Raw genomic sequence first — 114,521 nt, forward strand, 5'->3', positions numbered from 1 at the left:
CGCCTCGATGAGCACCCGCGCCAAGCGCGACGGCTCGGACTGGGTGCTCAACGGCCGCAAGATGTGGATCACCAACGGGTCGGTCGCCGACGTCGCGGTGGTCTGGGCGGCCACCGACGACGGCGTGCGCGGCTTCGTGGTGCCCACCGACACGGCCGGGTTCTCCGCGAACACCATTCACCACAAGCTCTCCCTGCGGGCATCGATCACCAGTGAACTGGTCCTCGACGACGTTCGTCTCCCCGAGGACGCGCTGCTGCCGGACGTCAAGGGGCTCAAGGGTCCGTTGTCCTGTCTGTCGGAGGCGCGCTACGGCATCATCTGGGGTTCGATGGGCGCCGCCCGATCGGCGTGGCAGGCCGCGCTGGAATACGCCGGCGAACGCACTCAGTTCGGTCGCCCGATCGCCGGATTCCAGCTGACCCAGGCCAAACTCGTCGACATGGCCGTCGAGTTGCACAAGGGCTTGTTGCTGGCTCTGCAACTGGGACGGCTCAAGGACGGTGCCGGTTTGCGCCCCGAGCAGGTCAGCTTCGGCAAACTCAACAACACCCGTGAGGCGATCGAGATCTGCCGCACCGCGCGAACCATCCTGGGCGGCAACGGAATCTCGCTGGAATACCCCGTGATTCGGCACATGGTCAACCTGGAGTCGGTGCTCACCTACGAAGGCACCCCCGAAATGCACCAACTGATCCTCGGCCAGGCCTTCACCGGTTTGGACGCCTTCCGGTGAGCGTGCGTTTGGAGTACACCTCCGAACATCGGCAATTCCGTGACATGGTGCATGACTTCGTGCAGCAGACGGTGGTGCCCGCCCACGAAGAGTGGGAGAAAGCCGGTTGCGTGGACCGGTCGTTGTTCACCGAGGCCGGCAAGTTCGGCCTGCTGGCCTTCTCGGTTCCCGAGGAGTTCGGCGGCCCCGGCGTCGAGGACTTTCGCTACAACGCGATCGTGGTCGACGAACTCCAGCGGGCCGGCGCGGCCGCCGAGGCCATCGCGCTCTCGCTACAGAACGACATCGTGCTGCCCTATCTGACCGACCTGACCACCACCGAGCAGAAGCGGCGCTGGCTACCGGGCGTCGTCACCGGGGAGACGGTGATCGCGATCGCGATGACCGAGCCGGGCGCCGGCAGCGACCTCGCCGGCATCCGCACCACCGCGGTGTGCGACGGCGACGACTACGTGCTCAACGGCGCGAAAACCTTTATCTCCAATGGGCAAACCGGCGACCTCTTCGTCGTCGTGGCACGCACCGGGACCGACCGTCACAAGGGTCTGTCGCTGTTCGTCGTCGACCCGGACACGCCCGGCTTCAGCCGAGGCAGGAATCTGGAGAAGATCGGTCTGCACGCCCAGGACACCAGCGAGCTCAGCTTCACCGACATGCGGGTCTCGGTCGACAATCTGCTCGGCGAGGAAGGCCGCGGCTTCTATCAACTGATGAACAACCTGCCGCAGGAACGCCTGTCGCTGGCCGTCGGCGCGGTGGCCGCGGCTGAGGGTGTATTGGCCGAGACCCTGAACTACGTCAAGCAGCGCAAGGCTTTTGGCTCGCCGATCGCGAGTCTGCAGAACACCCAGTTCGTGATAGCCGAGCTGGCGACTGAAATCGACGTCGCCCGTACCTATCTCGACGATTGCATCGCCGAACATCTGGCCGGTGAGCTGACTGCCGCGCGAGCGGCAAAACTGAAGTGGTGGACCACCGAGCTCCAGGTCCGGACCGCGGACCGCTGTCTGCAGCTGCACGGCGGTTACGGGTACATGCGGGAGTATCCGGTGTCACGCGCGTTCGTCGATGCGCGCATCCAGACCATCTACGGCGGGACCACCGAGATCATGAAGACGATCGTCGCCAAGGACCTCGGGATCTGAAGTAAATCAGGCGCTTTCGCGGGAGATCATCGACATCCCGTTGACGCCCGGCACCACCGGGGCTTCGAGAGGCGAAGGCAGCCGTTCGGCGGCGCCGACCAGAATCAGCGAGGCCGCGGTGTTCGGGTCTACCTGCCATTGCGACCCGCCGGCGAATTTGACCAATTTATCCCGACTCTCGACGTCGGTGGCGAACATGATCCAAACGGGTTCTGAGCTGTTATCCATGGTGGTTACCTCTGCGGGCTCGGTGGACGGGACGTGGGTCTGTTTGGTGGCGGACAATCGCTACGCCACCTCGAATGCCTGCGCCAGGACGAGTTGTTCCGGGGTGGACGGAATCAAGGTCGAGATGTCGGTGACGACTGGCCCGCGGCGGAATTGCTCATGGAGCAAATCCCTTGTCTCACTAACGATTTTGGCCAGCTGACCGGGCCGCGCGTGGCTGACGAAGTCGCGCCGGTCCCACCACATCATCTTGGTCCGGTACTGCTCGCTGGGATACGGCGTCGCCGGGACGGGTGCAACCACCGAGCCGGACGATCGCCAGCTGTTCAGCACCGGAGTGGCGGCCGTGCACATCGTGTACTGGAAATCCAGGATGACCATCATGTAGAAGCAGCTGCGGGCCAGGGCGGTGGTGAGCAGTGGATTCCGGTCGGCGGCATCGGTCACCCAACCGCTCTTCATTTCCAGAACCCCGTAAGGCACGCGCTCGGCGATCATCGCGCGCACATCCTGCTGGCCGGGCTGGCCGGCCCACTCTTCGACAGCGTGGGAGTCACCGGCGCAGCGCAGCGCAATCGCGCGGTAACCGCCGACGACATGACCGGCGTCATCGACCACCGCAGCGAACATGATGGTGTCGTCACCGCTGCGCAAGGCCTCGAGATCGAGCGCGCACTCGACACCACGCTTGCTGTAGCTGCGAACGGCGCCCGCGGCGTATTCCGCCCATAGATCCCGGTCGATCGACGGCTGTGACACGACGAGAGTGCCTTCGATGTCAGAATCAGGCCAGCTGAAACTCCGACCGAGGGAGAAACCTCCGACGACGCTGCCCGTAGACATTGGCCTCATCGATCTCCCCTTTCTGCGGAAGCAGACCGGACTTCGGCAGATCCGCTCTGTTTCATGATTTAGGTATCGTTTGATCCATAAGCAATATCAGACGGTATTGAAACCGCGCAATAGTTGGGTCGTCCGACTTATTGGACAGCCTCAGACCTGCTGATCGGTATGTCCTTTGGACGGCCCTGCGCTGCGCCGCGTTCCCAATCCGGCGCTGACCAGTGACGACCGTTCCGAATTTCGACGGCTTCTCCTGGCTGGGCAGCTCTCCCGGCGGGCTTGATCGCACGGTTCCGCGTCAGACTTGACACCTGTAAAGTTCGTCGGATGGACAACATCAGGGGCAAGACCGTCGTCATCACCGGCGCTGCGCGCGGTATCGGGTATGCGACCGCGCAGGCGTTGTTGGCCCGGGGTGCCCGGGTCGTCATCGGCGACCGGGACATCGACGTTCTGGAGACCGCCGTCGCAGGGATCAGCAGCCTGGGACAGGTGAGCGGTCATCCCCTCGACGTCACCGACAAAGAGTCCTTCGCGGCCTTCCTCGACAAGGCCCGCGCCGACGGTGGTGGCCACATCGATGTCTTGATCAACAACGCGGGCGTCATGCCGGTGGGCCCGTTCCTCGAACAATCGGCACAGGCGATCCGGTCGTCGATCGAGGTGAATCTCTACGGCGTGCTCACCGGCTGTCAACTGGTGCTGCCCGACATGGTCAAGCGCCGTAGCGGGCACATCATCAACATCGCATCGCTGGCAGGCATGGTGGCCGTGCCCGGTCAAGTGGTGTACGCAGCAACAAAATTCGGCGTGGTCGGTTTGTCGACCGCGATGGCTGACGAGTTCGCGCCGCAGGGTGTCACCGTCACCGCGGTGCTGCCCACGTTCACCAACACCGAGCTGATCGCGGGCACGTCACCGTCATCCGCGCAGAAGCCGGTCGAGCCGTCCGAGATCGCCGCGGCAATCGTCAAGGTCCTCGACAAGCCGAAATCCCGTGTATCGGTCCCTAGTTGGGGTAAATCGTTCGCGGCCGTCGCGACCCTGATGCCCGACCGGGGCCGGCGCTGGCTCAACAAGAAAATGGGCAACGACACGGTGTTCCTCAAATTCGACACCGGCGCGCGCCGAAGCTACGAGGACCGCGCGCAGCACGCGACAGGTGTCATCGAACACACCGAGTGATCAGCCTCCGCGCGGGGCGTACATGATCAGGCCGACGCCGGCCAGGCAGACCGCCGCGCCCACGACATCCCAGCGGTCGGGCCGATAACCGTCCAGTGCCATGCCCCACGCCAGCGACCCGGCGACGAACACTCCGCCATAGGCGGCCAGTACCCGGCCGAATTGCGAGTCAGTCTGGAATGTCGCGATGAAACCGTAAGCCCCGAGGGCGATTACGCCGAACCCGGCCAAGATCCAGGGGCGATGCTCGCGAACGCTCTGCCACACCAGCCACGCACCGCCTATTTCGAGCAGCGCGGCCAGCATGAACAACGCGATCGACTTTGCGACGTCCATGCGTCAGCCGAACGTGGCGGCGCTCAGGCTTCTGATGGTCTGAGATTCGATGTTCTGAAACGCAGTCCCGTCCGGACGCAGCAGATCGTGGAACCACACCTTGGGGACCGCCGAGTACGGATGCTTCCACGAATCCCAGGGGAAGTACGTCTGCGTCCTACCGGCCACCAGGCCCCAGTTGATCGCGCCGACGTTGTGGCGCTTGGCAATAGGCAAGATCGATTCGATCGTGCTGCCCTGCGATCGGGCCATGTATTCGGTGCACAGAATCGGGCGGCCGTGCGGGGTCAGCTCACCGATGCGTGACTCGAACGCCGACGGCCCGGCGTAGGAGTGGAAGCTGATCACGTCGGAGTTGGCCAGCTGGATGTTCTGAATTGCCGTGCGGCTACCGGCATCTGCCCACTCGCCATCCCACACGCCGCTGGTCAGGGGCTGACGCGTGTCGACGGAGCGCGCCCAGGTGAACACCTGGGGAAGCAGGTCGGCCACCCGGTCCAGCTTGTCACCACGCTCTACGCTGGCGTACTGCGGCGCGGGATTGTCGGGTTCATTCCACACATCCCAGCCCAAGACCCGGTCGTCGTTGCGGAACTGGCCCATCACACCCGTGACGTAGTCCTGCAGGGTTCGGGTGTAGCTCTTGTCGTCGATGCGGTCGGCACCCGGGCCCTGGACCCAACCCGAGTTGTGCACCCCGGGAGTCGGGGCATGCTGGCGACCCACTTGAGGATGTGGATCCCAGCAGGAGTCGAACAACACGAAAAGCGGCTTGATCCGATGCCGTGCCGCAATCCCGACGAACTGCGCCAAACGGGCCTGGAAGCCGCGAGCGTCCTGAGCCCAGAGCTGATCGTGCAGAAAAACCCGCACGGTGTTGAGTCCATGCAAACGGGCCCAACCGAGTTCGGTGTCGATGCGGCGCGGGTCATAGGTGCCCGGCTGAAACATCTCGAGCTGGTTGATCGCGGTGGAGGTGATGAAGTTCGCTCCGACCGGCCAACCCTGGGCCTGGTACCAGCGATTGGCGCGATCAGAGGACCAGCGACTCGACTCCGCGGACGCGCGTGGCGGCTCAGCGGAGGCGCGTGGCACTTGAGCCAGAGCCGTGCCCGCCGCCAGCAGCAACGGCAGCTTCAGAACAGTGCGGCGGTACACATCGCGACGATAAATCGCGCGAGGCGCGGTTCCCGGTATTCAACGAGCGCGTCGCGCCAGTTGTTATCTCGCTGTCACCAAGCGGGCGCGTCGCGCCGGGCCCGCGCGACCGTGGGAGGGCCTCAGCCCAGCGCCCGGTCGATGTCGGCGAGCAGGTCGTCGGTGCCCTCCAGGCCCACCGAAATGCGGACCACCCCGTCACCCAGGCCGATGGCGGCCCGGCCTTCCGGCCCCATCGCGCGGTGGGTTGTCGTCGCCGGATGCGTGACAAGGGATTTCGAATCGCCGAGGTTGTTGGAGATGTTGATCAACTGCAGACCGTCGATCACCTCGAATGCGCGTTGCTTGGCCGCCCCGTCGGGGGCATCCAGCCCGAAGGTCACCACAGTGCCACCGCCGGACATCTGCCGCTTGGCGAGGTCGTACTGCGGGTGCGACGTCAAGAACGGATAGCGTACCCATCGCACGGCCGGATGGCCTTCCAGGTACTCGGCGATCCGTTGTGCCGATCGGTTCTGGTAGTCGACTCGAATCGACAGTGTCTCAAGGCCTTTGAGCATCACCCAGGCGTTGAAGGCACTCATCGCCGGGCCGGTGTGACGCATCAGTTTCTGCACCGGACCGTCGATGTACTCCTTGTCGCCGAGGATGGCGCCGCCGAGCACCCGCCCTTGGCCGTCGATGTGCTTGGTACCGGAGTAGACCACGACGTCGACGCCGAGCGGGAAACCCTGCTGCAGTAGTGGAGTGGCAAAGACATTGTCCAACACGACCTTTGCCCCGGCAGCGTGGGCGAGCTCGCTGACCGCGGCGATGTCGACCAGCGACTGCATCGGGTTGGACGGCGTCTCGAAGAACACCGCCTGAGTCGGCACCGACAGCGCCTGCTCCCACTGCGCCAGGTCCTCACCGTCGACGAGCACGGTCTCGACCCCCCAGCGCGGCAGGATCTCGCTGCACACCACGAAGCAGGATCCGAACAGACTGCGGGAGGCCACCAGTCGGTCGCCGGCGCCGAGTAGCGCGCCCAGCGAGGTGAAGACCGCGGCCATTCCGCTGGCGGTGGCGAATGCCGCGGGTGCGCCTTCGATCAGGCGCAACCGCTCTTCGAACATGCTGATCGTCGGGTTGCCGTAGCGCGAGTAGACGTAGCGGTCCACCTCGCCGGTGAACGCCTTCTCCGCCTCAGCCGAGGAGCCGTAGACATAGCCGGACGCCAGGAACATGGCCTCGGAGGTCTCTTCGAACTGCGACCTCAGGATTCCGCCGCGCACGCCGATGGTGGCCTGGCTGACCCCCTCGGGCAGTGGCTCCGGTATCCGGACCGAGGGCACCTCCGGCTGAGCAGGGTTCATGTCTGCTTCCAGGGCAGACCCACTGCGCGCCAACCACTTCCGCCACGGTGCTGCTCGTCGTCGAGCTGTCCTTCGAAGCCGTCGATCACGTTGTAGGACGGCGCGACGCCGGCCTCGGTGGCAGCCTCGGCCGCCCCGATCGATCGATTGCCGGAGCGACACAGGAACACCACGGGGCGGTCGTCGCGAGCCGGGACACTGTCGAGCAGATCGGCGACGAAGTTGTCGTTGTGCTTGCCGTCGAGGCTATTCCATTCGATGTAGACCACATCGCGGCTCAGGCCGGCGAGATCGGGGACACCGACGAACCGCCATTCGGCCTCGGTGCGAACGTCGACCAGCACGGCCTCGGGGTTGTCGCTGAGCAGCTTCCACGCCTGCTCGGGGCTGATATCTCCTGCGTACGTCATGCGCCGCTCCTCCTCATCGCCTGCGCTCTCCATCTTCGCCGGCGCGGCTCACCCGCGTGAGTCTCGCACATTCGGCTGGGACACCGGCGACGGGCCGAGGGCCTACCAGAGCTTGCGCAGCGCGGTCGACACATCCCGGGCGCGGCCGCGGGCGGTGGCCACGTCGGCGGCGGTGACGACGGCCGCCCCCAGCGGACGCCGTGCCTCAGACTCATCGCGAGTGAATACCCGGACATCGCTCTCGGTAGTGCGCAGCGCGTCACCCAGCGCGCTGCCGCGGCCAGGGCGCTGCGCCGAACCGTCGGTGCCGGCGTAGATGACTTCGGCGGCGCCCGGCGAAATCATGATGGTGTCGATCGGCAGTCCCAGGATGGCCCGCGCCTGCAGCTCGAATTCCGAGAGTCGCTGCGTGCGCACGGTGACGAGTCCGCTCTCGAACGGCCTCGCGGTGACGTCGCTGAAGTACACCTCGTCGCCGCGGACCATCAGCTCGACGCCGAACAGGCCGCGCCCGCCGAGCGCTTTGACCACGCGGGCCGCGATGGATTTGGCGGCGTCCAGCGCCGCCGGGCTGAGATCCTGCGGCTGCCAGGATTCCTGGACGTCGCCGATGGATTCGCCGTGCCCGATCGGCGCGCAGAAATCCAGCGTCGGCCCGGTGGATCCCTCGCTGCGGACCGTGAGCAGCGTGACGTGGAAGTCGATCTCGACCAGCGTCTCGGCCAGCACCCGGCTGTGGGCCAACCGCCCACCGGCGGACACCGCCCGCTGCCAGGACGGCTCGAGGTCTTCCGGCAGTAGAACCACCGACTGCCCTTCGCCGCCGACGGCAGCCACCGGCTGCACCCGCAACGGATAGCCGGCATGGTCGGCGATGGCGCGCAATTCGTCGAGCGATCCGGCAAACCAGAACGGCGCGGTGGGCAGGCCGAGCTCGTCAGCGGCCAGCCGGCGCATGCCTTCCCGGTCAGCGGTGAGCCGCGCGCAGCGGGCGGTCGGGACGAACTCCGCGGCACCGCTCTCGGCAGCGGCGGTCAGCGCGTCGGACGCCACCGCGTCGGACGCCGTCACCACGAAATTCGGGCGCAGCCGTCGGATCGCGGCACCCAGCTCATCGGTGTCGGCCATGTTGACCACCAGCGCCTGGTCCGCGACGCCGTGCGCGGGAGCGTCGGCATAGCGTTCGACGGCGATCACGTGGGCGCCCAGCCGCTGCAGGGCGACGGCCAGCTCGCGACTGAACTCCCCGGAGCCCAGCAGCATGACCGTCGGGCGGTCGGCATCGCCCGGCTGCGGCGTCGATTCGTTCTGCGGCGTGGTCACGATGCTCAGGATAGGTGGGGCGCTACGGCTGGCCGGGCAGCAACCGGATCATCAGGCCGTTGGCCTCGGCCAGCAGGGTCTCCCCGTCCAGCAGTTCGCCGCGGACGAACGCCTTGCGGCCCTCGGTCGCCGCGACGTGACCGCGCACCACCAACGGAGTGTCGGTCGGGGTGATCTTGCGGTAATCGACGTGCAGGAAGCCGGTGCGGCTGATCGGCCGGTTCGCGGCGTGCACCACCATCCCGAAGACGTGGTCGAACAGCAGCGGCAGCACACCGCCGTGCACCGCGCCGTTACCGCCGACATGGAATCGGCTGAAGTGGCCGCGCATCTCGACGCCGTCGGGGTCGAAGCGGCTCATCGTCCACGGCGGCAGCAACAGACTGCCCATCCCAGGAAGTTGCGGCGACCGGCCGGCCGGAGCCACTCCCTCGGACGCCGTGAACGGCGCGAGCTGCTCGCCCAGCGCCTCGGCCCGGGCGGCGGCGTCATCCCAGAGCTCGTCACTGGGGTCGGCCGACACCGCGAGATCCTGCAGCCGCCGCATGGCCGTCACGAATCGCCCGAAGCCGGGCCCGGGGCTGGCCGCGCCGTACTCCGGGAATCCGCCGTGGTGCTCGTAGTCGGGATCGAGCTGGTCGGGTCGCTGTTCGGAATCGGTCACGGGCGAGCCGCCAGGACGTCGCGACGCACGATGGTCTGGTCGCGACCCGGGCCTACTCCGATGCACGAAATATGGGCTCCGCCAAGCTCTTCCAGCCGCATCACGTAGTCGCGCGCCTTGGCCGGCAGATCGTCGAACTCGCGGGCCTCCGAGATGTCCTCCCACCAGCCGGGCAGCTCTTCGTAGATCGGCTCGGCGCGGTGCAGATCGCTCTGCGTCATCGGCATCTCGGAGGTCTCCTTGCCGTCGACGCGGTACCCGACACACACCGGGACCGTCTCCAAGCTGGACAGCACGTCGAGCTTGGTCAGGAAGTAGTCGGTGATCCCGTTGACCCTGGTGGCGTAGCGCGCGATGACGGCGTCGAACCATCCGCAGCGCCGGCGCCGGCCGGTGGTCACGCCGAACTCGCCACCGGTCTTGGACAGGTATTCGCCGTTCTCGTCGAACAACTCGGTCGGGAACGGGCCCGAGCCCACGCGGGTGGTGTAGGCCTTCAGAATTCCCAGCACCGTGGTGATCCGGGTCGGGCCGATACCCGAGCCCACCGCCGCGCCGCCGGCGGTCGGATTGGACGACGTCACATAGGGATACGTGCCGTGGTCGACGTCGAGCAACGTGCCCTGCGAGCCTTCCAGCAGGACGGTCTCGCCGGCCTCCAGTGCGTTGTTGAGCAGCAGCCGGGCGTCGGCGATGCGGTGCTTGAAGCTCTCCGCTTGGGTGAGCAGGGCCTCGACGACCTGCGCCGGATCGAGCGCTTTGCGGTTGTAGATCTTGACCAGCACCTGATTCTTGAATTCCAGCGCCGCTTCGATCTTGTGGGTGAGCACCTCTTCGTCGAGCACGTCGGCGACCCGGATCCCGATGCGGGCGATCTTGTCCTGATAGCAGGGCCCGATGCCGCGGCCGGTGGTGCCGATCTTCTTGTTGCCCATGTAGCGCTCGGTCACCTTGTCGATGGCCACGTGATACGGCATCAGCAGGTGCGCATCGGCGGAGATAAGTAGCCCGGAGGTATCAACACCGCGCCGCTCGAGCCCCTCGAGCTCGTCGAGCAGCACGCCCGGGTCGATCACCACGCCGTTGCCGATGACGTTGGTGACGCCGGCGGTCAAGATGCCTGACGGGATGAGATGCAGGGCGAAGTTCTCGCCGTTGGGCAATACGACCGTGTGCCCGGCGTTGTTACCGCCTTGGTAGCGAACGACCCAGTTTGTGCGGCCGCCGAGGAGGTCGGTGGCCTTGCCCTTGCCCTCGTCACCCCATTGGGCGCCGATCAGGACGATTGCCGGCATGGCTTACTCCTGTTAAATCCCACGTATTAAGGCCGCTTATTGTGGTCCAGCCGGTGACCCACACTATCTCAGCCGTTTGCGAGGACGCTTCTGAATACCCCAGACGTGGTCGTAGTGACTTTCGACTCTGGTGTGCCGCGCGCGCTGCGTGGGCTGACGGTCAGCGCCCCCGACGACGTCGAGACCACCCTGGCCGCCGCGCGCCGGGTGGTGGTGGTCGGCGGTGACGCCGACCTGGCGTCGGTGCTGACCCGGCTGATGCGGGCCGAGCGACTGGACGTCGAGGTGGCGTACGTGCCCAGGCGTCGAACGCCGGCAACCCGGGCCTATCGCCTTCCGTCCGGACGCCGGGCGGCCCGCCGGGCGCTGCGCGGGTCAGGCCTCCGGGTACCGCTGATTCGCGACGAGACCGGGTCGGTGATCGTCGGGTCGGCCGTCTGGCGTCCGGCTGATGATCAGCCGCTGCTGCACGGCGAGGCCGTCGTCGACGACGAGGTGCTGTTCGACGGCGATGTCACCGGGGTGACGGTCGAGCCGACGGCGGCGCTGCCCGGGCTGCGGGCGCGGGTGTCCGGGAGCCGGCGCTGGTTGGTCGGCCGCGCGGCGCAGCTCGGTGGGCCCGCGGTGGTGGTGGTTCGCGACGGGGTGCCTGGGTTGCGGGCGGCGCGCCGGTCGACGATCTACCGGAACACGGAGGGGTGGCTTGCCGTCCGGTGACGAACGCCGCGAGGCGTGCGGAGCCGGCGTGTCGATTCCTTCCGGTAGCTTCGTCGAGTGAGCGCCCGTGACTTGCACCAGTCGGTGCGGCCCAGTCCGATCTTCCTGGCCATCGTCGGTGTAACGATTCTCGGCGGCGGTCTGGCCTACTGGGTGGGCGACGAGGTGGGTCCTTTGGCCTACGCCTCGGTCTTTGTTCTCGTGATCGCCGGCTGGGTCGTGTCGCTGTGCCTGCACGAGTTCGGACATGCCTTCACCGCCTGGCGATGCGGCGACCGCGACATCGCGCTGCGCGGCTACCTCGACCTCGATCCGCGGCGCTACGTCAGCCCGGTGTGGTCGATCCTGGTGCCGATCGCGATCACCGCGATCGGCGGGATCGGCCTGCCGGGAGCGGCGGTGTATGTGCGGATGTCGTACATGTCCGCCAAGCAGCGCACGTTGGTCAGCCTGGCCGGGCCCGCCGCGAACCTCGTGCTGGCTGTGCTGCTGCTCGCGGCGACCAACCTGTTCTTCGACCCGAAGCACACAGTGCTGTGGGCGGGGATCGCGTTCCTCGGATTCCTGCAGATCACTGCGCTGCTGCTGAACCTGCTGCCGATTCCCGGCCTGGACGGCTACAACGCGTTAGAGCCGCACCTGAGCCCGGAGACGCAGCGGGCGCTCGAGCAGTTCAAGCCGTACGGCTTTCTGCTGCTGTTCCTGCTGCTGCTCGCGCCGCCGCTGAACCAGTTGTTCTTCGGTCTGGTCGACAGCGTCTTCGAATTGTCCGGGGTTCCGCGACTGCTGTGGCAGGCCGGCGCCGGGCTGACGCAGTTCTGGCGGCGCTGACCGTTCCGGGCGTATCACCGGCCCGCTAGCGCGCACCCACCTTCCGGTAGTGATAGTCGCTGTCGCCGAACATCGCATCGATCGCCAGGATTCGCTTCAGGTAATGGCCGACCGCGATCTCGTCGGTCATTCCGACGCCGCCATGAATCTGGATCGCGCTTTCGGCGACCGCCCGACCGAGGCGGCCGACCTGCGCCTTCAGCAACGAGATGTCGCGCGCCTGTGCGCTGGCCGCTTCCACCAGCGCGGTGGTGTAAAGCAGCGTCGAACGGGCCTTCAGCAGGGCGATCTTCATGTCGGCAAGGCGGTGCGCCACCGCCTGGAACGTGGCGATCGGCACCCCGAACTGCTGCCGCGTTGCCGCGTAGGTGGCGGTTGTGTCCACCAGCGCACCCATGGCGCCGACGCCCTCGGCGGACAGCGTGAGGAGGGCTCCTTCAAGAATCCCGTCGATGGCCGTCGCCGCATCGGATGCGAGAAGAGTGACCGGCGCCGCGTCGAACGTACAGTTCGCGGCCTTGCGTCCGTCGATCGTGCGGTACGTCGTCAGCGACACCCCAGGGTCGTCGGGGGCCACCAGCACGATGCCCAGTTCACCCTCGCCGTGACCAGCGCCGAGCAGCCGGGCCGTCACCACCAAGACCTGCGCGTCTCCGCCGCCCAGCACCAGCCGCTTCTCACCGCTGAGCTGATAACCGTCCGGGCCGAGAACGGCGGTGGTGGCGATCCGCGACGGGTCGGCGGTCCCCCGCCCCTCTTCGTGAGCGAAGGCTCCGAGCGCTTCGCCGTCGGCGATCTTGGCCAGCCAGCTGCGCGCGGCGTCATTCCCGACGACCGTCGCGAGCGCGCGACCAGTCAGGATCACCGACGAAAGATAGGGCTCGCTCACCAGACGCTCACCGAAAATTTCGGCGACGGCGACGATGTCGGTCAGCGATCCGCCCAACCCGCCGACCTCCTCGGGGAAGGGCAGCGCAAGAAGGCCGAAGTCCCGAAGTTGTTGCCACACCTGCGCGGAGGTCCCGCGTTCGGAGCCGATGATGTCCTGCCGCTGGTCGAAGGCATAGGACCGGCTGAGGTACTGAGAGACACTTCGGCGCAGCATCGTCTGCTCGTCGGAGAAGGAGAAGTCCATCGGTCAGCTCCTGCCCGCGAACGGCAGGCTGCGCGCGATCAGGTCGCGCTGTACCTCGTTGGTCCCGGCGTAGATGGTGGTGGCACGCGAGTTCAGGTAGAAGGGCATGGCGACCAGGTCATGCTCGTCGCCCAGCGCGGGATGAGTGGCCCCGACAGCGAGCGCCTCGTGTTGCAACGGGAGCGACTCCAGACCGGCGACGCGCGTCATCAACACCGAGAGCTTCTGCGTCAGCTCGGTGCCCATCGTCTTCTTGACCGACGGGAACGCCGGGTCGTCGGCAACGGGATGCCCGCTGATCGCGAGTTTCTCGAAGTACTCGTACGACGCGACGTCGGCCTCGGCTTCGCCCAGGTCGCGTTGGAAGACCGAATCGTCGGCCAGCACACCACCGTTCGGCGCACTGGCGGTCGTGCTGGCGTCGCGGATCAAGCGCACCCGCCGACGTAGGAACGGGCCCTGCGCCGAACCGCCCCGCTCGTGTTTCAGGAGCTGCTTCGCGACGGTCCAGCCGTCGTTCTCCTCCCCTACCCGACCGGATTGCGGCACCCGCACATCGTCGAAGAACACTTCGCACTGCTCGGGAAGGCCGTCGAGACCGACGATCGGGCGGATGGTCATACCCGGGTAGTCGGTCCGGTCGAGCAGCAGAAAAGTGATGCCCCGCTGCTTCTTTCCCTCGGTGCTGGTGCGAACCAGCATGAACATCCGATTGGACCGGTGGGCCAGCGTCGTCCAGATCTTGCTGCCGTTGATGACGTAGTCGTCACCGTCGGCGACCGCGGAGCAGGTGAGCGACGCGAGGTCCGAGCCGGAGTTGGGTTCGGAATATCCCTGCGTCCAATAGTCCTCGGCCGCAAGAATTCTCGGCAGATACTTGGCCTGCTGTTCGGCCGTGCCGAGTTCCATCAGGAGCGGGCCCACCATCTGCAGACAATTCGGCAGCAGCGGCGGCAGGTCCCGTGCGCAGTATTCCTCAGCAAAGATGAACCGCTGTTCGACCGACCAGCCGGGTCCACCGAATTCGACCGGCCACGCCGGGGCGGCCCAGCCTTGTCGATGCAAAATGCGCTGCCATTCCATCACCTCGTCGAACGGTGCGAAGGCACTGGTCGTCTTGCGGCCGGCCTCGCGGATCGCGGCGGTTGGCGCGGTATCCAGAAACGCCGCCACTTCCTGCCGGAATGCGTCCAGTTCAGGGGAGAATTCGACGTGCACGGACGTCAGCCCCGCTTTCCTGCAAAGGCGGCCGCATCGTCGCGCCGCACCAATGAGCCCATTCGATCCTTCTCGCGCCGCCATCGACGACCCGCGGCTCTTGACACCTGTCTAGTTCGATCGACTGAACTACAGGCGCCCTGCCCTGTCAATGGCGCCGACGAAGTCCCGCCGACCAGCGACCGTCCTTGCAATACATGCGTAACGACGCATATATTGCGAACCATGGGTGCCGGCCACGATCACGCGAACCCGGGCACACCCGTGCCCCGGCTCGCCATCGCCACCGCCTTGCTCGGCGGGTTCTTTGCCGTCGAGCTGACGACCGCGTTGCTGATCGGCTCCATCTCCCTGCTGGCCGACGCTGGCCACATCCTGACCGATGTCGCGGCCACGTTCATGGGCTTGTGCGCGGTGATCCTCGCCCGGCGCGGCAGCACGTCACCGTCGCGCACCTACGGCTGGCATCGCGCCGAGGTGTTCACTGCCGTCGCCAACGCCGTCCTGCTGATCGGCGTGGCCACGCTGATCCTGCGTGAAGCGATCGGGCGAATCGGTCAGGCACCCGAGGTGCCGGGCGTTCCGATGGTCGTCGTCGCCCTGACCGGGCTGGCCACCAACGCCGCGGTCGCGCTGCTGCTGCGCTCGCACTCGTCGCAGAGCCTGGCCGTCAAGGGCGCCTACATGGAGGTCATCGCCGACACCGTCGGGAGCATCGGCGTGTTGATCGCCGGCCTGGTCACCATCACCACCCACTGGCCCTACGCCGACGTCGTGGTCGCCGTCCTGGTCGCGCTGTGGGTGCTGCCGCGGGCGCTGTCACTGGCCGCCGGCGCGCTGCGGATCCTGTCCGAAGCCTCGCCCAGCCACATCGACGTCGACGACCTGCGAGCCGCGCTGGCGGCGGTTGACGGGGTGAGCGAGGTCCACGATCTGCACGTCTGGACCCTGGTGCCCGGCAAAGACATGGTGACCGCCCACCTGGCCAGCTGTGACACCTCGGCGCGGGTGCTGCGCGAGGCTCAGGCCGTGCTGGCCGCGCGTGGCCTCGACCACGCGACGATTCAGATCGAACCGCCGGACGGCACCGCCGAGTGCGCGCCCGACTTCTAGCTCAGGCCGAGCCCCTCGCGGGCGGCCGGGTCGCAGTCGTCGAGCAGATCCAGGCAGCGGGCTTGTTCGTCGGTCTCACCGATCGCGTCGGCGGCGCGGGCCAGCGCGGCCACACAGCGCAGGAAGCCACGATTGGGCTCGTGCGCGAACGGGACCGGGCCGAAACCCTTCCAGCCGTTGCGGCGCAACTGATCCAGGCCGCGGTGATAGCCGGTGCGCGCGTAGGCGTAGGCGGTGATCGCCTTGTCGTCGGCCAGAGCGTCCTCGGCCAGTTCGGCCCACGCGATCGAGGCCGATGGATGCGCCGCGGCGACCGCGGTCGGATTGTCGCCGGCCTCCAGTTGGGCCTCGGCTTCCGGGTCACCGGGCAACAAGATCGGATCGGGTCCCAACAGATCATGCATCGGCGTCATGCGCCTCATTGTGCCGTGCGACGCGACAGCGGGTGCCGTGACACCGGTGACCGGGGTCGGGTCGCTAAGCTCCAATAGGTATTTCGACACCGAAGGGGACAGCTGCGCCTATGCCCAATCCATCAGGGTCGGACCCCGACGCCACCGATCACGACGCCACCCAGGACGCGGCGCGATCCGAGGCCGATACCGCTGTCGAACCGACGGCCGGCGCCGACGAGAAGACGACGGAAAGCCCACGCACCGCGGACCCCGCAACCGAGGTGATCGACCCGGCCGGACTGGAGCAGCAACAGCCGCCGGCTCCGCAGCTTCAGCCCGGTGAACGCCGCTACACCGCCCCGGGATTCGACGCCAAGGAAACCGCGATCATCGACGCGGCCAGCGATCCTGCCACCGAGGTGTTCGCCCAGGGCCGGGCGCCGGTAGGTGGCCAGCCCGGCGCGAGACCCGCTACGCCGCAACTGATTCCGCCCCGCCTGGGATCGAAGTTCCGGCCATCGGGCCAACGGAGCTGGGGCTGGGTGCTGGCGCTGATCCTGATCATCCTGGCGCTGGCGGCAGTCGCGGTGTTAGGCACTGTCCTGCTGACCCGCAATGACCGGAAGGCCAACGCGTCGCGGGAAGACCAGGTACGCAGCACTATTCAGAATTTCGACGCCGCCGTGCAGACCGGCGACCTGACCAAGCTGCGCAGCCTCACCTGCGGAAGCATGCGCGACGACTACGTCAACTACAACCAGCGTGAGTGGAGCGACACCTATCACCGGGTGGCCGCAGCGAAGCAGTATCCCGTCGTCGCCGACATCGACCAGGTGGTGGTGGACGGAGACCACGCCGAAGCCAACGTCACCGCGTTCATGGCGTACGCGCCGCAGACCCGCTCGACGCGCAGCTTCGACCTGCAGTACCGCGACGACCAGTGGAAGATCTGCGAATCCAGCTCTGGCTGAATCTGATTCAGCCCGGCAGTGACTAGGAGACCGACTTGCCGTTGCAGTGCAAGTCGTTGCAGGCCTCGATCACCCGCTCGGTCATCGCCGCTTCGGCCTTCTTGAGGTAGCTGCGCGGGTCGTAGACCTTCTTGTTGCCCACCTCGCCGTCGACCTTGAGCACGCCGTCGTAGTTGGTGAACATGTGCGCGGCCAGCGGCCGGGTGAAGGCGTACTGGGTGTCGGTGTCGACGTTCATCTTCACCACGCCGTAGCGCAGCGCTTCTTCGATCTCCGACTTCGCCGAACCCGAGCCGCCGTGGAAGACGAAGTCGAACGGCTGCGAGCCGTCCGGCAGCCCCAGCTTGGCGGCGGCCACTTTCTGGCCCTGGTCGAGGATGTCGGGGCGAAGCTTGACGTTGCCCGGCTTGTAGACGCCGTGGACGTTGCCGAAGGTCGCGGCCAGCAGGTAGTGGCCGTGCTCGCCGTGCCCCAGAGCGTCGATCGTCTTCTCGAAGTCTTCGGGGGTGGTGTAGAGCTTGTCGTTGATCTCGGCCTCGACGCCGTCTTCCTCGCCGCCCACCACGCCGATCTCGACCTCCAGGACGATCTTGGCGGCGGCGGCCAGCTTGAGCAGCTCCTGGGCGATCTCGAGGTTCTCGTCGATCGGGACCGCCGAGCCGTCCCACATGTGCGACTGGAACAGCGGGTTACGGCCATTGGCCACCCGCTCGGCTGAGATCGCCAGCAGCGGCCGCACGTAGGTGTCCAGCTTGTCCTTCGGACAGTGGTCGGTGTGCAGGGCCACGTTGATCGGGTATCTCTCGGCGACGACATGGGTGAACTCGGCCAGCGCGACCGCGCCGGTGACCATGTCTTTGATCCCGAGGCCCGAACCGAACTCCGCACCACCGGTGGAGAACTGGATGATGCCGTCACTACCCGCGTCGGCGAATCCCTTCAGCGCGGCGTTGACGGTCTCGGATGACGTGCAGTTGATCGCCGGGAAGGCGTACTCGTTCTCCTTGGCACGCTTGAGCATCTCCGCGTAGACGTCTGGCGTTGCGATGGGCATGCGGCTTCCTTCCTGACGTGTCGCATCAGTATCGCAATACCTTCGGCGGGTCCGCAGCCCGCCCGGTCATGGCCGACCCGAACCGCCGGTATCTTGAACACCGTGATCACCTCTGTGGTGGCAATGCCCAACATCCTCGACCCGATGTACTGGATCGGTCCCCAGGGTTTGTTCGCATCAGCCGTGCTGCCGACAATCCTGGCCATCGTCTTCGTCGAAACCGGTCTGCTGTTTCCGCTGCTGCCGGGTGAATCCCTGCTGTTCACCGGTGGTCTGCTGGCTGCGCACGGCACACTGGACATCTGGGTGCTGGCCCCGGCCGTGGCGCTGACCGCGATTCTCGGCGACCAGACCGGATACTTCATCGGGCGTCGCATCGGGCCGGCGTTGTTCAAGAAAGAAGACTCGCGCTTCTTCAAGCAGCACCACGTGACCGAGTCGCACGCCTTCTTCGAGAAGTACGGGCCCGCGGCGATCATCCTGGCCCGGTTCATGCCGTTCGTGCGGACCTTCACCCCGGTGGTCGCCGGAGTGTCGTACATGCGCTACCCGGTCTACCTGGCCTTCGACGTCGTCGGCGGGGTGCTGTGGGGTGGCGGGGTGACGATCGCCGGATACTTCCTGGGCAACATCCCGTTCATCCACGAAAACCTGGAGAAGATCGTCCTCGGCATCCTGTTCGTGTCGATGTTGCCGGCGTTCATCGCCACCGGCCGGGCCTACCTGAAACGCAAGCGGGCGGCGCGCGACGAGCAGGACCAGCTGACAGTCGCGGAGTGAACCGCCGCACGGCCCTGCGCGCGGGGCTGCTGTGCGTGGGAACCCTGACCGCCGGATGTACCCGTCGCGGCGGCGCACCGACCCCCTCGGACCATGAGGCGTTGGCGGCGCTCGAGAAGCAGCTGCCGGGCCGCCTGGGAGTGTGCGCCCTCGACACCGGGTCGCCGGCGAGCCTGCGCTACCGCGCCGACGAGCGGTTCCTGATGTGCTCGACGGCGAAGACTCTCGCCGTCGCGGCCGTTCTGCAGCACAGCGCACGCCGGCCTGGGCTGCTGGGTGAGGTGATCCGCTACGGGAAGGCTGACGTGCTGGAGTGGGCCCCGGTGACCGCGAAGCACGTCGAGACCGGGATGACCGTGGACGCCCTGTGCGACGCGGCGATCACGGTGAGCGACAACACCGCGGCCAACCTGCTGGTAGGCCTGCTCGGTGGCCCGGCTGCGGTCACGACGTTCGCCCGGTACCTCGGCGACCATGTCACCCGGGTCGACCGACTCGAGCCCGATCTCAATGTGACTGCGCCAGGCGATATTCGGGATACGTCGACGCCCGAGCAGATGGCGCGGAACCTGCGAACGCTGGTCCTCGGTGACCCGCTGCCGCCCGCGCAGCGCACCCGGTTCGCCGATCTCCTAAAGGCCAACACCACCGGCGGCAAGACGATCCGGGCCGGGCTGCCCCGGCAGTGGGTGGTCGGAGACAAAACCGGGTCGGGGGCACAGGGGGAATGCAACGACCTCGCGATCGCCTGGCCGCCGGGTCGCGCGCCGATCGTCGTCGCCGTCTACACCGCGCCCGACGATCCGCACCTGCCGGAGGATCGGGCGCGGGAGATCATCGCGCGGGCGGCCACGATCGCCGCGTCGGCGCTGGCGCCGGCCGGCGGCTGAAGCTAGGCCGTGCGGAAGCCCATCGCCACCCCGTTCATGCAGTAACGCAGCCCGGTCGGTTGCGGTCCGTCGTTGAAGACGTGGCCGAGGTGGCCGCCGCAGCGGCTACACAGGACCTCGGTGCGCGCCATCCCCGCGCTGTCGTCCTGCTGCTCGAGGACGGCGTTGCCGAGGACCCGGTAGAAGCTGGGCCACCCGGTGCCGCTGTCGAACTTCGTGCTCGACGCAAACAGGTCTTGGCCGCACCCCGCGCAGGTGAACGTGCCGGAGCGGTGCTCGTCGTTGAGTGGGCTGCTGTAGGGCCGCTCGGTGCCCGCCTTGCGGAGCACGTCGTAGGCCGCCGGTGAGAGCATCCGGCGCCATTCATCGTCGCTGTGGCTGACCTCGAACGTCTTCGCCGGTGTCCGCGGCGCACCCGACGCGGTGCAGGCCAGCACCGATCCGGTGGCTGCGAGCGCACCCGCTACGGCGGTGCCGAACAAAATCTGGCGCCGGTTGAGGACCGGCCTGTGCGATGTGGTCACCTTTTCCACCATAGCCATCCGTGGCGATCAGACGGCGACGGTGAAATCGCACCCGGTCTTGGCGCGCACGTCGGCGACGGTGACGCCGGGGTGCAGTTCGATCAGCGTGAGGCCGTCCTCGGGCACGACGTCGAAGACGCACAGGTCGGTGATGATCATGTCCACCACCGCCTTGCCGGTGACGGGCAGTGAGCACTGCTTGAGGATCTTCGGGCTGCCGTCCTTGGCGGTGTGGTCCATCACGACGATCACCCGCTTGACACCGGACACCAAATCCATTGCGCCACCGGGGCCTTTGACCATTTTGCCGGGCACCATCCAGTTGGCCAGGTCACCGTTCTCGGCGACCTCGAGACCGCCCAGGATGGACAGGTCGATGTGGCCGCCGCGGATCATCGCGAACGAATCGGCGCTGCTGAAGAAGCTCGACCCGGGCAGGCTGGTGACGGTCTGCTTGCCGGCATTGACGAGGTCGGGGTCGACCGCGTCTTCACCCGGGTAGGCGCCGATGCCGAGCAGACCGTTCTCGGACTGCAGCGTGACGGTGATGTCGTCGGGAATGTAGTTGGCCACCAAGGTCGGAATGCCGATACCCAGGTTGACGTAGTAACCGTCGCGCAGCTCCTTGGCGGCGCGCTGAGCCATCACTTCGCGGATCGGGCTGTCCTTCTTGACCGCAGCGCCCCCGGTGGTGGTGCGGAACTCGATGCGCTTCTCGTAGGAGGGGCCTTCGATGATCCGGTCGACGTAGATTCCGGGGGTGTGGATCAGGTCGGGGTCCAGCTCGCCGACCTCGACGAGTTCTTCCACCTCGGCGATGGTCACGGTGCCGCACGTAGCGATCATCGGGTTGAAGTTGCGCGCGGTCTTGCGGTAGATCAAGTTGCCGGCCTTATCGCCCTTCCACGCCTTGACGATGGCCACGTCGGCCCGAATACCTTCTTCGAGAACGTATTCCGTTCCGTCGAAGACCCGGGTGTCCTTGCCCTCGGCCAGGTTCGTGCCGAACGCGGTGCGGGTGTAAAAGCCGGGGATCCCCGCTCCCCCGGCACGTAACTTCTCCGCGAGTGTCCCCTGCGGCGTCAGCACCAGATCGAGTTCACCGGCCAGCACCTGGCGCTCGAACTCCTTGTTCTCACCCACATAGGAAGCGATCACCTTGTTCACCTGACGCGCCTTGAGCAGCAGACCCATGCCGAAATCGTCGACGCCGGCATTGTTTCCAACGATGGTGAGATCCTTGATGCCGCTGTCCACGAGGGCCTGGATCAAATTCTCCGGGATGCCGCACAGGCCGAAACCGCCTGCGGCGATGGTGATTCCGTCCTTCAACAGCCCATCCCAGGCCGACACGGCATCGGCGTGGACCTTACTCATTGCTCATCCCTTCATAGGCGGCGACGGCGTGGGCGGCTTCCATGAGTGTCCAACCGGACAGCTGGACGGACAGATCGCGCTCGGGGATCTCCGAGCCGTTCACCGCACCGCCGACGAACTGCGCCTGTTGACCGCCGGCCGCCGGCAGCTCGGCGGTGTCGTCCCACGACGGCCCGAACAGTGGCAGCCCCTCGACGGTCTGCCGGTTGTCCCAGGCCGCCTGCGCTGAGGTCAGCACGAGATGGCGGGCGGTCTCGCGGGCAGTGACGTCGTCGACCGAGTCGCCGGGCAGGGTGGTGGCCACGAAGGCGAGGTAGCGGGCGGTGATGCCGGCGAACAACCCGCCGTCTCCCCCGCCGGAGCCACGGATCACCCCGTTCGGGGCCATGTGCTCGGCGACCGCGGCGACCAGCCGATGCACCCGCGGCGCGTGCCGGTCGTCCTGGGTGCGCGCGGCCAGCTCGGTCTCCAGGCCGAGCACCACACCCTGGCAGTAGCTGTACTGCGCCCGGACCAGCGAACCGGCCTTGATGCCGTCGAACACCAGATGTGTCTCCGGGTCGATCAGCGTCTCGTCGAGCCAGTCCGCCATCTGCTGGGCGCGCCGCAGCCGATCGCCGTAGCGGGCCAGGAAGATTCCCGCCGGGCCGTTGGCCGGCGCGTTGAAGAACTGGTCCTGTTTGCGCCACGGGATACCGCCGCCGTCCTCCGGCACCCAGGAGTTGACCAGCTGATCGTTGAGCTTGCGCAGCCCGCCCGGACGCTCCACTCCCGCAATCCGCGCCGCGCGTTCCAGCGCGAGCGCCAGCCAGGCCATGTCGTCGTAGTACTTGTTGACCCAGGATCCGTTGTTACGCAGTCGATGTCCGCGGATTTGACGCGCGATCTTGACGCGGCGCTCCGGCTGCGGGTCGCGCAGCTCGGCGTCGACCAGGCAGTCCAGCAGGTGCGCCTGCCACCAGTAGTGCCAGCCGCCGAACCAGCGGTCCCGCCGGGCGGGCGGCCAGGCCACCACCCCGAGTTGGGTGCCGGGCAGCGCCCACAGCTTCTTCAGATGCCGACCAGCGACCGCGGCCTCCGCGCTGACCGCCCGGTTGACCCATACCTGATCCATGACTGCGATCCTGCCCTACCAGGCCTGTCCGAGGTCGGAGTGTTGACTGATCCAGGCATGCATGGCAATCCCGGCGGCGACGGCGACGTTGATGCTGCGCGTCGAGCCGAACTGGGCGATGGAGACGGTCAGAGCCGCGCCGTCGCGGGCGTCGTCGCTGATCCCGGGACCTTCCGAACCGAACAGCAGCAGGCAGTCCCGTGGCAACGTGGTCTGCTCCAGCCGGGCCGCACCCGGCACGATGTCGACGGCGACCACCGTCAGCCCCTTGCCGGTGGCGAAGGAGAGCAGCGCGGCGGTGTCCTCGTGGTGCTGGAGACGTTGATAGCGGTCGGTGACCATGGCCCCGCGCCGGTTCCACCGGCGGCGTCCGACGATGTGCACGGTGTCCACGGCGAACGCGTTGGCCGCCCGCACCACCCCGCCGATGTTGGCGTCCTGACCGAAGTTCTCGATCGCGACATGCAGCGGGTGCCGCCGGCCGTCGATGTCGGCGACGATCGCCTCCCTGGTCCAGTACCGGTAGGCGTCGACGACGTTGCGGGAGTCGCCGTCGCGCAGCAACTCCGGGTCGTACCGCGGGTCGTCGGGCAGCGGACCCGCCCACGGCCCGACACCGGCCACCGGCACACTCCACTCGGTGGGGCCGGGCTCGCTCATTTGACCGTCCAGACCGCGGCGTGCGTGCCGATGATCGAGACCGTCGCGTAGAGCAGCGCAGCGTTGAGCTCGCCCTGGGTGCACAGCGACGCGTTGACGTGCACCGAGTCCAGTGACGCCTCGGGCAGGATCAGCACCGACGAGCCGTACGCCGTGCAGGCCGGGTTCAGGCCGGGCGGAGGCAGTGTCGGCGAGACGAGCAGCATCATCGGCCCGCCGCGTGCCGCAGAGTCGTCGCGATACTTGGCGGCGATGGTGTCGGCCTGCAGGCCGAGCAGCATGTAGCCGCTGCCGTTGAAGGCGGCCGGATCGCCCAGCGCGTCCTTGTTCAGCTGAGTGCCGTCGGCCCGCCACGCCGCCACACTGGTGGTCCGCACCACCAGGCCGGTGTCGCTTTCCTTGGTCGGCAGCACCCCGACCGGGAACGCCGCCGCATAGGCCGCCGCGGTCTCTGCGATCCGATCGCGCGGGGAGTACAGATAGACGCCGCGGACGGCGGCTCGGTCCTTCATCGGGCCCAGGCACACCGTGCCTGCCATCCGCTTGTCCCTGGATTCGGAAAAAGATTGGACCACAAGGTTTTTCACACCGTCGCAGCTGCCGATGCCGACGGTCTCGATCGGATGTGCCAGCGCGCCGTACAACCCGAAACGGATGTCGCGCGGATCGGCATGGGGTTTGGCCGCGTCCGCCGGGGCGGCGTCGACGTCGACCAGCACATAGTCGTCCTGCCAGCGCAGGTTCGACACCGATGTGTTCCAGCCCAGCACTGCCAGCGACTCGCCGACCCGTGCGCTACCCGCACCGTAAACCTGTTGCCGGGAAGCCGAACTCGAGCATCCGGAGAGCAGCGCCAACGCCGCGATCGTCGCGAGGACAGTGCGCACGATGACTAACTCAGCCCGAGGTCCGCCAGCCCGAGCACGCTGCGGTATGGAATACCCTCGGCCTCGATGACTTCGGCGGCACCCGTGGCCCGGTCGACGACCGTCACCACGCCGATCACCTGCGCGCCGGCTTCCAGCACCGCATGCACCGCGGTCAGCGCCGACCCGCCGGTGGTGCTGGTGTCCTCGACTACCAGCACCCGCTGACCGGTGATGTCGGGGCCCTCGATAAGACGTTGCATGCCATGGGTTTTCACGGACTTGCGGACAACGAAGGCGTCGATCGGCCGGCCGGGCGCATGCATGACGGCAGTAGCCACCGGATCAGCGCCCAGGGTCAGCCCACCGACCGCGGCGTAGTCCCAATCGGCGGTCAGGTCGCGGACCAGGCGGCCGATCAGCGGGGCGGCCCGGTGGTGCAGGGTGGCCCGGCGCAGGTCGACGTAGTAGTCGGCCTCCTTGCCCGAGGACAGCGTGACGCGGCCGTGCACGACCGCCAATTGCGTGACCAGGTCCGCTAATTCAGCCTTCTCAGGTGCGGCCACGGCCCCGCCCGAAGACACTGGTCGCGGCGCGGGACAGCGTACGCGGCACCATCCGGGTGACGGTGGTGATCGCTTTGTACTGCAGGCCCGGAATGATGAGCACGTTGCCGCGGGCGACCTCGGCGAGGGTTTCCCGGACCACGTCGTCGACCTCCAACCACATGAACGACGGCAGCGAGGCCATGTCGATTCCGGCCCGGTCGTGAAACTCGGTGTGCACGTAGCCCGGGCACACCACATGGATGCCGACGCCGGTGCCGCGCAACCCGGCGGCCAGGCCTTCGGTGAACGACACCACGTATGCCTTGGACGCCGAGTAGGTGGAGCCCCGTCCCGAGAGCAGTCCCGCCACGCTCGAGACGTTGATGACGGTGCCGCGGCCGGCGTCGATCATCGCCGGCAGCGCGGCCCGGGTGAGCTGCATGACCGCGGTGACGTTGACATCGAGTTGACGTTGCAGCAGCGCGGGATCGGCGGTCCAGAATTCGCCGGATGTTCCCAGACCGGCGTTGTTGACCAGTACATCGACACCGGCGGCCACCCGCTCGGCGACGGCATCCCGGCCGGCGGCATCGGCCAGATCGGCGGGAAGCACCTCGACGTCGCGTCCGCCCTCGTCGGAGAGTTCGGCGGCCAGCGCCTCGAGACGCTCGACGTTTCGGGACACCAGCACCAGGTCATAGCCGTCGGCGGCATAGCGGCGGGCGAATCCTTCGCCGATACCGGATGTGGGCCCGGTGATCAGGGCGACGGGGCGAGGCACGGCGTCAGTGTACTGAGCGCGAATTCGTGGACGAGGCCCGTCTGGGTACCGCGGTGCCCGCCTCGGAGCGAATCACCACACCAATTCGCTACGAGGTGGGCACATCGATAGTCGCCACCGCGGGAGGTTGTTGTGGCAGATGTGAATTCAGCGTTGGTGGTGCGAGGCCTGGTGCCCGTTGCGTCCGGTCGGCGGGCGGCGGGTCTGCTCCTGACGAGCAGGCGGCGGGGTCGCGGCGGAGCGGGTGGTGGGTCCGCCTTCGCGGGACAACGCTTCCGGCGGCCGGGGTGTCTCGCTGCGCCCGGCCGGGGCCAGCGGACGGCTGGGCGAGACCTTGCGGCGGCTGGCGGCCTGCGGCGCACCGGCCGACCCCGTCGACTGGGGCACCGGCGGCAGGACCCGCAGCAAGTCGTTGAACTGACGCACGGTGCGCAGGCCTTCGTCCCACTGCGCCCGGGTGCTGCCGATCGGCATGCTGACCAGCGTCCAGTTCTCTTCGTTCCACATGATCTCGGCACAGTCGGGCGCGGTGTGCGCGAAGGTGACCATGCGGCGATCGCAGGCGCGCCGGGCTGCGTCGAGGTTCGTCGAATACACCATCCGCGGCCCGATCGCGCCGAGCAGCCAAATGTCGTTCTCCCGGGGCTCTTTGAGGCCCTTGAGCCGAACGTCGACGACGACATTGGTGCCGACCTTGCGGTGCAGGGCGATCACCGTGGCGACTTCCTCGATGTCGAAGATGAACACCGCCTCGCCCCGGATCTGGCCCAGCACGACGTTGTTGGCGGGGACGTTGCTGCCCACGGTCGACATCACGCCGCGCTTCCAGCGCTTGAGGATTTCGGTGGATTCCCGCTCGTAGTCGAATCCGTGTGAGCGCGCCCAGGAGTGGCGACGGCGGCCGCGGCCGCGACGTCGGTCGATGTCGACGTACAGCAGCACCGCTGCGCACACAAAGCACAGCGCCGAAAGCGTGAACCAGAGTGGAACCATCGCCTCGTAGCCTAGCGGCTGTCGGCCCTGAACGGAGAATGCCAGCAGGTCACAACAGAATTAAAGTTTGCCAGCGCTTCGGCGGCGATGACACCGCCGAAGCGCCGAGCACCCTCAGCCCAGCACCAGAGACTCACCGTCGGCGCTGACGTTGACCGGCACCACGTCGCCGTCGTGCACATCACCGGACAGCAGCATCTTCGCCAGCTGGTCACCGATGGCGTGTTGCACCAGCCGCCGCAGCGGGCGGGCGCCGTAGACCGGGTCGAACCCGCGCTTGGACAGCCACTCCTTGGCCGGCAGCGACACCTCCAGCTGGAGCCGTCGTTGCGCCAGCCGCTTGGCCAGCTGCTCGAGCTGGATGTCGACGATCCGGACCAATTCGTCGGGTTGCAAGCCGTCGAAGATCAGCACGTCGTCGAGCCGGTTGATGAACTCGGGCTTGAACGCCGAGCGCACCGCGGCCATCACCTGCTCCTCCGTGCCACCCGAACCGAGGTTGGACGTCAGGATCAGGATGGTGTTGCGGAAGTCGACCGTGCGGCCCTGCCCGTCGGTGAGCCGACCCTCGTCGAGAACCTGCAGCAACACGTCGAACACGTCCGGGTGGGCCTTTTCCACCTCGTCGAACAGCACGACGGTGTAGGGCCGTCGGCGGACCGCCTCGGTCAGCTGACCGCCCTGGTCGTAGCCGATGTAGCCGGGAGGAGCACCGACCAGGCGGGCCACCGAGTGCTTCTCGCCGTACTCGCTCATGTCGATGCGGACCATCGCCCGCTCGTCGTCGAACAGGAAGTCGGCCAGCGCCTTGGCCAGCTCGGTCTTGCCGACACCGGTGGGCCCCAGGAACAGGAATGAACCGGTCGGCCGGTTGGGGTCGGCGACCCCGGCCCGGGTCCTACGCACCGCGTCAGAAACTGCAGCCACCGCCTTGCGTTGCCCGACGACGCGCCGGCCCAGCTCGTCTTCCATCCGCAGCAGCTTGGCGGTCTCGCCTTCCAGCAGCCGCCCGGCCGGGATGCCGGTCCAGGCCGACACCACGTCGGCGATGTCGTCGGGGCCGACTTCCTCCTTGAGCATCACGTTTTCCCGGGCCGCAGCCTGCGGGACCGTGGCGTCGAGCTTTTTCTCGATCTCCGGGATGCGTCCGTAACGCAGCTCGGCGGCCTTGGCCAGGTCGCCGTCCCGCTCGGCCCGTTCGGATTCGCCACGCAGCGAGTCCAGCTGTTCTTTGAGCTCGCGGACGACGTCGATAGCGTTCTTCTCGTTCTGCCACCGGGTCGTCAGCTCGGCCAGCTTCTCCTTTTGGTCGGCCAGTTCGGAGCGCAACTTCTCCAGACGGTCGCGCGACGCGTCGTCTGATTCCTTGGCCAGCGCCATCTCTTCGATCTCGAGCCGACGCACCAGGCGCTCCACCTCGTCGACCTCCACCGGCCGCGAGTCGATCTCCATCTTCAACCGGCTGGCTGCCTCGTCGACCAGGTCGATCGCCTTGTCCGGCAGGAAGCGGGCGGTGATGTAGCGGTCGGACAGCGTCGCGGCCGCCACCAGTGCGGAGTCGGTGATGCGGACCCCGTGGTGTACCTCGTAGCGGTCTTTGAGCCCGCGCAGGATTCCGACGGTGTCCTCCACCGACGGCTCACCGACGAACACCTGCTGGAAGCGTCGCTCCAGCGCGGCATCCTTCTCGATGTACTTGCGGTACTCGTCGAGCGTGGTGGCTCCGACCAGCCGCAGTTCGCCGCGGGCCAGCATCGGCTTGATCATGTTGCCGGCGTCCATCGCACCCTCACCGGACGCGCCGGCGCCGACGATGGTGTGCATCTCGTCGATAAAGGTGATGATCTGCCCGGCGGAGTTCTTGATGTCGTCGAGCACGGCCTTGAGCCGTTCCTCGAATTCGCCACGGTATTTCGCGCCGGCCACCATCGAACCCAGGTCCAGGCTGACGACCGTCTTGTCGCGCAGGCTTTCGGGGACGTCCCCGTCGACGATGCGCTGGGCCAGACCCTCCACGATCGCGGTCTTGCCGACACCGGGTTCACCGATCAGCACCGGGTTGTTCTTGGTGCGACGGCTCAGCACCTGCACGACGCGACGAATCTCGTTGTCCCGCCCGATCACCGGGTCGAGCTTGCCTTCGCGGGCGCGCTCGGTCAGGTCGGTGGAGTACTTCTCCAGCGCCTGGTAGGTGGCCTCGGGGTCGGGGTTGGTGACGCGGGCGCTGCCGCGGACCTTGACGAACGCCTCGCGTAGCGCCTGCGGCGACGCGCCCTGACCGGTCAGCAGCTTGGCGACCTCGGAGTCGCCGGTGGCCAGACCGACCAGCAGGTGCTCGGTGGAGACGTACTCGTCGTCCATCTCGGTGGCCAACTGCTGCGCGGTGGTGATGGCCGCCAGCGATTCCCGTGAGAGCTGCGGTTGTGAGCTGGCGCCGCTGGCTTGCGGCAGCCGGTCCAGGATCCGCTGCGCTTCGGCGCGGACGGCAGCGGGCTCGACGCCGACAGCCTCCAGCAGCGGCGCGGCGATCCCGTCGTTCTGGGTGAGCAGGGCCAGCAGCAGGTGGGCCGGCCTGATCTCGGGGTTGCCGGCGGCGGTCGCCGCCTGCAGCGCCGACGTCAGCACCGCCTGCGTCTTGGTTGTCGGGTTGAAAGAGTCCACGACACCTCCGTTCTAGGTCACGACGGGCTCGCGGGCCCGCCAAAAATGCTTGTCGCGATGTTCAACGCCGTCAAGGTTGAGTCTGTTCCGCTCAACTCTAACCAATTTCCGGCAACCGCGCCGCCATGCGCCTACGTCGCGTGGGACCGGAAGGCCGCGTGCAGCTGCGGGCCGTCGAATCCACCGGGGGCCTGCCCGTACAGCGCGAACTGGAAGACCGCGACGCGGAAGATCTGGCTCAAGGTCGTCGAGACCACCGCCACGGCGAACATCGACAGCGCCGCCACGGCCAGCACGAGATAGCCGAGCAGCGGTTGTCCGCCGGTGAGCAGAAACATGACGGCGAACACGGCGACTGTCCCGAGCACGATGCTGAACCCCACTGTCACCAGGCCGATCGTGGCCGCACCGGTCGCACCCTCGCCCCAGCGGGCCTTGATCACGGCCGCCGAGTGTTGCAGCGACGTCAATGGGCCCGTGCCTTCCAACGCGATCACGGGCACGACGAAGAACGTCGCGATCCCCCACGCGGCGCCGACGATGCCGGCGGCGATCTTGCCCAGCAGTGGCACCCGGTTCTCGAACGCCCGCAACAACAGCCCGAACGTCGTGGACACCAACGTCCAGCCCAGGATCGGGCCGATCCGATGCGCCGCGGCCGCCAGTCCGTCGCGAACCCTGGTGTCCTCGCCGCGCATCGAGCGGACCGCGCACGCCGCCAGCGCCACATTGAAGAAGAGGGCGACGAACGTCGACGCGTACGCCGAAGCGATGCCGGCGGCGTAGATGACGGGGTCATTGCGCTCGACGATCTGATGGTCGAAGACGCCGCGCGAGATCAGCGCCGGCGTCCAGATCGACACCATCGCCAGGCTGGCGAAGATCGTCGACAGGACCGGGAACAGCGCCAGCGAGGCGTCGCCGCGCAGGATGTCCCAGCTCTGCCGGGTGAGCGCCCAGCCGCGTGACAACCTGTCCATCGATGCACCTCCGGCGTGCCCCCGAGCGTCGATCCTAGGGCGCGCCGGCTGTGCGGGAGCCGTGATCCGAACGACCCGCCCAGCCCTTCATTCGAACGTATGATCGATCAGTGGGTGACCTCGCGCCGATCGGATACAACGGGCAGCCGGTGCGCAATCCGTTCCGCGTCGTGCGCCCGCCGATCATCGTGCTCATCGACCTGACCGCGCTGTTTCCGCGCCAGCCGCACCGCAGCGGGCGGTACAACCCGAACGGCCTGCAGTTGCACAAGGTGGTCGAGGGTCAGCTGACCTGCTGGGGCATCTGCGAGCAGGGCGACTGGTGGGGGCTGGTGACCTACCCGATCGCCTACGGGGCCAAGCGCAAGATGGTCACGCACTGGGTTCCGGCGTGGACGCTCCGCAAAGGTCCGCCGCGGCGCGAAGGACCGTAACGCCAGGGAATTCCCGGTATCCCGCCGTCGAGTCGCCGTTTACTCTTCCTGTCACAGCCGCACCCCCGTCTCGGCTGCCTGAACAGAGACCCATGAACGCATCCATCACAGCCATCCGCATGCTCGCCGCGGTGACCGGCGTCGCGATCGCCCTGACCTCCGGCGGCTGCGCGACGCCGCGCGAGACGCCCGGCACGCGGTCCGCCGGCGTCACCATCGCCACCGGCACACCGCCGGGCTTTCGCGCGCAGCAGACGGTGGACATGTTGAACTCGGATTGGCCGATCGGACCGAAGAACGTCGCTACCCTGGCGGCGCCCAGTGCTGCCGGCGGCGTGCAGGCAGCCATGGAGAACCTCTGGTGGGACCGCCCGTTTTCGGTCACCGGAGTCGACTACAACGCAGGGCGCGCGGTGTTGCACCTGCGCAACTCGTTCGGCGCGCAGCAGAACATCGCCATCCACACCGACGACGCCGGCATGGTCGACCGTTTCGACGCCGAAGTCGTTGCACCCAAGATCAATTCGTGGGCCGAAGTGGACGCCGAGCTGGCCAAGTCACACGCTCGCTATTCGTATCAGGTCGCCAAGGTCGACGACGGGCGCTGTGAACGGGTTGCAGGTGTCAACACCGCCGAATCCTTGCCTCTCGCTTCAATTTTCAAGCTGTATGTGCTCTATGCCGTCGCCGAAGCGATCCGGGCCGGCACGCTGTCGTGGGATGAACAGCTGACCGTCACAGACCAATCCAGGGCGGTCGAATTCGCGACACTCGACGACCATCCGACCGGCTCGACGATCTCGGTGCTCGCCGCCGCGCAGATCATGATCGCGAAAAGCAGCAACATGGCCACCGACCTGCTGATCGACCGGGTCGGCACGGTCGCCGTCGAGCACGCCCTGGTCGCGGCCGGCCACCATGCCCCGCAGAGCATGACCCCGTTTCCGACCATGCATGAGTTGTTCACCATCGGCTGGGGCCGGCATGACCTGCGCCAGCAGTGGAAGGACGCCGCCGGTGCACCGGCGGACCGGGCACGATTGCTCGACGAGGTCAAATCGGTTCCCTACCAACCAGATCCGGGCCGTGGCCACACTCCGGCGTCGACATACGGCATCGAGTGGTACGGCAGCGCCGAGGACATCTGCCGAGTGCACTCCGCACTGCAGGCCGGTGCGGTCGGGGCGGCCGAGCCGGTGCGCCAGATCTTGTCGTCCACCCCGGGTATCGAACTCGACAGACAGCAGTGGCCCTACATCGGCACCAAGGGCGGAAACCTGCCCGGCGACCTGACTTTCAGCTGGTATGCCGTGAACCGATCCGGTCAGCCGTGGGTGGTCAGCTTCCAGTTGAGCTGGCCGCAGTTTCACGGTCCCGCCGCGGGCGCCTGGATCCTTTCGATCGCCAGGCAGGTGTTCGCGATGGCAGACAAGGCGTCCTAGGTCGGTTACGGTTCTCCCGTGGCGACCAGCTTGGGCTCAGTGCTGACCACGCTCGTGCCGCTGGCGTTGGTCGTTTCGATCTCGCCGCTGTCGATCATTCCGGCGGTGCTCGTACTGCAGACGCCACGACCGCGGCCGACCGGGCTCGCCTTCCTCGGCAGCTGGTTGTTCGGATTGTGTGCTCTCACCGCGATCTTCGCGTCGTCCTCCGACGCACTGGACGGGCTGCGCAAGTCGCCGCCGACCTGGGCCTCCTGGCTGCGGGTCGTGCTCGGCCTGGCGCTGGTCGCCTTCGGCGTCTATCGCTGGCTGACCCGGGAAGGACATTCCGAATCGCCGAAGTGGATGCGGGCGTTCGAGACCATGACGCCGTCGCGCGCGGCGCTGACCGGTCTGCTGCTGGTGGTCGTGCGACTCGAGGTGCTGATCATGTGCGCGTTGGCCGGCTTGGCCATCGGCAGCAGCGGGCTCGCCAGACCGGACGAGTGGACGGCCGCGGTGATCTTCCTCGTGGTCGCCGCGTCGTCGGTGGCCGTTCCGGTGCTGGCCTACGTCGGCGCCGGTTCCCGCCTCGACGATTCGATGACGAGCCTGAAGCTCTGGATGGAGAAGAACAACGCGGCACTGCTCGCGGTCATCTTCGTCGTGATCGGCGCCATGGTGTTCCACAACGGCATCAAGGCGTTGTGACGGCAGACGCCGCGGTCGGGCATAAGATCGGCGGCCGTGAGCCTCGACGATCGGGATGCGCTGGCGGTGTTGCATGCCGCCGTCGACGCCGATGACGCCAACGGGCTGATCGGCCGGTTCTACACCCGCTGGTTCTCCTTCGACGTATCGCCGCGCGATCTGTTCCCGCCCGAGATGGCGGCCCAACGTGCCGTCTTCGCCCAGGCGTTGAAGTGGCTGTACGGCGAATTGGTCGCGCAGCGTTCGGACGAGCCGGTGGCATTCCTGGCGCAGTTGGGCCGCGACCACCGCAAGTACGGGGTGCTGCCCGAGCATTACGAAACACTCGGACAGGCGTTGTACGCGACCCTGCGTGACGCGCTCGCCGACGCCTGGACCGACCCCGTTGACGCCGCCGCCCGGCAATCGCTGAACCTGATCACCGGGGTGATGAGCGGCGCCGCCGAAGCCGAACACGGACCGGCCTGGTGGGACGGCGCGGTGGTGGAACACCTGCGGGTGTCTCGCGACCTGGCCGTGATCCGGCTGCAGCTGGACACCCCGATGCCGTATCACGCCGGCCAGTACGTGAATGTTGCTGTGCCGCAATGCCCGCGGCGGTGGCGGTACCTGACCCCGGCCATCCCACCGGACAGCAGCGGCGGAGTGGAGTTTCACGTTCGCGCGGTGTCCGGCGGCCTGGTCAGCAATGCCATCGTCAACGAGACCCGGGCGGGCGACCGTTGGCGGCTGTCCAGCCCGCACGGCGCCCTGCAGGTCGACCGCGACAGCGGGGACGTGCTGCTGGTGGCCGGCAGCACCGGGCTCGCGCCATTGCGCTCGATCGTCATGGACCTCACCCGCTGGGGTGAGAACCCGCGCGTACACATGTTTTTCGGCGGCCGATATCCGTGCGAGCTCTACGACCTGCCGACGTTGTGGCAGATCGCCTCGATCAATCCGTGGTTGTCGGTGACGCCGGTCTCCGAGTTCGGCCGCGACCCGGCGTGGGCCGACGACTATCCGGACGTGACGCCGCCGCGCGGGCTGCATGTGCGCCAGACCGGGAAATTGATGGACGTCGTCACCCGGTACGGCAACTGGGGTGACAGGCAGATCTTGATCTGCGGCGGCCCGGAGATGGTGCGCGCCACCAGAGAGGCGCTGATCGCCAAGGGAGCGCCACCGGAGCGCATCCAGCACGACCCGCTCTCCCGCTAGCGGCCGGAGGACCGTCGCGGCAGTGCCCTGGTGGATCCGCCGGGTGATGTGATTCGGCTAGGCACTTTCTATGAAAAAGACCTGCGCTTCTTAAGAAGAGCGGACGCTTGTGCCCGGCGTGCCAGTCCAAGCCGAGCGGCCTGAAATTCGGCGCGTAGCCCCTCTGCCTGCAGTGATAAGGCGCGCGATCACGTTCGCGCAGCTGAGAAGAAGCTTATTGCGTCTCAGCTATCTCTAAGGTAGCGTCGCCCACGCCTTAGGAAAGGCAACCCTAACAACGACCGAGAATGAACAGAGGAGAAGCGGTGCAGCTAGCTCTGAAAGCCGACCTGAGCAGTGGGATGTCGATGCGCCCGATCGCGGCCAACCGGGCCAAAGCCGCGCTCGTTGCCGGGTTCGCATTGGCGAGTGCCGGCCTGATCGCCGTAGGACCGTCGGCCAACCCGGCGCTGCCGACCGTGCAGCACCACGAGGTGCAATTGGTCGATCAATTCGTGAATCCGATCGACCCCGCCACCGTGTTCCCGCTGGCACTGGAGAACATCGACAACATCCAGACGGCCATCGGCAACGTTCCACTCAATGACGCACTGACCGACCTCTTCACCGGCTACGGCGATCGACTGGCCAACAGCTTCGAAGTTTCGGCCAACGCGTTCCAGGACCTGGCCGAGCAATTCCCGACGACGCTGCAGAACTCGCTGGAGTACCTGGCCGACGGCGAGTTCGTCGCGGCATACAGCGAACTCAACAGCTTCGGACTGTTCGGCCTCGAGGACATTGCCGCGCCCATCTTCGATCTCTTCAGCAGCAGGCGCGGTGAGGGAATCCTCAACGATCTGGCCCAGCAGGGGTACAACGTCCTCAACACGTTGTTCACCAGGAGCGACCTCACGGGCTTCACCAAGGCGCTACTTGCACCCGGCATCACCGCCAACTTCGAAGCGGCACTCATTGCCGACAACGTCGAGGACGCGATCAACACCGGCGACTACAACGACGCGTTCAACGACCTGCTCAACGCTCCGAGCCAGATCCTGGGCGCCTACCTCAACGGTGCCGCCTTCCCGTTCGTCGAGAACGGGGAGACCTTCCCAGGCCTCCTGAGCCCGGCCGGACCGTTCCAGTTCCTGTTCGTCACCATTCCCACCCAGATCGCCAACGCCATCAGTGCCCCCGCCGCGGTGGCGGCGGCACCGGCCGAAGCGCTCGGAGGCGAGGACTGGTCCGCGCTGTTCGGCGGCGACTGGAGCGCGCTGTTCGAAGCCGGTGACTGGAGTGCGCTCTTCGACGTCTCCGCCCTCACCGACAGCGTGACGTCCGCGATCGACCCAAGTGCTGTCACCGACGAATTGACCGCACTGGCGACGTCGATCTTCTAGCGCGACAACGGGCAGGGCGGTAGGAGTTCCATGAGCTCCCCCGCCCTGCCCTGTTTTCCGGGCTCAGCACACAGCGCTCGCACTAGTGTCTAGCTCATGCACACCGTGACGCTGAGCGACCCGTCATCGTCGGTAGAGGCGCAGTTCGTGCCGGAGGCCGGCATGATCGGCATCTCGCTGACCGACGCGGGCGTCGAGTTGCTCGGTCAACGCCGGGGGCTGGACGCCTACGTGGCCAACGGGAAGACGATGGGCATACCGATCTTGTACCCATGGGCAAACCGGTTGAGCGGCAACACATATGAAGCCGAAGGTACGACCGCCACATTGACCGACGGCGAATACGGGGTGCGTACCGATCCCAACGGCCTGCCGATCCACGGCGTCCTCGCGGCGTTCTCGAATTGGCGGGTGACTCACGAGTCCGCCCACGAGCTCACCGCCGAGGTCGACTTCACCACCGACGACGAGCTGTTGGCCAGCTTCCCTTTTCCGCATCGGCTGTCCCTGACCATCACGCTGGTGGACAGGACGCTGCGGGTGCGCGTGTCGGTGAATCCGACCGGCCGGCAAGCGGTGCCGTTGTGCTTCGGATTCCACCCCTACCTCCAGCTGCCGGGCGTCCCTCGCGCGGAGTGGGTGATCGAGACCCCGGCGTTGCGACACCTAGCACTCGACGACAAAGGGCTGCCGACCGGCGACGCGGTGGTCCAGCCAGCGCTCAGTGAACCCTTGGGAGACAGGGCATTCGACGACGGGTACGACCAGGTCGCCGAAGGCGCGGTGTTTGCGGTGTCCGGCGGCGACCGGCGGATCGAGGTCCACTTCGAAGAGGGCTATCCCGCCGCGCAGATCTTCGCGCCGCTCGGCGAAGACATCGTGTGCTTCGAGCCGATGACCGCGGTCACCGATGCGCTGCGCCGCGGCGGCTACCGGTCGGCGCAGCCCGGCGACTGGGGCATCGCCCAATTCTCGATCCGCGTCTAGCGGCGCGGTTTCCAGACCACCACTGCGGTGCTCTTCGGTACCACCGCGAGGTCGCGCCGCTGGTTGGCCCGCAACGCTTCGATCTCGGCGGCCATTTCCTGCAGCCGCGACTGCAGCGCCTCGACCTGGTTGGTCAACTCGATGATGCGTTTGATGCCGGCCAGGTTGACGCCCTCGTCCTGCGACAGTCGCTGCACCTCGCGGAGCAGATCCACGTCATGCTGCGAATAACGCCGTCCCCCACCGGAACTCCGGTCGGGACTGACCAACCCGAGCCGGTCGTAGGTGCGCAGGGTCTGGGCGTGCATCCCGGCGAGTTCGGCCGCCACCGAGATCAGGAACGTCCGGGCATCGTCCTTCTTCGCCATCAGCGGTTGCCCGCCCATCCGGCACGCGGATCGAAACCGCTGGATCGCTCGGCGACCGCATACGCTTCGAGCGCTTCCTTGGCGGCGCCCTCGAGGTTCGGCGGCACAGCGACTTTCACCGTGACCAGAAGGTCACCCTGACCACCGGAACGCTTCGGCACACCGCGGCCGCGGACCCGCAGGATGCGACCGTCGGTCGTCCCCTGCGGCACCCGGACGCCAACCTTACCGTCCAGGGTAGGCACCGAAAGTGTTGTCCCCAAAGCCAATTCGGTGAAGCTGACCGGAACGGTGACGGTGAGGTCGTCACCGTCACGGGCGAACACCTTGTCGGGCCGCACATGCACGGTGACGTACAGGTCGCCCGACGGGGCGCCCCGCAGCCCGGCTTCACCCTGACCCGCCAGCCGAATCCGTTGCCCGTCTTCGACACCCGGCGGAATGCGGACGTTGATGGTCCGGGTGCGGGTGGTGACGCCGGTTCCCTTGCACTCGTCGCAGGGATTCTCGATGATCGAGCCGGTGCCGCGGCAGTCCGTGCACGGCTCGGAGAATCCGAAAGCGCCTTGGTTGCGGCTGATCACACCTGAGCCGTTGCATGTCGCGCAGACCTTCGGGCTGGTGCCCGGCCGGGCGCCGCTGCCGTGACAGTTCGTGCACGGCGCAGGGCTGGTCAACCGAAGCGGCATCGCCACGCCCTTGGTGGCCTCCAGGAAGTCCAACTCGGTCTCGGTTTCCAGGTCGTTGCCGCGACGGGGCCGACTCGGCCGAGGCTGCGCGCCGCGGCCGAACAATCCGCCGAACAGGTCACCGATGTTGCTGCCGCCGCTACGGCCGGCCGCATCGAACAGGTCGTTGAGATTGAAATCGCCACCGTCGCCGCCGAAGCCGCCGGTGAAGTCACCGCCGCCACCGCCGTTGAATCGGCGACCGAATCCGCCGCCGGCGAAGAGCCGACGGGTCTCGTCGTATTCCTTACGCTTGGCCTCGTCGGACAGGATGCTGTAGGCCTCCGAGACCGCCTTGAAACGTTCGGCCCCGTCCGGGTTCTTGTCCGGGTGCAGGTCGGAGGCCAACTTGCGGTATGCCGTCTTGATCTCTTTGGCACTGGCATCAGAGGAGACGCCCAACTCCTTGTAGAAGTCCTTTTCGACCCACTCGCGCTGAGCCATGTTGCGTCACCTCCTCCGCCGTCTTGTACTGCCGCCGCTACTGCTACGACGGTTCTGATTCTGCGTGCTGCTCACCCTCGTTCGCTTCGTTATTGCCCGAGTCGGCGCTCGGTGAGTTGTCGACCACGGTGTCCACCACTCCGACGAGTGCGTGCCGCAGCACCTGCTCGCCGAGTTTGTAGCCCTGGCGCATGACGTTGCCGATCACCGGCTTGGAGCCCGGGCCACCGTCGCCCTCGTGCTGCACCGCCTCGTGTAGCGCCGGGTCGAAGTCGTCACCCTCGGCACCGAATGCCGTCAGCCCGAGCCCGGCCAGCGCACCGACCAGCTTGTCGGCCACTGACTTCAGCGGACCCGATTCCAAGTCACCGTGGTTGCGCGCCCGGTCGAAATCGTCCAGTACGCCCAGCAATTGGCTGACCACGGCGGCCTTGGCCCGTTCGGCGGTTGCTTCCTGGTCACGCAACGCCCGCTTGCGGTAGTTGGCGTAGTCGGCTTGCACCCGCTGAAGATCAGCGGTCAGCTCGGCCACCTTCTCGTCGGCAGCTGAGCTCTCTGCGGCCGGTTCGCCCGCACCGGGCGCCGCCCCCGAAGGGACGGCGCCGGCAGCGACATGACGTACTTCGCCGGTCTCAGGGTCGATTCGCCGCTTGTCGGTGACGACTACCGGCTCTTCCGGATTGCCTTCGCTCACTGGCCCTCCCGCTCATCGTCGACCACCTCCGCGTCGACCACGTCATCGGCTCCACCGCCCGCACCGGGCTCGCTGCCACCGGCAGGCTGCTCGGCCTGGGTGGCCTCGTAGATGGCCTGGCCGAGAGCCTGCGACTCCTGGCCCAGCTTCTCCATCGCGGTCTTGATCGCGCCGATGTCGGTGCCCTGCAACGCCGTCTTGGCTTCTGCCACTGCGGCATCCACCTTGTTCAGCGTGTCCTCGGGAACCTTCGAGCCGCCTTCGGCTTCGCGCTGCTCCTTGACGAACTTCTCCGTCTGGTAGACCAGCGTCTCGGCCTGGTTGCGGACGTCCGCCTCTTCGCGACGCGTGCGGTCTTCGTCCGCGTGCGCCTCGGCGTCCTTGATCATCCGGTCGATCTCCTCCTTGGAAAGGCCGGAGCCCTCCTGGATTTTGATCGTGTTCTCCTTGCCGGTGCCCTTGTCCTTGGCCGTGACGTGCACGATGCCGTTGGCGTCGATGTCGAAGGTGACCTCGACCTGGGGCACCCCACGCGGGGCCGGCGGCAGGCCGGTCAGCTCGAAGCTGCCGAGCAACTTGTTGTGCGCCGCGATCTCACGCTCACCCTGGAAGACCTGGATCTGCACCGACGGCTGGTTGTCGTCAGCGGTGGTGAAGGTCTCCGACCGCTTGGTCGGGATGGTGGTGTTGCGCTCGATCAGCTTGGTCATCACGCCACCCTTGGTTTCGATACCAAGGCTCAGCGGTGTGACGTCAAGCAGCAGAACGTCTTTCACCTCACCCTTGAGCACACCGGCCTGCAGGGCAGCACCCGCGGCGACAACCTCGTCGGGGTTGACGCCCTTGTTGGGCTCCTTGCCGCCGGTCATTTCCTTGACCAGATCCGACACCGCCGGCATCCGGGTAGACCCGCCCACCAGGACCACGTGGTCGATGTCGGACACCGCGATGCCGGCGTCCTTGATCACCGACTGGAACGGCTGCCGCGTGCGGTCGAGCAGATCCTGGGTGATCTTCTGGAATTCGGCGCGGGTCAGCTGCTCGTCGAGGAACAGCGGATTCTTGTCCGCGTCAACGGTGATGTAGGGCAGGTTGATCGAGGTCGATTGACTCGAGCTCAGTTCGATCTTTGCCTTCTCGGCCGCTTCACGCAGCCGCTGCATCGCCATCTTGTCTTTGGTCAGGTCGATGCCGCTGGTGCCCTTGAACTTCTCCACCAACCAATCGACGACGCGCTGGTCCCAGTCGTCACCACCGAGGTGGTTGTCACCGGAGGTCGCGCGGACCTCCACGACGCCGTCACCGATCTCCAGCAGCGACACGTCGAACGTGCCACCACCGAGGTCGAAGACCAGGATGGTCTGTTCGTTCTCGCCCTTGTCCAGGCCGTAGGCCAGAGCGGCCGCGGTCGGCTCGTTGACGATTCGGAGCACGTTCAGACCGGCGATCTGGCCGGCCTCCTTGGTCGCCTGACGCTGGGCGTCGTTGAAGTAGGCGGGCACGGTGATCACCGCGTCGGCGATGTCCTCGCCGAGGTAGCTTTCAGCGTCGCGCTTCAGCTTCTGCAGAACGCGAGCACTGATCTCCTGTGCCGTGTAGTTCTTTCCGTCGATCTCCACTGCCCAGTCGGTGCCGATGTGACGCTTCACCGAGCGGATGGTGCGATCGACGTTGGTCACCGCCTGGTTTTTGGCGGGCTGGCCGACCAGCACTTCGCCGTTGCGCGCGAACGCGACAACGGATGGCGTCGTCCTCGCACCCTCTGAGTTGGCGACGACGACGGGGTCGCCACCCTCGAGGACTGCGACGACGGAGTTGGTGGTCCCGAGGTCGATACCGACCGCACGAGCCATGGTGAATCCTCCCTGCTATTCGAGCTTCGTATGCACTACGCTGCTGAGTGACCTTCGCTCAACATTGCCTTCAACGAAGCTTAGCTGTCAAGCCAAGGTTGAGTCTAGGTGACTCAAGATTGTCTTACGGCTCAACGAGGTCGTTCCCGCGTTTGTTCCCCAACGGTTGAGGCGGACATCACACCGTGGGATAGTTTCGCAATTCAGCCTCCCTAAGCGGTCGTGAACGACGCCGCAGCGTTGCCCCACGACGATAGGAACTCGATGTCATCGCCGCCCAGCACGCCCAGTCCCGCTGCGGACAGGAGTGCCTCGTTCGCCCGCGAAGACGCCGGCTACCACCACGATCTGCGTCCCCGCCAGATCCAGATGATCGCCATCGGCGGGGCGATCGGCACCGGCTTGTTCCTCGGCGCCGGCGGCCGGCTGCTGCAGGCCGGACCCGGACTGTTTCTGGTCTACGGCGTCTGCGGCGGGTTCGTCTTCCTGATCCTGCGCGCGCTCGGCGAACTGGTTCTCCGGCGCCCGTCGGCCGGATCCTTCGTGTCCTACGCCCGCGAATTCTTCGGCGAGAAAACGGCCTTCGTGGCCGGTTGGATGTATTTCCTGAACTGGGCGATGGCCAGCATCGTGGACTCCACCGCGATCGCCAACTATTTCCACTACTGGACGCCGCTGCGGGCTATCCCGCAATGGTCGATCGCGCTGGTCGCGCTGGTCGCGGTGGTGTCGATCAACATGATCTCGGTGAAGGCCTTCGGCGAACTCGAATTCTGGGCCGCGCTGATCAAGGTGGTGGCGCTGACGACGTTCCTGGTCGTCGGCGCCGTCTTTCTGGTCGGACGCTTCAAGGTCGACGGTCACACCACCGGGCCGGCGCTGTGGACCGCGAATCACGGTTTCTTCCCGACCGGCCTGTTGCCCGTCGTGCTGGTCACCTCGGGAGTCGTATTCGCTTACGCCGCAGTCGAATTGGTTGGCACCGCGGCGGGTGAGACGGCCGAGCCGGAGAAGATCATGCCGCGGGCGATCAACTCGGTGGTCTTCCGGATCGCGGTGTTCTACGTGGGCTCGGTCGCACTGCTGGCGCTGCTGCTGCCGTACACGACCTACAAACGCAACGAGAGCCCGTTCGTCACCTTCTTCTCACACGTCGGGTTCGGCGGAGCGGGCAGCATCATGAACGTCGTCGTGCTGACCGCCGCGTTCTCCAGCCTGAACGCCGGCCTGTACTCCACCGGACGCATTCTGCGGTCGATGGCGGTCAACGGCAGCGCCCCGAAATTCACCGCGCGGATGTCGAAGAACGGCGTCCCCTACGGCGGAATCTTGCTGACCTGCACGATCGGGTTGCTCGGCGTAGTGCTCAACGCCATCAAACCGAGCGAGGCGTTCGAGATCGTGCTCAACATCGCGGCGCTCGGCGTGCTCGCGGCCTGGGCCACGATCGTGCTGTGCCAGCTGCGGCTGTTCCGGATGGCCAAGGCCGGGGAAACGACACGGCCCGCGTTCCAGATGCCGCTGGCGCCCTACAGCGGCTACGTCACCCTGGCGTTCCTGGCGTCCGTCGTGGTGCTGATGGCCACCGACTCCGAGCGCGGCATCTGGATCATCGCCGCCGTGGTGGTGGCTGCACCGGCCCTGACCGCCGGGTGGTTCCTGGTCCGCGGTCACGTGCGCACCGCGGCCGCGGAACTGAACGAGTCCCCGGCAGACGTCCCGGAGCCGGCCCCCGAGTAATAGAGCAACCGCTCTGTTATTGTTCCGGGGTGCCCCGTCCCCGCGTGTACGAACCCGACCGGGTGTTGGACGCCGTGGAGTCGTTGACCGTGGCGGCCGGCCCGGATGCGGTCACCATCCGCGCGGTCAGCGCGGCCATCGGCGTCTCCAACGGCGCGCTTTACCACACGTTCGGTTCGCGGGCGGGCCTGATGGGACGGGCCTGGCTGCGCGCCGGGGGCCGGTTCCTCGCCGTGCAGAACGAGCTGGTCGAGCAGGCATTTGCGGGTGGAAACCCGCGAGCCGCGGTGGTGGCGGCCGCCGACGCGCCGGCCGTGTTCGCCGAGCGGCTGCCCCACTCCTCGGCGGTGTTCTGGGCGGTGTCCCGCGACGAGCTGCTGGAGGCGGATCCGCCCGATGACGTCGCCGCGGAGCTCCGCGATGCCCACCGGTCGCTGGTCGGCCTGATGATCCGCCTCGCAGTCCAGCTCTGGGACCGCAAAGACGCGCTGGCCGTCGACACCATCACCACGTGCATCGTCGATCTGCCAACCGCGATCGTGTTGCGCCGCAACCGATTGCGCAGTTCGACCGCCCGCGAACAGCTGCGGGCCGCAGTACAAGCGGTCCTCGATGTAGGACCACCGCCCAGTGAGAAAGGAAGAACATCGTGGGACTCAGCCTGAGCTACGACGACAAGATTGCCGTCCTGGACCTGGGGGACGACGAAAACCGGTTCTCGCCAGAGTTTCTCGACCAGGTCGACGCGCACCTCGACGAGGTCGTCGGCTCCGACGCCCAAGGACTGGTGACCACCGGTGGTGCCAAGTTCTACTCGAACGGCCTGGATCTGGACTGGCTGACCGCACACGGTGATCAGACAACGTGGTACGTCGGTCGCGTGCAGGGCATGCTGGCTCGCTTTCTCACCCTGCCGATCCCGACCTCGGCCGCGGTGGTCGGCCACGCGTTCGGCGCGGGGGCGATGCTGGCGGTGGCGCACGACTTTCGGGTGATGCGGTCGGACCGCGGCTTCTTCTGTTTTCCCGAGGTCGACATCCGCATCCCGTTCACCCCGGGGATGGCCGCGCTGATCCAGGCCAAGCTCACCCCGCAGGCCGCCGTCGCCTCGATGACCACCGGGCGGCGTTTCGGCGGCGCGGACGCCGCGGCGCTGGGCATCGTCGACGCCGTGGCGGGCGAAGGCGCCGTGACCCCGGCCGCCGTCGATCTGCTGCGTCCGCTGAGCGGCAAAGACCAGGGCACGCTGGGCGCGATCAAACAGTCGATGTTCGGGCCTGCCGCGGCGGCGCTGACCTCCAGTCACTAAGAGCCGCAGGGCAATCGAATACCCGGTCGCTGCGTCAGGTACCGGGAGCGGGCTAGGTTGGTGGCATGTCCCCGAAATTCGCCACCGCCGACGCTGTCGGCCTGTCCGAGTTGCTCGATTTCGTCCGGTCGCGACACAACATGGTGCTGACCACCTTTCGCGCCGACGGCTCACCGCAGAGCTCACCGGTGACCGGCGGCGTCGACGACCAGGGCCGGCTGGTGATCTCGAGTTATCCGCAGCGCGCCAAGAGCGCCAATATCCGGCGCACGCCGAAGGCCAGCGTGGTCGTGCTCTCCGACGAATTCAACGGCGCCTACGTACAGATCGACGGCGACGCCGAGTCGATCGACGGGCCCGAGGCGGTCGAACCGCTCGTCGACTATTACCGCGCGATCGCCGGGGAACATCCCGACTGGGACGAGTACCGCGACGCGATGCGCAAGCAGGGTAAGTGCCTGATCCGGGTGACACCGCGCAGATGGGGTCCGGTGGCGACAGGCGGCTTCCCGCCCGAGTAGCGGCTGACCGGCGCCGTCCACGGGGGCCGACCGGCGCGTCACTGCCGTCACATGCGTCACTCCATGCGTACGCTTGCTGTGCGATGTCCCCGCCTGGAGTAACTACCCCTGCCGCCGGCGCCCGGCTGCTGACCGGCGTGCTGCTCGCTGCCGCCCTGCTCAGCGGATGCCATTCCACGACGCACGGTAACCCGGTGGCATCGCCGAATGCCGGGCCCGCCGAACCGTCGTTCCCGAAGGGCAAGCCGTCGATCCCGTCACCGGTGCCCAGCCGTCCCGGCCCGTCCAGCGGCACCCCGCCGGCCGGTGCGATCCCGCTGCCGCCGGACGACAGCGGCCACGTGTTCATCGAGACCAAGTCCGGCCAGACCCGCTGCCAGATCGACAATGACAGCGTCGGCTGCGAGGCGCAGTTCACCAATTCACCGATGCAGGACGGCGCACGCACCAACGGCGTCAACGTCACCGCCGGCGGAGATGTGCAATGGGTGTTGGGCAACCTCGGCGACATCCCCACGGTGACAATCGATTACAAAACCTACGACGCAGCGGGTTGGACCATCGCTGCAACCGAGAGCGGCACCCGCTTCACCAACGAGCACACCGGCCACGGAATGTTCGTCAGCATCGAAAAGGTCGACACCTTCTAGATCTGGCTGCAGCCTCGACGATCAGGGCCCTTCGGTACCGGGTCAGATCGCCAGACCCTTCCACCAGGTCACCACCGTGTCGTCGCCGCGTACCGACAGAGTTCCGTCAGGTATCCGGTTCCACATCCACAGCAGAAGCTCGTAGGCGGAGGCGGTGATCTCCACCTTCGGCTCCCCGGGGTCCGCGTCGACTCCCGCCGGGATGAGCGACAACGTGCGCGAGTCGTCGACGTCGCTGGGCGCGAGCAGCACAGCCGTGACCGGGGGCGGGTCGGCAACCGCGTGCAGCATCAGCGGAAGGAACTCCTCGGCGTATTCGTCGATCCCGTCCAGCGCCAGTGACGGGTCGATGCGACCGGGTTCACCCCCGGCCGCCTGCTCGGCGTCGGTGCGGTGAATCGCCAACTCCAGGGCGGCCTTGCGCCTCCACCAGGCACTGCCCAGGCTGCCGCGGATCGGCGTCCACACCAACGCTTCCGGAGCCGTGCCGGACAGGACATCCAGTAATTCGTTGATCGACTGGTTGAACCACTCCAGCAGTTCCCCCCGGTCGTCGGGCGCCGGCGGCAGGATACGTTCTTGCGGCGTCTCGCCTTCCGCGACGCATTTGGCCATCCACCGACTCGCTCCCGACACGTGACCGAGGAGATCCCGCAGGGACCAGTCGGGACAACCGGGGACGCGCAGCTCCAGGTCGGAGCCAACAGCGATGTCCGCCAACGCTTGTCGGTCCGCTGCGATCGCCTCCAGGTAGTCGTAGCCCACCGCAGACCCACCTCACCACGTGTCGTCATCGCAATGCCAGCACCGAGAGGCGACTGGACAGGAACAGATTTTCACACCGTTGAGTTCGTCCGGCAAGCAAATCGGTAGATCTCGCAGGGCTTGACGGGAGCGCATACTGATTGGCAATCTGAACGCTGTTCCATTTAGAACATTGTTCGAAAGGACCGCGCTGTGGCCAAGGAATGGCCCGCACGAGCGCTCGGCTACGGGATGCTGGATCGGGACCACCTGACCAAGCACCTCCTCGAGCTCGCGCAGCAGGTCGGCGTGGAGAACGTGACGATGCGAGGCCTGGCCACCCAAGCCGGCACCTCGGCGTCGTCGGTCTACTACCACGTGGCCGGCAAGGCGGAACTGCTCGACCTGCTGATCGAGACCGTCGTGACCAACATCGTGGTACCCACCGAAGGCGATTGGCGGGAACGCACTCTCGCGCTCTACACGAATGCCTGGCGCGTCCTGGTCGAGGTGCCGGGTATCGCCGCGCTGCTCCAACAGCGCCCGCACACGCCCGCAGCCACCAACATGGACCGGGCAACGCGGGCCATTCTTCGCGAATCAGGGCTGTCCAAGCGGTCTTTCACCGCCGCCTACGCCCTTCTCTACGTGCACCTGTTGGGATCGGTAGAGCTCCAACACAATCGCGGCGCGCAGGCCAGGCCGAGTGCGGCCCGCGCCGAGGCGACGTTCCGCGACCGCCTGCAGATCATCCTCACCGGTCTGCGCCACGCCGACGAACGATGAAGGACGAGAGTGCCTGACGTCTATCGCGTGGTGCAGTGGGCGACCGGCAATGTCGGTCGCCATGCGCTCAGGGCCGTGCTCGAGCGCGATCAGTTCACACTGGTTGGGGTGCATGCATTTTCGGCCGACAAGATCGGGGCCGATGCGGGCACGCTGGCCGGCATCGATCCGGTGGGAGTCGCGGCCACCGATGACGTCGACACGCTGATCGGTGCGGCACCCGACTGCGTGCTGTACACACCGCGCATCGTCGACTACGAACTGGTAGGCCGACTGCTCGAGTCGGGCATCAATGTCGTGACCACCGGCGACTTCCTGACCGGCAGCCATCATCCGCAGGAACTCGCTGCGCTCACCGCCGCCGCAACGCTCGGCGGAACCACGTTCCTGGGCACCGGCTTCGAACCCGGATTCATCAACGTGGTGGCGGGATTCCTGTCCGGTGCGTGCCGGCGGGTGCGCAGCGTCAAGCTGGTCGAGACTCTGGACTGCACTCAGTACCCGGTTCGGGAAGCATGGACGGTGCTCGGGTTCGCCAAGCCCGCCAAGGATCGGCTCGTCGAATTCGACCCGTCGAGTGCGCGGTACGGCCTCGGCTATTTCGAGTCGCTGGACCTGGTCGCCCGCATGCTCGGTGTCGACCTGGACCACAAGCAGGGTCTAGTCGAGAATGCCTTAGCCACAAAGGATCTGGATTTGGGCTGGATCACGTTTGCCGAAGGCACCGTTGCGGGGCAGCGGCGTACCTACCGCGGCTACCGCAACGGACGCGTCATCGTCGAGCTGGCGATCTGCTGGACCATGAGCGACGAGGCGCTGGATCCGCAGTGGACCGACCCGGAGGGCTTCGCCGTGGAGATCGACGGCGAACCTCGGGTGGATGCGGTGATTCACTTCGGTCCGCCGCACGACGCGGAACTCTCCGACGAGCAGACGATCATGGGCCAGCTGATGGTCGGCACCGCGATGGCCGCGGTGAATGCGATCCCTCACGTGTGCGCCGCGCCGCCCGGTGTGCTCACCCACATCGACTTGCCGATCCGCGGGACCCACGGGGCACTCATCGACTGAGGAGTCGAGTAATCGAGGAAAGGAAGCCGATGTCTCAGCCAACCGATGACGAAATCACGAGCTTCGTCGCGCGACAGTGCGCGAAGTGGAACGAACACGACCGGCAGGGCTACTTGGATGCCTGGCAGGCGATCGCGCCCAACGGAATCACCTTCGAGGACCCGGTCGGGACTCCACCCAAGGCCGGCTGGGACATGTGGCTGAAGATGTGGGATCAATTCAATCGGTTCAGCGTCGAGCAGCGCGTCGATTTTCTGTCCCTGCGCGGCGACGAGGTGGCACTGCTGATGTATCACCACGCCGAGTACGCGGGTGAGACGACCGAGACCTTCGACATCGAGGTGTGGAAGTTCGTCGACGGGATGGCACACGTGCGGTGCTGGTGGAACCCGCCATCGAGTGCGACCCATGCGGCGTCGCTGGAAGGCTATTCGGCCGCCGGTAGCCGCGACGAGTCGTGATCGCCGGTTACCCGAGTTCGGATGCGGCTCAACGAATGACGCGATACCGCAGGTGGACGACACCCGGTGCTTCGAGCACCCGATCGAGTTCGAGGGCCGGCGTGCCCGCGGCGAACCCATCGAACAGGCGCTCGCCCGCGCCGAGAATCACCGGGCTCAGCTGGAGGTCGATCTCGTCGACGAGCCCGGCCGCGATCGCTTGCCGCGCGCACGACGCTCCGCCGGCGATGGAGATCGGTGCGGCGCCCGCCGCCTCGCGGGCTCGAGCGTAGGCGGACTTGATCCCGTCGGTGACGAAGTGGAACGTCGTCCCGCCCCGCAGTTCGATCGGATCATGGGCATGGTGGGTCAAGACGAAGACCGGGCAGTGATACGGCGGCTCGTCGCCCCACCAGCCCTGCCAATCGGAGTCGTTCCACGGTCCGCGGATCGGCCCGAACATGTTGCGGCCCATGATGGTTGCGCCCATGCCGTCGAGCATGTCGGCGACCACCCGCCGGTTGACCGGGTGCTCGGCGGCCGGACCGCGGTGCCAATGATGCAGGCCGGTGCCGCCCACGCCGCCCGGGTGTTCCAGACACTGCCCGGGGCCCGCGACGTATCCGTCGGCCGATATCGACATCGATAGGTTGGTTCTGCTCACGTCCGGACAGACTCCGACCGCCGATGAAACTCATCGGTGACTCTAAGCAACGCCGCCTAATGTAGCGCTCGTGGACTTTCGGGTATTCGTCGAACCTCAGCAAGGCGCCAGCTACTCCGACCAGCTCGCGGTCGCGCAAGCGGCGGAGTCATTGGGGTTCTCCGCGTTCTTCAGATCCGATCACTATCTGGCGATGAGCGGCGACGGGCTGCCCGGCCCGACCGACTCGTGGGTGACGCTGGGCGGCATCGCCCGCGAGACGTCGACAATCCGGCTGGGCACGCTCGTCACCTCCGCGACGTTCCGCCACCCCGGTCCGCTGGCCATCGCGGTGGCTCAGGTGGACGAAATGAGCGGCGGCCGAGTCGAATTCGGCCTGGGCAGCGGCTGGTTCGAAAAGGAGCATCTGGCCTACGCCATCCCGTTCCCACCGCTTCGCGAGCGGTTCGCCCGGCTCACCGAGCAACTCGAGCTGATCACCGGCCTGTGGACGTCGCCGGTCGGCGAGACGTTCGACTACGCCGGAGCGCACTACGCCGTCCAGGATTCGCCGGCGCTGCCCAAGCCGGTGCAACGGCCGCATCCGCCGATCGTCATCGGCGGATCGGGCGCCAAGAAGACGCCGCGGCTGGCCGCCACCTTCGCCGACGAGTACAACGTGCCGTTCGCGCCGATGGACACCATCAGCACGCAGTTCGACCGGGTCCGCGAAGCCGTCGACGCGGTCGGCCGGCCGGCCGATTCGATGACCTACTCCGCGGCCTTCGTGGTGTGCGCCGGACGAGACGACGCCGAGATCGCCCGACGCGCCGCCGCGATCAACCGCGAAGTCGACGAGTTGCAGTCCAACTCCCCGTTGGCCGGCACACCCGGCCGGATCGTCGATCAGCTGGGGCCGTACGCCGAGATCGGTCTGCAGCGGGTCTATCTGCAGCTGCTGGATATGGCGGATCTCGACCACCTGCAGCTTTTCGCCGACGAAGTGCAGCGGCAGCTCTGAGTTAGCATCGGGACGTGACTGGTCCTCCGGACGATCCGAGCGACCGGCCGACCCAGCTGGCCGGATACGGCGTCGACGGCACGCCGCCGCAGGTTCTGCAGCCCGAGCCCGACGCACCGGCCGACGACGCCGCCGCCGCCGACTCCACACCCACCCCCTGGTACCGCAACCGCGTGTTGCTGGCGCTGTGGGTGCTGGTGGTCGCGCTGCTGCTGACGCTGGTGATTTACGGCATCGTCGAGTTGTCCCGGGGCGGCGAGACCAGCGGCCCGGCCGGCACCACCACGTCCAGATCGGCCACGCCGTCGGAGTCCTCGTCGACGTCAGCGACCACCACCTCGTCGACCAGCGCCGAGGCGCCACCACCGTCGGAGAGCACCGAGGAGACTTCTGAGGACTCTCCGCCGCCGGCCAACGGCGCGCCCGCGCCGGCTCCCGCGGAGCCGCCGCGCCATCACCACCGCCCGCACATCCCGTCGACAATCACACTGCCGCACACGGTGGTGACGCTGCCGCACGGATTCTGAGCAGCCACGGGCGGCGCGGGTGCTGCCAGGATCCGCGGCTAGGATCGGCGCACGTGACCGGTTACGAACCTCCCGAGGACCCCAGCGAAGCGCCGACCGGCTACTACGACTACAGCGGTGAGGAGCAGGGTTCACCGAAGCGGAGCACCTGGTACCGCAACCCGATCCTGCTGCTGGCTCTCGGCCTTTTCGTCGCCATCCTGCTGGGGTTGGCGTTCTATCTGCTCGCCGACCGGACGCACGGCACCGGCGGAACGACGCAAACCCCGACGTCACCGACGAACTCGACGAGCGCGCCGTCCACCTCCGCGGTCCCGACGACCAGCCAACCCGTCAGCCCGCCGGAGAGCAGCGAGGCGCCGTCCACCACCCAGCCGACCAGCCCGGCGACCGCCACCCCGCCGACAACCACCGTCGAGGGCGGCCACCATCACCACCATCACCATGACGGCGGGACGCCGTAGCGGTGAGTGGCAATCGCTACCCGCACGACGATCACCCTCGGGACCTCGACCAGACCGAGCGTTTCAGCGTCGGCACCTCGTCGCCGTGGTACCTCAAGCGGTGGGTGCTCGCTCTGTGGGGCGTGGCGGTGGTGGTCCTGATCGCAATCATCGTCTACGGCTTGACCGTCCTGGCCCGCGGCAACGGAGGCAGCGCACCGGCGCCCACCACCACCCGGACCTCGACCACTTTGTCGTCGACGACTACGTCCACCACCCCGTCGACTACCGCGCCGACGACCACGACAACCGACGAGACGGTCGAGCCCACCCCGTCGCCGTCGACGACGTGGACCTCGCAACACCCTCGTCGTCACAGGTGGCACGGCAATTTGCCCCCTGTGCCGCCGATGCCGCACTTCTGAGCCGGCCGGCAGATCGACCGTCCCCCGCCAAGTTAGGGCATCCTTCGTCGCGGAGACTCGGTCGGAGATGTCACTATGAGCATGCTTATAGCGCTTGAGCACTGCAGTAGTATGTTACTGACGAGTAACCCAGCCTAAGTTACCGGTCAGTAACTCCGAAAATTGGGGAGACCTCCGTGGACACGCAGATGCTGATCAGACTGATTGTCGGCTTGGGCGGGACGGCGATCATCGCTTTGCTCGCGGTGCGCCGCGTGCTCTGGCTGGTCAAACTCACGCTCTCCGGGCAGCCGGTCACCGGCCGCACCGACGATGTCGGTCGCCGGCTCTGGGCGCAGATCTCCGAGGTCTTCGGCCAGCGCAAGCTGCTGAAATGGTCGATCCCCGGCGTGGCGCACTTCCTCACCATGTGGGGCTTCTTCATCCTCGGCTCGGTCTACGTCGAGGCCTACGGCGCGCTGTTCAACAACCACTTCCACATTCCGATCGTGGGCCGCTGGGACGCGCTGGGCTTTCTGCAGGACTTCATCGCGCTCGGCGTGCTCCTCGGCATCGGCACCTTCAGCATCATCCGATTGCGTTCCGAGCCCAAGGAATACGGCCGTTCGTCGCGGTTCTACGGCTCGCACACCGGCGGCGCCTGGCTGATCCTGTTCATGATCTTCCTGGTCATCTTCAGCTTCTCGATCTTCCGCGGCGCCTCCGCGGTCACCGGCACCCTGCCCTACGGCTGGGGTGCGTTCTTCTCGCACGGCATGGGCGTGCTGATGCAGCCGCTGGGCATCCCGGCCAACGAGTGGATCGAGACCATCGCGCTGCTCGCCCACATCGCCGTCGCGCTGGTGTTCCTGGTGATCGTGCTGAACTCCAAGCACCTGCACATCTTCCTGGCGCCGGTCAACGTCACCCTCAAGCGACTGCCCGACGGCCTGGGCCCACTGCTGCCGATCGAGGTCGACGGCAAACCGATCGACTTCGAAAACCCGCCCGACGACGCCACTTTCGGCCGCGGCAAGATCGAGGACTTCACCTGGAAGGGCAACCTCGACTTCGCCACCTGTACCGAGTGTGGCCGCTGCCAGTCGCAGTGTCCGGCCTGGAACACCGGAAAGCCGTTGTCCCCCAAGCTCGTCATCATGGATCTGCGCGATCACTGGATGGCCAAGGCGCCCTACATTCTCGGCGAGAAGGAGAGCGCGCTCCAGAACACGCCCGAGGGCGGCCTCACCGAGAACCTGGTCGGGGAGAAAGAAGCAGATCAGCACCACGTGCCGGAGTCCGGCTTCGGCCGGATCACCGGTTCAGGTCCCGCGCAGGCCACCCGGCCGCTGGTCGGAACCGCCGAGCAGGGCGGCGTGATCGACCCCGACGTGCTGTGGTCGTGCGTGAACTGCGGGGCTTGCGTCGAGCAGTGCCCGGTCGACATCGAGCACATCGACCACATCGTCGACATGCGCCGTTACCAGGTCATGATGGAGTCCGAGTTCCCGTCGGAACTGTCGGTGCTGTTCAAGAACCTCGAGACCAAGTCCAACCCGTGGGGCCAGAACGCGTCCGCGCGGACCGACTGGATCGGTGAGGTCGAATTCGACGTGCCGGTCTACGGCGAGGACGTCGACAGCTTCGAAGGCTTCGAGTACCTGTTCTGGGTGGGTTGCGCCGGCGCCTACGACGACAAGGCGAAGAAGACCACCAAGGCGGTCGCCGAATTGCTGGCCACCGCCGGCGTGAAGTACCTGGTGCTGGGCACCGGCGAGAGTTGCAACGGCGACTCGGCACGGCGCTCCGGCAACGAATTCCTGTTCCAGCAGCTGGCCCAGCAGGCCGTCGACACCATCGACGGTGTCTTCGAGGGCGTCGAGACGGTCGATCGCAAGATCGTGGTCACCTGCCCGCACTGCTTCAACACCCTGGGCCGCGAGTACAAGCAGCTGGGTGCCAACTACACCGTGCTGCACCACACCCAGCTGCTCAACCGGCTGGTGCGCGACAAGCAACTGGTCCCGGTCAGTCCGGTCTCCCAGGACGTCACGTATCACGACCCGTGCTTCCTGGGCCGCCACAACAAGGTCTACGAGGCACCCCGAGAGCTGATCAACGCGACCGGAGCGAAGCTGGCCGAGATGCCGCGGCATGCCGAGCGCAGCTTCTGCTGCGGCGCCGGCGGCGCGCGGATGTGGATGGAAGAGCACATCGGCAAGCGAATCAACCACGAGCGCGTCGACGAGGCGCTGGCCACCGGTGCCAGCACGGTCGCCGTGGCGTGCCCGTTCTGCCGGGTGATGATCACCGATGGCGTCAACGACCGCCAGGAGGCCGCTGGACGCGAAGGCGTCGACGTCCGCGACGTTGCGCAGCTGCTGCTGGAGTCCCTGGACCACGACGCCATCACGCTGCCCGAGAAGGGTGCCGCCGCCAAGGAGGCCGCCGAGCGGGCCGAGAAGGCCGAGAAGGCGGCACCCAAGGCCGAAGCGTCCACGGCGACGGCTCCGGTCGAGGAGAAGCCCGCCGAGCCCGCGCAGTCGAACGGTGCCGCGGCCGCCGAGGACAAGTCCGAAGCCAAGTCCGTGACCGGTCTGGGCATCGCCGGCGGCGCGAAGCGGCCGGGTGCCAAGAAGGCGGCGCCGAAAGCCGACGACAAGCCCGCCGAGGACACCGCCACCGACACGGCGGCTCCGGTCAAGGGTCTCGGCATCGCCGGTGGCGCCAAGCGGCCGGGCGCCAAGAAGGCGACCGCCAAAGCCGAACCCGTGCAAGCGACTTCGGCATCCGAGGAGACCGCCCCGGAAGCCAAGACGGCGGCCGCACCGGTCAAGGGTCTCGGCATCGCCGGCGGTGCCAAGCGGCCCGGCGCGAAGAAGGCCGCGGCTCCCAAGCCGGAGCCCGAGGCCAAAGCCGAGGCTGAGGCGCAGCCCGAGCCGGAAGCCAAGCCGGAGGAGACCGCCACCGAGGCTGCGGCACCCACCGCACCCGTCAAGGGACTCGGCATCGCCGCGGGCGCCAAGCGGCCCGGCGCGAAGAAGACCGCCGCAGCCCCCAAGCCGGAGGCCGAAGCCAAAACAGAGGCCGAAGCCAAGCCGGAGCCGGAAGCCAAGCCGGAGGCAAAGCCCGAAGCCGAGGCCGCGCCCGCACCGGAGGCCAAGGACGAGGCTGCGTCCAAGCCCGCGGAATCCGAGAATGGAGAGGCCGCGGAGGAGCCGCCGGTGAAGGGTCTGGGTATCGCACGGGGCGCCCGTCCACCAGGTAAGCGCTGATCAGACCCTCGCCGGAATTGTTAATTGAATAGACAACCGTGGCACCATTGATGGCGTGACTACTCATCAGCTGCCGTGGCAGAACGCGGGGCACCAGCCGCGGCCGCGGACGTTCGCGCAGTCATCGAAGCTTCAGGACGTGCTCTACGAGATCCGCGGGCCGGTGCATGATCACGCCGCCCGGCTCGAGGCGGAGGGGCACCGGATCCTCAAGCTGAACATCGGCAACCCCGCGCCGTTCGGCTTCGACGCGCCCGACGTGATCATGCGCGACATGATCCAGGCGCTGCCGTACGCACAGGGCTATTCGGACTCCAAGGGCATCCTGCCGGCACGGCGAGCGGTGGTGACCCGGTACGAGCTCGTCGAAGGCTTCCCGCGTTTCGACGTCGACGATGTCTATCTCGGCAACGGCGTCTCGGAACTGATCACGCTGACCCTGCAGGCGTTGCTGGACAACGGCGACCAGATCCTGATTCCGGCTCCCGACTATCCACTGTGGACGGCGTCGACGTCGTTGGCCGGTGGCACTCCGGTGCACTACCTGTGCGACGAAACCCAAGGCTGGCAACCGGATATCGCCGACATCGAGTCCAAGATCACCGAACGCACCAAGGCCTTGGTGGTGATCAACCCGAACAACCCCACCGGCGCGGTCTACAGTCGCGAAGTCCTGACGCAGATCGCCGAGGTGGCGCGTAAGCACCAACTGCTGCTGCTCGCCGACGAGATCTACGACAAGATCCTCTACGACGACGCCGAACACATCAGCTTGGCGTCAGTCGCGCCAGATCTGTTGTGCCTGACCTTCAATGGGTTGTCCAAGGCATACCGGGTAGCCGGATACCGGGCCGGCTGGCTGGCCATCACCGGACCCAAGGACCACGCCAGCAGCTTCATCGAGGGCATTCATCTGCTCGCGAATATGCGGTTGTGCCCGAATGTTCCTGCGCAGCATGCCATTCAGGTCGCGCTCGGCGGGCACCAGAGCATCGACGACCTGGTGCTGCCGGGTGGGCGTCTGCTCGAGCAGCGCGATGTCGCCTGGTCCAAGCTCAACGACATTCCCGGTGTCTCCTGCGTCAAACCCGCCGGGGCGTTGTACGCCTTCCCGCGGCTGGACCCCGAGGTCTATGAGATCGCCGATGACGAGCAACTCGTGCTCGACCTGCTACTGCAGGAGAAGATCCTCGTCACCCAGGGCACCGGATTCAACTGGCCGGAACCGGATCATCTGCGGATCGTCACCTTGCCGTGGTCGCGCGACCTGGCCCGTGCGATCGAGCGGCTGGGCAATTTCCTGTCCAGCTATCGCCAGTAGCGTCCGGGATCACGTCGGGTCGTCTTGGTGCCCGTCCGGGCAGTACACGTCGATCGCGGTATCGGCGAAGTCGGTCGCGGTGTCCGGCGACATACCCGGAGACCCCTGAAGGATGTCCTGCACGATCTGGGCTTTGTTTTCGCCGCCCAGATAACGACCACAGACGTACTGGGCATCTTTGACCGCGTCGGCATCCGATCGGTCCAGCTGAAGGTTCTGGACCTCGAGCCGGCGAAGAAACTGAGCCTCTTTGCCCGGGCTGTCGGCGGCCGGCGTCGGCGACGTCCCCGAATCCGCGGCGTGCGTCGGGTCGTGCTTCATCCGACCGAAGACGATCACTGCGGCCAGAGCGCCGGCCAATATCAGCACTGCGGCCACCACGGTCAGGACCGGGAGCGGCTTGGGGTCTGAGTTCGGCGTCGTCATGGAACGTTCAGCGTATGCGCTGTTCACCGGCCGATGCCGGAGCACTGCGCGCGGGTCTGCCGCGGAATGCCGAATGGAGCAGATGTACGGCGCCCCAGCGACGCCGAAGGATAAAATTTGAAGTTTCTATGAGTTTGCTCATCGGCCCCACCTCATGGTGGGCTGTTGGCGCACGATGATTACATCTATGCGCTCGTATCCGCCGCGTTGAGCTGCCACACAGTCGTGGCCGCGCGAGTCGCCCACCGGTGTATATGACCTGATCACGGGGGTGACGGCGGGTCAACCAGCGGTTGACACACCGGCGAATTTTTGAGTTCCCCATGCACGCCGGATTTCCTGCACTATTGGAACTGAAGAGTTCAGTTTTCATCGAAAGGAGAGTTGCGATGTTTTCTGTTGCAAAGCAGGCACAGTCGCCCGCAGCAACGGCCGACCGCAACCGATCGTGTACCGCGACACCAGTCCGGTTGGGTAACTGACCATGGATTTTGGCGCGCTACCACCCGAAATCAATTCCGGGAGAATGTATTCCGGGCCCGGATCGGCACCGTTGCGCACGGCATCGGCGGCATGGAATCTGCTGTCCGCCGAGCTCGATTCGGCAGCCATCCAGTACCAGAACACGATCAACGTATTGGCCGACGATGACTGGCGCGGCCCGACGTCGGCGACCATGGCAGCCGCCGTCGCCCCCTACATCGCCTGGATGACCACGACCGGGGCACAGGCGGAGCAGGCCGCGGCCCAGTCGTCGGCCGCCGCGACCGCCTTCGAGACGGCGTTCGCATTGATGATTCCTCCGCCGGTGATCGCGGCCAACCGGGCGCAGCTGGCGATGCTGGTCGCGACCAACGTGATCGGCCAGAACACCCCGGCGATCGCAGCCACCGAGGCGCTCTACGGCGAGATGTGGGCCCAGGACGCCGCCGCGATGTACGGCTATGCCGGCAATTCAGCGGTAGCGACGCAGGTCAAGCCCTTCACTCAGCCCCCGGAGACGTCGAACCCGGCCGCGCAGGCGTTGCAGGGCTCGGCGGTGACCCAGTCGCAGGCCGCGAGTACCGGCACAGGTGTGCAGTCGCAGCTTCAGCAGGTGCTCTCCAATGTTCCATCGTCATTGCAGCAGCTCACCTCGCCGCTGGCCGCGGCCCCGGCGGCACCCAACGACTTCGGTTTCCTCGGCCAGGTCCTGAACTTCCTGGATGGCGCCGACGGCAACTCGATCGGAACCTTCCTGAACTCCAGCCTGACCAACGGTTTCGTGTCGGCCGGATACACCAGCCCCGCTCTCATCGCGCCCGGGATCTTCAGCGCCCTGGCCGACATCAACTCAGTGGGGCCGGGCGAGACGGCGCCTGGGGGCGCCGGCGTCACCGCCGCGATCAAGCCACCGCCGGCGCCACTGCCGACGAGCATGCCGGGCGGCGGTGTGTCGGCGAACGCCTACGGCAGCACCCTGGTCGGCAAGCTGTCCGTCCCACCGGCGTGGACGGCCACCGCGCAGGTCGCCAACCACAGCGGCGTGACGTACGCCGGCGGCGGCTGGACCAACGCGGTCGGTCCGAGCGGCGGTGGCACCGGGGCGGTCCCGGCCGGAATGCCCGGTATGCCGGGCGCCGCGGGTGGCAGGTCCGGTGGGTTCGGTCACGGTCCCCGCTACGGAAACCGTCTGACGGTCATGGGGCGTCCGCTGTCGGGTGGCTGAGCCCTCAGCGCCGTTCCAGCAGTTGCAGCAGATAGGCGCCGTAGCCGGATTTCAGTAGGGATTTAGCCCGCTGGGCGAGTTGCTCGTCGTCGATGAAACCCATGCGCCACGCGACTTCCTCGGGAACGCTGACTTTCAGGCCTTGCCGGCGCTCCAGGGTGCGCACGTAATCCCCGGCGTCGGCCAGCGAGTCGAATGTCCCGGTGTCGAGCCACGCGGTGCCGCGGGCCAGCACTTCGACGGCCAGCCGCCCCTGGTCGAGGTAGGTCCGGTTGATGTCGGTGATCTCGTATTCGCCTCGCGCGGAACGCTTTAGACCACGCGCGATCTCGACGACATCGTTGTCGTAGAAATACAGGCCCGGCACCGCGTAACTCGATTTCGGTGCGGCCGGTTTCTCCTCGATCGAGATTGCGACCCCGTCACCGCCGAATTCGACGACGCCGTATGCCGAAGGGTTAGCCACCCGGTAGGCGAAAATTGCTCCGCCACTGAGGTTTTGAAATCGCCGGAGATTGGTGCCCAGCCCGGGCCCGTAGAAGATGTTGTCGCCCAATGCCAGAGCCACCGAGTCGGCGCCGATGTGGTCGGCGCTGATCACGAATGCCTGGGCCAGACCTTCGGGCTCGTCTTGCACCGCGTAGCTGATGTCGATACCGAATGCGCTGCCGTCGCCCAGCACTCGCCCGAAGCCGGGCGCGTCGGACGCGGTGGTGATGATCTGGATATCGCGGATGCCGGCCAGAATCAGGGTGGAGAGCGGGTAGTAGATCATCGGCTTGTCGTAGACCGGCAGCAGCTGCTTGCTGACGCCCATCGTGATCGGATACAGACGCGTACCCGCACCCCCGGCAAGGATGATCCCGCGCATGTCTACTCCACCAGATCGGCGTCGGTCAGTTCGGTGGCCGCCAGCGCCGCCGCCAGGTCGTGATGGCGGAATGCCGAGGTGATGTGGTCGTGCACGACACGAAAAGCCGACGCGGCCTCGGAGCCGGATTCGCCTGGGCCGCTGATCTTTTGTTCGACGACCACCACGCCGTCGTGAACGAACAGCCGGCCGACCTCGATCGAGCGAGGGTTGGCGGTCAGCCACTCCCGCAACGCGGCGTGACCCTGTGCGGCACCGTGCGCGTCGCCGACCTCGATGTCGTCGCTGGACAGGGACAACAGGGTGTCGATGTCGCCGGCGTTCAAAGCGTCGTGCCACGCCAGAACGGTGGCCATCTCCGAAGTGGTCATGACGAGAAACGTACCGCGTGTGACGGCACAATGGGTCGAGCGGTCAGGCTACGCGGCGTCCCAAGCAGTGCAAGCGCCATCCGGCCTGCTGCCAGCGGTGCACGTCGAGGCAGTTGCGGCCGTCGACGACCACCCGGGAGCGCACCCGGTCGGCGAGCGTGTCCGGGTCGAGGTCGAGGAATTCGGGCCACTCGGTCAACACCAGGACCGCGTCGGCACGATCACACGCTTCCTCTACCGACACTGCGTAGTTCAGCGTCGGGAAGAGTCGCTGCGCGTTCTCCAGCGCCTTCGGGTCGTAGACGTTGACGGCAGCACCGTTGAGCTGAAGCTGGCCGGCGACGTTGAGCGCCGGTGAGTCGCGCACGTCATCCGACTCGGGTTTGAACGCTGCGCCAAGCACCGCGATGTTGGCCCCCAGCAGCGAACCGCCGCACGCTTTGGTCGCGAGTTCGACCATCTTCGTGCGACGTCGCATGTTTATGTTGTCGACTTCCCGCAGGAACGTCAGTGCCTGGTCGGCACCCAGCTCGCCGGCCCGGGCCATGAAGGCGCGGATGTCCTTGGGTAGGCAGCCGCCACCAAACCCCAAGCCGGCGTTGAGGAATCGACGACCGATCCGCGGATCGTGACCGAGTGCGTCGGCCAGCAGAGTGACGTCGGCCCCGGCCGCCTCGCACACCTCGGAGATCGCGTTGATGAAGGAGATTTTGGTGGCCAGGAATGCGTTCGCCGACACCTTCACCAGCTCGGCGGTCTGGAGGTCTGTCACCAAGAACGGGACGCCGGCGTCCAGCATCGGCGCATACATCTCCCGGATCGCAGCTTCGGCGCGTGTCGAATCGTCTTGCACGCCAAGCACAATGCGGTCCGGCTTCAGCGTGTCCTGGATGGCGAAGCCCTCGCGCAGGAACTCCGGGTTCCATGCCACCTCGACGTCAACACCGGGACGGGCGGCATCACGCGCCCGGTGAACCAGTTCAGCGGCGGTCCCGACGGGCACAGTCGACTTGCCGACGATCACCGCCGGCCGCGTCAAACGCGGTGCCAGCGTGTCGATTACGGCGTGCACGTGGCTCAGGTCTGCGCCGTATTCGCCGCGCTTCTGCGGTGTACCGACCCCGAGGAAGTGCACGTCGGCGAATTCGGCGGCCAAGTCGTAGTCCGTGGTGAAGCGCAGCCGGCCCGCGGCGATGTTGTCACGCAACATTTTTCGCAGACCCGGCTCGTAGAACGGAACATCGCCGGCGGCGAGCTTGGCGACCTTACCGGGATCGATGTCGACACCGACCACCTCGTGCCCGAGTTCGGCCATCCCGGCCGCGTGGGTAGCACCCAGATAACCCGTACCAAAAACGGTGCACCTCATACCCCTGTGTGTAGGTCGCGGCGATGAGCTAACGGCATCGCCCTACTGAGCGGGGGGCAAACGTGAGGTGACGGTTTGCCGTCGAAGGTTAAAAGCCCAGGCCAGGTATGCCGAAACCGCCGCGGCCGCCGCCGCCGCCACCGTGAGCCCCGCCACTGCCGCCGCTGCCGTGGCCACCGCCACCGCCACCACCGCCGGGGAAGCCGCCTCCGCCGCCGCCGGGGTTGCCACCGCCACCACCACCGCCGCCGCCTGGGAAGCCTCCGCCGGGATTGCCACCGCCACCACCGCCGCCAGGGAAGCCACCGCCGGGGTTGCCGCCGCCACCACCGCCGCCAGGAAAGCCACCGCCGGGGTTGCCGCCACCGTTACCCGGGCGTCCGCCACCACCGCCGCCGGGATTCCACGGACCCTGTCGAGGTCCGCCGAACACCGGTGGCGAACCGGGAATGGGAATCGGGATCGGGATCACCGCGGGCGGCGGAGCGGCCGGGGCCGGGGCCGCGGGGATCGGGGCCGGCGCGGGTGCCGCGGGAACGGGTTCGGGTGCAGGCGCCGCGGGTGCCGGCGCGGGTGCCTCAGGCGCGGGAGCGACAACGGCCGGTTCGGGCGCCGGTGCTTCGGGAACCGGCGCCGGCGCCTCGGGCGCGGGAGCGGGCGCCTCCGGAGCCGGAGCGGACCCTGGTGCCGGGGCCGCCGGAGCGGCGGGAGCCGGCTTGGCGTTGTGGCCCGGGTCCGGCCGGGTGGCGGCCGTCGGGCGCATGTTGATCGCCAGAGCAACCAGCAGGGCGGCGGCGCCCACCACGAAAAGCCCGACGACGGCGCTGGCCACCAGGAATAACGGCCGACGGCCACCCTCGGGCTGCTCGTCGGGTTGCTCTTCCGCGACCCCGGTGTAGGCGGCTCCGGTGTACAGACCGGTCTCGATTGAGCTCTCGTCGGCGAACGCGGTGAAGTCGTCGTCGTCGTCGGCCACGGCGCTGTAGGCCAGGGCCTGCTCACCCGTCTTGCTTTCGGTGGCGACGTCGAAATAGCCCGGGGCAACGGCGTAGGGATTGATGAACCCGGTGCCGGGATCTTGGGCGTAGGCCAGCGCCTCGGTGGACGACGTGAACAACGGCGCGTTGGCCGAGGCCAATGCGGCGCCGCGAGCCAGGGCGGTCTCCGGCTCCTCCGGCGCGCTGAGGATCAGCCCGGTCGCGGCCTCCAGCTGCGGCTTGAGCGAGGAGATGTCCACTCCCCCGGAGCCGACCAGGAACAAGCCGTCGGGCCGCGCGTCCAGCGAACCCGCGCCCGACGCCAGAGCCGCAAGGTCGGCAAACGGATCGCGGCCGGGAGTCAACGGCTGGCGATGCACATCGGTGATCGACCCGTCGGAGGTGTCCACCACGGCCAGCGTCGCGGTCTCGGGCTCGACGAAGAGCAGACCGGTCTTGGCGTGGCCGATGGAACTGCCGACCACCTGGGCCAGCGCCGCAGCGGCCATGAACGACGACACCAGCATCACGTTCTCGACCTTGCGGGCGGCCAGCGCGTCCCGCAGCGCCGCCGCGTCGATCGGATCCGTCCAGGTCACGCCGATCGAACGCACGTCATAACCACTGTCGACAGCACCCTCGCGGGTGCCGAGAATCGCCGAGACGACTTGGTCGGCCGCGTTGATCGTCGGAGCGTCGGCCGATGCGTTGACGTCGAAACCGTCTTCATCGACCGTGGCGCCGTCGGCGTTCTCGCCTTCGACGAGAACCATGCGGACCGCCGTGGGTGCCATCGACACGCCAAGTACGGTGTCCACTTTTCCTCCAAAACTGCTCACTCGCGGGTGGCTGAAAGTCTGACCAGTCGCCGGTCGAACATTGCCTTTACGACGATACCGACGTGCAGACGCCGCGGCTATGGGTTAGTCGGCGAATTGCCTAGTGGCGGCCACCGTGGCCGCCGCCACCGTGACCCCAACCGCCACCGCCGCCACCATGGCCGAAGCCGGGGATTCCGGGAATGCCCGGGATACCGCCGCCGCCTCGTCCGGGGCCACCACCGCGGCCACCCTTGGGGCCGCCCCAGTCGGGACCGCGACCGGGACCACCGCCGCCGGGGCCACCCCAGCCAGGTCCACGGCCCGGTCCGCCCCAATCTGGCCCACGGCCGGGACCGCCGCCGCCGGGACCACCCCAGCCGGGTCCACGGTCGGGCGGTCCACCCCAGCCGGGGCCGCCTGGCAGCAGACCCGGCAGGATCGGCGCGATAGGTATCGGAATCGGTGCGGGCACGACCGCCGGCGGCGGCGGCGCGAACACCGGCGGCGGCGCGGGAGCGGGCGCGAAAGCCGGTGGCGGCGCCGGAGCCGGGACACCCGCTTCGATGGGTGCCGGCACGGCGGCCGGGGCCGGGGCCGGGGCGGGTGCGGCCTCTGGCGCAGGCGGTGCCGCAGGCAGCGGAGCCGGAAGCGGACGGGCCGGGGCAACCACGTTGTGACTGATGCCAGGCCGGGTGCTGGCCGACGGCCGGATGCTGAACGCGAGCGAGATCACCAGCCCCATCACACCAGCGACGAAGATGATCAGCACACCCATCGCCACCAGGAACGGCGTGCGGCTCTCCTGTTCCTGTTCCAGCCGGTCGAAGTCGGGATACATGCCGGTGGTGAAGTCTTCGTGGTCGTCCACGTAGGCGTCGGGTCCCAGCTGCGTGTAGATCGCCGCGGAGTCGTCGTCGACGGCGCTGTAGGCCAGCGCGTCCGCGCCTGCCTCCGCGCTGGGAACGGCCGCTTCGGCGACGGCCAGGTATCCGGGGGTGTCCACGTGCTGGCTCACCACGCCGGTTCCGGGATCCAGGGCGTAGGCCTGCGCCGCCGTCGACGAGGCGAACAGCGGTGCGTTGGCCGAGGCCAACGCGGCACCCCGGGCCAGCGCGGTCTCCGGGTGTTCGGGGACGCTGATGGGCAGCGACGTGGCATCCACCAGCGCCGGTTTGATCAGCGGAATGTCGACACCTGAGCCGACCACCAACAGGCCGTCGGGCTGTAGGTCGAGACCCTCGGCCGTAGAAACCATGTCGACCAGTGCGGCCACCGCCTGGTCGTCGTCGTCCGGGAGTTGCTGGCGGTGCACGTCGATGATGGAACCGTCATGGGTGTTCACCACCGCAAGCGTTGCGGTGTCCGGCTCGACGTACAGCAGGGCGTTCCGGGCATAGCCGGTGGCGCTGCCCATTGACTGCGCCAACGCGGCCGCGGCCAAAAACGACGACACCAGCATTACGTTCTCGACCTTGCGGGCGGCCAGTACATCGCGCAGCTCGGCCGCCGCACGCTGGTCTGTCCACGTCACGCCGGTCGACAGGAGGTCATAGCCGGCCTCGCTGGCGCCTTCGCGGGTCCCGAGAATCGCCGCGACCACCTGATCCGGCCCGCTGAAAGTCGCCGGCTCGTCGTTCGCGTCCACCGCGAAGTTGTCTTCGTCGACGGTCACCCCGTCAGCGTTTTCTCCTTCGACCAGCACGACGCGAACCGCCGTGGGTGCCATCGAAACACCGAGTACGGTGTCCACCAATCCTCCCGCCATTTGGCTAGCTGTCCGCGGGCCATCTGACAATGCAGACCATCGGTCGCCAGTAGAGAAGTTATCGCCACTCCGGAGCGCGGCGAAACTACCGCGGACTTAGCAGTGCTCTATGAAGATGTGGCCAGGGGCGATGGTCGAACGATGCCCCCGGGCCGACCTTCCCAAACGATTTTACCTTGTTGCGTAGTGGGCCGCGGGCTAGTGGTGCCCGCCGCCGAAGCCACCGCCGCTGTGCCCACCACCGCCGAATCCGCCCCCGCCGAAGCCACCGCTGCTGTGGCCACCGCCTCCGAAGCCGCCCCCTCCTCCGCCGAATCCGCCGCCGCCGAATCCGCCCGAGCTGTGACCGCCGCCGGGGCTACCTCCACCGAATCCACCGGGGTTTCCGCCGCCACCGAAACCACCCGGACCACCGCCGAAGCCGCCAGGGTTGCCCCCACCGCCGGGATTTCCGCCACCGCCGAAGCCACCGGGATTGCCCCCGCCGAAGCCGCCGGGGTTGCCCCCACCGCCGGGATTTCCGCCACCAAAACCGCCGGGCGGGTTGAAGGGGTTGCCGCCAGGCGGGTTGACCGACGACCCTTGGGACGGAGCCGGGATTGCGGGGATGCCCAAACCTGGCAGGCCTGGAAAGAGCGGCGCCTGTGGCGTGGGCACGCGCACCGGGTCCGGCTGCTGCACGGGTGGCTGCACCGGGACGACGACGGGCGGCTTCGGATCGGGAGCCTGTACCGGCGGCACCTTCACCGGCGGATCAACCGGCGGCACCTTCACCGGCGGATCAACCGGCGGCACCTTCACCGGCGGATCGACTGGCGGAACCTGGACCGGCGGCACTTTGACCGGCGGCTGCGGACCACGAACCGGACCCACCCGAACCGGGGGCGACTGCACCGGAATCGGAATGGGAATGGGAATCAGCGCAGGCACCGGGGCGGGAGCGAGGACCGGGGCCGGCGGCGCAGCGACCGGCAGCGGCGGAGCCGCGGGAATCGCCACGGCGGGCGGTGCGGCCGGCAACGGCACTGGAGCCGGCGCCGCGGGCGCCGGGGCGGGAATCGGCGCATTCGCCGGCGCGGGCACGACGGCCGGCGCGATCATGCGGTTGGCCTGTGGCACGTCGACGGCCTTCGGCGCCGGCGCGGGTGCCGGCGACTCGATGATCAAGTGCTGCAGCGGTCGCGGTAGAAACGCCACATTCGGCCGAATCCCCAGTGCCAGAGCTACTTCCAGCGACAGTGCCGCGGCGACGAACGCAACCGCGAGGATGCTCCCGACCAGAACGAGCGGGCGTCGCTCAGGCTCACGGTCGAGGCTTTCGTCGATCGGCGCGTCCTGGGCGATGGTCTGGACGTCGGCATCGTCGTCCGGAACCGCACTGTAGGCAAGATCGTCCTCACCGAGTGAGCCGCCCAACGGAACATCGGGTGCCGCAAGGTATCCCGGTGATACGGCGTAGGGGTCGATCGCACCGGTACCGGGATCCAGCGCATACGCCAGCGCCGCCGTCGACGACGCGAACAGTGGAGCGTTGGCCGACGCCAGCGCCGCACCCCACGCCAGGGCGGTCTCGGGTTCTTCGGCTGCGGTGACGGGAAGCGACGTCACGGTTTCGAGTTGGAATTTCAGCGTGGCGACGTCCACGCCGGAGCCGACGATGAAGACGCTCTGCGGGCGGGTCTCCAACGACTCCAAACCCGCCACCAGGTTGGCTAATTCGGTGATGTCGCGGCCACCAGAGATCAGCTCTTTGTGGACATCGGTGATGGAGCCGTCGGCGGAGTCGATGACGGCCAGTGTCGCGGTGTCGGGTTCGACGAAGAGCAGCGCGGTGTGCGCGTCGCCGACGGTGCAACCGACCGTCTGGGCCAGCGCCGCCGCGGCCATGAAGGACGACACCAGCATGACGTTCTCGATCTTGCGAGTGGAGAGCGCGTCGCGCAGCGCGGCGGCGTCCACCGGGTCGGTCCACGTGACCCCGGTCGAGGTCAGCGCATGACCGGCCTCGGCGGCTCCTTCGCGGGTACCCAAGATCGCCGAGATCAGCTGGTCGGCCGCACTCACCGTGGCCGCGCCGTCGTCGGCGGAGAAGTCGAACTTGTTGTCCTCGACAGTCACGCCGTCGGCGTTTTCACCTTCTACCAACAGCATTCGAACAGATGTGGGTGCCATTGACACCCCGAGCACGATGTCCACCGCGCCTCCAGAGCCCTTCGTAGCGCGCCACGGTTTTAGGCGGAGGGAACACCGCGTCCGGCGCTACTCCTGAATATTCTCCGCGCAAGCTATGCGGTGGGGCAGCCGAAGTTAAGCAGAGCTTATGAAATTCAGATACGACCGGGGCGGCAGGTCGCCGATCACTGATCGCCGATCGTCGGCGGGCGACGGGACGCAAGATGACCGTGCACACCCTCCGCGTACGCAGTCTCGGCGTGCTCACTGAAGTCGACCCCCGCCGTCTCGTCCTCAGGGCTGATGCGGAAGCCGACGAACCGATCGACGATTTTGGCCAGGAGAAACGACATCACGAATGCGTACACCGCGACGACAGCGGCCGCCAGAGCCTGCTTGCCGAACTGAAGGATTCCGCCGCCGTAGAAGAGACCCGACGGGCCGCCGGTCATGACGTCAGTGGCGAGCATTCCTATCAGCAGCACCCCCACGACACCGCCGACGAAGTGCACGCCGACGACGTCAAGCGCGTCGTCGTAGCCGAACTTGAACTTGAGGGTGATCGCGAACGAGCACACGACGCCCGCAGCCAGTCCGACGACGACCGCGCCCAGCGTGTTGACCGTGCCGCAGGAGGGCGTGATCGCGACGAGACCCGCGACGACACCGGACGCCGCGCCGAACGTCGTCGGCCGCCCGTCACGGATCTTCTCGACGGCCAGCCAACCAAGCATGCCGAGGCATCCTGCTACCAGTGTGTTGAGAAAGATCGCCGCGGCCATGCCGTTGGCGGCCAGCGCCGACCCGGCGTTGAAACCGAACCAACCGAACCACAGCAGGCCCACGCCGAGCAGAACGAACGGCAGGTTGTGCGGCCGCATGGCGTCCCTCATGAAGCCGATACGCGGACCCAGGACCAGGGCGAGCGCCAGAGCTGAGGCGCCGGAGACAATTTCGACAACGAGGCCGCCGGCGTAGTCCAGCACGCCGAGCTTGGACATCCAGCCGTGAGGATTCCAGACCCAGTGCGCGACGATCGAGTAGACGGCGATGGCCCAGGCCGGGACGAAAACCACCCAAGCGGAGAAGCGTGCGCGGTCGGCGATCGCGCCGCTGACGAGTGCGGCGGTGATGATCGCGAAGGTCAGCTGGAAAGTGGCGAACAGCAGTTCGGGAACAGCGCCGTGCGGGGTGCCGGGGCCGATGCCCGCCATCCCGACGTGGGCAAGATCGCCGATGAGACCGAATCCGCCGCCGTCGCCGGAGAAGGCCAGCGAGTAGCCGACAAGCAGCCACGCCACCGTCACCAGCGGGATGGCGACAAAGCTCATCATGATCATGTTCAAGACACCGGCGGTGCGCACCATGCCGCCATAGAAGATCGCCAGCCCCGGCGTCATCAGCATCACCAGGGCCGTGCTGGCAAGCAGCCAGGCAGTCGCGGCGGGATCGATATGCAACATTCGAAGGAGAATAGGACCGAATCCCCGCTGCCGCCTACCGGCCCGGGAAGCGGCTCAATCTTTGACGAAGTTGAGATAGGACCGCGACGGCGTGGGACCGCGCTGGCCCTGATACTTCGAACCGACCGAGGCGCTGCCGTAGGGACGCTCGGCCGGACTGGTCAGCCGCAGGATGCACAACTGTCCGATCTTCATGCCCGGCCAGAGGATGATCGGCAGGTTCGCGACGTTGGACAGCTCGAGGGTGATGTGGCCGCTGAAACCCGGATCGATGAAGCCGGCGGTCGAGTGCGTGAGCAAGCCCAGTCGGCCGAGGGAAGACTTGCCCTCGAGTCGACCGGCCAAATCCTCTGGCAGCGTGCACGTTTCGAGGGTGGACCCGAGGACGAACTCGCCCGGGTGCAGTACGAACGGCTCGCCCTCGGCCGGCTCCACCAGGGAGGTCAGCTCATCCTGCTGCTGCGCGGGGTCGATGTGGGTGTAACGGGTGTTGTTGAAGACCCGGAACAGACTGTCCAGCCGGACGTCGACGCTGGACGGCTGGACCAGGGCGTCGTCGAACGGGTCGATTCCCAACCGGCCGGCAGCGATTTCGGCTCTGAGATCGCGATCGGAAAGCAGCACGCGACGAGCGTAGCGGCCCGCGATGCTGATGAATGGCGCGACGCCGGGTGCTAGCCTTCCGAGGCAACATCGCCGATGTAGTTCAATGGCAGAACATCAGCTTCCCAAGCTGAATACGCGGGTTCGATTCCCGTCATCGGCTCCGCTCAGGACTTGACCAAAAAGAACTCGTTTGACTGCGATGCTCCCGCGGGTGCACCGCACACGCCGGGGTTGTGAATGGTTTCGGTGCCATGGAGTGTTGCCGCATCCCACGTGATATCCATTTGCATGGGGTGCGGATCGAGGTCGGGCGGGCACGTGACCGGGCGAGTCGTCGTCAGATTCCATTGACCGTTTGAAAGCGTCGCTTTGCCGTTCCATTGCTTCGCAGCGACGTTGACGCACCCATTGCCGCACGCAGTCAGGTTCCAGGTGTCGTCTCCGCCATTGCTTCTGGTTACGGCGTAGGTGCCTTCCATGCCTTCGGCGCTGCCGGGTCCCGCCCAAATCACCGCAGCGGTAGCCAGGGAGATGCCCGCAGCCAGGGCCCGGATGGTAGTCGTCATGTCTGTACTCCCTAGTTTGCTGATCAACGCCTAGAGGCACACTTTCGCCACCTTCCGAGGGCTTTTCTCGGTTTTGCACAGTTTTCTGAGCTACTTCAGAGAGTCGAGGGCGGGCTGCGGGTTCGATTCCCGTCATCAGCCCCAGGTCTGAGCGGCGCCAGCGCCGTTCGATTGAGCGATGCCAGAGCAGAGGGTGCTCACACCAGACGAGCCACCGAGACGGGTCAGTGCTGCGCGTCGATCATGGCGGCGATCGCCTTCTGAGCGTCTTTCGCGGCCAGCGGAGGCGTGGCGAACATCTCGGCGATCATCATCGCGACCGGTGTGGTCCACAGCAGCAAACCCAACGCGACGGTGTGGTCACCGTTGGTCTCGGCATTCAAGCGGGCCATCAAGTTCGCCAACGCCTCGCCCAGACGTTCCATGTGCCGTCTTCCGAGTCCACTCCGTAAATGCTTGGTGGAGATGAGAATCTCCAACCCCGCCATAGCCTTTGGATTCGCGAAGGCCTCCCAGGTCGCACGCACCAAGTCTTCGGTGTTGGTGGCTGCCGCCGGATCGGACAGCACTTCAAGCGATGCGGTCAGCCGGTCCACGGCATCCTCGATTACCGCAGTCAGCAGACCGTCGCGGTCTCCGAAGTGATGCTGAATGACGCCCCAACTCACGCCCGCTCGTTCGATGATGTGCCGTGCGCTGGCCGCCGAGAAGCCTTCCTCACGGATGCACGCAACGGTCTCGTCGATGAGTAGGTCGCGGGTCCGGTCCCCCCGCTCCTGTCGCCCGGCGATCGGACGACGCGGGACGGTCCGCTTGCGACCTGTCATTTACGCAATCCGCCCTGCTCACCGTGCTGCCTCACCCACGACACCTTAGGGGAACACCCTTGCCTTAAAAACATGGCGCATGCAATGCTTCGGGCATGCCGCTGCACGTCGTTCGAGGAGTGGACCATGACTGAGACGATCAAGACCGACGACAAGCAAGCGTCACCGGAGAGGCCGGGACTGTCGTCGTTGCAGAAGTCGCTCTTCGGCGTCTTGGCGTTCTTCTTCATCATTCACATCGTGTTCTGGTACCTCGAATTTCATGCCGGGGTGTCCCACTTCGTAGCGTCCACCACGTTGGTCGTCTTCGTTGTGGGCTGTTTCTTGACAGCACTGGCGATGCCGTGGCTTCCGCTACCGGGCCAGCGTGACTGGACCAGATCGGAACGACTGAGCGCGATGGTCATTGTGTGGGTCTTCATCGCCCTGATACCGCGATTCATTTGGGAACTACCGTGGCTCTTGCTCTTTGACCAGATCAAAGCCGGCGTCCAACACGGTGCGCTTTGGACCTATATGTGGTCGCCCATCCTCCTTGGCGGCGACGCGCGTTACCTGAACGGCGACCCGCTCATCGTCGTCCTGGAGTGGATTGCCTTCTTCATCGGACTATTCGAGGCCTACGCGATGGTGCAGTTCTTCCGAAATGGTAAGCAGTTCACCAGCACTCAACTGTCTTTCATCATGGGCGGGATGATCGTGGAGGTCACACTGCCTGCGGTCTACTTCGGGGTAGAGGTCGCCAACAACTTGCAAAGCATGACCAGTCCCGTCGAGATGTGGATCAAATTCGTAGTCCTGAACCTGCTGTGGTGCACCATGCCGTTCGTCACCTACTTCTGGGGCGTCCGCAGGCTGGCTCGCCAGGACCTCGCGGTGAAGTTCTGAACGCGACCCGCCGGGTCACTCACGGCAGACGGGGTGGGGGGTCCCCCGGATGGGGTTGTCGCCGCTTCTTTTTGACGCTCCGTAACCGGGCAGGCTGGGCGCGAACTTAGTCGTATAGCCGGCAGCGGTCGACCAAAATCTCTGCCAACCGTTCCGGTTCGCTCACCATCAAGTCGTGACACGTGTCGATCGAGACCCGAGCCCGGACACCGCCGATCGCCTCCATGTTCCGGCGTTGAGCCTTCACGGACAACGCGCGGTCGCGGGTCGTAAGTATCCACGTTCGCGGTATGTCGTCGGATCGATCGGCGCCCGAGACTCTTTCGGCGAGTATCGATCCAGATTCCGCGTACAGCTTGTCTTTGATAAAGCGGCGTCGAGCACGTGGCACGCCGTTCAGGTACAGGTATTTGACCCACCAGAAAGGGGTTTCGTTCTGGCGACCTCGACGTGCTTGCGGACGGGCGAGTCTGAGTGCACCGGTCATGACGTCTCTGCACGTTTCCCCTTCACCCGGCACAACTGCCGCCGCGAGAATCAATTCACGAACTCGTGGTGCGCCGAGTTTTGCCGCGACTGCGGGTGCCGTGATCCCTGCGATCGAATGACCGACAACGATCACCTCACCGAGCCCAGCGTTTTCGATATCAGCAACGACGGAATCGACGCATTCAGCGATCGTTAGCGTACGCAGATTTCCCGGCTTCGATCGGCGGCCCGGAAGGTCAACAGCCAGTGCCGTCAAGCCCGGCTCAATACGGTGGATCTCTTCTATCGTGAGGTCCCAGCAGTCGGCCGCATGGCCGCCACCATGGACCAGAACCAGTGCAGGTAATGCCACATCAACCTCCCGTGCCGACCGCTGCCTTGCCTCAAATTGACTCCCAAAGAGCCGGTCGCTAGCAGCCGAATTAGCGCCCGCTCCGACACCGTGCCGGCAGTTCCGTAACGGTAGCGTCGACGCAGCCGGACTGTGGCCGTACCGGAAGCGAGCCGAGTCGCACCGAAGTACCGCTTGACCAGCGCAAACGGTATCACTTTTAGGCCGCTGAACAGCAGTTATCGCTCGCCTGTTCGGGCGAGGAAGAGCTTCGCAAGCTGCATACGCGGGTTCGATCCCCGTCATCCGCTCCAGCTTCCGGGCAGTTCCAACGCCGCTCGATTGGCTCGACTACCCGTGTGCGAATCGACTGAGACCGTTACCGCCGCGGGCCGCACGGTCGCCGCCTTCCTGGATCGGCCGGCAGAGCTGAAACTCGGACATGGCAAGGAGCGTCGGACTGTTGGCGTATCGAGTGCCACCGCCTACCGCGTATTGACTGACGACACTGACGCCTGGACGGCCGCGCATTACCGGCTGATCGTTGCGCGGGCGCGAACTGAGGGCGCAATCCAATCCGCAAGGAATTGCCGCAGTTTCGCACCAGAACGCGCCGGCCGTCCAGGATCCACGATCAACGACTGCAGCGTTCGCAGCATCACTTCGACGAGTTCGTCGAGCTTGTCATCCGCGAATCCCGCGCCGGCCCAGTCGACATCGAACCGTTCAAGGATGGATCGACCAAGATCAACGGCCATGTCAGAGGTGACGCCTGCTGTGAAGGCACTGGCCTTACCGGGTTCGAACACCAAGCTGAGGTAACGGTCTTCGGCGATCTGCTCGAACGTGAACGCGATGCCCTCCACCACAGCCTCGGTGGGATCAGAAATCGAAACCAGTTGCGCGGCAAGCCGATCCAAAAATCCGCCTATTGCCGCTAAGGCCGTAGCAGCAATGAGTGCCTCTTGGGTTGGGAAATACCGATAGATCGTCTGGCGGGTGACTCCGAGTCGCTGAGCTACCTCCGACACGTTGACGGTTCCGCCTTCGTCAATGATGCGCCGGGTCGCGGTGACGATTCGCTCGACCGCCTCGTCGTCGTCGCGGGGCATGTCGCCCGACCACCCATGCCTACGCATGACGTGATCGTCGCATAGCGTCCAGCATCATTTGTTGACAATACAGTGCATATTGAATGTATGGTCTGAGTGGCCGTTCAGAGGAGTGCGCGATGACGCTGGCAAGCAACCGACCTGCCCACGGAACTGATGAGACGCTCACGAAGCGTGCGCTCCACCACGCAATCAACCGAACGACCGACTTCGCCGACACGGAGCTGCGGGTTCCGCTGCACTACTACCGCGACCCCAAAATCACCGAGATCGAGGAGTCACAGATTCTGCGTCGAGTGCCACTGGCCGTCGTGCCGTCTGCGCAGATTCCCGAGAAGAACGACTACGTGGTCCGCTCCGTCCTGGGTGATTCCCTACTGGTCACCCGTGACCGATCCGGCACCAGCCACGTATTCCTGAACTACTGCCGCCATCGCGGCGCCATGCCCGCCTGCGGGTCCGGCAACTCGTCCCGCTTCGTGTGCCCGTACCACGCGTGGACTTACAAAAACACCGGAGAACTGTTCACGGTTCCAGGCAAGGCCGGCTTCGCTTCAATGGACACAACGGATTACGGTCTGGTCGAACTGCCCTCCGATGAGCGCTACGGCTTCGTCTGGGCGGTCTTGACTGCGGACGCCACAATCGACCTCGACGCGCACCTCGGAGACCTGGCCTCTGAACTCGAGCTCTGGAACTACGACTCTTTCGGCTACCACACCGAGCGCGAGTTCACGTCCGAGGTCTCGTGGAAGGGCGCGCTGGAAGCGTTCGCCGAGGGATACCATTTTCCCTACGTCCATGGCCAGAGCCTCATCGGCCAAAACACCCTCTCCAACACCACGATCTACGACGAGTTCGGAAAACATCATCGACTCGGCTTCCCGTTCAACTGGATTACCAACTTACAAACGGACCCCGCCGCATCAGCGGAACCGTCCGCCAACATGGGCGTCATCTACTGGGTGTATCCCAACCTCATCCTCGCCAACAGCCCAGTCGGCGTGGAGATCATCGACATCCTCCCCGACGGAGAACCCACCCGCTGCACCGTCCGCCACAGCTGGATGGGCCGAGTCCCGGCGACCACCGATGACATGCGAGCGGGTTACGACGCAATCTACGAAGGAGTGCACGCCGCGGTCAGAGACGAGGACTTCGCGATGTTGCCTCAATGCGGAGAGGGAGTCCGCCACGGACAACACGATCACATGATCATCGGGCGCAACGAGATCGGCGTCCAGCACATGATCAGGGTCTTCGCCCAGGAACTGGGTGTCGCGCTGGCGTAGCGCATGCCGCGAGAGACCGCCGTACACTCAGCCGCTGCGGTTCGGACTCCGCGCATCCCCTCAGGTGGCGGCCCGTGCCTCCCAAGCACTGTGCGATCAGGCTGAGTGTGCGGCGCGCATCGCCCCCAGGCCGAGCAGCGTGAACACAAGGGCACCGCACCCGCCGCTGACAAACGTGTAGGTGGAGATTTGCACGCGCGCCATTTCCACCGCCGACGACACGACATCGAGTCCGTCGATTCCAGCGCCGAGGGCGGCCACCGGCGCCACCTGCTCGGGCCGAGCGGCCAACAGGGTCGCAGCCAACACAAGTTCCCGCGAACCGAACAGCCGGGTGATCCATGCGGCTGACGGGTCGGCGGGAACGCCGAAGAGGCGAGCGGCGAAACCAGGTGCGGTCAGCGACACCGCCCCGACAATGGATCGCATCACGCCGAGCGTCGTACGGGCGCTTATAGTCATGCGCCTCAGACTCGTCCACATCGTCGCAACTGTCGATGCCATTCGCTGCCAAACGCTGCCAGGCGTCGCTGCCGCCCTCAACCTACCGGGCCACCGAACGACGGCGGCGCCGACGCGGGGCCGGTACCCCAGAACAAATTCGGAACAGCCGACAGCGAAAAGTCGACGTCGCCGCCGGTCCGGATGATCGACTCCGGAAGATACGTCTGATCGGTGGGCCGGCCGTCGACGCTGAGGCTGTTGATGAAGGTCAGCCCGCTCGACGCTCCCGGAGCCGAGAGGCGGATGGTTTTGCCTGCGGGCAAGGCGATTTCGACTCGATCGAACAGCGGAGTGTTGACCGCGAGGACCGCAGTTCCCGGGGTGACCGGATAGAGGCCCAGCGCGGCCCAGACGTACCAGCTCGACATCGCCCCGAGGTCGTCGTTGCCGGGCTCACCGTCGGGTGTCGGGCCGAAGGCTGAGCGACGCACCCGATCGACGGTGAGCTGGGTCTTCCACGGCTGGCCGATGTAGTCGTACAACCACGGGACCCCGAAGTTCGGCTCGTTGCCGATCCACAGGTTGGGTTTGTACGGCCCGGCATTCACCTCGCTGGTGAAGCGGTCGAGTCGCAAGCCCGTCGCCAGCGGGCCGCCCAGCGCGTTCACCAAGCCGGCGACGTTGTGCGGGACCATCCAGAGGTACTGCTCGGCGTTGCCCTCCTCGAATCCCTCCTGCCCGAGGTGGTCGGCATCGGGCAGGACGAGCCCCGGACCGTCTGCGAATTTACCGGCGGTGTCGCGTGGCGAGAGGTAGCCGGTCGCGGGATTGAGCAGGTGCCGCCAGAACTGCGCGCGCCGCTGGAATTCTGTTGCCACAGAGCCGAATCCGAGTGACTCGGCGAAGCAGGCGATCGCGAAATCATCGACCGACCACTCCAGCGTCACTGACGCCCCGGGATAGGAACTGACGCTGCCGAATGGCCGTGTCTGGGGCAGGTAGCCGTACTCGACGTAGCTCTTGGCTATCGGCCGCTCCACGTAGTCGCCCAACCCGACCCCACCGTCGGTTGCGGCCTTGAGCATGTAATACAGCGCGGTCTTGACGTCGAAGTCGTTGCCGCCGAACGTGTACAGCCCGACGATGAGCGGAACCGGGTTGTCTCCGGTCATGATGGCGGTCGACGAATTCGCCAGACCCCAGCGCGGGAATGCGCCACTCTGCGCGGCGTCGTTCACCAGCGACTGGGCCATGTCGCCGGCCCGCTCTGGGAATAGCAACGCCTGCAGCGCGGCCAGGCAGCGGTAGGTGTCCCAGTCGGAGAAGTTGGCGTATTGGGCGTGCCCTTTCGCCACCGTGTGCACACCGCCGTCGAAACCCAGGTAGTTGCCGTCGACATCGTTGAAAGTGTTGGGATGCAACAGGGATCGATAGAGCGCAGTGTAGAAGGTGCTCAGGTCGTCGCCGTTGGTTCCGGCCACCCGGATCCGCGACAGCGCTGAGTTCCATTCCTTGGCTGCGGCTGCCCGGACGTCGTCGAAGCTGCGACCGCGCTCGGCGGCCAGATTGGCCCGGGCACCGTCGACGCTGACGTAGGAGATCGCCGTGTGTACCTCGATCACCGAGCCGGACGGAAATTCGACCCACCCCCCGACCTGCGCCGCCTCCGCCGCGCGCGCACCCGGGTGCACCGCGTGGCCGTCGAAGATGCCGTGGGCGCTGAACGGCCGGCTGACTGTCATGACGAAGTACACGGTGTAGGTGTTCTTGGCGCCGCAAAATCCACCGGACGTCGCCGACCCGGTGATCGTCGTGTTGTCGTCGCCGATTTCGATGCTGGACGCCGAGTTGCCCGCCAGTGAGCCACCGGGGCGCACGTGGAAGATCGCGGGCCGGCCGTCGGCTGGATAGCGAAACCGGCCCACGCCGGTGCGAGTGGTGGCGCTCAGCTCCGCACTCACCCCGGTGTCGGGAAACCGCACCGCGTAGTAACCGGGCGTGCCGATCTCGGTGTCGTCGTGCGCGAGCGTCTCCCAGGCCCACCAGGGTTGCGCGCCGATCGGGGTGGTGGTCGGCAACATCGGAATGTCGCCGAAGGTCGGGCAGCCCGCCGAAGCATGAGTCAGGCTGAAGCCGGTCGAGCGGGGGTTGCGGTAGTCGTAGCCGGCGTAGGTGTCGGTGGTGTCCGGCGAGTACTGCACCATCCCGAACGGCGTCGTCGCACCGGGAAAGTTGTTGATCTCCCCCATCGTGTCGCTGCCCGTTCCGGTGCCGATGAGCGTGCTGACGTGCTCGACCGGATTCGCGACCAGCGGGAGACCCTCGGCGCGAGCCGGAACAACCGTGAGCGGCACCCAGCCACCCGCCGCGGCGATCACCACGCTGAGTGCGCCAAAAGCTTTCCGGGTCCACCCCATTCGACGCAGCGTATTGGTTGCCTGCCCCCGCATTGCGGTTTCGGCCGCGCCCGAGCGATCAGGGCGGCTCTGCTCGCCAAAACATAGGGAAATCCCTGTAGCCACCCGAGCGCTCCTCGACATAGCGTTGGTCTGGTCGCGACCGGCGTCAGGTGCGCCGGACACGCCCGCGCATACGTTTTCGAGATGAATCGGCTACCCGCCGTTCGGAGAGGGCGCGTCAGTATGCCCGAACACGGCAGAGCCGTTGCAACCCAACGCGACTCATTCCATCTCGACGTGTTCATGCGCTCCCCCGAAGACACGCTGCTGCACATCTGGGGACGAGACGGCGACGCGAACCCCTTCGACAACGCGATGGATCTGGGCGGCGCACTCGACTCCGAGCCGGTAGCGGTCAGACGATTCCCGGCGGGTATGGACGTCTTCGCATTGAGCAAGGTCGTCGTGGGCTCCCCGGAAGGACCGAGGATCTTGCACTGGTCCTGGAGCTCCACGAGCGGACTGTGGACCGGGCCTGACGCACTTCCCGGTTTCGCGGCCACTGCGCCGGGGGCGGTGGCCGATGACGATCGACTGTACGTCTTCGCGCGGAGCGTCGACGGGCCGATTCGGTGGTGGCTGAAAGTAGGCGATGCGGGCTGGAAGGACAAAGGACCGCTTTTCATCGGCCCGCGGTCCGCGGTCGGGGACCCCGTCGCGATCCGCCGGGCCAAAGACCGGATCGACATCTATTACTGCGCGCGACATCCGGACGCCAACCCGGCCGACCCGCAGGACAAGCGCAGCATTGTCGTCACCGACACCCTCACCCACAACGGCCATGGCGGCTACACGGTCAAGGAACACCAATGCCGCACGCTGGCACACACATTCGACACCCGCAGTGTCACCGCGTACTCGCGAAACGAGGTACGGCAGGACGTCTTCGCACGCTCCACCGAGGGCAAGTTGATTCACTGGGGCACCGGCCGGATGTATGTCCCGGCCGACACCGACGGCGGCTGGTATGGACCCGAGTCGATCACGGGCATTGCCCCTCCACGACTCACGCTCGATCCCGTCGCCGTCAACCGAGTCGGGCAAGCCGACATCTTCTATCCCGACAAGACCTCGGGAGCGCTGCGACGCTGGTCCTGGAACGAACGCACGTGGGAACCCAACGACGCCGGTCCTGGCGTCTTCCGCAGCACTCCTGTCGCCGTCGCACGCAACAAGGACACCATCGAATTGGTGGTCCGCACCGGCGATTACGAAGTGACCGTGTGGAAGTGGAGTGAGGCCATACCGGGTTCGCCGCAGGGGTGGACCGGACCGAAGGTCTGGAAGGCGAGTCCGTACAAACAGGCTCCACCGCAAGATCCCCTCGCCGGCTCCAGCGACGACCATCCGCCCGACTTCCTGATCGTGCGCCCCGACGACCACGTCCTCATCGGAGTGAGCGCACCCGGCCACCTGGTTCGCCAGAATCAGACGCCGGACCCCCCGACGCTCGAACTGCCGGACGGCGACGTCGTCGTGACGTTTCCGCCGCAACATATCGCCGAGCAGGTGTCGAGGCCGAGGGAAGCTGCCGCCGGCGGTGTCTGGCGTGCCCTGCTGTCGGGGCCGAGCCGCGTTCCGCTCACCGAGGTGCCGAGCGCGACCATCACCTCGGCCGAATTGCTCGCCGCATTCGACGACCATTCAGTGTCGCCGGACGACAATGCGATCGAGTTGCCGCGCGGCCTGATCATCGCTCCAGAGACCACGGTGGACCAAGCGGCACCTGTCGTGAGGCACCCGGCCAACCCCGTCGGAAACGCGGGCACCTTCGCGGTATGGCGCAGCAGGATCGAAACGACCGGAGACGGCGCCCTCTACATCAGGGCGTTACGGGCCGGCCGCGATGAGAACTTTCCGGTCGCGCTCTCCAAGGCCGACCGCGTCCTGATCGCCGAATTCTGCGCCGGATCCGAGACCGAGGCTTTGCCGACCGCGAAGCGTCTCGAATTGAGCTGTTTCGGAGGCACTTTGGCTGCATCTGGAAAGTGGAGCACGTTCGAGTGGGACCACAACGCGGTACTCGGCCGCGATCAATCGGTACGGACATCGATCAAGGGTGTGCTCTATCCGTTCGGCCATCGAGCGGTATGGGTCGAGATGACCGAGCGCAGCACCGACGAGAACGTCGCGGTGCTCCGTAAGACGAATACCCTCTACATCACCGAGCCCGTGAAACATCCCGGTACAGATGCCCCGCCCAACCTCCGGAATGCCTTCCCATTCAGCGAAATCGAAATCGGCAGTCGCGAGTATCGCAATTTGGACACCGCGGTCTGGACGACGTTCCCCCGCCCGGCCAAAGCCTCCGGTGAGCTCAAACGCCAGTGTGACGAGCTGACCGGGCGGTTGCGTCGCCTCCACGATGAGGTGTTCCTCGATGGCGCCATCGGTGGAGTAACCACGGAGACGCTTGCGGAAGGCACCGCCGGTGCCATCACATATCTGCAGCTCTATACGCAGCGCCAGCGCCTCCAGCAGTTGATCGCGCTGTGGGACGAGCAAGGCATCGGGACGGTAGACGTACCAACGTTCTTCACACCGACAACAAAAGGCAGGGCACTGCAGTTCCAGGTCCGGTGCACGGCGAAAAACGGCGACATCCACTTTCCGCTGGAGATGATCTTCGTGGCCGATCTCGATCTGGATGACGAGTTTCGGCCGCCGTTCCGGTCGTTGACCGATTCCCGTGTGACCGACGCCTTGCGCACCGCCTATACCCGCAGCGGCGGTGGTGTGGTCGACCTACCGAGTGTGCCCATCGATCTGGTACCCGCCGCGCCGGCGACATTCGCGGGCCCGAATGCCGCGACCGAGCTCCAGACCACTGTGCATGAAGTCCGGCGTCTCAACATCGTCGGCAACCACCACCTGCGCGGCTACCTGCCGTCCCTAGGCGTGCCTGGCGACCCCACATCGTGGGCTGCGCACATCGGCATGCCCACGATCCGTTCACTGGTCGGCACGGACCCGACTGCGCAGATCTCCTACACGCGGGACTATCTGCAGGATGCCGCAGCCGATGTCGCGCTGAACCTGATCGACAAGCTCGAACTCGACTTCACCGAAATGAAAGACCGCGCAGGCGGACTCGCGGGACCCAAGATGGTGGTCGACCAGATCTCCCGGGTCAGCGGCCTTGCCAACGCCGACCCCGCCACACTGCTGTCCGATGGCGCTTCGCTGTTGGGCTTCTCGCTTCGCGATCTGATCGGCTCGATCGACGTGCCACCCGAGCTCAAGACGATCGTTCGCGACGGTGTGCCCAACGAGGTCAGGATGAGGTGGCAGACCGTCCCGCTCAAGCCGGTCCCGATGTTCACGCCCGGCAACAATTCGACGGTGACGATCGACGTCGTCAGCTCGGGGACCAACAACACGACATCCTGCATCGCCAACAATTTCACGTTGCAGATCCCGCAACCTGGGTCGGACGCGACGCACTCCGAAGCCTTGATCGAGATCGACTTCAAGACAATCGAATTCCACCAGAACACCGGTGAAGCCGCAAAGGTCTCGGTCGACATCAGCGGAATCAGGTTCGTCGGCCGACTCAAATTGCTGGAGTCGCTCCAGCAAGCAATCGGCGACTTCAACCGGCTGCCGGTCAAGATCGAAGCCGGCAAGGACAAGGTCGTCGCGCGCTATCAGCTGCCGCTGCCGGACGTCTCTGCCATGTCGTTCGTGATGAGCAACCTGGTCTTCAGCGCCGCGCTGACAATTCCGTTCAACAAAGACCCGGTGGCCATCGAAGTCGGATTTGCCTCGCGTGAAAAGCCTTTCACGCTCACTGTGCTGATGTTCGGCGGCGGTGGCTACGTCGATCTGGAATTGACCAATACGGGGCTGCGCCGGCTGGAGATCTCCCTGCAGTTCGGTGCCGCGATCGGGATGAACTTCGGAATCGGCAAGGCCGAGGTGCACGCGTTCGGCGGCATCCGGTACGCCCTGGAGTCCGGCACGGCGAAACTCACTGGATACATTCACATCGGCGGCAGTCTCGACGTGCTCGGCCTGGTGTCGGTGTCGGTGGAATTGCGGGTCGAACTCGCCTACGACTTCGGGCACAACTGGCTCGTCGGACGGGCCACGCTGGTCATCGAGATCGACATCACGCTGTATTCGGACTCGTTCGAGCTCGACAGTGGCGAATGGGTGATCGCGGGCGGCTCCGGTTCACACGAGCTCGCGAACCCCGCGACGTCACCGTTCATCGCGCTGTCGACACCCGACCCGTCTGCCAGCGAGGCGTGGGCGCGCTACCGTGCCGCATTCGCGGAGGTGAAATAGTCGTGAGCCGTATCCTGGTCATCGCCGTTCCGGCAGGAAGAGTCGACGCGCACGGCACCGCTCGGTTGCGTGCGCTGATCGTGCCACAGTTCGACGTGGATGACGAAAAGCCGTTGTCCGACTTCGGTTTCCGCGACTGGCCGAGCACTCTCGAACAGGTCCGGCCGAGCTTCGTCGCGCGGTTCGCACCCGATACAGCGACCACCCCGGTGACCAAGCCGCTGACCTTGGTACCGCACGCATCGCCGGCGGTCTGGAACGGCTTCTTCTCGAACGCAATGGTGCGGCAACCACAGTTCACCGAATACGCGGAAGTCTACGTCGCTCCGACGTCGACGGATGCGCAGACGATCGTGGAGGGTTACACGAAGACGGCGGGTACGCACACCGGCGATGACGACCAGGCTGTCGCGGCGAACGCCGCTGCCGCCGCGCGCGAGCAATACCGGCAATGGGTAGAGCCGCCAAAGGTCGCGCCACCGCCCGACGACTTCGGCAACACCGCGCTGACCGACGACTCGCACGATTGGTCGGTGCCGGATTTTCAGCGCACGGTGTCGATGCTGCGCGAGCATCCGACCGTCCTCCTTCAGCTGGGCCTGATCCTCGAGTTCACGTTGCCCGGCGCCGACATCCCGACCGGTGCCGGCTCACGCCTGGTATGCATCGGTTCCGATCTCGCCACCCGTATGCCGGCCACCGTCAGCGTGGTCGCGCCCTGGACCCGTTACCAATTCGGCGACTCGCGTTTTCTGCCGTGGTCGTCACCGGACAGCGACGTGAACCGCGGAATCGTGAATCTCGCGGGTGCGGCGAAGGTCTCGGCCAAGCGGCAGGGTCAGTCCAGCCGTTGGGCCTTGGCGACCTTCGACGTCGCGGGGGCGGTGAGTCGCTTGCGCGAGGGCGCGCAGCGCGAAATGGCGGGCGGAACGGCCCCGGGCACGCTGCCGGTGCTGCACTCCGCGGGAATCACGTTGCTGCGGTGTGGACGCGAAGAGCAGTTGCGGTTCAAAGTGTCCAATAGGGCTCGGGCCCAATCACATCGCTCCGGCGGAGCGCGGTTGCCGGGCCCCGATGTTGCCGAACAGATATTCACCGCCGACGACCTCATGCTCGGCTACCGCATCGACATCAAGGAGCAGCAGACCGGAGTCTGGACACCGCTCTGTGAGCGGGTGGCGACTTACTTCCTCGACGACCAGCCTTTCGGGCCCAGGGGCCAATGGGAGGAGGGCCACATCAAGGCGAACGCGGCGGCGGTCGAGAAGGACAACGTGCTTCGGGCTGACGAGACCGTAGTCCGTTGGTACGGTTGGAGTCTCGCCATTCGCCGGCCGATATTCGACCAGAACGGGGAGCGGACGCCGGACGAGCGTCGCGTCGAGGTCCCCTTCGATTTCCGATGGGCTTTCGAACAGGTACCCGCGACGAAACAGACCCCGCTACGGTTCGGCCACGGATACCAAATGCGGGTCCGTGTCGCCGATATGGCCGGCGGCGGTCTGACGCCGGCCGACCTGCACGACGCCAACGAGGGCGAGTCCGACCTGGTGCTCTACGGACGCCACGAACCGGTTCCTCCACCTGAATTCGCGCCTGTTCCAGGCCTGTTGCCGGACTCCACCTCCCAGAATGCGGTGGAGGTGTTCGGCCGCGGCGGCACGATCGACCGGCTTGTCGTACGCAGCGATCCCGCAGGCGACGTGCCGATGGATGTCGATCAATTCGCCGCGGCCCACTCCGACGCCTATCCCGCGAACAACTCGAGGATTCTGCTGCCGCCCCCGACATCGATGACGATTGCCGAGCAGTACGGCGCGCTCGACGGCGCCGATGCCGTGACGTGGAGTTGGGTGCAGCGTGCGATGACCGCGCCCGCGGCCGACCCGACCGGTAGCTACACCTGGCTTCCCGACCCGGCCGCTCTACAAGTGCAGGTATTCGTTCGCAGGCAAGCGGATTCACCGGCCCCGGGACGCAAACTCGCCGACCAGTGGGCACCGCGATGGCCGGACCTCGAGGCCAAGCGACTCGAGTTGGACGGGCGGGCACCCGGCGAGGAGGTCGTCGAATGGGGTGTCAGTCACGTCGCTCCGGTGCGGACCCTTTTCGCCCGCCTCGACGCGGGCCTGCAGGTCGATCTCGAACTCTCGTCGACCATCCGCACCACCGACATCGACAAGTTCGAGGTGAAGGCCTGGGCGGATGGCGGCGCGGAAGTGCTTATCCCGCAAGGCCGCCACCCGATGGCAACGCCGCCCCGCGTCGTCGAACTCGTCCACGCGGTGCGGCGGCCGATCACGCCACCTAATTCGGCGCTGAGCGCGGCCAGGCGCAAAGGCGACCACGTCGCGGTGCTGATCGACCACGGTGTTTTATTCGGCATCCACCGGGCCAGCACTGGTCAATTGGACATCAAGGCGCAATGGCATGAGCCTTCGGACAGCGAAACCCCCGGCCCGGTGATCACCGAGGAGGTCGTCTCGATGACCGTGGGACGTGAGGCCGTTGTGATCGGCGATCCCACGCTGTCCGCCGACGACGGAACGACCGTGTCCTCGTTCCGCCACGACTTCGGAGACACCCGCCATCGCATGGTCAGCTACACATTGACCGCGCTGAGCCGCTACCGCGAGTTCTTCAACGACGATAACGGCAGCGACGACGATTTCCGCAGCAGCAGAATACTTTCCGCGGTCAGCATTCCCAACTCGGCGCGGCCCGCGCCGCCGGTGGTGCTGTCGGTGTCGCCGGCCTTCACCACGAGCATCTCCGAGGTCGGGTCGACTCAGGTCCAGCGCACCCGCCGCGGCAAGACTGTCCGAGTCGAGCTGGCCAGGCCGTGGAACGTCTCCGGCGAAGGTGAGCAGCTCGCCGTCGTCATCGCGACCGATACGTCGGATCCGTACCTCCGCAAGACCGGTCGCTATCTGTCGCGGCTCTACCGCGACCCGATCTGGAAGACCGACGTCGCGGGCGGATACCTGCACCGGGATGCCTTTGCCGACAGCGCCGGTCCGGTGGCGTGCAGGTTGGACGAGATCAACGCGTCGGTGACGGCGGTACCATTCCCCGTCTCCTTCAGCGAAGAGACCGATCGCTGGTTCGCCGACGTCGAGATTCCGATGTTCACAAGCGAACTGCTGGTCCCTTCACCCGACCGGCCGTACAGCCCGCTGGTGCGTCTGGGTGTCGCACGCTACCAATCCGAGAGCGTGACGGATTGCGAACTGTCCCGCGTCGTCATGACCGACTTCGTGTCGCTGATGCCCGACCGCACCCTGCTGGTCGACACCTCGCTGGACAGCGGTGTGATCGAGGTGACGCTGCAACTCACCGGGCCCGAGCCCAAGGGCGCGCGCCCCAACAAGGTGGTTGCGGTGCTGGAGACGTGCGCCCTGCCGGTGGGGGTATTCAGCCCGGTCAGCGACGTCACCGCCGCCGCTCCCGGCCACGTCGGCCTCTGGCACCGCGAAGGCAACCCGGTCTCGGGCACGTTGAACACTGCGCTCGCGCCGCTTCGGTTCCGGCGTGGCAACGGTGCATGCCGGATCGTGGTGCGCGAATACGAGGACATCGAAAGTCCGGTGCCGCCGGCGCCGGCGGGGACATTCGCTGCCGACCTGCAACAGCGAACGGTGTTCGTCGACGTCGTTCCGATCGCCTGATCCGGCGGTTGCTAGGTGTAGTCCCTCGCCAGAGTTGACACCCCGTCGGCCGGAACATGCTGTGCTCCTGGGTTATTGGCAAGACGCTCGGCCTCGTCAGCGGCATCCCGGAACAGTTGGGTACTGATGCCGTCGATCTCGGCGTTATCGCTGAAATAGAGACCCGATGCAGCCCTCAGCCACAGCGCCGCCTGCCGATAGATGCCGATGTCGCCGGCCGCCACGCAGGCCGCCATGTAGCCGTTGTCACGGAACCATCCCGAGTCGACCATCACGAAGTAGTAGTGCATCGCCTCGGCCAGGGCTGCAGGATCGAGGAACCGCGCGGCGAAGGGATTGCCCTGTTCCTCCTGCCGGCTGAGCCATTCGATGTGTGAGGCGACGATCTCTTGCGCGAAATGATAGAACGTATACCTGGTCAGATCGCCGGACGCCGAAAGGGCCACCGCGACACCGGGATCGAGGAATACCGTCGAGTCGTCCTCGGCTATCTGCCACAGGCTGCTGTCGAGATTGCGCACGTGGGTGAGTTCGTGAATCACCGCCGACCGCAACGTGACCTTGGCCTTTTTGCCTTGCTTGTTGGTGTGGAACCGGCGTCCCATGATGGTGGTGTCCCGAAATCCGATGATTGCCCGAGAGATCGCGTCGGGTCCCGTCAACGGCACCGTGACCGCGGATCCGCCGAGATTGGCCAGGCTGGATTTGGCATCGTCGTCCACGCGCAGATCGGGAATGCCTTCGGTGCGATTCTGCGAGACCATCGCCAGGCATATCTCGTCGCGCAGCAGCGACAACGCCGCAAGGCCCATGTCGTTGCGAATCGTGTTGAGCGGACAGGTGATCAGGTAGTTCAGCTCGAAGCCGACGAATGGTTCGATTACCTGATTCAGTACATACGAGGCGACTTCGCCGAACCACGGGTCGAGATAGGGCGGGTCCCAGTACATGGCGTCGTCCAACGCAGTCGAGGTGCCGGGCCCGACGACGGGATCTGCCGGAGTCAATCCACGATCGCGTTTGAATGCGCTGACGGCATTGCCGGTGTTGGTGCCGAAGACGCCGTCGGGTTTACCCGGGTCGTAACCCAAGACGGTGAGCGCCTCCTGCACCCGCATGACGGCGAGATCGTCGTCGCCGTCCGAGAGCACCCACTGCCCGGACTGGCACCCGTTGAGGACATCGTCGCCGATGAACCGCGTCGATCGCATTGCCATGCGCACAAAACTAAGCCGCCCTGCGCCGGCCGATTCGAGCCTCTAGGCCGACTCATGTGAGGTTCATACGATCTTCTGTCGACTGCACAGGTTCGACATGCCGGCCGACAAAGTTTCGCCCGGCCTCAGACCGGGAAGGCGGGGGCATGTCACTGCGCGTCGCGATAACCGGGCCGACCGGCGAGATCGGCATTTCGACCATCGAGGCGCTGGAACGCCAACCCGAGGTGGACCACATCATCGGCATGGCGCGACGACCGTTCGACGCCGCCGAGCGAGGCTGGTCGAAGACGGAATACCGGCAGGGCGACATCCTTGATCGGGACGCGGTCGACGCGCTGGTCGAGGACGTCGACGTGGTCGTGCACCTTGCCTTCATCATCATGGGCTCGCGCGAAGAGAGCGCCCGGGTGAATCTGGCCGGCACCCGCAACGTGTTCGCAGCGACTGCCGCCGCCCGGCGCCCTCGGCGGCTCGTCTACACGTCATCGGTTGCCGCATACGGCTACCACTCTGAGAACCCGATTCCGCTCACCGAGGACGTACCGCCACAAGGCTCGCCGGAGCACTACTACTCCGAGCAGAAGGCGGCCTGCGAAGCCGCGCTCAGCGAAATCACCTCGGACGCCTCGCTCGAGGTCTTCGTCCTGCGGCCGTGCATCGTCGCGGGCCCGAAGGCGCCGTTACTGGCCGATGCCCTGCCGTGGAATCGGCTACCCGACGCAGTCCGTCGGGTGACGCGGGCGCTGCCGCTGCCCAAGCCGTTACTCCCAGATCCGGGCACCCCATTACAGCTCGTCCATCACGACGACGTCGCGACCGCCATCGCTCTGGCCGTCACCACCGACTCCGCGCCCCCGGGCGCCTACAACATCGCCGGCGACGGCGTGCTGTCGATGTCGGATATCGCCGATGCCTTCGGCGCTCGACCGATCAAGATCCCGCTTGCCGCAGCGGTGGCGACATCGGAGGTGATCTCGCGGCTGCCGTTCCTGCCATCGGCGCTGGAGTGGCTGCACGCCGGTCGGACCTCGGTCGTCATGGACATCAGCAAGGCGAAAGAGCAACTGGGTTGGCAGCCCGAGTACTCCGCGGCGGAGACGCTCTCAGCGCTGGCGGCCTCGCTCGACTAGCGCGAGCCCATATCGAAATGAGTCTCGCCGCAATTGATTTGGCTCCAAGCTGCGACCAGGCTGGTAGCTTGATCGGCTATGGGTGCTTTGGACGGACGCGTTGCCTTGATCACCGGCGGAGCCCGCGGACAGGGCCGCGCGCATGCGTTGGCCCTGGCGGCCGAAGGAGCCGATATTGTCGTCGCCGACGCGCCGGGTGCGATGCCCGACCTGACCTACCCGCTCGGCACCGAGGACGACCTGCGCGAGACCGCCAAGCTGGTCGACGAACTCGGCCGGCGCTGTGTGCCGGTCACCCTGGATGTTCGTGACGGAGCCGCCGTCAACGCCGCTGTCGCGCAGACCGTCGCCGACCTCGGCAGCCTCGACATCGTGGTGGCCAATGCCGGGGTTGTCAGCACCGGGCCGCTCGACGAAGTCAGCGACGCCGTATGGCGGCAACTCATCGACACCAACCTGACCGGCGCATTCCACACGCTGCGTGCGGTGATCCCGGTCATGCGCAGGCAGCGGTTCGGGCGCATCGTCGTCACCTCGTCGATGGGCGGCCGGATGGGCATCCCCGACCTCGCCGCCTACAACGCCACCAAGTGGGGCGTCATCGGCCTGGCGAAATCCGCCGCCCTCGAAGTGGCCAGAGAGGGCGTGACCATCAACGTCATCTGCCCCACCACCACGCAGACCCCAATGGTGCAACCCACGGGCGGCGACGACATCCCGGACGAACTGGTGCGCCGGATGATGAAGGCCAACCCGATCCCGCAGCCGTGGATTCAGCCGGAAGACGTCAGTCGCGGCGTGCTCTACCTGGTCACCGACCCCGGCGTGATCACCGGCAGCGTCCTGGAGATCGGCCTGGGCGGCAGCGCACGCATCCACTGACGCAAGGAGTCACCCCGTGTGCGATCGGTTCATCGTGCCGGCAGCCGTCCTCCGCCGGCTCGCCGAGGACGAGTCGATCCCGGCGGAGTCCCGCGAAGCGATCCGCGACAGCGTGGCCGTCGAAAGCAGCTGGCGGGAACTGCGCAACGCGCACACCAGCGCGACGCAGTCCAGCCTGCTGGCCGCGAAGGTCACCCGTCTGCGGCGCTCCGACTCGCTGGCGACCGTCCCTGCGGTCACGGTCTACGACTGCAAGAACACCAGATCACTTCCCGGGTCGCCGATCGCAGACCCCGGAGGCAGCACCGACCTGACTGCGAAGCGCGCGTTCGACTCGACCCGGTCCGTCGTTGACTACTACCGAGAATGCTTCGGACGCAACTCTATTGACGATGCGGGCATGACCCTCATGTCATCGATCCATTACGGCGTGCGTTACGCCAATGCATTCTGGAACGGCGCTCAGATGACCTACGGCGACGGCGACGGGCAGGTCTTCATCGACTTCACCCTCTCAGATGACGTCATCAGTCACGAGTTGACCCATGGCATAACACAGTTCAGCGCAGGCCTCGACTATTCCGGCGAGGCCGGGGCTCTCAACGAGAGCATCTCGGATGCGTTCGGCGCGATGTTCCACCAGTGGCGACACAACCAGGCGGTGGTCGACGCGGACTGGCTGATCGGCCCGGGAGTTCTCGGCCCGGCGGCGATTGCCAAGGGGTACACCTGCCTTCGCAGCCTGGCGGATCCCGGTTCGCGGCAATGCCTGGCACCGCAGCCGTCGCACTACGCCGACTACATCGCCGGCGGCGACCCGCACGAGAACAGCGGCATCCCCAACCACGCCTTCTACCTGGCGGCCGACACCGTGGGCGGGCGGTCTTGGGAGAAGGTCGGCAAGGTCTGGTACTCGGCGTTGACCAGCCCGAAAGCCGGTCCCTGCATGGATTTCGGTGAATTCGCCGCCCTCACCCGCGCGGCCGCCAGATCACGGTTCCCCCGCGATCGCGACGTCTATCGTGGGGTCGACGATGCTTGGACACGAGTCGGCATTCCACAGCCCGACGTCGCCGTCTGAGCTGGGAACGAGGCACACCATGCAGTACATCATCGAGCGGCGTGGGGGCTTGGCCGGACTGAGAGCCAGTTGCGTTCTCGACGGTGACGAGATCGATCCCGGCGACCGCACGACGCTCGAGCAACTTCTCGACGGCGGCGAGCCACTGGACGAGGATTCCGGGGCCGACCGCTACACCTATCGCGTCACCCGCCAGAGCCCCTCGGGTACGACGACGCGGGACATTCCGGAAATTGCAATGCCCAGCACGGTCGCAAGCGCGGTGTCGGTCGACATCTGAACCCCGCATTGATCCATACCAAAAAGTATGGAAATGTCGCTGTCGTTATGCAGGCGACCGACGAGACACAACTCAACCCGGGCAATCTCAGTCCGTTCTGGGATCGCGACGTCCGGTCGCGACTCGAAGCGTTCCACCGAATCCGCGACCGCAGTGACGGCGTCGAGTTCATCCAGCCCGACACCGGCACGGGCTTCTGGTCGGTGACGTCCTATGCGGACGTGCGAACCGTCACCCGAGATCCTGAAACCTTCACCAGCACAAAGGGTTTCTCGATGGACGACATGCCCCGGGAACTGTGCGAGATGATGGGGTCGATCATCGTCATGGACGATCCCAAGCATCGTCAGTATCGCGGCCTCGTCCAGGTGGCATTCTCCCCGCGCGAGATCCGCGCGATGACCGAGTACGTCGGCGAGCTGTCCGACGACATCGTCGAGCAGATTCGCCAGACGCACGACTTCGACTTCGTCGACACCGTCGGCGCCCACCTGCCGTTTCAGGTCATCTCCGACTTACTCGACATCCCCACATCGGATCGCCCGCGGCTTCGCGAGCTGATCGACCTGATTCTGGGCGTGCAGGACGCCGAGGTGAGCAACACCGCGACCAGCATCCAGGCCGTCGTCGAATTCTTCGAATACACCATCGGACTCGGTAAACAGCGTCAGGCACACCCGGGTGACGACATCACGTCCCGGTTGATGGAAGCCGAGGTCGACGGCAGGCGACTCACGCCGCAGGAATTCGGGTCGTTCGTCCTCTTGCTGGCCGCCGCCGGGAATGACACCACACGTACCGGCCTGGCGTGGGCGGTGCATCTGCTCAGCGCTCATCCCGAGCAGAAGCGGCTGCTGGTCAACGACTTCGACGAGTTGCAGGCCAATGCCATCGAGGAGGTGCTGCGCTGGTGTTCACCCGTCCTGCACATGCGCCGGACCGCGACCACCGACACCACGCTCGGCTCACACCACATCGCGCGCGGCGACAAGGTCGTCGTCTGGTACGTCGCAGCCAATCACGACCCGGCCGTCTTCGCGGATTCGGCGACGTTCGACATTCGTCGCGCCAACGCACGTGAGCACTACGCGTTCGGAGCCGGCGGTCCGCATTTCTGCCTCGGCGCGGGCCTAGCCCGAATGGAGATGCGGGTCGTCCTCGACAAGCTGCTCGCGGCCTTTCCCGGTCTGCACGCCACCGCCGCACCCGACCTGCTGCGCTCGACCTTCGTGCACGGCATCAAGAGCCTGCCCTGCGCCGTGGATTGAGTTGCCTTGGGGCGCTTGCGCCGCCTCGCTTGCGACCCCGACTACGTCCGATGGTCGCGGCCCGCTACACGCGGCACCGCCGCGCTTGCGACCGCGACTACCCGCGACTATGCGGCGGACTTCTCCAGGATGTGCACCCCACACGCCGAGCCCAGACCGATCACGTGGGCCAGGCCGACTTTGGCGTTCTCGATCTGGCGCTCGCCGGCCTCGCCGCGCAGGTGATGGCAGATCTCCCAGATGTTGGCGATACCGGTGGCCGCGATGGGATGCCCCTTGGACTGCAGCCCGCCCGACACGTTGACCGGGGTCGCGCCGTCACGCCACGTCGCACCGGAGTTGAAAAATTCTGCGGCACCGCCTTTTTCGCACAACATCAAGTTGTCGTAGTGCACCAGCTCGGCGGTCGCGAAGCAGTCGTGCAACTCGACCAGGTCGAGATCGCCCGGACCGATACCGGCCTGTTCGTACGCCGTCGAGGCGGCGTTGCGGGTCAGCGTGTTGACATTCGGCAGCACCTGGCAACCGTCCTCGAACGGGTCGGTGGTCAGGATCGATGCCGCGACCTTGACCGCCCGCTTGCGCTGCTGCAGCGACAGCGACTTCAGCGTCTCCCCGTTACACACCACCGCGGCCGCCGCGCCGTCGCAGTTGGCCGAACACATCGGCCGGGTGTTGGGGTAGGCGATCATCACGTCGTTCATGATCTGCTCCAGCGTGAATCGCTTCTGGTAGGCCGCAAGCGGATTCAGGGTCGAATGAGCGTGGTTCTTCTCGCTGATCTTGGCGAACAACTCGAAGCTGGTGCCGCCGTATTTGTGGCCGTACTCGGTGCCGATCTGCGCGAAGACACCGGGCATCGACTCGGTGCCGATCCGCCCGTCCACCGGAGCGACCGCCCCGTAACGGCCCTTCGGCGCCCAGACGTCAGCGTCGCCCTTCTTCGTGCCGGCGCCGCCCAGCAAGCCCGCGCCGGACAGCTTCTCAACGCCGACCGCCAGGCCGTAGTTCACCTCGCCGGCCTTCACCGCCATGATCGCGGTCCGCAGCGCGGTGGCGCCCGTCGCGCAGGCATTGGCCACGTTGTACACCGGGATGCCGGTCTGACCGATCTGCTTCTGCAGTTGCTGCCCGATCCCGGCGTTGGCCGCCATCAGATTTCCGGCGGCGATCACGCCCATGTCTGCCATCGTCACCCCGGCATCGGCAAGCGCGCCCATCGCGGCCTCGGCCGCCAGGTCGACGGTGTCTTTGTCGGCATGCTTCCCGAATTTCGTCATCCGGATTCCAAGGATCCAAATGTCGTCACTGGCGCTCATGGTTGCTCCTTCTATCTGGCGTCGTCAGGTGGCGGGTTCGAAGCCGAAGCCGACCGCCTCGGTACCCGCGGAGTCGGTGCCCATCGGAAAGGTCGCCAGCCGCACTTTCATGCCGTCGCGGATGTGGTCGGGATCGGGCTCGACATTGACCAAATTGGTGCGCACCTGAGTGCCGTCGCAGTCGACGACGGACGCGACGAACGGGGTTGGAATGCCAGGTGCGGCAAACGTGACGATGGTGAACGCCCGGACCGTGCCCTCGGTGGGCACTGCAACCGTCGTGAATTCAGACGCGAAACAACGGGCGCAGGCATTGCGCCGGTCGAAAAAACGGGCGCGGCAGCTCGTGCATTCCCGTGCGATCAGGTGCGGATCGCCGTCGTCGAGTACCAAATAGTCGACAATTGGGATTCGCCCCGCCATGACACCTCCGTCGTATGTACTGTGACCGTATCGAGTTCGGTTCAGCTGAGACGCCGAATATCAAGATCAGATTCAGCAAAGCGAGTCTTCCGCCCTGACAACGGCTGTGCGTAAACTCTGACTAGCTTTTGTTAAGTAGACACGACAATTTTTAGGCTCGGTATGCAGGAAGCGTCTCCCATCCAGGTTGAGACCGGTCACGATTCGCTCTGGACCTATGTTGCCTGCCCCACCCTCGTCGTCGATCAAACCGGAACCGTCTGCGCGCTGAGCGCCTCCGCGCAAGCCTTACTGCCCGCCGCATCGTTGGGTAGCCGGCTGGACGAGATCGTCGACTGGTTGTCTCCCGTGCACTCTCGGCTCGTCGCGGCGTCTTTGCCGGCCGACAGCAGAGAGTCGTTCAACGTCGCCGGATCGGTCAGCGGACGCAAGTTCGAGGCTCACCATGCGACGCTGCCCGGTGGCGAGGTGGCGTGGTCACTGGTCGAAGACACCGGCCACGTGCTGCGCGAAGCTCAACATGCACTGACCCGGGAACACGAGCGTGCCGAGTTCCTGCTCGAGGCTTCGTCGGTGTTGATGGCTTCGCTGAACATCGACCGGTGCCGCGAAGCGACCGTGCTCCTGGCCGCCCGGGATCTGGCCGACGCCGCGGTCGTGGTGGCGCCCGCCGGCCGGGGTCGACGCATGCCGATCTTCTACTGCGACCAGACCGGCAGTGTGGAGCAGCGCAGCGTCGACGCGGACCCGGCATCGGTGACCGGTCTGAGTGAGGCGCTGCGGGGATTCCCGCCGGTGCCCTCGCGCTGGATCGACGCGGCGACCCTGCCGGATTGGCTGATTCCGATGGGTTGCCCCCGGCCCGTGCGCTCGGTGATGATCACCCCGCTCCCCGGCCACGGCGTCTCGGCCGGTGCGCTGGTACTGCTCCGTCACGCCGCGGAAGGCGAATTCACCGAAGGCGAAGAGGTTCTTGCGCGGCTGTTCGCGGCGCGGGCCGGCGCCGCTTTGTCGGCCGCCCGGCTCTACGCCGAGCAGGCTGCGATCACCCGGACGCTGATGCGCGACCTGCTGCCGCCGGAGTTGCACCCGGTGCACGGGATCGAATTCGCCGGGGCCTACCGCGCGTCGGAAGACTATGAGGTCGTCGGCGGCGACTTCTACGACGTCCATCCCGCGGCGACCCCCGACGGCGAGACGTTGGTGATCCTCGGTGATGTGTGCGGCAAGGGCCTCGAAGCCGCGATGCTGACCGGGAAAATCCGCAACACCCTGCAGGCGTTGACCCCGTTGGCCTCCGACCACCAGGGCGTTCTGGAGTTACTGAACAGCGCGATGCTGTCGACCGAGCACGCCCGGTTCGCGACGCTGGTCCTGGCGTCGGTGGCCAACCGTGACGGCGCGGTGTCCTTGCGGCTGACCAGCGCCGGCCACCTGCCACCGCTGATCATCCGCGACGGCGGCCGGGTCGAGCAAGCCGACACCCGCGGCACGCTGATCGGGGCGCTACCCAACATCGAGGCGCAGTCCTTCGAGACGACGCTGGGCCCGGGCGAAACATGCGTGCTCTACACCGACGGGGTGACCGAAGCCCGCGGCGGACCGCTGGGCGGCTACCTGTTCGGCGAGGAGCGCCTGGCGGCCGCGCTGGCCGAATGCGCCGCGATGCCCGCCGAAGCCGTCGTCGAACGGGTGATGATGCTCGCCACCCAGTGGGTCGGCCAGCAGGTTCACGACGACATCGCCGTCGTGGCCATCACCGCCCCGCGCCGCACTCACCTGAGCGCCGTCGACGGCCACACCCGGGGAAGGTTCACGGCTTGAGCGCTCCGGACGTCGGGGCTGCCTCCGCGCAGACCGTCGACGCGGCCGAACAGGCCCTGGTGCGCGACAAGCTCTGGGGAGCCGTCGTGGATTGCGACGAATACGCCGCCGTGACAACAATTTTCGCTGCAGCGGACGCGGGAATGAAGCCCGAGGACATCCTGCTGGAGGTGATCGCCCGGGTCCAGTACAAAATCGGCACCGAGTGGGCGGCCAACCGCATCACCGTCGCTCAGGAGCATGCCGCCACCGCGATCAACGACCGCGTCATCGCCGCGCTCGCGCAGCATCCCGCCAGCCGTTCGTCCGCACAGGCCGGCCGGGTGACGGTGGCCTGTGTCGACGGCGAGTGGCACGCGTTGCCGGCCCGACTGCTGGCCGAGACGCTGCGCCTGCGCGGCTGGCAGGTCGACTTCCTCGGCGCGCAGGTCCCCACCCCCCACCTGATTGCACACCTGCACCAGAGCGGGCCGGATGCTGTCGCGTTGTCCTGTTCCATTCCCACCGGGCTGCCGACCGCGCATGCGGCGATCACCGCCTGCCAGGCGGCCGGCGTCGCGGTACTGGCCGGCGGCGCGGCCTTCGGTGTCGACGGCCGTTACGCCCGCCAGCTGGGCGCCGACGCGTGGGCGCCTGACGCCCGTGCCGCGGCCGCGCTGCTGGACGAGGGCTTCCTGTGCACCCATCTGGCGTCCAATCGCCAGCCGGTCGACGACCTGCCGCACCTGATCGACCAGGAGTACACGACCGTCAGTCAGACCGCGACGCACCTGGTCAAAGAGACCTTCGCGACACTCGAGAGCCGTGTCCCCGCGATGCGTGACTACACCGAGACACAGCGGCAGCGAACGGCCGAGGACATCGCCCATGTAGTGGATTTTCTCGTCGCCGGTCTCTACACCGACGACGACGAATTGTTCAGCGGTTTTGTCACCTGGACTGCGGATATCCTGGCCGCCCGCGGCGTGCCGCCGACAACATTGTTTCCCACCCTCGAACTCTTGGGTAAACAACTTCATGAGTTCCCGCGCAGTCAGCGTATGTTGCGCGCCGCCCTGTCCGCCCTCGCCGACGAGAAGAGATCGGCGACCGACCCCCCACTGAATCGATGACCTACTCCCTGGCAATCAGCACCGCGGCACGATCGGCATCCGTCCGGATCACCGGCGACCTGGACTACGAGACGTCCGACGACCTCGTCGAGGTCGCAACTCGATTACTGGCCCAGAATGGTCTGAGCGACCTACACCTCGACTTCAGTGAGACGGCGTTCCTGGACTCCGCAGCCCTGTCCGGCCTGTTGTTGCTGCATCGACGGACCTCCGAAGCGGGTGTGGCACTGCATCTCGACAACCGCCCGCAATTCCTTGACCGCGTCCTCCAGGTGACCGGCCTGTTCAACCACTTCGACCTGACCCGCACCGACGCCGAAACCGCCGACCCCGGCCTGCTGGGCCAGACGAGTTCCGGCGAAACAGCGCGCTGACTTAGAGCGCGTCGTATCTCCACCACCGGCATTTGGGCGGCCGTAGCCGAAACGTGACCGACCCTTTACCGAATTGCGAACGCGCCGTTGCGCTTCCAACATTCCGGACTTGTTTACGATCGCTATTGCAACCTCGTCTACTAAAGGAAACGGTGATGCGCGCGGTCTTTCGGTCTGTTCTAGTGGCGGCTGGCACGGCCGCGTCAGTGGTCGCCGGACCCTCCGGAATGGCCCTGGCCGCATCGGATCAGTCGGCCCGGTTCCCGGTGGCGTCACTGGGTCCCGCGGCGGGTGAGATCGTCGGTGTCGGCTACCCGGTAGCCGTCAGGTTCCGCTCACCGGTGATCGACCGCAAGGCGGCTGAACGCGCCATGCACGTCACAGCGTCACCAGCGATGAACGGCAAGCTCGAGTGGCTCAATGACACTGCTGCGCAATGGGTTCCCGAACATTTCTGGCCTGCGCACAGCACGATCGCACTGTCGGTGGGTGGCGCGTCGGCAGAGCTGAAGACGGGTCCGGCCGTGCTGGGAGTCGCCGACATCTCCGGCCACACCTTCACGGTCAGCGTCGACGGGGTGCCGAGCGGTCCGTCGCAGCAGCTGCCGGCGCCACACCACCAACCACACCTGGGTGAGCCGGGGGTGATGCCCGCCTCGATGGGCCGTCCCCACTTCCCTACGCCCGCCGGCGTTTACACGGTCTTGTCGAAAGAGCGGACGGTGATCATGGATTCGAGCAGCGTCGGCGTTCCGATCACCGACCCTGAGGGTTACAAGACCCCGGTCGAATATGCCACCCGCTTCAGCAATCGCGGCCTGTTCGTACATGCTGCGCCGTGGGCTGTCCAAGCTCTGGGCCACGAGAACGTCAGCCACGGTTGCATCAGCCTGAGCCCGGCCGACGCCGAGTGGTACTTCAACACCGTCAACATCGGCGATCCGGTCGTGGTCAAGGAATAAGGCGCGCAGGCCTTTTCGCCCTGACAAGGAAATGCCCCCGAGCTCGAGGCTCGGGGGCATTTCCTTGTCAGGCTCACCCAGTGGGACCGGGCGGCAACGGCTGACCGGGCACCGGTCCGCTGGTGGGCGCCGAACCCGCGGGTGCACCCTTGCCGCCCGCTACGCCGGCCATGTCCACCAGCGGCGCGCCCGGTACTCCACCCAGCGCGATCAACGGCGCGCCGGCCGGAACCGCCACTGGCAGAGGGGCTCCCGCAGGAATCGGGGCTCCAGCGGGGAACGGTAGTCCGGCCGGAATGGGAGCACCGGCGGGGACGGGGGCACCGGCCGCCGCGGGTGCGCCGGCCATGTCAGCGATCGGGGCGCCTGCGGGCGCACAACCCGCACCCGCCGCACCGGCTCCCCCGGCGCCCGCTGCTCCGGCTCCCCCGGCGGCTCCGGCAGCTGCCGGCGCGCCGACTTCGCCCGCCGTTCCGTACATGCACGCGGCGCCACCCGTCTTCCAGGGCGCTGCCGCTGCCGCTGCGCTGAACGCGATAGCGGCACCGCAAAGTCCAACGCCAGCAACAACTCTGATGCTGAATCGGTCGAAGGCTGTCATTGACGTCAACTCTCTTTCACGCCCGGGCGGTGCCCGCAGATCAACACAGTGCATTCGCACCGGGCCGCGCTTCTTGCGGCCAACTCATTATTAATGGACCGGTGTTCAACACGCACGACGCCGCACCCGACCGTTTCCAAATAGAGACGTTTCATCCGGTTTATTGGACTTCGGAATCGGCTACTGGCGCTGAGCTTTCGAACCACGGACGACCAGAAATGATACTGACCAGGCGAAAGATGCACCAGCCCTTGATGTTTGATTCGAAACATCACAATTCGGCATCGAAGGCCTTGCAGGCCCTAGGTTTTGCGCCGTCTCAGCGAACGTAAACTTCGCGCCCGGTCGGGTAACCCCCGCCGTGGGTGGTGATGTGCACGTGGTCGTAGTGGCCGTAACCGGATCCACTCGGCCCGCTGGGCGTGTAGTAGGTACCGCGCCAGATGCAGTCCTGCAGATCGAATTTCTTGGCGTTCTTGAGCGCGAACGAGACGATCTCGTTGCCCAGCGCAATACCGGCCGAGCTGGAGGGGTTGGGGATCATCACGTCCAGCGCCAGGCCCTGCGGATGCCACCTGAGTGAGTCCGGGCGCACCCCGCCGATGTTCTTGATCTCCGGGAAGATGGCGCTGATGGTGCGAGCCACCAGAATCGTCTTGACCTGCAACCCGCGTTCCGGGGCGACGTCGGCAACAAGTACCTGCGGAGCGTTCGCTGACGCGACGTGCCATCGCGACGCGCGCGATGCCGAGGCCGATTCGGCGGGGTCGGCGCCGGGCTGCACAGCCGACATCGCCCATGCCGTCGCGGCCGGCGTGGTAGCTGTCAGCTGTACCTGACAGCACGTGGGGGCGTCGCCAGCTACCGGGTCGGCCGTACCGTGGTGCCCCTCGCTGTGGGCGCTGCCGCCCAGGGCAAAGATGAACGCTGCCGGGGCCGCGACCGCAGCCATCACTACCGGCGACTTACGCCGCGTGCTGGCTAACTTGTGACGACTCACGGCAGCAGCTTACGAGCAAATCGCGAAATAGTCACGATCAGATAACGAGACCCCGGTCAAGCGGCCTGCGTCAGATCGGCCAGGTGCTCGACTCGGGCTCGAATCGCAGTGTGGCGCCCGGGGGCAGCGCACGCCGCTCACCAGCCGATATGGCGTCCAGCATCAGCGCGACGTAGCGACGCCACCCATCGCTGCCGGCGTCCATCGTCGGCAGCACGCCGTACAGCATGGCGAGAATCCGCGGCAGGTCGACAGCGGCCAGGTCGTACCGGACGACTCCGGCCCGCTGTCCGCGCTCCACGAGTTCGGTGAGCACCTCGACGAGCGCGTCCAGGACGTCCGAGGTCAGCGAGCCGGCCCGGCGCGCTGCGGTCAGCAGGTTGTGCTCACGCGCACCGAGCGAGATGGCCGCCGTGATGAGTCGGGCCAGACCGTCCAGCGGATCGACCGCGTCGCGGGCCGTCTCGATCGTCGGCGTGAGGTCCTCGGCGATGCACTGGTCCAGCGCGGCGCGGACGAGCTCCCCCTTGGTCGGGAATCTGCGGTAGAGGGTGCGCTCACCCACGCCGGCCCGCCGGGCGATGGCCTCGATCGGCGCATCCGGTCCGAGTTCGCCGTAGACGTCGCGGGCGGCCCGCACGATCCGCTCGGCATTGCGCACAGCATCGGCGCGCAAGGGCCGGTCGGAGACCGCGGTCATGACCTCAGCGTAACTGACAGTTGACTGCCAGTAAGGCAGGTTCTACGCTCGGGACAATTGGCAGCCAACTGACACTTATGAGGACATACCGGTGACGTCGACGACCTCCGATCTACCCGTGGTTCCGCTCCGGCGTGACGCGCGGTGTCCGCTGGCACCGCCCGCCGAGTTCGAGAACTGGCGCGACGAACCGGGGCTGCGCCGTGCCGTGTGGAACGGACAGCCGGTCTGGAGCATCAGTCGCTATCGGGACATTCGCGCGGCGCTGGTTGATCCCCGGTTGTCCGCCCAAACGCTCCCGGAGCTGAGCACACCCTCCGACGACGAGACCGCACCCGTCGTGTTCGCCCGTATCGACGACCCCGAACACCACCGGCTGAGACGAATGATGACCAGCCAGTTCACCTTCCGGCGCTGTGAGGCGATGCGGCCACAGATCCAGGAGTTGGTCGACCACTACCTCGACGCGATGATCGACACCGGACCGCCGGCCGAAATCGTCCGCGACTTCGCACTCCCGGTGCCGTCCCAGGTGATCGCGCTACTGCTAGGTGTTCCACCCGAAGACCTGGACCTGTTCCAGCACAACACCGCAGCCGGACTGGACGTCAACTCGACCGAGGAGCAACGGGTACAGGGTTTCGCCGAGATGTACCTCTACATCCAGGAGTTGGTGGGACGCAAGGAGCGCGATCCCGGTGACGACCTGATCAGCCGGCTGCTGACCGACTACGTCGCGACCGGCCAGCTCACCCGTGACACCGTCGCGATCAACGCCGTGATCATGATGCAGGCCGGCCACGAGACCACCGCCAACATGATCTCGTTGGGAACCGTTGCGCTGCTGGAACATCCGGAGGCGTTCCGGACGCTCGGCCAGACCGACGACGCCGCCGTCGTCACGCGCGCCGTCGAGGAACTGATGCGCTACCTCAGCATCGTGCACGCGCAGGTCGATCGGATCGCGACCGAGGACCTGACCATCGGTGGTCAGGTCATCCGCGCCGGGGACCGGGTGTTGATGAACCTACCCGCCGGCAACTGGGACACCGAGTTCGCCGGATGCCCCGAGAAGCTCGACATCGAGCGCAATGTGCGCGGGCACGTCGCTTTCGGTTACGGCACCCATCAATGCATCGGCGCCAACCTGGCCAGAGTCGAGATGCAGGTTGCCTTCTCGACGCTGGCGCGACGGCTGCCCGGACTACGCCTGGCGGTGCCGCCGGAAGAGCTGAAATTCAAGGATGCCGACATCTACGGCATGAAAGAGCTGCCGGTCACCTGGTGAGTAACGACATGCGGTTCGACGATCGTGTCGCGGTGATCACCGGCGCTGGTGGCGGTTTGGGCTTGCAGTACGCATTGTTACTCGCCTCTCGTGGCGCTCGGGTGGTGGTCAACGACACCGGCGGCTCGGTCACCGGGTCGGGGACCAACCTCGATGCCGCCACCACCGCCGCCGAGGAGATCCGTCGGCACGGCGGCGAGGCGGTGGCCGACACCCACAGCGTGGCCACACCCGAAGGCGGACAGGCGATCATCGACACCGCGGTGGCAACCTGGGGCCGGGTGGACATCGTGATCAACAATGCCGGCATTGTCCGGGACGCACCGTTCGAGGACATGACCGCCGACCGCCTCGACCCGTTGGTGGATGTGCATCTCAAAGGCGCGTTCAACGTGTCTCGGCCGGCCTGGAAAGTGATGCGCGAGCAGGGTTACGGTCGCATCGTGAACACCTGCTCGGCCGCCGGACTGCTCGGCGCCGAACGGATGAGCAATTACGGTGCGGCCAAGACCGGACTGGTCGGACTGACCCGGGTGCTCGCCGCCGAGGGCGCTGAGCGCAACATCAAGGTGAACGCGATCGCCCCGATCGCCTACACGCGAATGCTGGCGCAGTCCATCGAGGCAGCAGGCCAACCCGCCGATGCGGCCGCGAAGGCGGTACTGGATGACCTTGTGGCGCAATACCTTCAGAAGCTCGATCCGGGGCTGGTCGCACCGGTCGCGGCCTTCTTGACGCACCAGGAGTGCCCGGTGTCCGGTGAGATCTACACCGTCGGCGCGGGCCACGTCGCCCGGTTCTTCATCGGCAGGACCAAGGGCTTCTACAGCCAGGCCCTGTCGGTAGAGCAGGTGCGCGACCACCTCGACGACATTCGCGACGAGACCGGCTATTCGGTGCCCGGTGGGCCCGGAGACGAGATGGCCGAGTTGTTCGCCACCATCATGGCGAACCAGTCGGACTGAGGACTACAGGTGGCCGGCCGCGTAGTCGGCTGCCTGCTGCGTCATTCCGTTCGCCGGATACGTAGTGTGCGCAAAGCTCGGTAATCCACCGGGATCGCCGTTGCAGATGGTGTCGCCGTCGGCGCACAAGTCCAGCGTTTTCGGCGCGTACAGCGGGCCGATCGCGACCACCGGGGCTCCGTAATTCTGCAGCCACTGCGGCGACGGCTTGCCGAACAACGTCACCGCGGCCACGTGGTTGGCGACCTCGGCCGGCATCGGCTTGGGCAGAAACGAGCGGTACTCCGCCGGAACTCCGTCAGGCACCGAGGCCGACGTGGTGAATCCCGCCACCACGGCACCCTGCGAGTACCCGCCGAGCACGATGCGGGTCTTCGGGCAGTTCGCCGCGGTGGCCTCGATGTGATTGCTGGCGTCGGCGATCCCGTCGACGACGCTGCGGGCGAACTCGATGCGGTCCGAGAAATTGCTGCTGGCTTCGTAATTGACCGGGTACACCTCGAGCGATTTGGGGCCGATCGCGGTGCGCAACTGGTCGACGAACGGCGTACCGATGCCGCCGACACCGGGCGGCTCGCTGGTGCCGCGGGCGAACACCGCCTCGACGTCCGGACACTGTTGTGCGGCGGCGATCGGCGCAGGCGCACTGAGCAACCCGCCGCCCATCGCCAGGGCTGCGAAGAGGACACGGCCGATCTGGCTGGAGGACATGGTTCCCATTCTTACGTAAAGAACGCGAACGTGCCGCTGAGCACAGGACCGCGTCACGGCGAATCGGGCTACGGACCCTCGTCCAGCTGCGCTTCTTCGGAGCCGTCCAGGACGCTGACCGCGATGCCGTAGGGCAGGAATCGGACCTTACGGCTCGAGTCGGTGTTGTTCTGGTTGGCCCGCAGCGCGGCGAGTTCGCTGGGGTACACCTCCGCGACGCGGGCACCGCCGTCGGCGCTCACGGTGTAGATCACCCACACCCCGTCGCCCGCCTCGCCCGCGGTTTCCGGCCTGGTCCGGGTGCGCCGCGCCAGGTCCTCGAAGACCGACGACCACCCGGCCCGGTCACTGGGCATAGTGAAGAACCGGCCGACGCCCTCGAACGCCTCGCGAAGGCCCTCGGTCGCGTCGCGGATCACATGCTCGAAGTCTTCCGGTTCGAATCCGAACCGACCGTTGTCATCCATCGCAGCCTCCTGGCAGCTCACCGGGCAATACACCCAGTGTGCGCATTACAGACGGCTCGCGCCACGTCTAATAGCCGTAACCGGGTCCCGGGTAGGAATTCTGCGGCATGTACGGATTCGGTTGATACGGATTTTGCTGGTAGGGGCCCTGCGAGTAGGGGTTCTGGGGCTGGTACGGGTTCTGTGGCTGCTGGTTCGCGCCGGCTTGGCCCTCCGGCACCTGGACCGGGATCGGCACCGGCACGAACGGCAGGTTCAGGTACGTCGTCGTCATCGCCGGTGACGACGGGAGGGTCGAGGACGGCGGCGGCGGGGGCGGCGGTGTGCTCGGGGTGGTGCTGCTCGTCGCCTGTGGCGTGGTCGTCGTCGGCTGCGCGACGGTGGTCGTGGCCTGGGCCGTGGTCCGCGGCGGTGGGGGCGGGGGCGGCGGCACGTAGGTCTCGGACGGCGGCGGAGGCGGGGGCAGCTCGCTGGTCGGTGGCGGAGCGACGCTCGACGGCGGCTCGACACTCGACGGCGGTGGCGGTGGGATCGACGACGGGGGCTGCGAGGTCAGGGGCGGCGGCGGCGCTTTGGTGGTACTCGGCAGGGTCGGCGCATGGTCGCTGCTGGTCAGTGTGAACGCAACGCCGCCGATCGCGACCATCGACGTGAGCGCCGCCAGACCCAGGAACAGTTGTGGCAGACGCCGGCCGCGGGCCCGGACCACGTCGGGCGGCTGGTACCTGGGCAACTGCATCAGCTGCGACGGGGTCGCCCGGTTGTCGTCGGGTTCGTAGGGCTCACCGGTGTACGCGACCGGCTCGTCGTCGGAATCGTCGGCTTGTGACCAGGCCAGCTCGGTCAGCCGTTCGGACGGGTCGTCGAACAGCGCGCCGGCGGTGGGGATGTCGAACGTCCCGGTCGACGCACCGAACGCGCCGGTGGACGTTCCCAGTGCACCGGTGGGCGCCAGGAAGGTTCCAGTTGTGGCGAGCCCGCCCGTCGACGCCGCGAAACCGCCGGTCGACGCACCCACCAGCGCCGACATCGTCGTTTCCTCGCGTTCACCGTCGCGCTGCTCGAGCGGCTGACGCGCCGACAGCTTGACCGCGCCTACGGCCGTTGCCAGTTCGGGCTGCTTGGCGGTGATCACCGACGACTTGGTGTGTGACGAAACACGCTGAGCGACAATGGGAATCTTTGCCGTGCCACCGGCCATCGCAACTGCTGCCAGATCTTTGCTACGAATCTTGTTGCAGCGCAACATCTCGTCGAATGCGGCGAACAGCCCGTCGAGCTGGCCCTCGATCATGCTGTCGAACTCTGCCCGGGTGATCTCCATACGGCTGCGACGACCGGGCAGATCGAGAGTCAACTCGGTGGTGTCGTCGACGGAGAGCCGTTCTTTGGCGAGCCGGCACTCGTCGCGCAGGCCGGAGATCTGCCCGATCGCGGCGGTGCTGTCGGGATCGAGTCCGCCGTGACCCACGTTGTCCAGCGCGTGCAACATCAGGGTCTCGTCGAGCAGATCACCGGAGAAGTCTTCATAACGCACGGTGTCGGCGATCGGCGTGAAGTCCGATGCGGCGTCGGCCAAGGTGATGCTGGTACCGGTTCCGCCGAAATCAAGCAGTGCGACAACACCTTTGGATGGCAGTCTGGAATCGGAGTTCAGTGCGGTCAGGGCGGCGACGGAGTCCGGCACGAGGCGCGGCGCGATCCCGCCGTGAACGAAGTCTGCGTGGGTGTTCAACGCGGCCTGCATGCCGCGAAGTGCGTCCGCGCCCCAGTGCGCCGGCACGGCCATCGTGATGTTCGACGTCGCCGCGTCACCGCCGGTCTCGTTGATCAGGGCATCCAGGGCCTCGACGAGCAGCAGCGAAGGGTCGTGGGTCGAACCGTCGGCCGACTTCAGCGTCGCCGAACCGCCGACCCGCTCGACGAAACCGGTCATCAGCGTTCCGGTGTCGACCCAATCCGGATTGTCTTCGGGCACACCGAGTTCCGGCGCGCGGTCCGGGAATACCGTCAGGACGGCGCGACGTGACACGGGCGGATTACCGCTGCGGACCGCAACTAGATTGGTGGTCCCGATCGATAACCCCAACGGGTCATACATAACTCAAATACTTTCGTCGACAGCGTTCGGTGGCCAGCGTCAACGATAACGGCGGGTCGCGCAACGGCCATCGGCCACAACATCATCGGTACCCGGTCGATGCGGTTGCGTCACCGAAGTGAGACAGCCGACGTCTTGACAGATCGTGGCGCGTCAAACCACGGTCAGTGGCAGCGATCGGCGCGGCTGGAATTCGAATGTCGCGCCGCCGCTGACTTTGGCGACCGCAACCTCGGACGATTCCTTGACCACGGTGTCGGTCTCGAACAACTCGGCGGTCCACCCGTCGCTCGAACCGGTGACCCTGACCTCGACTCGCGGGTCGATCGCGGTTGCGATCGCCTGCAACGGCTGGATCGACTTCGGTGAGCACAACGAGATCCAGGCCGCGTCGTCGTGGGCCGGCGACCGGCGAACGGCCAGCTGCTCGCCCACCTCGGCATTCACATAGCCCACCGGATTGAACAGCGGGTGGAGTTCGAAAACCCGTCGGATGCCTTCGATTCCGGCGGGAAGTCCCAGTGCTCGATGGATTCGCTCGGCGCCCAGTCCGGCGACGCCGGTCAGTTGACGAGTGCAGATCGAGTCGGCCTGCTCGATGTTGGACCCCGCGCGGGCCCGCACCGCGATCGCAAAGGACAGGTACAGCAGGTGCATCTGCAGGCAGACTTCGTCGGCCATCCGCACCAGCGCCGAATGCGAGTACGCGGCGAAGTCGAAGTCGGACACCACCGGTCCGGAGTAGTCGGCAAGCCCCTCGTCCGAGCGGTCGATCGCGTCGAGTTCCCAGGTGGCAGCGCGGGTTTCAGCGACGATGTCCAGCGCTGGAATCCCTTCGACCGGCGGGTACGACTCGTCGATGATCACCGTCCAGGCGCAGTGCGGGTGCCGGTCCGACGGCGTCCGGGGCGGCCGGTGGATCGGGCGCACCTGCGCGCGCGCATTGGTCGCCACCGCGGTCGCGTCGAAGGTCGGGTCCTCGATGGTGTGACACATTCCGAAGACGTAGTCGTGACCCATCGGCTCGACGTCGAGCAGCGCACCGCAGTGGTCGAGGTGGAACTCGCCGTTCCAGCGGTCGTGGATGGTGTAGCGGAAGTCCATGAACTGGGGCGGCGCTCCGATGTCGAGCTGCAGGCCCTTGAAGATCGTCGGGACGTCCACCCCTTCGTACTTCAGCGCGCGCTGCATACGCCGCGTGTAGATCGGGCTGGCGCCGGCCCACTCCTCGATGGCGATCTGCACCATCTCGTCGCGCCCGAACTCCTGGATGCACCACGCCATTCCAGAACGGTCGATCATCTGCCCGATCAACAGCAGCTCGGGTAACAGAGTCGCGAGCTGGTCGCGGGTCAGCTGGGCATAGCGGGATCGGCTCACTGCCCAAAAATAGATCCGACTATGTTATAAAGTCAACAATGTCCATCGCCGCAGGCCAGAAGGCCCGAACGCCCGCCAGTCCCACCCGACGGACGAGTGCGCCTCGCAAACGTGGCGATGACACCCGCGCGAAGATCATCGACGAGACCGTCCGCTGCATCGTCGAGGAGGGTTTCGGCGCCGCGACGGCCAAGCATGTCGCCGAACGCGCCGGAGTCACCTGGGGAGTGATCCAGTATCACTTCGGTGACCGCAACGGATTGCTGATGGCCGTCGTCGACGACGGGGTGGCCAGACTGCTGGAGAGCCTCTCGTCGACCGATGTCAGCGCACTGCCGATGCGGGAGCGCATCGAGGTCGTCGTCGACACCGCCTGGAGTTGTTACAGCAGCCCGACGTCGATGGCGGCCTTCGAGATCCTGCGGGCCAACCGCGAAGGCTCGTCGCGGCGGCACCTGCTGAAGATGAACGCCGCGATCAGTCAACTCGGCCGGCTGATCACCGAGAACCCCGCCAACGATGGTGTCGCCGAAGTCATTTGGGCCACGCTGCGCGGGGTGGTACTGGCGCAGATGATCGTCGGTGCACCGGTGGACTGGCAACGGGAACGGCGTGCGCTGATCGAGATGGTCACCCACTATCTGCGCTGAGCGTCAACCGGGGATCTTCGCGACGATCCCGTGCAGGATGTCGAGGGCCTGTTCGGCAACGTCGTAACGGCAGGCCGAGACGTCGACGGCGACGTTGTTGCGCACGGCCAGGGCGCGTTGGCATTGCATGCCGCCGCCGTCCTTCAAGGTCTGCGTCATGGTCATCGCGCCGTCCATGTCCGCGGGGGTGCCGGCCGTCCACAACTGCGGCGTCGGCGGGGCGGGAAACGTCAACGTCAGGGTGCGACCGGAGCAGCTCGCCCATTGCGATTGCTGGTCGGCGAAAAGCTTTTTGGCGGCCTCGGCGTCCGGGAAGCTGATCACCGCCTGGATGACGGCGTAGATGCGCGGGCCTTCGCCGGCGTTCCGCAGAGCCTGCGAACGCACACCGGTCCACCCGGCGTTGGCATAGACCAGGTGCTGCGCAGGCGCCATCACGCCGATGCAGTCTTTCTGCAGCAGCTTCTCGGAGTCGTCGATCACCGAGTCTGCGAACGACTCCTGGACCAGTTCGGCCGCCCCGACCATGCCGGCCACTCGCTCGGGCGACAGCAGCAGGCCTGAGAGCGCGGTGCTGTTCAACGGACCGGTGGGCGCGGCGGCACTGGTGGTGCTGGGCGGCTGGGGCGAGACATCATTGTGCGTACGGGATTTCGCATTCAGCACGGCGACGACAACCACAGCGGCGACAACGGTGACGATCGCGCCGATCACCGCGGCCAACCGCGGGCCTCGCCGTGCCGGCGGCGGTAACGGCGGCGGCCGGTAGAACCCGAGCGGGGCAGTGGCCGAGTACGGTCCGGTCCCCCATGGCGTCGCGCCTTCGGCCGGCGGGGCCAGACGCCATGGCGCCGTCGTCGAGCCCGTGTGCTCGTTGAGGGCGGCGGCGGACGCGTCGGCGAGGGCACGCGCGGAGTTGAACCGCAGCGTCGGGTCTTTCGCCATCGCGGTTGCGATCACCTGGTCCAGTTGCGGCGACAGACCGGGCACCACGTCGGTGACCTTCGGCGGCGGTGCGTGCAGATGCGCCGCCACCACCGCTGCGGACCCGTTCGTGGTCGGATACGGCGCCCGCCCGGTGAGCAACCGAAACAGCGTGCAGGCCAACGAATACAGATCAGCGCGGCCGTCGAAAGGCTGGCCGGCCAGCACCTCGGGCGCCGCGTAGGCGACGGTCGCAGTGACCGATCCGGTGATGGTCAACCCGGCATCGTCCAAAGCACGCGCAATCCCGAAGTCTCCCAACAACACCCGCTCCTCGGGGCCGATCGGCCCGGACAGCAGGAAGTTGGCCGGCTTGATGTCGCGGTGCACCACACCCCGCTGGTGGGCATAGTCGAGAGCCTTGGCGACTTCACCGACGATGTGCACCGCGCGGGCGGGCGTCATGGTGCCGTTCTTCAGCGCGGCATTCGCATCGGTGCCGTCGACATATTGCATCGCGATCCACAGCTGGCCTTCGAACTCACCTCGCTGGTGGATCGACACGATGTTGGGATGATCCAGCGCCGCGGCCACTTCGGCCTCCCGGATGAACCGGGCGCGAAAGTCCGTGTCGCTGGACAACTCGGGGTTGAGGACCTTCAACGCTTCGCTACGCGGCAGATCGGGGTTGCGTGCCAGGTAGACCGTGCCCATTCCGCCGCCGCCCAGCACCCGCTCGATCTGGTATCCGGCGAAGATCGAACCGGGGCTCAACATGGTGGCGTGTGTCCTTTGTTTCGACCCGGGTGCTGACAGCTGGCCGAAGATAGTCTCCGTTGCCCGGAGAATACCCGCAGGCATGTGCTGCAATGACGAGATGAGCTCTCAACGTCACGACGCCTGGCTCGCCGACGTCGCCGCGATCGAACAGACCAAGTACCGGTATCTTCGTGGACTGGACACCAAGCACTGGGACGACTTCGCGGACACGCTCACCGAGGACGTGGTGGGCGACTACGGGTCGTCGATGGGCGAGGAACACCACTTCACCAACCGCGCCGACCTCGTCGAGTACATGCGGTCGCAGCTCGGGCCGAGCGTGATCACCGAGCATCGGGTCACTCATCCCGAGATCGAGGTGAATGGCGACGAAGCCACCGGCACCTGGTACCTGCAGGACCGGGTGATCGTCGCCGAGTTCGACTTCATGCTGATCGGTGCCGGGTTCTATCACGACCGATACCGCCGGACCGCCGACGGCTGGCGGATCAGCGCGACCGGGTACGACCGGACCTACGACGCCACGTTGTCGTTGAAGAACCTGGACTTCAAAGTGACCCCGGGTATCGCGCTCGCGCTGTAAAGCGTTGAGCCCAACGGTTATTGGGTGATCGCCATGACGGCGCCAGGCCGCAACCACTGTATGACCTGGACCAGCTTGGCGTCGTCGATCGCGACACAGCCTTCGGTGGCCCCACCGTCGGTGGTGTGGAAGAAGAACGCCGCGCCCTTGCCGGGCTCCCGGTTCGGATTCACGCCCATCACCACCGCGTGCTTGTACTGCGGGATCTGCAGGTTTTCGCTCGCTCCGGTGTTGAACGGGCACTGTGCCTTGTGACACACCTGCATGGTGTTGAAGGTGGCGCTGCCGTCGTCGCCGTTCCACCAGTGGTTCGAGTCGACCTGAACGTATTTGAGACCGCCGCCGGGGTTGGGCGCGGTGCCGAAAGCGAAGGGGAGGGCGAAGACGCCCGTCGGTGTAGCGGGGTAGCCACTCTTGGCCTGTGGCGCAAAACCCGCCGACCCGATGTGGGTGGGAATGCCCGCCTCGACCGGCTGCCAGCCGGCCGCATTGCGTTGGTAGATGTCCATTTTCGCGTTCGAACCGCCGGTCCCGACAACGGAGATCACCTGGGTGGCGTTGCCTACCGACGGGGCGAACCAAGGTGCACCGACTGCACCCCCCTTCGGAGCTGTCGCCACGGGCACAACCGCTGCACACATCGCAGCGCACAGTAAACCCAGCAGTCGGCGCACGCCCCTATCGTCGGCTCGGCGCGATCGGCAGGTCAAGTCAAGGTTTGGCCTCGATCAGGTCACCGCGGGGCTGCGGCGTCGATCTCGGAACCTGTCGCCGCTGGTGCACCGATATGTTCGTAGGCATTGGCCGCCGCTTCCCCGGGTATAGAAAGCGTTGGATGTCACCGACAGATCGCCACCCACAGCCCGCTGACGACGGCAGCACCACCAAGCTCGCCGCGGCGGGCGGCCTCAGCGCGCCGCCGTTGACGGTCTGGGTCGGATCGGCGATGTACACCTTCCCGGTCGCGCGTGATGTCGTGGTGGGCCGCGACCGCGGCTGCGACATCTGCTTCCGGGACGTCAACCCCGAAGATCTGACCCTGATATCGCGGGTGCACGCGATCCTGCGATTCGACGGCGATCACTGGGTGCTGGTGGACAAGAGCCAGAACGGCATCTACGTCGACGGGTCCCGCTCTCCGGTCATCCCGATCGGGGACCGCGTCAGCGTCGCGCTGGGCAACCCGCGCGGCCCCCAGCTGACCTTCCGCGTCGCGGCACCGGCCGCATCCGCACCGGCCCGTGCCGACAGCCCTGCGACGGAGATGTTCCGGCCGGCACCGCCGCGCAGCCAGCCCCGTCCCCCGGCGGGCCCGCCCTCGACGCGTGCACAGTCCCGACCGGCGCCGCGCCCGCCGGCTTCCCCGCGCCCGCCGGCTTCGCCGCGCCCGCCGGCACCGCCGCCGAGTCGGCCGTCCCCCGTTCGCGGCACGGCGACGATCGGCCGCGCCAAGAGCAACAGCATCGTCGTCGAGGACGCGCTTGCCTCCCGGGTGCACGCCACGTTGGAGTCGACGCCGGCCGGGCTGACGATCCGCGACAACAGCAGCAGCAACGGGACTTTCGTCAACGGCACGCTGATCACCGAGGCGAGGCTGCGTGACGGCGACATCGTCACGATCGGCAATACCGACCTGCTCACGACCGGCAATTCCGTGGTGCCTCAGCGCGCCGCGACCCGCATCAGCGGGCTCACCGCACAGGGACTGGCGCTGACCGTCGACGGTCGCCAGCTTCTCCAAGACGTGTCCTTCACGGCGAAGCCCGGGACGCTCACCGCGGTGATCGGGCCGTCCGGAGCCGGCAAGTCGACGCTGGTCAAGTTGATCGGCGGCGCGACGTCGCCCAGCGCGGGACTGGTGGCGTTCGACGGGCACGACGTGCACGGCGAGTACGCGTCGATGCGCTCGCGGATCGGCATGGTGCCGCAGGACGACGTCGTCCACCGGCAGCTCACCGTCGAACAGGCGTTGAATTTCGCCGCCGAGTTGCGGTTGCCGCCCGACACCACCTCCGATGATCGCCGGGAGGTCGTCGAGCGGGTGCTCGACGAGCTGGAGTTGGCTCCGCACAAGGACACTCGCGTCGACAAGCTGTCTGGCGGGCAACGCAAACGCGCCTCGGTGGCAATGGAATTGCTGACCGGCCCCTCGCTGCTGATCCTCGACGAGCCGACGTCGGGGCTCGACCCAGCCCTGGATCGTCAGGTCATGACGATGTTGCGCCGGCTCGCCGACGCCGGCCGGGTGGTCATCGTCGTCACGCACTCGCTGACCTACGTCGGCATGTGCGACCAGATCCTGCTTCTCGCGCCCGGCGGTAAGACCGCGTTCGCCGATCCGCCCGCCGACATCGGTCCGGTGATGGGCAGTACCGACTGGGCCGACATCTTCGCCCGCGTCAGCACCGATCCCGAGGGCGCGCACCGGGCGTATCTGTCCCGGCATCCGTCGTCCCCGCGCCGACCGTCGCCGACCGCCGGCGCCGTACCGCTCGGCAAGCCACCGCGCACCAGTTCGTGGCGTCAGATCGTGACGTTGGTGCGCCGCCAGACGCGATTGATCACCTCCGACCGCGGCTATTTCGCGTTCCTGGCGATACTCCCGTTCGTGCTCGGCGTGCTGTCGCTGGCGGTGCCCGGCACCACCGGCCTGAGCACCGCGGGGGCGACCGAAGAGCCGATCGACATCCTGATCCTGCTGAACATCGGCGCGGTGTTCCTGGGTACCGCGCTCACCGTGCGCGATCTGGTCAGCGAACGCCTGATCTTCCAGCGCGAACGCGCCGTCGGCCTGTCCGCGTCGGCATACCTCGCCGCCAAGGTCATCGTCTACAGCATTGCGGCGCTGATCGGCGTCGCGGTCATGATCGCCATCATGACCATCGGGAAGGGCACACCGTCGCACGGCGGCGCACTGCTGGGAAACGGTGTGGTGCAAGCGGTTTTGGAGCTCTACCTCGGCCTGGCCCTGACCGCGATCACCTCGGCGATGGTCGGTCTTGCGTTGTCGTCGCTGGCCCGGTCCACCGAGCAGGTGCTGCCGATGCTGGTCGTGACCATCATGGTGTCGATGGTGTTGGCCGGCGGCCTGATTCCGGTGACCGGACGGCTGGTGCTGGATCAGATGGCCTGGTTCGTGCCTGCCCGCTGGGGGTTTGCCGCGTCGGCCTCGACCGTCGACCTGACCGCCGTCGAAGCCGGACTGCCGGTGGACCGGTTGTGGCGTCACACCCCCGGCGCCTGGCTGCAGGATGTCGGGATGCTGGTGATGTGGGGTGTGGTGCTCGCCGGTCTGGTTCGCTACCGGCTGCGGCTGGGCCAGCGGACGCGCTGAGGTGAATTGACGAGTAGCACGCTGGTAGTAGCGTTACAGGCCATGCGCGTCGACACCGCTGACCTGCACTCAGGTGCGTCCGGGTCCCTTCGCGCGAGCGAGCACGCACAGGCAGGCGCCAACCACTTGGCCGGTGCATCGCCGTCCGCAGGAATGTTCGGCGATTTCGCCGACGCCGACGAATTCCACGAAGCCCTCAGCGCTGCGCACGCACAACACGTCCAGTCGTTGCAGAGCCACCACGAAAATCTCAATAACGTTGGCACGCGGGCACATCACGCCGGAAATGCGTTCACAGCGATGGACGAGCGCGGCGCATCGGAGTTGCGAGAACTCTAGTGACGCTCCGTCACAAGCGGCGCCGTGGTTCCACCAGCCAGGAGGCGGCGCGCAGTACCGCATCATCAAGCCCGACGGCAACACTGGTTCAGTGCTGGATCTGTTACGTCAGGGAGTCCTCGGAGAGGTGGAATAGGTGGCCACAGACTTTTCACGCTTGTCGGCAAGCTGGGCGCAGTGGGCACCCGCCGCGGGGCTTCACGATGTGTCGGTGTCGACCGATTGCGCCGACTGCGAAATCCTTTTCCGATCCCGCGATTATTCGACACATCTACGTCATGAGAATGACTGGTGGATAGTCGATACCGTCGACGATCGGGGTCACCGCTCGAATGATCAAGCGAAATTTTCAACGTTGCCGCTGACAGAGAAATACCTGATCTGGGATTGGATCAGCGCAGCAAGACCAAAGCTGGCATCGGGCGCCCTGGGGGCGCAGCTATATCGCCAGGGGTACGCGCCTGGAGTCCACGTCGCGGACCTGGACGGGGCACACATCGAACTCAGCTTGAACGGAGATCAGGCGGTTTTAGTCTCCGGCACGGCGACGATCTTTAGCCACATAGTGTTCATGTCTTTAGATGATTTGGAACTCGCTGCTCGCCAGTGACGGTCGACACCACTCGATTGCGGCGTGCTGGTGACGCTGCGCCGCAACGTTTTTGAGAAGCCGGCGACGATTAATTGTCGTCGTGGAACTAGTTGTTCGTCGGTGGCGGCTGCGGCTGAAACGGATCGTAGAACCACCAGTCGGCGCGCTCGCCGGTGGGCCCGGGGCACGGCGGAACAGCGGGCGGGGCGAGGGTGGGCGGTCGCGCGAGGGATGCCGCGCACAGTTGTCGACCGCAGCTGTCGGTGACGACGAGCTCGTCGGCGGGTCCGGAGATGCTGATGACACCGCGGTGGTGCAGCCGGTGGTGATACGGGCAGACCAGTACCAGGTTGTCCACATCGGTGGGTCCGCCGTCTTCCCAGTGGCGGATGTGGTGGGCGTGCAGACCGCGGGTGGCCCCGCAGCCCGGGACCGCGCAAGTGGGGTGGCGGTGCTCCAGCACGCGCCGAAGCCGCCGGCTGATCACTCGCGTCGTCCGGCCGGCGCCGATGACCTGACCGTCACGCTGGAACCAGACTTCGCAGTTGGCGTCACAGGTCAGATAGGCGCGGTCGGCGTCGGTGAGCAGCGGGCCCAGATGCAGCGCCGATACGGATTGCTCGAGGTCGACGTGCACCACCACCGTGGTGTGCTGCCCATGTGGCCGTAGAGCCGCCTCGGCGTCCCAGCCGGCCCCGACCAGCCGCATGAACGCCTCCACCGTGCTCGGTGGGGGCGGCGCGATGTCTTCGTCGCGCTCGCCATTGCCACGAGCCTGCTTCCACTCGGCGACCAGTGCGTCGCGATGGGACGCCAGTGCCGCCTCGAACTTCGCCGCGTCGTCGTGCGGAAGAGTGATCCGCCAGCAACTGGACTGGTCGCTGGACGTCTTGCTGATCGAGCGCTGCGGTTCGGGCCGAGGATCGGGTTCGGGTCGCGGTTCCAACTTCACCGCCGTGCGCAGCTGATTGACCGTCGCGACCTGCGCCAGCTCGGCGTAATGCTCATCGGAACCATCGCCCGCATGTGCGGCGATCACGCCCACCTGATCCAGGGACAGCCGCCCCTCCCGCATGCCCGCTGCGCACCGGGGAAACTCCTCGAGCCGCCGCGCCACGGTGGCGATCGTGGCGGCATTTCCCGACGTTGAGCCGAGCTTCCAGGCCACCAACGCCGCCACCGACCGCGCTCCGGTAGCACCGCACAACTCGTCGCGTTCCAGCTCGGCGACAATCTCCACGATGCGCCCGTCAACCGCGTTGCGCTGACCGGCCAGCTCCGCCAACTCCTCGAACAACACATCGAGACGCTCAGCGGGGCTGACCGCCGCAGTGGGCCATGCGGTCACGGACATGACTTCATGGTTGCAGCCGGGTACGACATGTTTCGGCTCGTGCCGGCGGACCGGAGATGACACCATCCCGACACCGGTCTCGGTAATACTGGATGTCATGCCGGTCTTCGTCCGCAAGCTCTTCGGCATCGGCAAGCTGCCCGCCGACGTGCGCGCCGCCGTGGAAGCCGAGGGGCTGATCTACCTCGCCGACTTCGTCCCCGTCACCCGACGATTCAGCGGCGCCATCCCGGGTCTGCGTGCATCGCACAGTGTCGCCAGCTATGTGGGCTCGCTCGTCTTCACCTCGCAGCGCGTGCTGGCGACGCTTTCGTCCCTACCCAAACTGGCCGGACCGACCGTCGATGTGCGTTGGGATGCAACACAATCCGGCGTCGCGGTGGCCGAGGTCTCGTCCACCGGCCTGCAGGTCGATGCCGACGTAGACGAGTTGGATCAGACGTTCACCGGACATCTGTCACTGCACTACAAGATCGCGATTCCCGACGAGGTGTTGGCGCAACTCCCCCGTCGTTCGCTGGACTTCGCCATGCCACCGGAATACGTCCTGCGCGCGGTC

Annotated in this window: 108 protein-coding genes, 1 tRNA gene and 1 pseudogene (2 of these 110 only partly in view); 53 read left to right on the top strand and 57 right to left on the bottom strand. The window is 66.5% G+C overall.

All coding sequences use genetic code 11. The features are described from left to right. Together ACZYW1_RS08805 and ACZYW1_RS08810 are read left to right on the top strand one after the other, a co-directional pair. Positions 1-736 carry the 3' portion of an acyl-CoA dehydrogenase family protein gene (locus tag ACZYW1_RS08805; RefSeq protein ID WP_463784993.1) on the top strand. The gene continues 449 nt to the left of window position 1, outside the view, so 736 of the gene's 1,185 nt are visible here — the last part of the coding sequence; its start codon lies off the left edge, out of view; the stop codon is at positions 734-736. Positions 737-780: 44 nt separating this feature from the next. Continuing rightward, a complete protein-coding gene (locus ACZYW1_RS08810) occupies positions 781-1,881 on the top strand; it encodes an acyl-CoA dehydrogenase family protein (RefSeq protein WP_463787761.1) in 1,101 nt (366 codons plus the stop codon). A 6-nt stretch (positions 1,882-1,887) separates the two neighbouring features. On the opposite strand, the gene ACZYW1_RS08815 is transcribed toward ACZYW1_RS08810, so the two are convergent. Together ACZYW1_RS08815 and ACZYW1_RS08820 are read right to left on the bottom strand one after the other, a co-directional pair. Continuing rightward, positions 1,888-2,109, bottom strand: coding sequence for a hypothetical protein (locus ACZYW1_RS08815; protein WP_463784995.1), 222 nt, complete (start codon positions 2,107-2,109; stop codon positions 1,888-1,890). 60 nt (positions 2,110-2,169) lie between these two features. Then, positions 2,170-2,868 carry a hypothetical protein gene (locus tag ACZYW1_RS08820; protein ID WP_463784996.1) on the bottom strand — a complete coding sequence of 233 codons (699 nt, stop codon included), beginning with the start codon at positions 2,866-2,868 and terminating at the stop codon, positions 2,170-2,172. A 411-nt stretch (positions 2,869-3,279) separates the two neighbouring features. Between ACZYW1_RS08820 and ACZYW1_RS08825 the strand changes: the two genes are divergently transcribed. Beyond that, complete coding sequence (locus ACZYW1_RS08825) at positions 3,280-4,137, top strand: SDR family oxidoreductase (RefSeq protein WP_463784997.1); 858 nt, start codon at positions 3,280-3,282, stop codon at positions 4,135-4,137. On the opposite strand, the gene ACZYW1_RS08830 is transcribed toward ACZYW1_RS08825, so the two are convergent. The 7 genes from ACZYW1_RS08830 to ACZYW1_RS08860 all read right to left on the bottom strand — a co-directional run bounded on the left by ACZYW1_RS08830 (position 4,138) and on the right by ACZYW1_RS08860 (position 10,678). Beyond that, positions 4,138-4,473 carry a YnfA family protein gene (locus tag ACZYW1_RS08830; protein ID WP_463784999.1) on the bottom strand — a complete coding sequence of 112 codons (336 nt, stop codon included), beginning with the start codon at positions 4,471-4,473 and terminating at the stop codon, positions 4,138-4,140. 3 nt (positions 4,474-4,476) lie between these two features. After that, positions 4,477-5,631: a cellulase family glycosylhydrolase gene (locus ACZYW1_RS08835; RefSeq protein WP_463785001.1), complete on the bottom strand. Its 1,155-nt coding sequence runs from the start codon at positions 5,629-5,631 to the stop codon at positions 4,477-4,479. Positions 5,632-5,753: 122 nt separating this feature from the next. Then, a complete protein-coding gene (locus ACZYW1_RS08840) occupies positions 5,754-6,986 on the bottom strand; it encodes an O-succinylhomoserine sulfhydrylase (RefSeq protein WP_463785003.1) in 1,233 nt (410 codons plus the stop codon). Then, complete coding sequence (locus ACZYW1_RS08845) at positions 6,983-7,396, bottom strand: rhodanese-like domain-containing protein (RefSeq protein ID WP_463785005.1); 414 nt, start codon at positions 7,394-7,396, stop codon at positions 6,983-6,985. Before ACZYW1_RS08845 ends, ACZYW1_RS08840 begins: the two co-directional genes overlap by 4 nt. 102 nt (positions 7,397-7,498) lie before the next feature. Then, complete coding sequence (gene purT / locus ACZYW1_RS08850; protein WP_463785006.1) at positions 7,499-8,719, bottom strand: formate-dependent phosphoribosylglycinamide formyltransferase; 1,221 nt, start codon at positions 8,717-8,719, stop codon at positions 7,499-7,501. A gap of 22 nt (positions 8,720-8,741) precedes the next feature. Next, a complete protein-coding gene (locus tag ACZYW1_RS08855; protein ID WP_463785008.1) occupies positions 8,742-9,383 on the bottom strand; it encodes a PaaI family thioesterase in 642 nt (213 codons plus the stop codon). After that, a complete protein-coding gene (locus ACZYW1_RS08860) occupies positions 9,380-10,678 on the bottom strand; it encodes an adenylosuccinate synthase (RefSeq protein WP_463785010.1) in 1,299 nt (432 codons plus the stop codon). Before ACZYW1_RS08860 ends, ACZYW1_RS08855 begins: the two co-directional genes overlap by 4 nt. Positions 10,679-10,783: 105 nt before the next feature. Between ACZYW1_RS08860 and ACZYW1_RS08865 the strand changes: the two genes are divergently transcribed. Together ACZYW1_RS08865 and ACZYW1_RS08870 are read left to right on the top strand one after the other, a co-directional pair. Continuing rightward, positions 10,784-11,395 carry a peptidase M50 gene (locus ACZYW1_RS08865; RefSeq protein ID WP_463785012.1) on the top strand — a complete coding sequence of 204 codons (612 nt, stop codon included), beginning with the start codon at positions 10,784-10,786 and terminating at the stop codon, positions 11,393-11,395. Between the two features lie 57 nt (positions 11,396-11,452). Continuing rightward, complete coding sequence (locus tag ACZYW1_RS08870) at positions 11,453-12,226, top strand: site-2 protease family protein (RefSeq protein WP_463785014.1); 774 nt, start codon at positions 11,453-11,455, stop codon at positions 12,224-12,226. A gap of 25 nt (positions 12,227-12,251) precedes the next feature. Here ACZYW1_RS08870 and ACZYW1_RS08875 read toward each other — a convergent pair whose 3' ends face one another. Both ACZYW1_RS08875 and ACZYW1_RS08880 read right to left on the bottom strand, forming a co-directional pair. Continuing rightward, on the bottom strand, positions 12,252-13,361 hold the full coding sequence (locus ACZYW1_RS08875; protein ID WP_463785016.1) for an acyl-CoA dehydrogenase family protein: 1,110 nt from the start codon (positions 13,359-13,361) through the stop codon (positions 12,252-12,254). Positions 13,362-13,364: 3 nt separating this feature from the next. Beyond that, positions 13,365-14,579: an acyl-CoA dehydrogenase family protein gene (locus ACZYW1_RS08880; RefSeq protein WP_463785019.1), complete on the bottom strand. Its 1,215-nt coding sequence runs from the start codon at positions 14,577-14,579 to the stop codon at positions 13,365-13,367. A 225-nt stretch (positions 14,580-14,804) separates the two neighbouring features. On the opposite strand from ACZYW1_RS08880, the gene ACZYW1_RS08885 reads away from it, so the two are divergent. Continuing rightward, on the top strand, positions 14,805-15,692 hold the full coding sequence (locus ACZYW1_RS08885; RefSeq protein ID WP_463785021.1) for a cation diffusion facilitator family transporter: 888 nt from the start codon (positions 14,805-14,807) through the stop codon (positions 15,690-15,692). Here the strand turns inward: ACZYW1_RS08885 and ACZYW1_RS08890 are convergent. Then, complete coding sequence (locus ACZYW1_RS08890; RefSeq protein WP_463785025.1) at positions 15,689-16,105, bottom strand: DUF3151 domain-containing protein; 417 nt, start codon at positions 16,103-16,105, stop codon at positions 15,689-15,691. The genes ACZYW1_RS08885 and ACZYW1_RS08890 overlap by 4 nt on opposite strands. 110 nt (positions 16,106-16,215) lie before the next feature. Between ACZYW1_RS08890 and ACZYW1_RS08895 the strand changes: the two genes are divergently transcribed. Beyond that, positions 16,216-17,058 carry an Rv0361 family membrane protein gene (locus ACZYW1_RS08895; RefSeq protein WP_463785027.1) on the top strand — a complete coding sequence of 281 codons (843 nt, stop codon included), beginning with the start codon at positions 16,216-16,218 and terminating at the stop codon, positions 17,056-17,058. Positions 17,059-17,080: 22 nt separating this feature from the next. Here the strand turns inward: ACZYW1_RS08895 and fbaA are convergent, their stop codons facing one another. Then, the gene (gene fbaA / locus ACZYW1_RS08900) at positions 17,081-18,112 is read right to left on the bottom strand and encodes a class II fructose-bisphosphate aldolase (RefSeq protein ID WP_463785029.1); all 1,032 of its coding nucleotides are present in this window, start codon (positions 18,110-18,112) and stop codon (positions 17,081-17,083) included. A gap of 102 nt (positions 18,113-18,214) precedes the next feature. On the opposite strand from fbaA, the gene ACZYW1_RS08905 reads away from it, so the two are divergent. Together ACZYW1_RS08905 and bla are read left to right on the top strand one after the other, a co-directional pair. Further along, complete coding sequence (locus ACZYW1_RS08905) at positions 18,215-18,892, top strand: DedA family protein (protein ID WP_463785031.1); 678 nt, start codon at positions 18,215-18,217, stop codon at positions 18,890-18,892. Next, positions 18,889-19,782, top strand: coding sequence for a class A beta-lactamase (bla, locus tag ACZYW1_RS08910; RefSeq protein ID WP_463785034.1), 894 nt, complete (start codon positions 18,889-18,891; stop codon positions 19,780-19,782). The genes ACZYW1_RS08905 and bla overlap by 4 nt, the downstream gene beginning before the upstream one ends. Positions 19,783-19,784: 2 nt before the next feature. On the opposite strand, the gene msrB is transcribed toward bla, so the two are convergent. From msrB to ACZYW1_RS08960, 10 genes are all read right to left on the bottom strand, one after another. Beyond that, on the bottom strand, positions 19,785-20,306 hold the full coding sequence (gene msrB / locus ACZYW1_RS08915; protein ID WP_463785036.1) for a peptide-methionine (R)-S-oxide reductase MsrB: 522 nt from the start codon (positions 20,304-20,306) through the stop codon (positions 19,785-19,787). 27 nt (positions 20,307-20,333) lie between these two features. Then, complete coding sequence (locus ACZYW1_RS08920; RefSeq protein WP_463785039.1) at positions 20,334-21,683, bottom strand: 3-oxoacid CoA-transferase; 1,350 nt, start codon at positions 21,681-21,683, stop codon at positions 20,334-20,336. Then, on the bottom strand, positions 21,676-22,797 hold the full coding sequence (locus ACZYW1_RS08925; protein ID WP_463785041.1) for a glycoside hydrolase family 76 protein: 1,122 nt from the start codon (positions 22,795-22,797) through the stop codon (positions 21,676-21,678). The genes ACZYW1_RS08920 and ACZYW1_RS08925 overlap by 8 nt, the downstream gene beginning before the upstream one ends. A 15-nt stretch (positions 22,798-22,812) precedes the next feature. Beyond that, entirely contained in the window at positions 22,813-23,457 is a 645-nt protein-coding gene (locus tag ACZYW1_RS08930; protein ID WP_463785043.1) for a TrmH family RNA methyltransferase, read from the bottom strand. Beyond that, on the bottom strand, positions 23,454-24,344 hold the full coding sequence (locus ACZYW1_RS08935) for a hypothetical protein (RefSeq protein ID WP_463785046.1): 891 nt from the start codon (positions 24,342-24,344) through the stop codon (positions 23,454-23,456). The genes ACZYW1_RS08930 and ACZYW1_RS08935 overlap by 4 nt, the downstream gene beginning before the upstream one ends. Positions 24,345-24,349: 5 nt before the next feature. After that, on the bottom strand, positions 24,350-24,889 hold the full coding sequence (pyrE, locus tag ACZYW1_RS08940; RefSeq protein WP_463785048.1) for an orotate phosphoribosyltransferase: 540 nt from the start codon (positions 24,887-24,889) through the stop codon (positions 24,350-24,352). Beyond that, on the bottom strand, positions 24,876-25,652 hold the full coding sequence (locus ACZYW1_RS08945; protein ID WP_463785050.1) for an SDR family NAD(P)-dependent oxidoreductase: 777 nt from the start codon (positions 25,650-25,652) through the stop codon (positions 24,876-24,878). The genes pyrE and ACZYW1_RS08945 overlap by 14 nt, the downstream gene beginning before the upstream one ends. A gap of 147 nt (positions 25,653-25,799) precedes the next feature. Further along, positions 25,800-26,645 carry a trehalose monomycolate transport factor TtfA gene (gene ttfA / locus ACZYW1_RS08950; RefSeq protein WP_463785052.1) on the bottom strand — a complete coding sequence of 282 codons (846 nt, stop codon included), beginning with the start codon at positions 26,643-26,645 and terminating at the stop codon, positions 25,800-25,802. 114 nt (positions 26,646-26,759) lie between these two features. After that, the gene (gene clpB, locus ACZYW1_RS08955) at positions 26,760-29,306 is read right to left on the bottom strand and encodes an ATP-dependent chaperone ClpB (RefSeq protein WP_463785053.1); all 2,547 of its coding nucleotides are present in this window, start codon (positions 29,304-29,306) and stop codon (positions 26,760-26,762) included. 131 nt (positions 29,307-29,437) lie between these two features. Then, positions 29,438-30,286, bottom strand: coding sequence for a DUF6159 family protein (locus ACZYW1_RS08960; RefSeq protein ID WP_463785055.1), 849 nt, complete (start codon positions 30,284-30,286; stop codon positions 29,438-29,440). A 110-nt stretch (positions 30,287-30,396) separates the two neighbouring features. On the opposite strand from ACZYW1_RS08960, the gene ACZYW1_RS08965 reads away from it, so the two are divergent. The 6 genes from ACZYW1_RS08965 to ACZYW1_RS08990 all read left to right on the top strand — a co-directional run bounded on the left by ACZYW1_RS08965 (position 30,397) and on the right by ACZYW1_RS08990 (position 36,421). Further along, positions 30,397-30,720, top strand: a complete 324-nt coding sequence (locus ACZYW1_RS08965) for a hypothetical protein (protein WP_463785056.1) — start codon at positions 30,397-30,399, stop codon at positions 30,718-30,720. Positions 30,721-30,812: 92 nt separating this feature from the next. Beyond that, a complete protein-coding gene (locus tag ACZYW1_RS08970) occupies positions 30,813-32,162 on the top strand; it encodes a serine hydrolase (protein ID WP_463785058.1) in 1,350 nt (449 codons plus the stop codon). Positions 32,163-32,180: 18 nt separating this feature from the next. Further along, on the top strand, positions 32,181-32,852 hold the full coding sequence (locus tag ACZYW1_RS08975) for a GAP family protein (protein ID WP_463785060.1): 672 nt from the start codon (positions 32,181-32,183) through the stop codon (positions 32,850-32,852). A 36-nt stretch (positions 32,853-32,888) separates the two neighbouring features. Further along, positions 32,889-34,052, top strand: coding sequence for an FAD-binding oxidoreductase (locus ACZYW1_RS08980; protein WP_463785062.1), 1,164 nt, complete (start codon positions 32,889-32,891; stop codon positions 34,050-34,052). A gap of 305 nt (positions 34,053-34,357) precedes the next feature. Further along, on the top strand, positions 34,358-35,434 hold the full coding sequence (locus tag ACZYW1_RS08985) for a hypothetical protein (RefSeq protein WP_463785064.1): 1,077 nt from the start codon (positions 34,358-34,360) through the stop codon (positions 35,432-35,434). Between the two features lie 96 nt (positions 35,435-35,530). Continuing rightward, entirely contained in the window at positions 35,531-36,421 is an 891-nt protein-coding gene (locus tag ACZYW1_RS08990; RefSeq protein WP_463785065.1) for an aldose 1-epimerase, read from the top strand. Here the strand turns inward: ACZYW1_RS08990 and ACZYW1_RS08995 are convergent. From ACZYW1_RS08995 to dnaK, 4 genes are read right to left on the bottom strand one after another with little or no spacing between them, the layout of a single operon-like run. Then, positions 36,418-36,789, bottom strand: coding sequence for a heat shock protein transcriptional repressor HspR (locus tag ACZYW1_RS08995; RefSeq protein ID WP_463785067.1), 372 nt, complete (start codon positions 36,787-36,789; stop codon positions 36,418-36,420). The genes ACZYW1_RS08990 and ACZYW1_RS08995 overlap by 4 nt on opposite strands. Beyond that, a complete protein-coding gene (gene dnaJ / locus ACZYW1_RS09000; protein ID WP_463785068.1) occupies positions 36,789-37,961 on the bottom strand; it encodes a molecular chaperone DnaJ in 1,173 nt (390 codons plus the stop codon). Before dnaJ ends, ACZYW1_RS08995 begins: the two co-directional genes overlap by 1 nt. Before the next feature lie 43 nt (positions 37,962-38,004). After that, on the bottom strand, positions 38,005-38,655 hold the full coding sequence (gene grpE, locus ACZYW1_RS09005) for a nucleotide exchange factor GrpE (protein ID WP_463785070.1): 651 nt from the start codon (positions 38,653-38,655) through the stop codon (positions 38,005-38,007). Continuing rightward, positions 38,652-40,508: a molecular chaperone DnaK gene (dnaK, locus tag ACZYW1_RS09010; RefSeq protein WP_463785071.1), complete on the bottom strand. Its 1,857-nt coding sequence runs from the start codon at positions 40,506-40,508 to the stop codon at positions 38,652-38,654. Before dnaK ends, grpE begins: the two co-directional genes overlap by 4 nt. A gap of 264 nt (positions 40,509-40,772) precedes the next feature. Here dnaK and ACZYW1_RS09015 point away from each other — a divergent pair, with 264 nt between their 5' ends. The 5 genes from ACZYW1_RS09015 (at position 40,773) to ACZYW1_RS09035 (ending at position 44,728) form a co-directional block, all read left to right on the top strand. Next, positions 40,773-42,248, top strand: coding sequence for an amino acid permease (locus ACZYW1_RS09015; RefSeq protein WP_463785073.1), 1,476 nt, complete (start codon positions 40,773-40,775; stop codon positions 42,246-42,248). A 29-nt stretch (positions 42,249-42,277) separates the two neighbouring features. Then, a complete protein-coding gene (locus ACZYW1_RS09020; RefSeq protein ID WP_463785075.1) occupies positions 42,278-42,913 on the top strand; it encodes a TetR/AcrR family transcriptional regulator in 636 nt (211 codons plus the stop codon). Then, entirely contained in the window at positions 42,898-43,557 is a 660-nt protein-coding gene (locus ACZYW1_RS09025; RefSeq protein ID WP_463785076.1) for an enoyl-CoA hydratase-related protein, read from the top strand. Before ACZYW1_RS09020 ends, ACZYW1_RS09025 begins: the two co-directional genes overlap by 16 nt. A 65-nt stretch (positions 43,558-43,622) precedes the next feature. Then, on the top strand, positions 43,623-44,078 hold the full coding sequence (locus ACZYW1_RS09030; protein WP_463785078.1) for a PPOX class F420-dependent oxidoreductase: 456 nt from the start codon (positions 43,623-43,625) through the stop codon (positions 44,076-44,078). An 83-nt stretch (positions 44,079-44,161) separates the two neighbouring features. Beyond that, complete coding sequence (locus ACZYW1_RS09035; RefSeq protein ID WP_463785079.1) at positions 44,162-44,728, top strand: hypothetical protein; 567 nt, start codon at positions 44,162-44,164, stop codon at positions 44,726-44,728. A 42-nt stretch (positions 44,729-44,770) separates the two neighbouring features. On the opposite strand, the gene ACZYW1_RS09040 is transcribed toward ACZYW1_RS09035, so the two are convergent. Next, positions 44,771-45,493, bottom strand: a complete 723-nt coding sequence (locus tag ACZYW1_RS09040) for a maleylpyruvate isomerase family mycothiol-dependent enzyme (protein ID WP_463785081.1) — start codon at positions 45,491-45,493, stop codon at positions 44,771-44,773. A 192-nt stretch (positions 45,494-45,685) separates the two neighbouring features. Between ACZYW1_RS09040 and ACZYW1_RS09045 the strand changes: the two genes are divergently transcribed. The 3 genes from ACZYW1_RS09045 to ACZYW1_RS09055 are packed head-to-tail and all read left to right on the top strand — an operon-like array spanning position 45,686 to position 47,790. Continuing rightward, the gene (locus ACZYW1_RS09045) at positions 45,686-46,258 is read left to right on the top strand and encodes a TetR/AcrR family transcriptional regulator (RefSeq protein WP_463785083.1); all 573 of its coding nucleotides are present in this window, start codon (positions 45,686-45,688) and stop codon (positions 46,256-46,258) included. A gap of 9 nt (positions 46,259-46,267) precedes the next feature. Next, positions 46,268-47,329 carry an NAD(P)H-dependent amine dehydrogenase family protein gene (locus ACZYW1_RS09050; RefSeq protein WP_463785086.1) on the top strand — a complete coding sequence of 354 codons (1,062 nt, stop codon included), beginning with the start codon at positions 46,268-46,270 and terminating at the stop codon, positions 47,327-47,329. Positions 47,330-47,358: 29 nt separating this feature from the next. Then, complete coding sequence (locus ACZYW1_RS09055) at positions 47,359-47,790, top strand: hypothetical protein (protein WP_463785088.1); 432 nt, start codon at positions 47,359-47,361, stop codon at positions 47,788-47,790. Between the two features lie 28 nt (positions 47,791-47,818). Here the strand turns inward: ACZYW1_RS09055 and ACZYW1_RS09060 are convergent, their stop codons facing one another. Next, entirely contained in the window at positions 47,819-48,433 is a 615-nt protein-coding gene (locus tag ACZYW1_RS09060) for a dihydrofolate reductase family protein (protein WP_463785090.1), read from the bottom strand. 70 nt (positions 48,434-48,503) lie between these two features. Between ACZYW1_RS09060 and ACZYW1_RS09065 the strand changes: the two genes are divergently transcribed. The 6 genes from ACZYW1_RS09065 to ACZYW1_RS09090 all read left to right on the top strand — a co-directional run bounded on the left by ACZYW1_RS09065 (position 48,504) and on the right by ACZYW1_RS09090 (position 55,403). Then, complete coding sequence (locus tag ACZYW1_RS09065) at positions 48,504-49,433, top strand: LLM class F420-dependent oxidoreductase (RefSeq protein WP_463785091.1); 930 nt, start codon at positions 48,504-48,506, stop codon at positions 49,431-49,433. Between the two features lie 14 nt (positions 49,434-49,447). Then, positions 49,448-49,960 (top strand): hypothetical protein, encoded by a 513-nt coding sequence (locus ACZYW1_RS09070; protein ID WP_463785093.1) that lies wholly within the window; start codon positions 49,448-49,450, stop codon positions 49,958-49,960. A 53-nt stretch (positions 49,961-50,013) separates the two neighbouring features. Beyond that, entirely contained in the window at positions 50,014-50,424 is a 411-nt protein-coding gene (locus ACZYW1_RS09075; RefSeq protein WP_463785096.1) for a hypothetical protein, read from the top strand. Between the two features lie 2 nt (positions 50,425-50,426). Beyond that, complete coding sequence (locus ACZYW1_RS09080; RefSeq protein ID WP_463785098.1) at positions 50,427-50,828, top strand: hypothetical protein; 402 nt, start codon at positions 50,427-50,429, stop codon at positions 50,826-50,828. A 176-nt stretch (positions 50,829-51,004) separates the two neighbouring features. Further along, a complete protein-coding gene (locus ACZYW1_RS09085) occupies positions 51,005-54,082 on the top strand; it encodes a 4Fe-4S dicluster domain-containing protein (RefSeq protein ID WP_463785100.1) in 3,078 nt (1,025 codons plus the stop codon). 28 nt (positions 54,083-54,110) lie between these two features. Further along, complete coding sequence (locus ACZYW1_RS09090) at positions 54,111-55,403, top strand: pyridoxal phosphate-dependent aminotransferase (RefSeq protein WP_463787762.1); 1,293 nt, start codon at positions 54,111-54,113, stop codon at positions 55,401-55,403. A 9-nt stretch (positions 55,404-55,412) separates the two neighbouring features. Here ACZYW1_RS09090 and ACZYW1_RS09095 read toward each other — a convergent pair whose 3' ends face one another. Next, on the bottom strand, positions 55,413-55,829 hold the full coding sequence (locus tag ACZYW1_RS09095; RefSeq protein WP_463785102.1) for a DUF732 domain-containing protein: 417 nt from the start codon (positions 55,827-55,829) through the stop codon (positions 55,413-55,415). 484 nt (positions 55,830-56,313) lie between these two features. On the opposite strand from ACZYW1_RS09095, the gene ACZYW1_RS09100 reads away from it, so the two are divergent. Then, positions 56,314-57,537, top strand: a complete 1,224-nt coding sequence (locus ACZYW1_RS09100; RefSeq protein WP_463785104.1) for a PPE family protein — start codon at positions 56,314-56,316, stop codon at positions 57,535-57,537. Between the two features lie 4 nt (positions 57,538-57,541). On the opposite strand, the gene rfbA is transcribed toward ACZYW1_RS09100, so the two are convergent. The 8 genes from rfbA to dcd form a co-directional block, all read right to left on the bottom strand. Continuing rightward, positions 57,542-58,408, bottom strand: a complete 867-nt coding sequence (gene rfbA, locus ACZYW1_RS09105; RefSeq protein ID WP_463785107.1) for a glucose-1-phosphate thymidylyltransferase RfbA — start codon at positions 58,406-58,408, stop codon at positions 57,542-57,544. Between the two features lie 2 nt (positions 58,409-58,410). Next, a complete protein-coding gene (locus tag ACZYW1_RS09110; protein ID WP_463785109.1) occupies positions 58,411-58,779 on the bottom strand; it encodes a nuclear transport factor 2 family protein in 369 nt (122 codons plus the stop codon). A 43-nt stretch (positions 58,780-58,822) separates the two neighbouring features. Beyond that, positions 58,823-60,148 carry a UDP-glucose dehydrogenase family protein gene (locus tag ACZYW1_RS09115; RefSeq protein ID WP_463785111.1) on the bottom strand — a complete coding sequence of 442 codons (1,326 nt, stop codon included), beginning with the start codon at positions 60,146-60,148 and terminating at the stop codon, positions 58,823-58,825. An 88-nt stretch (positions 60,149-60,236) separates the two neighbouring features. After that, positions 60,237-61,943 (bottom strand): DUF7159 family protein, encoded by a 1,707-nt coding sequence (locus ACZYW1_RS09120; protein WP_463785112.1) that lies wholly within the window; start codon positions 61,941-61,943, stop codon positions 60,237-60,239. A gap of 121 nt (positions 61,944-62,064) precedes the next feature. Beyond that, positions 62,065-63,696, bottom strand: a complete 1,632-nt coding sequence (locus ACZYW1_RS09125) for a DUF7159 family protein (protein WP_463785114.1) — start codon at positions 63,694-63,696, stop codon at positions 62,065-62,067. 213 nt (positions 63,697-63,909) lie between these two features. Then, the gene (locus ACZYW1_RS09130) at positions 63,910-65,862 is read right to left on the bottom strand and encodes a DUF7159 family protein (RefSeq protein WP_463785116.1); all 1,953 of its coding nucleotides are present in this window, start codon (positions 65,860-65,862) and stop codon (positions 63,910-63,912) included. 206 nt (positions 65,863-66,068) lie between these two features. Next, on the bottom strand, positions 66,069-67,346 hold the full coding sequence (locus ACZYW1_RS09135; RefSeq protein WP_463785117.1) for an ammonium transporter: 1,278 nt from the start codon (positions 67,344-67,346) through the stop codon (positions 66,069-66,071). Between the two features lie 54 nt (positions 67,347-67,400). After that, positions 67,401-67,970 carry a dCTP deaminase gene (dcd, locus tag ACZYW1_RS09140; RefSeq protein WP_463785119.1) on the bottom strand — a complete coding sequence of 190 codons (570 nt, stop codon included), beginning with the start codon at positions 67,968-67,970 and terminating at the stop codon, positions 67,401-67,403. 71 nt (positions 67,971-68,041) lie between these two features. On the opposite strand from dcd, the gene ACZYW1_RS09145 reads away from it, so the two are divergent. Continuing rightward, positions 68,042-68,112 (top strand) — tRNA-Gly (locus tag ACZYW1_RS09145). 4 nt (positions 68,113-68,116) lie between these two features. On the opposite strand, the gene ACZYW1_RS09150 is transcribed toward ACZYW1_RS09145, so the two are convergent. Together ACZYW1_RS09150 and ACZYW1_RS09155 are read right to left on the bottom strand one after the other, a co-directional pair. Continuing rightward, positions 68,117-68,518, bottom strand: coding sequence for a hypothetical protein (locus ACZYW1_RS09150; RefSeq protein ID WP_463785121.1), 402 nt, complete (start codon positions 68,516-68,518; stop codon positions 68,117-68,119). Positions 68,519-68,742: 224 nt separating this feature from the next. Then, entirely contained in the window at positions 68,743-69,345 is a 603-nt protein-coding gene (locus tag ACZYW1_RS09155; RefSeq protein ID WP_463785123.1) for a TetR/AcrR family transcriptional regulator, read from the bottom strand. 126 nt (positions 69,346-69,471) lie between these two features. Here ACZYW1_RS09155 and ACZYW1_RS09160 point away from each other — a divergent pair, with 126 nt between their 5' ends. Then, positions 69,472-70,233, top strand: coding sequence for a hypothetical protein (locus tag ACZYW1_RS09160; RefSeq protein WP_463785125.1), 762 nt, complete (start codon positions 69,472-69,474; stop codon positions 70,231-70,233). A 106-nt stretch (positions 70,234-70,339) separates the two neighbouring features. On the opposite strand, the gene ACZYW1_RS09165 is transcribed toward ACZYW1_RS09160, so the two are convergent. Continuing rightward, positions 70,340-71,074: an alpha/beta fold hydrolase gene (locus tag ACZYW1_RS09165; protein WP_463785127.1), complete on the bottom strand. Its 735-nt coding sequence runs from the start codon at positions 71,072-71,074 to the stop codon at positions 70,340-70,342. A 509-nt stretch (positions 71,075-71,583) separates the two neighbouring features. After that, on the bottom strand, positions 71,584-72,192 hold the full coding sequence (locus ACZYW1_RS09170) for a TetR/AcrR family transcriptional regulator (protein WP_463785129.1): 609 nt from the start codon (positions 72,190-72,192) through the stop codon (positions 71,584-71,586). Positions 72,193-72,284: 92 nt separating this feature from the next. On the opposite strand from ACZYW1_RS09170, the gene ACZYW1_RS09175 reads away from it, so the two are divergent. Beyond that, a complete protein-coding gene (locus ACZYW1_RS09175) occupies positions 72,285-73,457 on the top strand; it encodes an aromatic ring-hydroxylating oxygenase subunit alpha (protein ID WP_463785131.1) in 1,173 nt (390 codons plus the stop codon). A 96-nt stretch (positions 73,458-73,553) separates the two neighbouring features. Here the strand turns inward: ACZYW1_RS09175 and ACZYW1_RS09180 are convergent, their stop codons facing one another. Further along, the gene (locus tag ACZYW1_RS09180) at positions 73,554-73,919 is read right to left on the bottom strand and encodes a hypothetical protein (RefSeq protein ID WP_463785132.1); all 366 of its coding nucleotides are present in this window, start codon (positions 73,917-73,919) and stop codon (positions 73,554-73,556) included. 92 nt (positions 73,920-74,011) lie between these two features. Continuing rightward, positions 74,012-76,318: pseudogene (locus tag ACZYW1_RS09185) on the bottom strand (GH92 family glycosyl hydrolase); the annotation flags it as partial. Between the two features lie 279 nt (positions 76,319-76,597). On the opposite strand from ACZYW1_RS09185, the gene ACZYW1_RS09190 reads away from it, so the two are divergent. Continuing rightward, a complete protein-coding gene (locus tag ACZYW1_RS09190) occupies positions 76,598-80,650 on the top strand; it encodes a DUF8189 domain-containing protein (protein WP_463785134.1) in 4,053 nt (1,350 codons plus the stop codon). A 2-nt stretch (positions 80,651-80,652) separates the two neighbouring features. Beyond that, on the top strand, positions 80,653-84,318 hold the full coding sequence (locus ACZYW1_RS09195; RefSeq protein ID WP_463785135.1) for a hypothetical protein: 3,666 nt from the start codon (positions 80,653-80,655) through the stop codon (positions 84,316-84,318). 11 nt (positions 84,319-84,329) lie between these two features. Here the strand turns inward: ACZYW1_RS09195 and ACZYW1_RS09200 are convergent, their stop codons facing one another. Next, positions 84,330-85,535, bottom strand: a complete 1,206-nt coding sequence (locus ACZYW1_RS09200) for a peptidoglycan-binding domain-containing protein (RefSeq protein WP_463785136.1) — start codon at positions 85,533-85,535, stop codon at positions 84,330-84,332. Between the two features lie 146 nt (positions 85,536-85,681). Between ACZYW1_RS09200 and ACZYW1_RS09205 the strand changes: the two genes are divergently transcribed. The 5 genes from ACZYW1_RS09205 to ACZYW1_RS09225 all read left to right on the top strand — a co-directional run bounded on the left by ACZYW1_RS09205 (position 85,682) and on the right by ACZYW1_RS09225 (position 90,179). Beyond that, entirely contained in the window at positions 85,682-86,668 is a 987-nt protein-coding gene (locus ACZYW1_RS09205; protein ID WP_463785137.1) for an NAD-dependent epimerase/dehydratase family protein, read from the top strand. Positions 86,669-86,746: 78 nt separating this feature from the next. Continuing rightward, on the top strand, positions 86,747-87,550 hold the full coding sequence (locus ACZYW1_RS09210) for a mycofactocin-coupled SDR family oxidoreductase (protein WP_463785139.1): 804 nt from the start codon (positions 86,747-86,749) through the stop codon (positions 87,548-87,550). 16 nt (positions 87,551-87,566) lie between these two features. Continuing rightward, complete coding sequence (locus ACZYW1_RS09215) at positions 87,567-88,631, top strand: M4 family metallopeptidase (protein WP_463785141.1); 1,065 nt, start codon at positions 87,567-87,569, stop codon at positions 88,629-88,631. Positions 88,632-88,650: 19 nt separating this feature from the next. Continuing rightward, the gene (locus ACZYW1_RS09220; RefSeq protein WP_463785142.1) at positions 88,651-88,911 is read left to right on the top strand and encodes a protealysin inhibitor emfourin; all 261 of its coding nucleotides are present in this window, start codon (positions 88,651-88,653) and stop codon (positions 88,909-88,911) included. A gap of 47 nt (positions 88,912-88,958) precedes the next feature. Next, entirely contained in the window at positions 88,959-90,179 is a 1,221-nt protein-coding gene (locus tag ACZYW1_RS09225; protein ID WP_463785143.1) for a cytochrome P450, read from the top strand. Between the two features lie 107 nt (positions 90,180-90,286). Here ACZYW1_RS09225 and ACZYW1_RS09230 read toward each other — a convergent pair whose 3' ends face one another. Together ACZYW1_RS09230 and ACZYW1_RS09235 are read right to left on the bottom strand one after the other, a co-directional pair. Further along, positions 90,287-91,498 carry a thiolase family protein gene (locus tag ACZYW1_RS09230; RefSeq protein WP_463785145.1) on the bottom strand — a complete coding sequence of 404 codons (1,212 nt, stop codon included), beginning with the start codon at positions 91,496-91,498 and terminating at the stop codon, positions 90,287-90,289. Positions 91,499-91,522: 24 nt separating this feature from the next. Further along, a complete protein-coding gene (locus ACZYW1_RS09235) occupies positions 91,523-91,921 on the bottom strand; it encodes a Zn-ribbon domain-containing OB-fold protein (protein WP_463785147.1) in 399 nt (132 codons plus the stop codon). A gap of 162 nt (positions 91,922-92,083) precedes the next feature. On the opposite strand from ACZYW1_RS09235, the gene ACZYW1_RS09240 reads away from it, so the two are divergent. The 4 genes from ACZYW1_RS09240 to ACZYW1_RS09255 all read left to right on the top strand — a co-directional run bounded on the left by ACZYW1_RS09240 (position 92,084) and on the right by ACZYW1_RS09255 (position 96,193). Continuing rightward, positions 92,084-93,745, top strand: coding sequence for a PP2C family protein-serine/threonine phosphatase (locus tag ACZYW1_RS09240; RefSeq protein ID WP_463785148.1), 1,662 nt, complete (start codon positions 92,084-92,086; stop codon positions 93,743-93,745). 56 nt (positions 93,746-93,801) lie between these two features. Then, a complete protein-coding gene (locus tag ACZYW1_RS09245; protein ID WP_463787763.1) occupies positions 93,802-94,857 on the top strand; it encodes a cobalamin B12-binding domain-containing protein in 1,056 nt (351 codons plus the stop codon). Beyond that, a complete protein-coding gene (locus tag ACZYW1_RS09250) occupies positions 94,854-95,231 on the top strand; it encodes an STAS domain-containing protein (protein WP_463785150.1) in 378 nt (125 codons plus the stop codon). Before ACZYW1_RS09245 ends, ACZYW1_RS09250 begins: the two co-directional genes overlap by 4 nt. A 155-nt stretch (positions 95,232-95,386) precedes the next feature. Further along, positions 95,387-96,193: a L,D-transpeptidase gene (locus ACZYW1_RS09255; RefSeq protein ID WP_463785151.1), complete on the top strand. Its 807-nt coding sequence runs from the start codon at positions 95,387-95,389 to the stop codon at positions 96,191-96,193. Between the two features lie 73 nt (positions 96,194-96,266). On the opposite strand, the gene ACZYW1_RS09260 is transcribed toward ACZYW1_RS09255, so the two are convergent. From ACZYW1_RS09260 to ACZYW1_RS09270, 3 genes are all read right to left on the bottom strand, one after another. Beyond that, the gene (locus ACZYW1_RS09260; RefSeq protein ID WP_463785153.1) at positions 96,267-96,794 is read right to left on the bottom strand and encodes a hypothetical protein; all 528 of its coding nucleotides are present in this window, start codon (positions 96,792-96,794) and stop codon (positions 96,267-96,269) included. Positions 96,795-97,113: 319 nt separating this feature from the next. After that, the gene (locus ACZYW1_RS09265; RefSeq protein WP_463785155.1) at positions 97,114-97,794 is read right to left on the bottom strand and encodes a hypothetical protein; all 681 of its coding nucleotides are present in this window, start codon (positions 97,792-97,794) and stop codon (positions 97,114-97,116) included. Positions 97,795-97,864: 70 nt separating this feature from the next. Then, positions 97,865-98,494: a TetR/AcrR family transcriptional regulator gene (locus tag ACZYW1_RS09270; RefSeq protein ID WP_463785157.1), complete on the bottom strand. Its 630-nt coding sequence runs from the start codon at positions 98,492-98,494 to the stop codon at positions 97,865-97,867. A 91-nt stretch (positions 98,495-98,585) separates the two neighbouring features. On the opposite strand from ACZYW1_RS09270, the gene ACZYW1_RS09275 reads away from it, so the two are divergent. Both ACZYW1_RS09275 and ACZYW1_RS09280 read left to right on the top strand, forming a co-directional pair. After that, positions 98,586-99,782, top strand: coding sequence for a cytochrome P450 (locus tag ACZYW1_RS09275; protein ID WP_463785160.1), 1,197 nt, complete (start codon positions 98,586-98,588; stop codon positions 99,780-99,782). A gap of 8 nt (positions 99,783-99,790) precedes the next feature. Further along, positions 99,791-100,747 (top strand): SDR family NAD(P)-dependent oxidoreductase, encoded by a 957-nt coding sequence (locus tag ACZYW1_RS09280; protein WP_463787764.1) that lies wholly within the window; start codon positions 99,791-99,793, stop codon positions 100,745-100,747. Positions 100,748-100,750: 3 nt separating this feature from the next. On the opposite strand, the gene ACZYW1_RS09285 is transcribed toward ACZYW1_RS09280, so the two are convergent. The 4 genes from ACZYW1_RS09285 to ACZYW1_RS09300 form a co-directional block, all read right to left on the bottom strand. Then, positions 100,751-101,458 (bottom strand): cutinase family protein, encoded by a 708-nt coding sequence (locus tag ACZYW1_RS09285; RefSeq protein ID WP_463785162.1) that lies wholly within the window; start codon positions 101,456-101,458, stop codon positions 100,751-100,753. A 68-nt stretch (positions 101,459-101,526) separates the two neighbouring features. Further along, positions 101,527-101,925 carry a hypothetical protein gene (locus ACZYW1_RS09290; protein WP_463785164.1) on the bottom strand — a complete coding sequence of 133 codons (399 nt, stop codon included), beginning with the start codon at positions 101,923-101,925 and terminating at the stop codon, positions 101,527-101,529. A 67-nt stretch (positions 101,926-101,992) separates the two neighbouring features. Further along, the gene (locus ACZYW1_RS09295; protein WP_463785165.1) at positions 101,993-103,957 is read right to left on the bottom strand and encodes an Hsp70 family protein; all 1,965 of its coding nucleotides are present in this window, start codon (positions 103,955-103,957) and stop codon (positions 101,993-101,995) included. A gap of 222 nt (positions 103,958-104,179) precedes the next feature. Beyond that, a complete protein-coding gene (locus ACZYW1_RS09300) occupies positions 104,180-105,406 on the bottom strand; it encodes a hypothetical protein (RefSeq protein WP_463785167.1) in 1,227 nt (408 codons plus the stop codon). 38 nt (positions 105,407-105,444) lie between these two features. On the opposite strand from ACZYW1_RS09300, the gene ACZYW1_RS09305 reads away from it, so the two are divergent. Continuing rightward, on the top strand, positions 105,445-106,056 hold the full coding sequence (locus ACZYW1_RS09305) for a TetR/AcrR family transcriptional regulator (RefSeq protein ID WP_463785168.1): 612 nt from the start codon (positions 105,445-105,447) through the stop codon (positions 106,054-106,056). A gap of 3 nt (positions 106,057-106,059) precedes the next feature. On the opposite strand, the gene ACZYW1_RS09310 is transcribed toward ACZYW1_RS09305, so the two are convergent. Beyond that, entirely contained in the window at positions 106,060-107,757 is a 1,698-nt protein-coding gene (locus ACZYW1_RS09310) for a serine/threonine-protein kinase PknH/PknJ (RefSeq protein WP_463785171.1), read from the bottom strand. An 82-nt stretch (positions 107,758-107,839) separates the two neighbouring features. Here ACZYW1_RS09310 and ACZYW1_RS09315 point away from each other — a divergent pair, with 82 nt between their 5' ends. Continuing rightward, positions 107,840-108,343: a nuclear transport factor 2 family protein gene (locus ACZYW1_RS09315; RefSeq protein WP_463785173.1), complete on the top strand. Its 504-nt coding sequence runs from the start codon at positions 107,840-107,842 to the stop codon at positions 108,341-108,343. Positions 108,344-108,360: 17 nt separating this feature from the next. Here ACZYW1_RS09315 and ACZYW1_RS09320 read toward each other — a convergent pair whose 3' ends face one another. Continuing rightward, the gene (locus tag ACZYW1_RS09320; protein ID WP_463785175.1) at positions 108,361-109,017 is read right to left on the bottom strand and encodes a L,D-transpeptidase family protein; all 657 of its coding nucleotides are present in this window, start codon (positions 109,015-109,017) and stop codon (positions 108,361-108,363) included. A 161-nt stretch (positions 109,018-109,178) separates the two neighbouring features. Between ACZYW1_RS09320 and ACZYW1_RS09325 the strand changes: the two genes are divergently transcribed. Genes ACZYW1_RS09325 through ACZYW1_RS09340 form a run of 4 tightly spaced genes read left to right on the top strand, consistent with a single transcriptional unit; the run spans position 109,179 to position 112,626 of the window. Further along, entirely contained in the window at positions 109,179-111,677 is a 2,499-nt protein-coding gene (locus ACZYW1_RS09325) for an ATP-binding cassette domain-containing protein (RefSeq protein ID WP_463785177.1), read from the top strand. 42 nt (positions 111,678-111,719) lie between these two features. After that, positions 111,720-112,016 carry a DUF2563 family protein gene (locus ACZYW1_RS09330; RefSeq protein ID WP_463785179.1) on the top strand — a complete coding sequence of 99 codons (297 nt, stop codon included), beginning with the start codon at positions 111,720-111,722 and terminating at the stop codon, positions 112,014-112,016. Continuing rightward, on the top strand, positions 111,964-112,152 hold the full coding sequence (locus ACZYW1_RS09335) for a glycohydrolase toxin TNT-related protein (protein WP_463785180.1): 189 nt from the start codon (positions 111,964-111,966) through the stop codon (positions 112,150-112,152). The genes ACZYW1_RS09330 and ACZYW1_RS09335 overlap by 53 nt, the downstream gene beginning before the upstream one ends. After that, positions 112,153-112,626: a hypothetical protein gene (locus tag ACZYW1_RS09340; RefSeq protein ID WP_463785182.1), complete on the top strand. Its 474-nt coding sequence runs from the start codon at positions 112,153-112,155 to the stop codon at positions 112,624-112,626. It begins immediately after the preceding gene. An 88-nt stretch (positions 112,627-112,714) separates the two neighbouring features. Here ACZYW1_RS09340 and ACZYW1_RS09345 read toward each other — a convergent pair whose 3' ends face one another. Continuing rightward, positions 112,715-113,962, bottom strand: a complete 1,248-nt coding sequence (locus ACZYW1_RS09345; RefSeq protein ID WP_463785183.1) for an HNH endonuclease signature motif containing protein — start codon at positions 113,960-113,962, stop codon at positions 112,715-112,717. A gap of 97 nt (positions 113,963-114,059) precedes the next feature. Between ACZYW1_RS09345 and ACZYW1_RS09350 the strand changes: the two genes are divergently transcribed. Next, on the top strand, positions 114,060-114,521 hold the 5' portion of the coding sequence (locus ACZYW1_RS09350; RefSeq protein ID WP_463787765.1) for a hypothetical protein. It continues 21 nt past the right edge of the window; 462 of the gene's 483 nt are visible here — the first part of the coding sequence; its start codon is at positions 114,060-114,062; its stop codon lies off the right edge, out of view.

It is taken from the genome of Mycobacterium sp. IDUB_36 (assembly GCF_055419225.1).

Excerpts from the sequence above, each read along its gene's own strand:
- ACZYW1_RS08810 (WP_463787761.1), top strand. The coding sequence starts at position 781 with ATGGTGCATGACTTCGTGCAGCAGACGGTGGTGCCCGCCCACGAAGAG.
- ACZYW1_RS08815 (WP_463784995.1), bottom strand. The coding sequence starts at position 2,109 with ATGGATAACAGCTCAGAACCCGTTTGGATCATGTTCGCCACCGACGTC.
- ACZYW1_RS08825 (WP_463784997.1), top strand. The coding sequence starts at position 3,280 with ATGGACAACATCAGGGGCAAGACCGTCGTCATCACCGGCGCTGCGCGC.
- ACZYW1_RS08830 (WP_463784999.1), bottom strand. The coding sequence starts at position 4,473 with ATGGACGTCGCAAAGTCGATCGCGTTGTTCATGCTGGCCGCGCTGCTC.
- ACZYW1_RS08840 (WP_463785003.1), bottom strand. The coding sequence starts at position 6,986 with ATGAACCCTGCTCAGCCGGAGGTGCCCTCGGTCCGGATACCGGAGCCA.
- ACZYW1_RS08845 (WP_463785005.1), bottom strand. The coding sequence starts at position 7,396 with ATGACGTACGCAGGAGATATCAGCCCCGAGCAGGCGTGGAAGCTGCTC.
- ACZYW1_RS08860 (WP_463785010.1), bottom strand. The coding sequence starts at position 10,678 with ATGCCGGCAATCGTCCTGATCGGCGCCCAATGGGGTGACGAGGGCAAG.
- ACZYW1_RS08875 (WP_463785016.1), bottom strand. The coding sequence starts at position 13,361 with ATGGACTTCTCCTTCTCCGACGAGCAGACGATGCTGCGCCGAAGTGTC.
- ACZYW1_RS08885 (WP_463785021.1), top strand. The coding sequence starts at position 14,805 with ATGGGTGCCGGCCACGATCACGCGAACCCGGGCACACCCGTGCCCCGG.
- ACZYW1_RS08890 (WP_463785025.1), bottom strand. The coding sequence starts at position 16,105 with ATGACGCCGATGCATGATCTGTTGGGACCCGATCCGATCTTGTTGCCC.
- ACZYW1_RS08895 (WP_463785027.1), top strand. The coding sequence starts at position 16,216 with ATGCCCAATCCATCAGGGTCGGACCCCGACGCCACCGATCACGACGCC.
- fbaA (WP_463785029.1), bottom strand. The coding sequence starts at position 18,112 with ATGCCCATCGCAACGCCAGACGTCTACGCGGAGATGCTCAAGCGTGCC.
- ACZYW1_RS08920 (WP_463785039.1), bottom strand. The coding sequence starts at position 21,683 with ATGAGTAAGGTCCACGCCGATGCCGTGTCGGCCTGGGATGGGCTGTTG.
- ACZYW1_RS08925 (WP_463785041.1), bottom strand. The coding sequence starts at position 22,797 with ATGGATCAGGTATGGGTCAACCGGGCGGTCAGCGCGGAGGCCGCGGTC.
- ACZYW1_RS08930 (WP_463785043.1), bottom strand. The coding sequence starts at position 23,457 with ATGAGCGAGCCCGGCCCCACCGAGTGGAGTGTGCCGGTGGCCGGTGTC.
- ttfA (WP_463785052.1), bottom strand. The coding sequence starts at position 26,645 with ATGGTTCCACTCTGGTTCACGCTTTCGGCGCTGTGCTTTGTGTGCGCA.
- ACZYW1_RS08960 (WP_463785055.1), bottom strand. The coding sequence starts at position 30,286 with ATGGACAGGTTGTCACGCGGCTGGGCGCTCACCCGGCAGAGCTGGGAC.
- ACZYW1_RS08970 (WP_463785058.1), top strand. The coding sequence starts at position 30,813 with ATGAACGCATCCATCACAGCCATCCGCATGCTCGCCGCGGTGACCGGC.
- ACZYW1_RS08990 (WP_463785065.1), top strand. The coding sequence starts at position 35,531 with ATGCACACCGTGACGCTGAGCGACCCGTCATCGTCGGTAGAGGCGCAG.
- ACZYW1_RS08995 (WP_463785067.1), bottom strand. The coding sequence starts at position 36,789 with ATGGCGAAGAAGGACGATGCCCGGACGTTCCTGATCTCGGTGGCGGCC.
- dnaJ (WP_463785068.1), bottom strand. The coding sequence starts at position 37,961 with ATGGCTCAGCGCGAGTGGGTCGAAAAGGACTTCTACAAGGAGTTGGGC.
- dnaK (WP_463785071.1), bottom strand. The coding sequence starts at position 40,508 with ATGGCTCGTGCGGTCGGTATCGACCTCGGGACCACCAACTCCGTCGTC.
- ACZYW1_RS09015 (WP_463785073.1), top strand. The coding sequence starts at position 40,773 with ATGTCATCGCCGCCCAGCACGCCCAGTCCCGCTGCGGACAGGAGTGCC.
- ACZYW1_RS09030 (WP_463785078.1), top strand. The coding sequence starts at position 43,623 with ATGTCCCCGAAATTCGCCACCGCCGACGCTGTCGGCCTGTCCGAGTTG.
- ACZYW1_RS09035 (WP_463785079.1), top strand. The coding sequence starts at position 44,162 with ATGTCCCCGCCTGGAGTAACTACCCCTGCCGCCGGCGCCCGGCTGCTG.
- ACZYW1_RS09055 (WP_463785088.1), top strand. The coding sequence starts at position 47,359 with ATGTCTCAGCCAACCGATGACGAAATCACGAGCTTCGTCGCGCGACAG.
- ACZYW1_RS09095 (WP_463785102.1), bottom strand. The coding sequence starts at position 55,829 with ATGACGACGCCGAACTCAGACCCCAAGCCGCTCCCGGTCCTGACCGTG.
- ACZYW1_RS09100 (WP_463785104.1), top strand. The coding sequence starts at position 56,314 with ATGGATTTTGGCGCGCTACCACCCGAAATCAATTCCGGGAGAATGTAT.
- rfbA (WP_463785107.1), bottom strand. The coding sequence starts at position 58,408 with ATGCGCGGGATCATCCTTGCCGGGGGTGCGGGTACGCGTCTGTATCCG.
- ACZYW1_RS09110 (WP_463785109.1), bottom strand. The coding sequence starts at position 58,779 with ATGACCACTTCGGAGATGGCCACCGTTCTGGCGTGGCACGACGCTTTG.
- ACZYW1_RS09115 (WP_463785111.1), bottom strand. The coding sequence starts at position 60,148 with ATGAGGTGCACCGTTTTTGGTACGGGTTATCTGGGTGCTACCCACGCG.
- ACZYW1_RS09130 (WP_463785116.1), bottom strand. The coding sequence starts at position 65,862 with ATGCTGTTGGTAGAAGGTGAAAACGCCGACGGCGTGACTGTCGAGGAC.
- ACZYW1_RS09135 (WP_463785117.1), bottom strand. The coding sequence starts at position 67,346 with ATGTTGCATATCGATCCCGCCGCGACTGCCTGGCTGCTTGCCAGCACG.
- ACZYW1_RS09150 (WP_463785121.1), bottom strand. The coding sequence starts at position 68,518 with ATGACGACTACCATCCGGGCCCTGGCTGCGGGCATCTCCCTGGCTACC.
- ACZYW1_RS09155 (WP_463785123.1), bottom strand. The coding sequence starts at position 69,345 with ATGACAGGTCGCAAGCGGACCGTCCCGCGTCGTCCGATCGCCGGGCGA.
- ACZYW1_RS09160 (WP_463785125.1), top strand. The coding sequence starts at position 69,472 with ATGACTGAGACGATCAAGACCGACGACAAGCAAGCGTCACCGGAGAGG.
- ACZYW1_RS09170 (WP_463785129.1), bottom strand. The coding sequence starts at position 72,192 with ATGCGTAGGCATGGGTGGTCGGGCGACATGCCCCGCGACGACGACGAG.
- ACZYW1_RS09175 (WP_463785131.1), top strand. The coding sequence starts at position 72,285 with ATGACGCTGGCAAGCAACCGACCTGCCCACGGAACTGATGAGACGCTC.
- ACZYW1_RS09180 (WP_463785132.1), bottom strand. The coding sequence starts at position 73,919 with ATGACTATAAGCGCCCGTACGACGCTCGGCGTGATGCGATCCATTGTC.
- ACZYW1_RS09200 (WP_463785136.1), bottom strand. The coding sequence starts at position 85,535 with ATGGCAATGCGATCGACGCGGTTCATCGGCGACGATGTCCTCAACGGG.
- ACZYW1_RS09205 (WP_463785137.1), top strand. The coding sequence starts at position 85,682 with ATGTCACTGCGCGTCGCGATAACCGGGCCGACCGGCGAGATCGGCATT.
- ACZYW1_RS09210 (WP_463785139.1), top strand. The coding sequence starts at position 86,747 with ATGGGTGCTTTGGACGGACGCGTTGCCTTGATCACCGGCGGAGCCCGC.
- ACZYW1_RS09220 (WP_463785142.1), top strand. The coding sequence starts at position 88,651 with ATGCAGTACATCATCGAGCGGCGTGGGGGCTTGGCCGGACTGAGAGCC.
- ACZYW1_RS09225 (WP_463785143.1), top strand. The coding sequence starts at position 88,959 with ATGCAGGCGACCGACGAGACACAACTCAACCCGGGCAATCTCAGTCCG.
- ACZYW1_RS09230 (WP_463785145.1), bottom strand. The coding sequence starts at position 91,498 with ATGAGCGCCAGTGACGACATTTGGATCCTTGGAATCCGGATGACGAAA.
- ACZYW1_RS09235 (WP_463785147.1), bottom strand. The coding sequence starts at position 91,921 with ATGGCGGGGCGAATCCCAATTGTCGACTATTTGGTACTCGACGACGGC.
- ACZYW1_RS09240 (WP_463785148.1), top strand. The coding sequence starts at position 92,084 with ATGCAGGAAGCGTCTCCCATCCAGGTTGAGACCGGTCACGATTCGCTC.
- ACZYW1_RS09250 (WP_463785150.1), top strand. The coding sequence starts at position 94,854 with ATGACCTACTCCCTGGCAATCAGCACCGCGGCACGATCGGCATCCGTC.
- ACZYW1_RS09255 (WP_463785151.1), top strand. The coding sequence starts at position 95,387 with ATGCGCGCGGTCTTTCGGTCTGTTCTAGTGGCGGCTGGCACGGCCGCG.
- ACZYW1_RS09260 (WP_463785153.1), bottom strand. The coding sequence starts at position 96,794 with ATGACAGCCTTCGACCGATTCAGCATCAGAGTTGTTGCTGGCGTTGGA.
- ACZYW1_RS09270 (WP_463785157.1), bottom strand. The coding sequence starts at position 98,494 with ATGACCGCGGTCTCCGACCGGCCCTTGCGCGCCGATGCTGTGCGCAAT.
- ACZYW1_RS09280 (WP_463787764.1), top strand. The coding sequence starts at position 99,791 with ATGCGGTTCGACGATCGTGTCGCGGTGATCACCGGCGCTGGTGGCGGT.
- ACZYW1_RS09285 (WP_463785162.1), bottom strand. The coding sequence starts at position 101,458 with ATGTCCTCCAGCCAGATCGGCCGTGTCCTCTTCGCAGCCCTGGCGATG.
- ACZYW1_RS09290 (WP_463785164.1), bottom strand. The coding sequence starts at position 101,925 with ATGGATGACAACGGTCGGTTCGGATTCGAACCGGAAGACTTCGAGCAT.
- ACZYW1_RS09305 (WP_463785168.1), top strand. The coding sequence starts at position 105,445 with ATGTCCATCGCCGCAGGCCAGAAGGCCCGAACGCCCGCCAGTCCCACC.
- ACZYW1_RS09310 (WP_463785171.1), bottom strand. The coding sequence starts at position 107,757 with ATGTTGAGCCCCGGTTCGATCTTCGCCGGATACCAGATCGAGCGGGTG.
- ACZYW1_RS09315 (WP_463785173.1), top strand. The coding sequence starts at position 107,840 with ATGTGCTGCAATGACGAGATGAGCTCTCAACGTCACGACGCCTGGCTC.
- ACZYW1_RS09325 (WP_463785177.1), top strand. The coding sequence starts at position 109,179 with ATGTCACCGACAGATCGCCACCCACAGCCCGCTGACGACGGCAGCACC.
- ACZYW1_RS09330 (WP_463785179.1), top strand. The coding sequence starts at position 111,720 with ATGCGCGTCGACACCGCTGACCTGCACTCAGGTGCGTCCGGGTCCCTT.
- ACZYW1_RS09335 (WP_463785180.1), top strand. The coding sequence starts at position 111,964 with ATGCGTTCACAGCGATGGACGAGCGCGGCGCATCGGAGTTGCGAGAAC.
- ACZYW1_RS09345 (WP_463785183.1), bottom strand. The coding sequence starts at position 113,962 with ATGTCCGTGACCGCATGGCCCACTGCGGCGGTCAGCCCCGCTGAGCGT.